We start from the raw sequence: 114561 nt of genomic DNA on the forward strand, positions 1-114561 counted from the left end.
CACGACGGGGTTCTTGCCCCCAAGCTCCAGCTGCACCTTCTTGAGGCTGCGGCCGCAGGCCTCGCCCACCTTGGCGCCCGCCTCGGGCGACCCGGTGAAGGACACCATGGCGATGCGCGGGTCGTCGCACATGGCGGCGCCGACCTCGGCCCCGCCCGGCAGGATATGCAGAAGATCCTCGGGCAGGCCGGCATCTTCGAACGCGCGCGCGATGATCGTGCCGCCGGTGATCGGGGTCCGCGGATCGGGCTTGTGCACCACGGCATTGCCGGTGGCCAGCGCCGCGGCGATCGCCCGGATCGACAGCACCAGCGGAAAGTTGAAGGGCGAGATCACGCCCACGACGCCATGCGGCACGCGGATCAGCTCTTCCTCGGCGCCGCGCCCGTCGACCGAGGGCAGGCTGCGGTGTTGCTCTTCCATGGCGGCGTTGGCGGCGGCGCGCAGGAAGCCCGCGCCGTGTTCGACCTCGATCCCCGCCTTCGACGGGATCGAGCCGGTTTCGCGGATGATCCACGGCAACAGTGCGTCGCGATTGGCCACAAGGATATCGGCCGCGCGGGTCAGGATCGCCGCCCGCTCGGCGGCCGGCGTCGCGGCCCATGCGGGCTGTGCCCGCGCCGCGGCCTGCGCCGCGCGTTCCAGATCCCCGGCCGTGGCGATGCCGGTTCGTGCAACGACCGAACCGTCGGCCGGGGCGCGGACATCCGCAGGGTCGGCCGATCCGGCCACCCAGCCGCCGGAATAGATCTTGCCCTGCCAGTCCCGCGCGTCGAGGAATGATGCCGCTGCGCCATCCATATGCCAGTCTCCTCCAACCTGTGCCGCCCGTCCGGCCCCCGCTATGGCGGCTCGTCCTCCCTGCGGCTTTTCCGAGGAGGATTTGTCCGTCGATCCGCCGGGTTCACCAAAGCGCAAATCGGGATAGGGTTAAGATTTTCGGCAAGTGCCTGTTGTAAATGAATTATCTGGCCTGTTGACCGGGGTGGGGGTTTCATCAAAATATAAAATATTCCGGTTTCGACTGAGACATTGATGAAATGCCCCGACATATAAGCCTGTCCGAAGCCTCGCGCCGGGCGCCTGCGATTCTGGAACGTGGCGACAGCGACCTGCTGAAAGAGGGCGCGGCGCCGACGCTTGAGGATCTGGCGGGGGCGTTGCAGTTCGCGCTGGGCGACGGGCGGGTCTGGCTGAACGACGAACGGATGCTGCTGTTGCAGTCCGAGGTTCTGGGCCAGCTGCGCGCCGCGATGATCCACGAGATCGGGATGGACCGTACCCGCGAACGGCTGATGCAGGTGGGGTGGGAGCAGGGCGTGCGTTACGCCAACCTTGTCGCCAACCGGTTCGGCAAGTCCGACATGACCGCCGCGCTGGCCGCGGGTCCGCGCATCCACACGATGGCGGGGCACGCCAAGGTCGTGACCAAGCGGTTCGAATTCAACCTGCGCAAGCTGGAATACCTGGGCGAGTTCCACTGGATCGACAGCGCCGAAGGGGCCGAGCATCTGCGCAACTTCGGCACCTGCGACTGTCCGGCCTGCTGGATGCAGGTGGCGGTGCCGTCGGGCTATACCTCGGCGCTTCTGGGCTTTCCGGTTATCTTCCGCGAAGTCGAGTGCATCGCGCAGGGGGCGCAGCGCTGCGTCATCATGGGCAAGGATGCCGCCGCCTGGGGGGGTGACATGCCCGAGTTCAAGATGTTCGGTATCGACCAGCCGCCGCGCCCGCCGTCGCGGCCCTGGACCCCCCCGTCGGACATTCCCCAGCCGCAGGAGGACGGCCGTTTCGGCGGTATCATCGGCAATTCCCCGGCGATCCAGCGCGTAAGACGGCTGGCCGAAAAGGCCGCGACGAACCGCGTGCCCGTCATGTTCATCGGCGAGCCCGGCGTCGGGAAAGAGCATTTCGCCCGCTACCTGCACCGTCAGGGCGAGACGCCGCAGGGGCCTTTCGTACCCGTCTACTGTTCGGCGCTGGACGGGCCCGCGGACAAGGCCGACCGCGTTCTTTTCGGCGATGACGGGCTGATCGCGCAGGCGACGGGCGGGACGCTTTTCCTCAACGACGTGCTGGCGCTGCCGCAGGTGGCGCAGGCCAACCTCACGCGGCTATTGCATGACGGGCGCAAGCAGCGGTTCCGCGTCATCTCGGCCGCCAGCCGCTCGCCGCTGGACGCGGTGGCCGAGGGCGCCTTTCGCGCCGATCTGCACTATATCCTGTCTTTGCTGCCGATCCACACGCCGCCGCTGCGCGAGCGGCGCGAGGATATCCCGGCGCTGGTCGAGACGTTCCTCGGCCGCTTCCGCGCGCAGCACCGCAAGCCGGTGCAGGGGCTGGCGGGGGGGCTGACCGACATGCTGCTGCGCTATGATTTCCCCGGCAACGTCCGGGAGCTGTCGAACATGATCGAACGCGGCGTGATCTATGCCGAACCCGGGGGACAGATCGACATCCGCCATGTCTTCACCGGGGTCGAGGTTGCGCCGGACCTCGCCAACCGCATCCGCAGGGACGGCGCGCTGGGCCGGACCCCCGGCGGGGCCGACCCGGGCGGGATTGAGGGGCGGGAGCGCAGCCTGACGGATCTCGAGATCGAGGCGGTGATCTCGGCCCTGAACGCCTGCGACTGGAACGTGTCGGCCGCGGCGCGCAAACTGGGCGTCACGCGGGCAAAGCTGGACTACCGCATCCGCAAGCACGGACTGGATCGGCAGACCTGACCGGCTGGCTGCGGGGGCGAGAGGGCAGCCCACATCGCGGGTGCGGGGATCTGCGAAAGCGGCGGGCCGGGGAAGCTGTCCCCCGGCCGAAAGCCGTGGTCAGGCGGCCTTGTCCAGTCCGAACACGTCGTGCAGCGCCTGCACGGCCAGTTCCATGTACTTGCGATCGATCAGGACCGAGATCTTGATCTCGGAGGTGGTGATGACCTTGATGTTGATGTTCTCGTCGCGCAGCGACTTGAACATCTGCGCCGCGACGCCGGCGTGGCTGCGCATGCCGATGCCCACCACCGAAACCTTGGCGACCTCGGTATCGGCCACGAGGTCGGCGAACTCGATTTCGCCGCGGGACCGCGCCTCGGTCATCGCCCGCTCGGCCCGCTTCACCTGGTCGACGGGGCAGGAGAAGGTCATGTCGGTGCGACCCTCCTCGCTGATGTTCTGCACGATCATGTCGACGTTCACGCCGCCCTCGGCCAGGGGGCCGAAGATTGCCGCCGCGATCCCGGGGCGGTCGGCCACCGAGATCAGCGTCATCTTGGCCTCGTCGCGGCTATAGGCGACCCCGGCAACCACGTTCGATTCCATGATATCCTCCTCGGCACAGACCAGCGTGCCCGCCTGGTCGTCACTTTCCCCGAAACTCGACAGCACCCGCAGCTTGACCTGGTAGCGCATCGCCAGCTCGACCGAGCGGGTCTGCAGCACCTTGGCGCCCAGGCTGGCAAGTTCCAGCATCTCCTCGAACGCGATGCGGTCGAGCTTGCGCGCCTTCGAGGTGATGCGCGGGTCGGTGGTGTAGACCCCGTCGACGTCGGTGTAGATGTCGCAGCGTTCCGCCCCGAAAGCGGCGGCAAAGGCCACCGCCGTGGTGTCGGATCCGCCGCGGCCCAGTGTGGTGATCCGGCCCTCGGGGCTGATCCCCTGGAAGCCGGCGACCACGGCGACCTTCATGCCGGCCTCGAACCGGCCCATCATGTTCTCGGTCGGGATCTCTTCGATCCGGGCGGCGCCATGGGCGCTGGTGGTCTTGAGAGGCACCTGCCAGCCCTGCCACGACCGCGCGGGGATATCCATCTCCTGCAGGGTCAGCGCCATCAGGCCCGCGGTCACGTTCTCGCCCGAGCTGACGACGGCGTCGTATTCGCGCGCGTCGTAGAAGGGAGAGGTCTCGTTGACCCAGCCCACCAGCTCGTTGGTCTTGCCCGACATCGCGGAGACGATGACGATCACGTCGTAGCCATTGGCGACCTCGCGGCCGACACGCTTGGCGGCCCGGCGGATCCGGTCCAGCGTGGCCACCGAGGTGCCCCCGAATTTCATCACCAGAAGCGGCATTTACGTCCCAACGTTGCAATTCCGTACCGGAGAGCCGCTCCGGCGCGGTTGTCCTTAAGTGAAGCCCCCCGGGGGCGCAAGACCGGGGGAAGACTGCGTGTCGGGCGTGGTCAGGCTGCTGCGAAACCTTGCCGCAATCAGGGGTTGACGGGCGCGGCGGGCGTGGGTTTACCTAGGGTAATTCAAGACGTATTACATTCTGTCCAGTCATTGCGATGCCCCGGTTCTGCTCTCGTATCTGTCTTGGCGCCTCCCTGCTGTCGTCGGTCCTGCTGTCGGCCTGCGTCACCCGCGCACGCATCGCCGCGGCCGAGCGGGAGGTGCTGGCTGCGACGCGGTCGGGCAGTCCTTATGAGCTGGCCGATGTCGCCGCGCTGACTGCTGCCGCGGCGGCCACGGGCGAAGCCTATCTGGGGCTGTCCGACCGGATCGCGACGCAAGAGGATGTCGCAGCGCTGGCGTTGATCCTGGGCGCGGGCGTCGTTGCGCACGAGGCCGCCGCCGGGGCGGGGGCCGGACGGCTGGCGCGGGTGGCCCTGCCGGGCGTCGCGGCGAACCGCGCCGCGGTCTACCTGCGCCCGCGCGATGGTGCGCGGGTTTTGTTGCGCGCGGCGGCGCGGCAGGGATGCATTGCCAGCGCGAGCCTGCGCTATGCGCACCCGACAGAGGCGCGGGAAAGCGAATCCTTTCGGCGCATCGCCGATGCCATGTTCGCCGCCCGCCTGCGCCTGCGCGAGGAACTGACGCGCGGCGATCTTCCCGATGCCACCGAAACGGTGGTGGACTATGGCAGCGCGATACGGGCGCTGATCAATGCATCGCACGGCGCGAACCGCCCCTCCGAAACCCAGCTGCTGGATGCGGCGCTGACCGCCTGTCTCGATCCTCCGGCGCGGGACGGGGGTGCACATTATCCCGGTTCGGCAGGGGTAAACCCCGCCGTTGTCGTCACATCGCGCGCCCGCAGGTAGCGCGGCTTTCCGTGGCCGCGTGGGGGAGGGCTGCGATGTGAGCCTGGCGTGGCGTGTTGCCCACGATTATGCCGGGCGGGCCAGCGGTCTGCCGCCTGCTGAAGGACACGGGGGGCCGCAGACATTGGTTTGCCGAGGGGGGACGCAGAGTAGCGGGCCTGCACGCCGGCGCGCACTTGGGCCGGGGACCCTGACGAGGGCGCCGATCATATCCATTGACCCCGGGGGGGTGCGACCCGATGACCGGGCCATTGGCCCCGGCGCCGTGGCAGAGTAGGGTCGGCCCCATGATCGTGGAACTTGGACATTTCGCGCTGATCCTCGCGTTCTTCGTCGCCTGCGTGCAGAGCGTCGTGCCGATGATCGGTGCCGCCCGCGGATGGCGCGGATGGATGGCGGTGGGCGAACCTGCGGCCACCGCGCAACTGCTGTTTCTGGGCTTTGCCTTCGCGGCGCTGACCCGGGCCTTCGTGACCTCGGACTTCTCGCTCAGCCTCGTGGTCGAGAATTCGCATACCGCCAAGCCGATGCTCTACAAGATCGCCGGCGTCTGGGGGAACCACGAAGGCTCGATGCTGCTATGGGTGCTGATCCTCGCGCTGTTCGGCGCTGCGGCGGCGTGGTTCGGCGGCGGGCTGCCGGACCGGTTGCGCGCCCGCGTGCTGTCGGTGCAGGGGGCGGTCGGGGTCGCGTTCCTCGCCTTCATCCTCTTTACCTCGAACCCCTTCACCCGGCTCGAGGTGGCGCCCTTCGACGGGCAGGATCTCAACCCGCTGCTGCAGGACCCCGGGCTCGCCTTCCATCCTCCGTTCCTTTACCTTGGGTATGTCGGCCTCTCGATGGCCTTCTCCTTTGCCGTCGCCGCCCTGATCGAGGGGCGGGTCGACGCGGCATGGGCCCGCTGGGTGCGGCCCTGGACGCTGGCGGCCTGGGTGTTTCTGACCATCGGCATCGCGCTCGGCTCCTGGTGGGCGTATTACGAGCTGGGCTGGGGCGGATTCTGGTTCTGGGATCCGGTCGAAAACGCCTCGTTCATGCCTTGGCTGATCTCGGCGGCGCTTCTGCACTCGGCAATCGTGGTTGAAAAGCGCGAGGCACTGAAAAGCTGGACAGTGCTGCTGGCAATCCTGGCCTTCGGGTTTTCGCTGATCGGCACCTTCATCGTCCGCTCGGGCGTGCTGACCAGCGTGCATGCCTTCGCCAACGACCCGTCGCGCGGGGTGTTCATCCTGATCCTGCTGGCGGTCTTCGTGGGCGGGGCGCTGACCCTCTACGCCCTGCGCGCGGGCGCGATGGAGGCCAAGGGCGTCTTTGCCCTCGTCAGCCGCGAAAGCGCGCTTGTGGCCAACAACGTGCTTCTTTCGGTGGCCTGCTTTGTGGTCTTCATCGGCACGGTCTGGCCTCTGGTGGCCGAGCTTGCCTTTGATCGCAAGCTGTCGGTGGGGCCGCCGTTCTTCGATGCGGCCTTCACGCCCTTCATGGTGCTTCTGGCGGTGATCCTGCCGCTGGGGTCCATCCTGCCGTGGAAGCGGGCGACGCTGGGCCGGGCGGTGCGGCCGCTGACGGGGGCGCTTGCGCTCAGCCTTGCGCTGGGGGCGCTGGTCTGGACGTTGCAGACCGGGCGGTCGATCCTCGCCCCCTGCGGCGCGGTGCTGGCGACGTGGCTGGTGCTGGGCGCTGGCGCCGACCTTTGGCAACGCACCGGGCGCGGCGCTCTGGCCGGGCGCGCCCGCCGCGCGGCCCGCCTGCCGCGCGCGGATTGGGGGCGCGTCGTGGCGCATGCGGGGTTCGGCATAACGCTCTTCGGCGTGGCCGCGATGACGGCCTGGACGGTCGAGGATATCCGCGTGATGCAGACCGGCGAAACTGCCCGGATCGCGGGCTACGACGTCACGCTGCAGGACGTGCGCGAAGGCGAGGGCCCGAACTACCTGACCACCCGGGCCGAGATGGTGGTGGCCCGCGACGGGGATGAGGTCGCGCGGCTTTTCCCCGAAAAGCGGGTCTATCCCGTGGCGCGGATGCCCACGACCGAGGCGGGAATCGACAACGGCGTGCTGCGCGATCTCTACGCGGTAATCGGCGATGCGCAGCAGGGCGGCGGCTGGGCCGTGCGGTTCTACGTCAAGCCCTTTGCCAACTGGATCTGGGCCGGGGCGATCATCATGGCGCTGGGCGGGGCGCTGTCGCTCAGCGACCGGCGCTACCGCGTGGCCGCGGGCGCCCGCCGCGCGCCCACCGCATCGGTGCCCGCGGAATGAGCGGCCTGCGAAACGTCGTCGCGGTGCGGGGCGGGGCGGTCCTGCGTCACCTCTGTGCGGCGCTGTACCTGACGCTGGCCCTGATGCTGGGCACCGCGCAGCCCGCGGGCGCCGTGACGCCTGCGGAAATGCTGGACGACCCCGCGCTCGAGGCGCGGGCGCGCGAGATCGGCGGCGAGCTGCGTTGCCTCGTCTGCCGCAACGAATCGATCGAGGAATCGGACGCGGACCTGGCCTCGGACCTCAGGATCCTCGTGCGCGAACGTGTGACGGCGGGCGACAGCAATGCCGAGGTGATCGACTATGTCACCGACCGCTACGGCGAATACGTCCTCTTGCGGCCGAATGCCCGCGGCGCGAACCTGATCCTGTGGCTGGCCGGGCCGGTGATGCTGCTGGGTGCGCTCGGCCTGACGCTGGTCTACTTGCGCCGCCGCGCCGCACGGCCAGAGCCCGAGGCACTGACCGAGGATGAAACCGCCCGCTTGCGCGACCTCATGCGGGACTGACGGCGCGGGACTGACGACTGCGCGGGCGTGATCCGCGGGCCCGTGCCAATCTGCGCCGGCCTGCGCGACCCGGGCCGGGATTGGTGCCGAAGGCCGGGCAGGGCGCTGCGTCACTATGGCGGGGGCTTTCCGTGTCTGCAGCCCCCCACTAGGCTGCACGTCGGGCCCCGCGGGGGTCCGAAGATGCAGCGGAGGGGGATCCCATGGCCCAGGACAGGATAGAGGTACACGAAGAGGCGGGGCTTGCCGTCATCACGCTGAACCGGCCCGAGCTGATGAACGCGCTCGACCGCGACATGCGGGCTGCGTTGACACAGGCGTTGACGGCGGCCGCGCAGACTGCGCGCGCCATCGTGCTGACGGGACGGGGCGCGGCCTTCTGCTCGGGTCAGGACCTGTCCGAGGGCGCCGATCCCGACAGGCTCGACCTTGCCGAGATCCTGCGCGAGGAATACGAGCCGCTGCTGCAGGCGATAACCGACGCGCCCGTGCCCGTTCTGGCGGCGGTCAACGGCGTGGCGGCGGGGGCCGGGGCCAACCTGGCACTGGCCTGCGACGTGGTGATCGCCGCGGAAAGCGCGGTCTTCCTGCAGGCGTTTTCGCGGATCGGCCTGATCCCCGACGCGGGCGGCACCTATTGGCTGCCGCGGCAGGTCGGGCTGGCACGGGCCATGGGCGCCGCCTTTTTCGCCGAGCCGGTGACGGCACGGCAGGCGGCGGACTGGGGAATGATCTGGGAGGCCGCCCCCGATCACGAGTTCGAGGCGACGTGGCAGGCCCGCGCACGGCATCTGGCCGCGGGCCCGACCGCCGCACTGCGCGCGACCAAGCAGGCGCTGCGCGCGGCGGGCGACAGTGATTTCGCCACGCAGCTTGAGCTCGAGGCGAAGCTGCAGGGCGAGGTCGGGCGCACGGCAGACTTCCGCGAGGGGGTGACTGCGTTCCTGGAAAAACGCGCGCCGCGCTTCTCCGGACGCTGAAGCAGGCTCTGGCAGGCGCAGAGGATCCCGCGGATGACTGCGGCCCCGGGCCCCCGTTCGTTACGCGAGGCAGGGGTCGGAAGTCGACCGGAGGAGCCAAGCCCCCCGGTCGCCGCATCCGCGTTTCCCCCCATCGCGCGCCTTCTGCATCCGATCGGCCCCCCCGATACAATCCTCTGCGGCCCGACGGTGCGGCCCTCCGGGCGGGGTGTGAAAGCGCCGCCCGCGGCGGTGTCACACCTGCGTCACGGCATTGCGATAGGTGCGGAAATGTCGGGCTAGACCTAGGGCTTGCCAGAGGGGATTGCCCATATATAGTCGACCTTACGGCAGGAGCGGGGCTCCCGCTCTGGGCCCGGGGACAGGTCGCAGGGACGGGACGGGACACGCACATGGACGGCGATTTCAGGACGAGCTTTGTCAGGGAACCGAACAATCTCAGGCACCATCCGGCGCTGGTGCTGAATGCCGATTACAGGCCGCTATCATACTATCCGCTGTCGCTTTGGCCATGGCAGGAGGCGGTGAAGGCGGCGTTCCTCGACAGGGTCGACATCGTCGCCGAATACGACCACTGGGTCCGATCGCCGACGACGAAGATCCGGATCCCGTCTGTGGTGGTGCTCAAGGATTTCGTGAAACCCCAGAAGCGCGTGGCCTTCACGCGCTTCAATTTGTTTCTGAGGGACGAATTCTGCTGCCAGTATTGCGGGGCGAAGGGCGATCTGACCTTCGATCACGTGGTGCCGCGGGCCCGGGGGGGGGTAACGAGCTGGGAGAACGTCGTCGCCGCCTGTTCGCGCTGCAACCTCAAGAAGGGATCGAAAAGCCTGCGGCAGGTGGGGCTGGCCCTGCGAAAGCCGCCGCGACAGCCGGGGGCCGAAGAGCTCAAGAACATGGGCCGCAAGTTCCCGCCCAACCATCTGCACGACACCTGGCTGGATTTCCTTTACTGGGACGCCGAGCTGGAGGCCTGAGGGCGCAGGCGACGGGCCGCTCCTGCCATCCGGCGACATGAGGCTCGCCCCCGGGGACTGGCGCCCTTGCGCGGGGGCCCGTCAGCCACCGCGACCGGGGGAGGTCAGGATCTCATGCACGACGTCCAGCGCGGCCCGCACCGGCGGGTCGTGGCGGCCGTCGTGATGCGACACCAACCATTCGTCGTGCGTGATCTCGTCGATCGGGTCCGACAGCCGCGCCAACCCGGCTTCGGCGTCGCCCGCGAAGGTCGGCATCACGATCCGCCCCACGCCCGCCAGCGCCATGTCGAGCGCCAGCCGCGCATCGCTGGCGGTGGTGACGATGCGGGCGCCCTCGGTCGCGCGCAGCCAGCGGTCCGACGGTGTCGTCGGCACCTCGTCGGCAAGGCCGACATATCCGGCGACCCGCTCCCCCGTGCCGTAGACCGCATAGCGCACCGCGACGGTGCGGCGCCCGGCCAGCCACGGCTGATCGGGGCGGGCGTTGCGCACGCCGATATCCGCCTCGCGCCGCGCGATGTCGACGCGGTGGTTCGCGGCCACGAACTCGGGCAGCCAGCCTGCGTCGGGCGTCCAGTGGCTGCCGATGCAGCGCGCCAGGTGCCGCGAGGTCCAGAGCCCCGCGGTGATCCGGACGCGCACCGGTGTGCCCGGCGCGGCGATCCAGCGGCGCAGGCGTTGCGCGGGGCCGCGCAGGTCGGATGCCTCGTTCAGCAAAGCGCGGCCCTCGGCGCTGAGCGCATAGCCCCTTGGGCCGCGGTGAAAGAGCCGCCGGCCGGTGCGCCGCTCAAGCTCGGCCATCCGACGCGACAGGGTGGGAACGCTCAGGCCGGTGGCGCGGGCAGCGGCCGAAAGCCCGCCGCCGTCGGCCACCGCCAGAAACAGCTCGATATCATCGAGGCTGGGAGGCTGACTTTCCATTTCTGAAACTCCCCTTCCGGAAACGGCCGCTGCTGCGCGCCCCTTGGCCGTGTCATCGTGGCGGCATTCTGGAAGGGGTTTCAACCATGAAAGATCATCCCGAACTGCCCGATATCTGGAAGGGGCTCCGCCCGGTGGCGGCCCCACCGTCGCCCCGGACCGAAGGCGCGCGGTTCCGGGCCCGGGCCGCCCGCCGCGCCCGCCGCCTGCGCCGCGCCCGGATGTTGCGGATGCTGGCCTGCCTGACCGGGCGGCCGCGTCGCCGCGGGCATAAGGCGCCCCGGTAGCTTATCCGGTTTCGGCCCCGCGGACACTTCGCTAGACTTCGCCTGCGCCCCGCTGTAGGTGCGGCAACCGATAGCGATAACACCGTGCCCCGCGAACCGGGCGCGCCCAGAGCAAGACGGGAGCTTTCATGGTCTCACGCGTCATTCCGGTCGATCCCTTCGACCTCGTGATCTTCGGAGGCACCGGCGATCTGGCGCGGCGCAAGATCCTTCCGGGGCTCTACCGCCGCTACCAGGCGGGCCAGATGCCGGAAGAGGCGCGGATCATCGCCGCCGCACGCAGCGACCATGACGATGCGGAATTCCGCGACATCGCCCGCGCCGCGATCGAGGAGTTCATTCCCGAGGGCAAGCGCGATGCAGCCTCCCTGGACGAGTTCATCGAACGGTTGAGCTATGTCGCCATCGACGCGACCGGCGACGACGGCTGGGCGCCGCTGTCCGAAAAGATGCGCGAGGGTATGATCCGCGCCTTCTACTTCTCGGTCGCGCCCAGCCTCTTCGGACCCATCGCTGAACGCCTGCACCAGCATGGCATCGCCGGGCCCGACAGCCGCATCGTGGTGGAAAAGCCCTTTGGCCGCGATCTTGCGTCGGCGCGCAAGCTGAACCAGACGCTGGCGCAGCATTTCGACGAAACGCAGATCTACCGGATCGATCACTATCTCGGCAAGGAGACGGTGCAGAACCTAATGGCGGTTCGTTTCGGCAACGTGCTGTTCGAACCGCTGTGGAATGCGCAATACGTCGACCACATCCAGATCACCGTCGCCGAAACAGTGGGCGTGGACGGGCGCGGGGCGTATTACGACAAGTCCGGCGCGATGCGGGACATGGTGCAGAACCACCTGATGCAGCTTCTGTGCCTGATCGCGATGGAGCCGCCCAGCCGCTTCGATCCCGACGCGGTGCGCGACGAAAAGCTCAAGGTCATCCGCGCGCTGGAACCGGTTGAACCCTACCAGATCGTCCGCGGCCAGTACGAGGCGGGGGGCGGTCAGCCGTCCTATCGCGACCATGCAGAGAACCCGCGCAGCCTGACCGAAAGCTTCGTCGCGATGAAGATCAACGTGTCGAACTGGCGGTGGGCGGGGACGCCCTTCTACCTGCGCACCGGCAAGCGGCTGAAGGCGCGCACCTCGGAAATCGCGGTGGTCTTCAAGGACGCGCCGCATTCGATCTTCGGCGCCGAGGCAGGGCGCCATCGCAATATCCTGACGATCCGTCTGCAACCCAACGAGGGCATGATGCTGGGCGTCACGATCAAGGAGCCGGGCCCGGGCGGCATGCGGCTGGTCGACGTCCCGCTCGACATGACCTTTGCCGACGCGCTGGGGCCCGAGGCCGAGGACGTACCCGACGCCTACGAGCGGCTGATCATGGACGTGATCCGCGGCAACCAGACGCTGTTCATGCGCGGCGACGAGGTCGAGGCGGCGTGGGCTTGGACCGATCCCATCATCCAGGCCTGGGAAGAGCGCGACGATGCGCCGAAACCCTATGACCCCGGGACCAGCGGGCCGGAAGACGCGCAGATGCTGATGCATCGCGAAGGCCGGCGCTGGCGCGAAATCCGCGACTAGCCGCCGGTCGCGCGCGCCCGGCCTTGTCGCCGGCCGGTTGCGCGCTTTCATCTGGTTCAGGAAGGGAGGGCTTGCCCCATGGAACTGATCGAATATCCCGACCGCGAGATGATGATGATCGATCTCGCCGACAAGCTGGCGAGCGAGTTGAACCGCTGGCTGATGGCCAACGACCGCGCGACCTTCGTCGTGCCGGGCGGCACCACGCCGGGGCCGATCTTCGACACCATCTCGGGCATCAACATCGCGTGGGACCGGGTCGACGTGATGCTGTCGGACGACCGCTGGGTGCCCGAGGATCATCCCCGATCGAACACCCGCCTCCTGCGCAAGCGGTTGCTGCGCGATCGGGCCGAGGCCGCGCATTACGTGCCCCTGCACTGCGACACCGAGACCCCGGAAGAGGGAATCGACCGGGTGGGGGCCGCGGTAAGTGGGCACTTGCCGATCTCGCTTCTGCTGCTGGGCATGGGCGGCGACATGCACACCGCGTCGCTGTTTCCCGGGGCCGATCGCCTTGCCGATGCGTTGGCCGACGACGCGCCGCCGCTGATGGCGATGCGCGGGGGCGGGGCGAACGAGCCGCGGATCACCCTGACCGCGCCCGTCCTGCGCGATGCGATGTCGACCCATATCGTCATCACGGGCCCCGAAAAGCGCGCCGCGCTGGAAAAGGCGCGCGGTCTCAAACCGGCCGAGGCGCCGGTGTCTGTCGTCCTGCGCGACGCCACCGTGCATTGGGCCGAGTGATCGGGCGGCGGCTTTCCCTGGCGCGTGGGGCCTGGGGCCGGCCATTGTCGGTGCCGGCCCCGTCATGCCCGGATTCGTGCTGTGCGCGGACCGCCCCGCAGCTCGGCGCGCGCATGATTCCGGTCTGCCGCCTCGCAGGTCCGCGCGTCGTGACGATGTCTCCGGCCCATGCCCGCAGGGCAGGTCGTGGACGCAGCAGTCGAAGCTCAGGCCTCGTCCGCCGCGGGCCGCATGGCGAAACTTCCCTAACCATCCCTACATCGACTTCCGTCCGTCCGGGGCCATCCGGCACCCGTCCGTTCCGGTCGCGGCGTGCCGCGATCCCTGCCGTCGTCCCATCAAGGAGCCCCGCATGAGCTGGTCCGACCTGAAATCCCGCGCCGAGGCCGCCCAAGGCCGCCCGATCCTCGATCTTTTCGGCACAGGTGACCGTGCCGCCGATTTCTCGGTCTCGGCGGGCGACATGCTCTTCGACTACTCCAAGACCAACATGGACGCGGCCACCCGGGACCTGCTTATCGACATGGCGCGCGAGGCGGGCGTGATGGACCGGGCCCGGGCGATGTTCGCGGGCGAGACGCTGAACGAAACCGAAGGTCGCGCCGTCCTGCACACCGCCCTGCGCAACCTGAACGGCGGGCCGGTGATGGTCGACGGCCAGGACGTCACGATCGAGGTCCGCGCGACCCTCGGCCGGATGGAGGGTTTCGCCCGCGCCGTGCGCGATGGCAGCTACACGGGGCAGGGCGGTCGCATCACGGACGTCGTCAATATCGGCATCGGCGGCTCGGACCTCGGGCCCGCGATGGCGGTCGAGGCGCTGTCGCCCTATGCCGACGGGCCGCGCTGCCACTTCGTGTCCAACGTCGACGCGGCGCAGATCGCCGACACGCTGCGTGGGCTCGATCCGGCGACGACGCTGGTGATCGTGGCCTCTAAGACCTTCACCACCATCGAGACGATGACCAACGCCGCCACCGCGCGGGCCTGGATGGGCGAGGTCGTTGCCGACCCGGCGGCACAGTTCGCGGCGCTCTCCTCGGCGCAGGACAAGACGGCGGCCTTCGGTATCGACGACAGCCGCGTCTTCGGCTTCGCCGACTGGGTCGGCGGGCGCTATTCGATGTGGGGGCCGATCGGCCTTTCGCTGATGATCGCCATCGGCCCTGAGGACTTCCGCGCCTTTCTCACCGGGGCCGAGGACATGGACCGCCATTTCCTGTCGGCCGAGCCGGCGCAGAACATGCCGATGATGCTTGCGCTGACTGGCATATGGCACAACCAGGGCTGCGGCTATGCCACCCGCGCCGTGCTTCCCTACGAACAGCGTCTTGCCCGTCTGCCTGCCTACCTTCAGCAGCTGGAGATGGAGAGCAACGGCAAGCGCGTGTCGATGGATGGCGAGACGCTTGAGGTCGATAGCGGCCCGGTGGTCTGGGGAGAGCCCGGCACCAACGGGCAGCATGCCTTCTACCAGTTGATCCATCAGGGTACGCGGGTAATCCCCTGCGAATTCATGGTGGGGGCCGAGGGGCACGAGCCCGACCTCAAGCATCAGCACACGCTTCTGGTCGCCAACTGCCTCGCCCAGTCCGAGGCGCTGTTGCGCGGGCGCAGCCTGGACGAGGCGCGCGATCTGATGGCGGGCAAGTTCGAGGGCGACGAGCTGGAGCGGCAGGCGCGCCACCGCGTCTTTCCCGGCAACCGCCCTTCAACCACCTTGCTTTATCCGCAGCTGACCCCGCATGTGCTGGGCCAGATCGTGGCGCTTTACGAACATCGGGTGTTCGTCGAGGGCGTGATGCTGGGCATCAACTCCTTCGATCAATGGGGCGTCGAACTGGGCAAGGAACTGGCCAAGGCGCTGCAGCCGGTGCTGGAAGGCGAGGCCGACGCCAGCGGCAAGGACGGCTCGACCCGCGCGCTGGTCGACTGGCTGCAAAAGCGCGGCGCCTGAGGCCGGGGGGCGGGCGCGCAAGTGCCGGCTCCGCCCCCCCGCCGGATGCCGGGCAGGTGCCGCGCGGGCAAGGGGCTGCGCACCCTTGCGTCGCGCGACCTGGTCGCCTGTGCGGCGGCCCTGACCGTCTAGGGGATGTCGAAGCCCGGGGGCGCCAGTTCGAACCCTTCAAAGCGAAATCCGGGCGACACGGTGCAGCCGACCAGCGCCCAGCCCGCGCCCGCTTCGGCCGCCTGCCAGTGCCCTTCGGGCACGATCGCCTGCGGGACCTCTCCCCCGGCAAGGTCAGCGCCCAGCTGCAGCGATGTCACCGGGCCGGCGTCGGTCTCTGCCATGCGCAGGGTCAGCGGCGTGCCCGCGTAAAAGTGCCAGATTTCCGTTGCATCGACGCGATGCCAATGGCTGCGCTCGCCCGCCTTGAGAAGGAAGTAGATGCAGGTGCCCGTGGGGCGTGCGCCGTCCGGCGCGTCGGCCATCCATGTCTGGCGGAACCAGCCGCCTTCGGGGTGGGGCTGCAGGGCGAGGCGGGCAATCAGGTCATCGGCTGTCATGCCCCCATCTGGCGCGGGACACGACACCGTGTCCAGACCCTGGGTCAACGCGAATTATTGGAACAGGGGCGGGCAGGTCGCCGTTGTGGGGGTGAACAAAGGAAAGGGAGTTTCGACATGAAAATCCTCAATGCAAGCGCACTCGCTCTTACCATCGCCGCCCTGCCGGCCCTGCCCGCTGCGGCCCAGATGGCCCAGACCGCAGACGAGATGGATCTCGGCAGCTACGTCTCGGCCGACCAGCTTTCGGACGGCACGATCTACGCAATTGATGCCGACGACGGCGCTTGGGGCGAAAACGAGCTTTACTCCGAAGTCGGTACCGACTGGGAGAACGCCGGCTCGATCGAGGATATCGTCCTTGACCAGAAGGGCCAGATCGTCGGCGTGATCGCCGAGGTCGGTGGTTTCCTCGGCATCGGCGACAAGGAGGTCATGCTGCCGCTTGACGCTCTGCGTCTGGTGCAGGACGGCGACGAGTACGCCTATGTCACCAACTACACGGTCGACCAACTGAACGACCTTCAGGACGTCGAAGACACTTGGTACGACGACTGATCCGGCAATCTTTCGATGATCAGGGGGCGTGGCGCGAGCCGCGCCCCTTTTCGTTTTCAGTACCCTCCGACGTCACGCATCGCGCCCGTGGGGACCACGACCAGCTACAGGTGCTCCGGGCGCTGGAAGGGCTGCACCAACCAGTGCCGCGACGATCACCGCCACGCCGTGCGGGTCGCCAAGAACGGTGAGAACGGTTGCCACCGCCAGCCCGATGGGGCGCCAGACACGGCCGCCGCCAGCGCCCAGGCAGCCCCCGGCCAGCCCCAGCAGGGCGAATGAGCTGCCAGCGCCGACGGGCGACCAGACCAGCGCCGCCACGGTTCCGCCCGCCGCGCCGCAAACTGCGAAGATCCCCCAGCGTGCCGCGCCAAAGCGGCTTTCGGTGACCGTCCCGAGCGCGCCCAGCAGCGCGAGGTTGGCCAGCAGGTGGCGCAGGCCCCAGGCGTGGAAGACATGGGTGGTCAGCAGGCGCCAGACCTCACCGTCCGCGATGCGCGCGGCATCGCGCCGGAATAGCGGCAGGGCGGGCTCCCACAGCAGTTGCAGAAGGTAGCCGCCCAGCATCACCAGAAGGGTCACGCGGGCGAGACGGCGACGACGGTCGCGGCGGCGTGGAACCCCGCCCGCCGCGCGCACGGCGCAGAAGGCGATGAACAGGTAGATGAGCGCGGCGGTCATCCGCCGCGCCCGGTGTCATGGGTGTCCGGGCTGCGCCTCAGCGCAGGATACCGCGGCCGGCGAAGCGGGCGGTTTCACCCAGCATCTCCTCGATCCGGATCAGCTGGTTGTACTTGGCCAGCCGGTCCGACCGCGCCAGCGAGCCGGTCTTGATCTGGCCGCAGTTCGTGGCGACGGCGAGGTCGGCGATGGTCGCATCCTCGGTTTCGCCCGAGCGGTGCGACATCACGTTGGTAAAGCCCGCCCGGTGGGCCATGTCGACCGCCCGCAGCGTTTCGCTGAGCGTGCCGATCTGGTTCACCTTGACCAGCATCGAGTTCGCGCAGCCCTTGGCGATGCCCTGGGCCAGGCGTTCGGGATTGGTGACGAAGAGGTCGTCGCCCACCAGCTGCACCTTGCCGCCCAAGGCGTCGGTCAGCGCCTTCCAGCCGTCCCAGTCATCCTCGGCACAGCCATCCTCGATCGACAGGATCGGGTAATCGGCCACCAGCTTTTCAAGATAGGCGACGTTCTCTTCCGAGCTGAGCGTCGCGCCTTCGCCCTTCATCTGGTAGTTCGTGCCGTCGTAGTATTCCGTCGACGCGCAGTCGAGCGCCAACATGATGTCGTCGCCCGCCGCATAGCCCGCCTTTTCGACCGACTTCAGGATGAAATCCAGCGCCTCGCGGGTCGAGCCCAGCATCGGGGCGAAGCCGCCTTCGTCGCCGAGGCCCGTCGACAGGCCCGTATCCGTCAGCTCCTTCTTCAGGGTGTGGAAGATCTCGGAGCCCATGCGCACCGCGTCGCGGATGTTGGGGGCCGAGACCGGCATGATCATGAATTCCTGGATGTCGATCGGGTTGTCGGCATGTTCGCCGCCGTTGATGATGTTCATCATCGGCACCGGCAGGACCCGCGCAGAGGTGCCGCCGACATAGCGGTAAAGCGGCTGGCCGCTGAAATCCGCCGCGGCCTTCGCGGTGGCCAGCGATACGCCCAGGATCGCGTTGGCGCCCAGGCGGCCCTTGTTCTCGGTGCCGTCGATTTCGATCATCGCGGCGTCGATGGCTTCCTGTTCGGTGGCGTCCATGCCGACGAGGCTTTCGGCGATCTCGCCGTTGACGCTGGCCACGGCCTCGAGCACGCCCTTGCCCTTGTAGCGGGCGCTGTCGCCGTCGCGTCGTTCGACCGCCTCGTGCGCGCCGGTCGACGCGCCCGAGGGTACGGCGGCACGGCCCATGGTGCCGTCTTCGAGGATCACGTCGACCTCGACCGTGGGATTGCCGCGGCTGTCGAGGATTTCGCGACCGATGATGTCGATGATGATGCTCATGGGGTCTCCACAGGACTCGGGTGATAGGTGTCGCGGTCAGCTATACCAGTGCTGCGCGGACAAGGGAAACCGGGCAACGCCGCGGCTGCCCTCGCGGAGGGCGGGACACCCGCGAACGACGCCGGCCCGGAGGTGCTGCCGCCCAGGGCGGCTGGGGTCGATCCTGCACTCTCCAGGCCGCCGCCCGCCCGCCTCAGCTGACCGGTGCGCCCGATCCGATCGTCAGACCATGTGCGGCGCACGGCCCACGCGGCGGGCCAGGGGTGCCACGGTCAGGCCCTGCACGATGATCGAGAAGACCACCACCATGTAGGTCGCCGTCAGGATGGTCGGGGTCCACTCGGAGGTGGGCAGGGACAGCGCCAGCGCGACCGAGATCCCGCCCTTGAGCCCGCCCCAGGTCATGATCCGCACGACCCCGGTGTCGAAGCTGCGGAACGGGCGCAAAAGCGTCACCGGAACCGCCACCGCGGCAAACCGCGCGACGAGGGCGAGCAGGATCGCCAGCAGACCCGTCGTCAGCCAGTCGCCGGAAAAGGCGACGGCGAAGACCTCGAACCCGATCATCAGGAACAGCACGGCGTTCAGGATTTCGTCGACCAGCTTCCAGAATGCCTCGACGTAGCGGCGGGTCTCTTCGGACATGCCGTGCCGCGCGCCCACGTCGCCGATCAGAAGTCCCGCGCAGACGGCCATGATCGGGGCCGAGACATGCAGCGCCACGGCCAGCTCGTACCCGCCGAAGGCCAGCCCGAGGGTCAGCAGAACCTCGAGCGAATAGTCGTCGATGCGGCGCATGACGCGGAACACCAGCCAGCCCAGGGCCACCCCGAGCGCCGCCCCGCCAAGCGCCTCCTGCGCGAAAAGCAGCGCGGCGCCGGCAAGTGCGCTTTCCTCGCCTCCGGTGCCGGTGCCGCCTGCGCCGCCATGGCCCGAGGCCTCGAAGGCCAGCCCCACGAGGACGAGGAACACGACATAGCCCACGCCGTCGTTGAAGAGGCTTTCGCCGGCGATCTTGGTTTCCAGCGATTTCGGCAGGTCGGCATCGCGCAGCACGCCCAGCACGGCGACCGGATCGGTGGGCGAGATCAGCGCACCGAAGACCAGCGCGACCATCAGCGGCATGCCCGTGGCGAACGAGAAACCCAAGCCCACGATCAGCGTCGAAAGGGCGACGCCCATCGTCGCCATCAGCACGACCACCGGCCATTCCTCGCGCAGATCGCCCAGCTTGACGTGTAGCGCGCCGGCAAAGAGCAGAAGGCCCAGCATGCCTTCCAGCAGGGTGTCCGAGAACTCGATCCCCGTGACGATCCCGCGCACCTCGTCCGCCATCCCGAGTTCGGGAAAGGTGAGGTCGGCCAGAAGGATCGCCAGGGATGCGACAAGCGACACGACGAGGATTCCGATGGAGGAGGGCAGGCGCAGGAACAGGTAGTTCACCGCGCCGAAGGCACCGGCCAGCACGATCAGAAGCGCGGCGATCTGCAAAAGGGTCATGGGGTCTCCACTGAGGGTTCGGGGCAAGGATGCGGGAAAGGCGCTGCCACGACCAGCCCGAAACCGGCAAAGGCCACCTGCCGGCCCCGGGGGCGCCGCATCACGGCCGGCGCGACAGGGGTGGCTGGGATAGGGGGAAGGCCGATGGGTGGCGTTCCGGCCTCGGGCCACGGCCCAGACCGGCACGCGGATCGTTACCCCCGGGGTCAGGCCTCGGCGGCGTCCTCCAGTCGAAGCTGGACGCGCTGACGCCCTCCCCAGTGATTGATCTCAAGCCGCCCGGCAAGGTGGAAGCGGTTGCCGCGGTGGTTCTCCAGCGCGGGCCCCAGGGGGCCGTCGAACGCGCCGAAGGCGATGGCCTCGCAGGCGGGGCCGGCGCCGTCGGTAAAGCCGATCTTCAGGTGGCCCTCGCCCACCCGGCGGGCATAGGTCACGCGCTGCGTCGCAAAGGCAAAGCGCGGCGCCGCGGCGCCCGCGCCGAAGGGGCCCGCGGCCTCGATCTGGGTGATCAGGTCGGGGGTCGCCGCGCTGGACATCAGCAGCGACGACACCTGCAAATCGCCCGGGCCGCCCGCCGCCGCGCCCTGCCTGTCGAGCAGTTCTGCCAGCCGCGCCATCGCCGCGGGAATCGCGTCCTCCAGCACCGTCAGGCCCGCGGCCATGCGGTGGCCGCCGCCCTTCTCCAGCAGCCCCTCGGCGGCCAGCCGATGGATCGCGGCACCCAGGTCGACCCCCGCGATCGACCGGCCGGAGCCCTTGCCGATGCCGTTCTCGACCCCGATCACGACCGAGGGTCGATGCGTCGCTTCCTTCAGGCGCGAGGCGACGATGCCGACGACGCCCGGGTGCCAGCCTTCGCCCGCCGCCCAGACAAGCGGGGCGTCGATGCCGCGCGCCTCGGCCTGCGCCAGCGCCTCTTCGCGCACGCGGCCTTCGATGTCGCGCCGGTCGCTATTCAGCCGGTCCAGCTGTTCGGCCAGCCGCGCGGCCTCGTGCGGGTCGGCGGTGGCCAGAAGGCGCGCGCCCAGATCGGCCTGGCCGATGCGCCCGCCCGCGTTGACCCGTGGACCCAGCATGAAGCCCAAGTGATAGGCGGCGGGGGGAGCGTCCAGCCGGGCCACGTCCGACAGGGCGACCAGGCCGGGGCGTTGCCGCCGGCCCATCACCTTGAGTCCCTGCCGCACCAGCGCCCGGTTGACCCCGATCAGCGGCGCGACGTCGGCCACCGTGGCCAGTGCCACGAGGTCGAGCATCGCCATCAGGTCGGGGCCCGCCACGCCCTCGGCCCGCAGGCGGCGGTTGGCTTCGACCAGCATCAGGAACACCACCGCCGCGGCGCAAAGATGCCCCAGGTCGCCGTCTTCGTCCTGCCGGTTGGGGTTCACCACCGCCACCGCCTCGGGCAGGGTCTCACCGCCAAGGTGGTGGTCGAGGATCACGACATCGGCGCCTTCGGCCGCCGCGACGGGGGCGTGGCTGAGCGTGCCGCAATCGACGCAGATGATCAGGTCGTGGTCCTGGGCAAGCTGCGCCATCGCCGGTTCGTTGGGGCCATAGCCCTCGTCGATCCGGTCGGGAATGTAGAGCGTCGCCTCGCGCCCCATGTCGCGCAGCCACGTCAGCAGTAACGCCGCCGAGGCGCCGCCGTCGACGTCGTAATCCCCGAAGACCGCGATGCGTTCGCGCCGCGTCACGGCCTGCAGGAACCGTTCGGCCGCCTTGTCCATGTCCCGAAGCGTCAGCGGATCGGGCAGGAGATCGCGCAGCGCGGGGGCAAGAAAGGCCGGGGCGCCCTCGGGCGTGACGCCGCGGCGCACCAGCGTCGCGCAGACCGCAGGGGGCAGGGACGTCGCCTGCGCCATCGCCTCGGCCAGCCGGTCCTCTTCGACGGACGGGCCGACCCAGCGGCGACCGCTGAGCGACGTCTCGACCCCCAGAAAGGCGGCGGCGTTCGGATGGGCGTGATCCCGTGGCATTCTTCTCAACATATCGGGTGTTCTGCTCTGCGCCCCACCATATGCGATGTGCGCCGGATACGCCAGCGGGCAGACTGGCCGCCCGGCCTGTGGCCGCCCCCCGCGGCAACAGGGGCGGCGCCCGGAGGCGGCATGGGCCGGGTCCGACACGACCGGCGGGGGGAAGGCCGCTTGGACCGAAGGGCGCCAGCCCTCTCGGCAGGATCGCGCGGCGTGGCCTCGGCGGCCCCGCCTCAGGCCGCGTCATTGGCCCCGGCACTGGAATCGGCACAACTCCTGGCACAACACCCGGCCCAATGCCCGGTCCGGCGGGGCTTCACCCCTGCGCGCGGTGCGGCTATCAGGTGGGACATGACGGCAGCTTTCGCGGGCTTCGCGCTCGGCCTTTCCCTGATCCTCGCCATCGGTGCGCAGAACGCCTTTGTCCTGCGGCAGGGGCTGCGCCGCGCGCATGTGCTCGCCGTCTGCCTGACCTGCGCGCTGTCGGATGCACTGCTGATCGCGGCGGGCGTGTCAGGCTTTGGCTGGCTGGTCGGGGCCGCGCCCTGGGTCGCGCCGCTCTGCCGCTGGCTGGGGGCCGCGTTCCTGATCGTTTACGGCGGGATGAGCCTTTGGCGGGCGCTCAAGGTGCAGGAGGCGCTCGACCCCGCGGCCGAGGGCGCCGGGTCGTTGCGGCGCGCGCTGCTGACCTGCCTCGCGCTGACCTGGCTGAACCCGCATGTCTATCTCGACACCGTGGTGCTGCTGGGATCCGTTGCCGCCGGGTGGGAGGGGCAGCGCCTGGCCTTCGGGCTGGGGGCGGTCACGGCCTCTTTCGTGTTCTTCTTCGCCTTGGGTTACGGCGCGCGGCTGCTGTCGCCGCTCTTCGCGCGCCCGATGGCGTGGCGGGTGCTGGACGCGCTGGTCGCGGTGGTGATGTGGGCCATCGCCTACGGGCTAGTCGTCGGCTGAGCCTCGCGGCCGAGGCGCGTCAGCAGCGATGCCGCGGTGATCCGCCCGACCAGCCGACCATCCTCGACCACCGCGATCTCGGCGCCAGGCCCATGGGCCACGATGTCCGAGACCGGCATCCGCGCCGGGACGCCGCCTGCAGGGGCCACGCCCTCGGCCGGTTCCATCACGTCGGCGGCGGTCAGCACGCCCAGCGGGTTCATATGCGCCACGAAATCCGCGACATAGGGGTTGGCGGGCGCGGCGAAGATGTCGCGCGGGGTGCCGTGCTGGACGATGCGCCCGCCCTCCATGATCGCGATCCGGTGGCCCAGCTTGAACGCCTCGTCCAGGTCGTGGCTGACGAAGACGATGGTGCGGCCCAGCCGCTGCTGCAGCTCGATCAATTCGTCCTGCAGGCGCGAACGGATCAGCGGGTCGAGCGCCGAAAAGGGCTCGTCCATCAGCAAAATGGGCGCCTCGGTCGCGAAGGCGCGGGCGAGGCCAACGCGCTGCTGCATGCCGCCCGAAAGCTCGGCCACCTTGGCGTCGGCGCGGTCGGCAAGACCCACGAGGTCCAGCTGCCGACGCACGCGGTCCTCGCGTTCGGAGCGGTCGATACCGCCAAGCTCCAGCCCCAGGCCCACGTTTTCGGCCACGCTGCGCCAGGGTAGCAGGCCGAACTGCTGGAACACCATCGCGATGCGGGTCAGCCGCAGCCGGCGCAATGTCTTGGTGTCGGCGCGGGTCACGCTTTCGGTATGGCCGTCGGTGGTGACCCGCACCTCGCCCCGCGTCACGTGGTTGAGACCGTTTACCGCGCGCAGAAGCGTCGACTTGCCCGATCCCGACAGGCCCATGAGCACCAGGATCTCGCCCGCGGGGACGTCGAGCGAGCAGTCGTGCACGCCGAGGATCTGGTCGGTGCGCTCGTGGATCTCGGCCCGCGTCAGGCCTTCGTCCATCAGCGGCAGGGCGGTCTCGGGGGCATCGCCGAAGACGATCGAGACCTTGTCGAACGAAACGGCGGGTTGGTTGTCACGGCTCATCGGCGCACCCTCAGCATACGGTCCAGCATGATCGCCACGACGACGATGACGAAGCCCGATTCAAAGCCCAACGCGGTGTTCACCTGGTTGAGCGCGCGGACCACGGGCACGCCCAGCCCGTCGGCGCCTACGAGCGCGGCGATCACCACCATCGACAGCGACAGCATGATCGTCTGGTTGAGCCCGGTCATGATCTGCGGCACCGCGTAGGGCAGTTCGACCTTCAGCAGAAGCTGGCGGTCGGTGGCGCCAAAGGCCCGCGCGGCCTCGACCAGCGCGACCGGGGTCGAGGAGATGCCCAGGTGCGTCAGCCGGATCGGTGCGGGCAGCACGAAGATCACTGTCGCCAGCAGCCCCGGCACCATGCCGATGCTGAACAGCGTCACCGCCGGGATCAGGTAGACGAAGGTCGGCAGCGTCTGCATCAGGTCGAGCACCGGAGCCACCGCGGCATAGAGCCTTGGCCGGTGGGCCACGGCGATGCCGATGGGGACGCCTAGCCCCATGCAGACGAGACAGGCCCAGAGCACAAGTGTCAGGCTTTCCGTGGTTTCCTCCCAGTAGCCCTGGTTCAGCACGAAGAGAAGGCCGAGAGCGACCAGCAGCGCGGTCTGCCACCGCCGTTGCAGGGCGTAGGCCAGCGCGGCGAAGAGCACGACCATAACCAGCGGCGGTGGCGATTGCAGGACCCAGAGAATCCAGTCGATCATCCGCTCCATCACGTCGTGCAGCCAGTCGAACAGCCACGCACCGTTGATCTCGAGCCAGCCGAAGACCTTGGCGGCGGCTTGGCCCACGGGGATCTTGTAGTCGGTGAGCCAGTTCATGTGTTCGCCACTCCATGCGACAAGCCGCCGGAAAGGTGCCGCAAGAAGACATGCGCACGCGAGGTTGGCCCGGGAGGTGTGTGCCGCCGAGCCGCCGCCCCTCGAGACGCCGCCCCTCGACACACGGGCCCCTGATAGACGCTCCCCCGATGGACGGCACCCCGATGGACGGGCCCAAGAGAGGCAGGCCCGCGGTGTCCGGGCCGCCGGGGTCCGGGTCCGTCAGGGACGGTATCGCGGGACACGGGCCCGCCACGGACAAGGGCGCCGGATGCGGTGCGGGGGGCTGTCGGGATCATCGGATCTCCTCAGGGTGGGTCAAGCGGCCAGCATGCCCGCGGGCCGGGATCGGGGCAACCGCCGATCCGGCCCCGGGGAGCCGCGGAGCGGTGCAGGGCATTGCCGCGAGGCTGGCCGCCGCGCGGCACAGGGGGCGGCCGGAATCGTCGCCGAGGCGGCCCAGACGGGGGTCCAGACGCTGCGTCATGCAGCGGCATCTGTTCGTCGTGCCGGTCCGGACCGCTGGTTCCGAATGCCCCATGGGGTCGGGCTGCTGCGCGGTCGTGGCCACGGGGCCGAGGCATGGGCGGACGCAGTGCGCCCACGCGGCGGGCGCGGGCCGAACGTCCCGGCCGGGGCCATGCCGCGGGGGGAAGGGGGCCGGGCCGGCCCCCTTCCGCGGCGTCTCAGAGGCCCAGATCGGCGCGCACGGCGGCGAGGCCAGGCTCGCCCGCCTCGGTGGTTACGCCGTCCAGCCAGGTGTCCAGAACCTGCGGGTTCTCGGTCAGCCAGGTGCGCGCGGCCTCGCCGGCCTCGGCGCCGTCGTCGAGGATCGCGCTCATGATCTCGTTCTCCATCTCCAGCGAGAATTCGAGGTTTCCGAGGAAGGTGCCGAGGTTCGGACATTCTTCGGAAAAGCCCGCCGTGGTGTTGGTGAAGACCGTCGCACCGCCCAGGTTGGGGCCGAAGACGTCGTCGCCGCCGGTCAGGTAGGTCAGGTCGTAGTTCGAATTCATCGGGTGCGGCTCCCATCCCAGGAACACCACCGGCTCGTCCCGCCGCGATGCGCGCGAGACCTGCGCCAACATTCCCTGTTCCGAGCTTTCGACGATGTCGAAATCGCCCAGGCCGAACTGGTCCTCGTCGATCATGCCCATGATCAGGCGGTTGCCGTCGTTGCCGGGCTCGATACCGTAGATTTCGCCGTCAAGCTCGTCGGCATGCTCGGCGATGTCGGCGAAATCGGCGATCCCCGCCTCGGCGCCCGCGGCATTGGTGGCCAGCGTGTACTTCGCGCCCTCGAGGTTCGGCCCGAGGATGTCGATGCTGCCCTCTTCGCGGTAGGGGGCGACGTCGGCCTCCATCGTGGGCATCCAGTTGCCTAGGAAGACGTCGATGTCGCCCGCGGCGAGCGAGGTCATGGTGACCGGAATCGACAGGACCTTGATCTCGGTCTCGTAGCCCAGGGCGTCCAGCACGGTGGTGGTGGCGGCGGTCGTCGCCGTGATGTCGGTCCAGCCGACGTCCGAGAAGGTCACCGTGTCGCAATCGGCCAGGGCGGGTCCCGCGGCAAGGCCCAGGGCAAGGGCGGAAATCGTGGTGCGCATCGTCATATGTCTTCATCTCCCGTGTTTGTTGATTGACGAGTCAATCAAATACCGTCTAGCACCACGAAGGTCACCCACTGTCGCAAGGTCCCCCCACGATGCCGAAGATCGGAATGGAGCCTATCAGGCGCGATGCCCTGGTGAAAGCGACGATCCACGAGATCGGCCGCCGCGGCTCGCTCGACGTCACGGTGGCGCAGATCGCGCGGCAGGCGGGCATGTCGACGGCGCTGGCACACCATTACTTCGGCGGAAAAGAGGCGATGTTCCTTGCCGCGATGCGCCATATCCTTACCGAATACGGCGCCGCGGTGCGCTCTGCGCTGGCGCGCGCCGAGGCGCCGCGCGCCCGGCTGGATGCCGTGCTGCGCGCCAGTTTCGAGGTCGGTAACTTCCGCAGCGAGGTCGTGGGCGCGTGGCTGCACCTATATGCCCGGGCGCAGCGGTCGGACCCGGCGGCGCGGCTGCTGCGGGTCTACCAGACGCGCCTGCGCTCGAACCTCGTGCATGATCTGCGCCCGCTGGCGGGGGGGCGGTCGGGGGAAATCGCCGATATCATCGGCGCACTGATCGACGGGGTCTACATCCGCGCCGCTTTGGGTGACACGATGACGGCCGAGACCGCGCATGCGCGCGTCTCGACCACACTCGACAGATTACTGGAGACGACATGAGCCGCCCGAACATCCTGATCCTGATGGTCGACCAGCTGAACGGCACGCTGTGGCCCGATGGCCCCGCCGCCTGGCTGCACGCGCCCAACCTGCGCCGCCTGGCCGAACGCTCGGCCCGGTTCTCGAATGCCTATACCGCGTCGCCGCTTTGCGCGCCGGGGCGGGCGTCGTTCATGTCGGGGCAGCTGCCGTCGCGCACCCGCGTCTACGACAACGCGGCCGAATTCCAAAGCTCGATCCCCACCTATGCCCACCACCTGCGCCGTGCGGGCTATCAGACGGCCCTGTCGGGCAAGATGCATTTCGTCGGCCCCGATCAGCTGCACGGGTTCGAGGAGCGTCTGACGACCGACATCTACCCCGCCGATTTCGGCTGGACCCCCGATTACCGCAAGCCGGGTGAGCGCATCGACTGGTGGTATCACAACATGGGGTCGGTGACCGGCGCGGGCGTGGCCGAGATTTCCAACCAGATGGAATACGACGACGAGGTCGCGCACCACGCCAAGGCCAAGCTTTACGATCTTGCGCGCGGAAAGGACGACCGTCCGTGGTGCCTGACCGTCAGTTTCACCCACCCGCACGACCCCTACGTCGCGCGGCGCAAGTACTGGGATCTTTACGAGGATTGCGCGCATCTGGCGCCTGAGACGCCGGCGCTGCCCTATGACGAGCAGGATCCGCACACCCAGCGCATCTTCGACGCCAATGACTGGCGCAAGTTCGACATCACCGAGGACGACGTCGCGCGGTCGCGGCGCGCCTATTTCGCCAACATCTCGTATCTCGACGACAAGATCGGCGAGATCCTCGATGTGCTGGAAACGACGCGGCAGGAAGCCGTGATCGCCTTCTGCTCGGATCACGGCGACATGCTGGGCGAACGCGGGCTGTGGTTCAAGATGTCGTTCTACGAAGGCTCGGCGCGGGTGCCGCTGATGATCTGCGCACCGGGGATCGAGCCGGGGCTGATCGAAGAGCCGGTGTCGACCATCGATCTCTGCCCGACGCTGTGCGATCTGGCCGGCGTGTCCATCGACGAGGTCGCGCCCTGGACCGACGGCGAAAGCCTGCTGCCGGTGGCCGCGGGCGGGCCGCGGCGCCAGCCGGTGGCGATGGAATACGCCGCCGAAGCCTCGATCACGCCGCTGGTGGCGCTGCGCCGGGGCCGGTGGAAATACACCAACTGCGCCGCGGACCCCGAGCAGCTGTTCGATCTCGAGGCCGATCCGGCCGAGCGTCGCAACCTGGCCGAGGATCCCGCGCATGCCGAGGTGCTGGAACAGTTCCGGGTCGAGGCCGCGACGCGTTGGGACCTGGAGCGTTTCGACGCCGAGGTGCGCGAAAGCCAGGCCCGCCGCTGGGTCGTCTACGAGGCGCTGCGCCAGGGCGGATACTATCCGTGGGACTACCAGCCGCTGCAAAAGGCCTCGGAGCGGTACATGCGCAACCACATGGACCTGAACGTGGTCGAGGAGAACCAGCGCTTTCCGCGCGGCGAGTGACGCCGCGCCGCCGTGCTATCCCCGCCGCCCGGGGGCCCCGAGAAGCCCCTGGGCGGCCCCAGACCCCCCGGACCGTCGCGGCGACAACGCCGTGCCCGGGGCCGCCGCCTCATCGACGAAAGGACCGCCCCCCATGGCACAAGACGCCCCCCGCCCCGACGCGACGCCCAAAGCCAGCCACTACGTGAACGGCGCCTATCGCGAGGATGAGGCGGGCGCGCCGATCCCGGTCGTCTACCCGGCGACGGGAGAGGAGCTGACGCGCGTCCATGCCGCGACGCCCGCGGTGATCGACGCGGCGCTGGCGGCGGCCGCCGCGGCGGGGCCGGTCTGGGCCGCGATGACGGGGGCAGAGCGCGGCCGCATCCTGCGCCGCGCCGCCGACATCCTGCGCGAGCGCAACCGCGAGCTTTCGACCCTCGAAACGCTCGACACCGGCAAGCCGCTGCAGGAGACGCTGGTCGCCGATGCCGCCAGCGGCGCGGATGCGCTGGAATATTTCGGTGGACTGGCCGCGGGGATCGCGGGGCAGCATTTCCAGCTGGCCGATGGCGACTGGGCCTACACGATCCGCGAACCGCTGGGCGTCTGCGTCGGCATCGGCGCGTGGAACTATCCCACCCAGATCGCCTGCTGGAAAGCCGCGCCGGCGCTGGCCTGCGGCAACACCATGGTCTTCAAGCCGTCCGAGACGACACCGCTTTGCGCGCTGAAGCTGGCCGAGATCCTGACCGAGGCGGGCGCCCCCCCGGGTGTCTTCAACGTCGTGCAGGGCATGGGAGAGGTCGGCGCGCAGCTGGTGGGCGACGATCGCGTGGCCAAGGTGTCGCTTACCGGATCCGTGCCCACGGGGCGGCGCGTCTACGCGGCGGCGGCCGAGGGGATGAAGCACGTGACGATGGAGCTGGGCGGCAAGTCCCCCATCCTCGTCTTCGCCGATGCCGATATCGACGACGCGGTGTCCGCGGCGATCAACGGCAACTTCTACTCCTCGGGTCAGATCTGTTCCAACGGCACCCGCGTGTTCGTGGAAGAGCCGGTGCGCGAAGAGTTCCTGGCCAAGCTCTCGGCCCGCCTGTCGGGCGTGGTGATGGGCGATCCGCTGGACGAGACGGTGAATTTCGGGCCGATGGTGTCCGAGCGGCAGATGCAGATCGTGCAAGGCTATATCGAGAAGGGCCGGGCCGAAGGCGCGCGGCTGGTCGCCGGTGGTGGCCGGGTCGATCGGGCGGGCTTCTATCTTGAACCCACCGTCTTTGCCGATGTCACCGACGACATGACCATCGCGCGCGAAGAGATCTTCGGTCCCGTCATGTCGGTCTTTTCCTTCGCGACCGAGGAAGAGGGGCTGGCCCGCGCCAACGCGACCGAGTTCGGTCTGTCGGCCGCGGTCTTCACCCGCGATCTGGCGCGCGGGCATCGCGTGGCGGCGGGCCTGCGGGCCGGGACCTGCTGGATCAACCAGTACAACCTGACGCCGATCGAGATGCCCTTTGGCGGTGTGAAGATGTCGGGCGTGGGGCGCGAGAATTCCCGCGCCGCGCTGGAGCATTATTCGCAGGAAAAGACGGTGTACGTGGGCATGGGGGCCGTCGATGCGCCGTTCTGACGCCCGCCTTGCGCAGGGCGAGGCCTGCCAAAAGGAGCGCTACCGCGCGTGCCCGCCAGGAAATCTCCGAGGCGACGCCCGGGGCCTGGCCGGCGCGGCTGGTGCAAGGGCAGGGTTGTCTGCCGAGAGGCGCCTGAAGGGCGGGTCCGCCCCTCAAGAGGCCATGTCGATTGTGGGAAGCCTCTGCGCCCCGCGTCAAGGACGCCTGCGGCGCCGCCAAGGGCGGTGGCTTGCGCCATCCTTGACCCGGGCCGCAGAGGCGGGCCCGGAGCGTCGGAGGGTGTGATGGAGGCGGATTACGTCATCGTCGGTGCCGGGTCGGCCGGCTGTGCCATGGCCTATCGGCTGAGCGAGGCAGGCGCTTCTGTCATCGTGGTCGAGCATGGCGGAACCGACGCGGGGCCGTTCATCCAGATGCCGGGCGCTCTGTCCTACCCGATGAACATGGCGCGCTATGACTGGGGCTATCACAGCGAGCCCGAGCCGCACCTGGGCGGGCGGCGGCTGGCCACCCCGCGTGGCAAGGTGATCGGCGGATCCTCGTCGATCAACGGGATGGTCTACGTGCGCGGTCATGCCCGCGATTTCGACCACTGGGCCGAAAGCGGCGCTGATGGCTGGGGCTATGCCGATGTCCTGCCCTATTTCAAGCGCATGGAGACGTGGCACGACGGCGGCCACGGAGGCGATCCCGATTGGCGCGGACGCACAGGGCCGCTGCATGTCAGCCGGGGGCGGCGCGACAACCCGCTGGTCGGCGCTTTTGTCGAGGCTGGCCGACAGGCAGGCTACGAGGTGTCCGACGACTATAACGGCGAGAAGCAGGAAGGCTTTGGCCCGATGGAGGCCACGATCTGGCGCGGGCGGCGCTGGTCGGCGGCGAATGCCTACCTGCGGCCCGCGCTGAAGCGCAAAAACTGCACGCTGGTGCGGGGCCTGGCGCGCAAGGTCGTGATCGAGGAAGGCCGCGCACGGGGCGTCGAGATCGAGCGCCGCGGCGGGGTCGAGGTGATCGCGGCGCGGCGCGAGGTGATCCTGGCCGCCTCGTCGATCAACTCGCCCAAACTGCTGATGCTGTCGGGCGTGGGCCCGGCGGAGGAGCTGCGGCGCCACGGGATCGCCGTGCTGGCCGACCGGCCCGGCGTGGGGGCGAACCTGCAGGACCATCTCGAGGTCTACATGCAGTATGCCGCGCGCCAGCCGATCACGCTTTACCGCTACTGGAATCTTCTGGGCAAGGCGCGGGTGGGTGCGCAGTGGCTGTTCACCGGGGCGGGGCCGGGCGCGTCGAACCAGTTCGAAAGCGCCGCCTTCATCCGGTCGCGCGCGGGGATCGAGTATCCCGACATCCAGTATCACTTCCTGCCGATCGCGGTGCGCTACGACGGGAAGGCTGCGGCCGAGGGGCACGGGTTCCAGGCCCATGTCGGGCCCATGCGGTCGCGGTCGCGCGGCAGCGTCACCCTGCGCTCGGCCGAGCCGGGTGACGCGCCGGTGATCCGTTTCAACTACATGAGCCATGACAGCGACTGGGAGGAGTTCCGCGCCTGCGTTCGCCTGACGCGCGAGATCTTTGCGCAAGACGCCTTTGCCCCCCATGTCCGGCACGAGATTCAGCCCGGCGCGGCCTGCGACAGCGATGACGAGATCGATGACTTCATCCGTGCCCACGCGGAGAGCGCCTATCATCCCTGCGGGACCGCCCGGATGGGGCGGCGCGACGATCCGATGGCCGTCGTGGACCCGCAGGCGCGGGTGATCGGGGTCGAGGGGCTGCGGCTTGCCGACAGCTCGGTCTTTCCGCGGATCACCAACGGCAACCTCAACGGTCCGTCGATCATGGTGGGCGAGAAGGCCGCCGACCACATCCTGGGGCGCGAGCCGCTCGCGCGCGCGAACGAGGTGCCGTGGATCCACCCCGCATGGCGGGTGGCGCAGCGCTGAGGCTGGAAACCGCGGAGCTGCGGCCCTATCTGGCGGGGATGGACAAGATGACCCCCGATCTTTCGCTCGCCCGCCGCGACGGGTTGCCCGACGCGCTGCGGGTGCTGACACGCGAACTTCCCCGCTCGGGCTGGGAAGCGCATCCCAACTTCGACGGCCTCGTCCGGTTCTGGATGCAGCGGCACATGATGTTCCGCGATCTTCTGGACAAGCTGCAGGGCGGGCAGAGGGCGCTGCTGGCCGGCGAGGTCGAGGGCAGGGCGCAGGCCCGCGAGACCCAGCGCTACGCGGGGTTCCTGCTGAACCAGCTGCATGGTCACCACCAGATCGAGGACATGCACTATTTTCCTGCGCTCACGGGGCTGGACCCGCGGCTGGAGGAGGGGTTCGCGCTGCTCGACGCCGATCACCACGCGCTGGACGGGCATATCCACGACATGGCCGAGACGACGAACCGTTTCCTGCAGTCGGTGGGTGGCGCGGACGAGCGTGAGACCGCCGGGCGGCTTGAAACCGCGCTGGACGGGTTCAACGGGTTTCTGACGCGGCATCTGGACGACGAGGAGGATCTTGTCGTTCCGGTGATCCTGAAATTCGCGCCGAACCTCTAGGTCCGGCGCGGGACGCGGAATCTAAGGCGCCGCGGCTCGGACGGCCCGCGGCTCAGGCTTCGACATGGTCCTTGAACCGGTCGAAGAAGGTATCCGTCATCGACCGCGCAAAGCCCGAAATCAGGCGGTTGCCCAGCTGCGCCAGCTTGCCGCCCACGGCGATGTCGGCGGTGTAGGACAGCTCGGTCCCCTCCGCGACCTCGGACAGGGTCAGGTCGGCGGATCCCTTGGCGAAGCCCGCGACGCCGCCCTTGCCTTCCCCGGCGAGGGTATAGCTTTCCAGCGGCGTGTTCTCGGTCAGCGTGACCTGGCCCTTGAAGGTCGCGCGCACGGGGCCGACCTTTTGCTTCACGACAGCCTCATAGCCGTCCTCGGCATTGCCCGTCAGCTCTTCGCACCCCGGGATGCAGGCCTTCAGCACCTCGGGATCGTTCAGCTTGGCCCAGACGGTTTCGCGGCTGGCCTGGATGGTGCGGGTGCCTGTCAGTTCCATTCGAAGTCCTCCCCTCGGTTCCCGGCGCAGAGCTACCCGGCTTCGGCTGAGGGGTAAAGCGTCATGCCCGACCGTGCAGCCGCGCCTCGCGACGGATTGTCAGCACGATGGCGACGATCGCCAGGACCGAGGTAATCGCCATGATCCACAAAAGCGGCGCGGCGCCCGAGCTGGGGTTGAGCAGGGTGCCCGCATAGGCCGACAGGATCGCGCCGCCGCCGATCATGAAGGCGCCCCCCAGACCGCTGGCCGTGCCGGCGAGGTGCGGCCGCACCGACAGCATGCCCGAGGTGGCGTTGGGCAGGACCAGTCCGTTGCCGAGGCCGACCAAGGTCATCAGCCCGAAGAAGCTGAGCGGGCTGTCCGCCCCGGCCAGCGTGATCGCCAGCGACACCGTCGTGCCGAGCGCCGTGCACAGCGTGCCCGACAGGACCATCGTGTTGATTCCAAGCCGCATGGAGAACTGGCCCGACAAAAAGTTGCCCAGCATGTAGCCCACGGCCGGGGCGCCGAAGAGGATGCCGAGCGCGGTGGGCGTCAGGTGAAAGATCGTCGCGCCGACAAAGGGTGCCCCGCCGACATAGGCAAAGAAGGCACCCGACGACAGCGCGCTGACGGCGCAGTAGCCCCAGAACCGCGGGCTGCGCAAAAGCTCGGGGTATTCACCGATCTGGTCGCGCAGGCTGATGTCGCGCGGCTGTGCGGTTTCGCCCATGTCGCGCCATGTCAGCCACAGCGCGCCGCACCCCAGTACGGCCAGAAGGGCGAAGGTGGCGCGCCAGCCGGCCAGCCCCTCGAGCACGCCGCCGATCGCCGGGGCGACCATCGGCGCCACCGACATGCCCATGGTGACGTACCCGATCATCGAGGCCGCCTGTTCCGCCGGCACCATGTCGCGCACGGCCGCCCGGCTGAGCGCGAGGCAGGCGATGACAACCGATTGCAGCACGCGGAAGCTCAGGAAGACCTCGACCGTCGGTGCCAAGATGCAGCCCAGTGTCGCCAGAACGAAGATCACCAGCGCCGCAAGGATCACGGGCCGTCGTCCGTAGCGGTCGGATATCGGCCCCAGGAGGATCTGAAGCACCGCGTTTCCCGCGAGGTACAACGCGACCGAAAGCTGTATGACACTGTAATCCGTGTCGAAATACTGCGCCATGCGGGGCAGGGAGGGCACGAAGATGTTCATCGCCAGGGCCGAAACCGAGGCGAGGATGATCAGCGTGGCGATATGCGGCGGCGTCGTGCGATCCAGAAACCGGGAGCGGGGGCGCGGCGGGGACAGGGCTTCAACCATTCACAAGACCTATTGCGTTGCCGCGGTGGCGTCCATGGCACACGTCCCGCGCGAAGAATGACCTTGGTCGGTCGCCCCACGTCGCGCTGGTCCGACCCGGGACGGAGACGGCGACATGCGCAATAACTCATCATGGGCCCTGTACGGGCGGCCGGATCTATTCGCCGGAGATGACGTTTCAGCTTCCCGGTGCGCGATACCTCCTACAGGGTCATCACCGGCCCCGACATCGTGACGACCGTCACGAACGTGATCGTCTCAGGGAGGCCGGCGCCGGTGCGACAGCCCATATCGTGGAAACCTCTGTATCGGACAGCGCCTTATAGGGAGGCAAAATAATATCAATGAGTTACGAGGTAAAATTGGAGAAGACGTTTAAGGCGGATGACGTGGGGTTCATCGACGATGTGATCCAACCTGCGTTGCTGCGCGGCATGCAGGTGCAGCAGCCGCGGAGGGATCACGACAACATGCCGCTTTAAGGTGCTCTGGAGCGACTGATCGGTTCGATCTTTCGCAGTTTTGCGCAAGCAGCGATTTGGTGAACGGCCGCTCCCCGAGGAAGGATTCGGAGGCGCTTGGCGGGAAACTGCCAAGTTGCCCGCTGCGACCGGCACATCGGTCCGTTGGTCGGCCATTTACTGTGAAAAATACCCTGTAATATCAATATACTAAGCTATATAATGCAGAAACTGCGCGACGTGATGCAGCCTTGCCACAACCGTCCCGATGCGCTTTGCCCCTGTATCATTGGATAACCGTGTAGGGTAATGTCGCTTCAGGTGAGCCCGGTCGGGCTCAGCCTTTGGACGAGGGGTCGAAGGGACGCACAGGCAGCCCGTCCGCCCTTCATACGCGCAACAGGAGTTAAGAGATGTCGAAGAGCATCAAAGCGATCATGGCGCTGGGTTTCATCGCCGTTGTGGCGGCTTGCGCCCAGGAGAAAGAAGAAGTCGTCTACGTGGACCCGGCTCCGCAGCCGATGGTTCAGCCCGAGCCCACGTACAACAAGTACTGATCTCGGGGCCGGACGGGCCTCCGGGCCCGTCCGCCTTCCCGGGCGCGCCCGGGCCTTGTCCGTCCGGCCGGAGGACGTGATATGATAAAGCACCGCGGCTTTCCCGGCCGCCTTCCCGGCACTGATTTCAGCTTTACGCTTCGCCGTGCGAACCCCAAGGGGGCGACGCCGCTGATCCGGCGCGAACGTTTCCGCGACCGTCGCGCCGCCGACAAGCGCGCGGATGAAGGGTTCCTGCTCGCCTTGTGGGAGCAGTTCGGCGAAGAGCCTTTCGAACGTGGCAACCTGGATGGCGGGCGTCTGTCCTGGCTGTTCGGACGCGAAGTCATTCCCGCCGAAGATCCTTTTGATCCAGCCTCTTACGATGCGCTGTTGCGGTTGGATCCACAAGCGATCGCCGCAAGCTATCCGCACCTTTTCGACATCATCTGATGCCCGGTCGGACACATGGATCGATGTTCGGGAAGGGGCGCGCGGTAAATGCGTTTCGGCGGGCTTTCGCCCATGGCTAACAGGATTTGCCGCGCTATGTTTACCGCAACTCGGCACTCGCGCTAAGTGTCCGGGCTAATAAGAAGTCTACTACTGGAGGCCTTGAGCCATGCAATCGAAACTCTGGATTCTCTGCGGCCTGGCGGCATTCGGCCTGGCTGCCTGCGAAACTGACGCCTACGGCAACAGCCGCCTGACCCCCGACGCCCAGCGTGCCGGCATCGGCGCCGCTGTCGGTGCTGGCGCTGCCGCCGTGACGGACAACGACGTCGGCACCGGCGCGGTTCTCGGCGCTGGCGCCGGCGCGCTTTGCGACGACGTCGCCCCCGCGCTCTGCCGCCGCTAAGGCCTCCGGTTCCGGGCGTCACGGCATTTGGGCGTGACGCCACCGGTTGAAATTGAACGCCACCCGGACCGTAATCCGGGTGGCGTTTTCGTTCGGCCCCTCGCCATGTCTTGACGAGCGACGGAGGGCGGGGGCCATATTTGACAAGATCCTGATCGTGCACGGCAGCGACATCGCCTGCCGCAGGATCTGGACGGCCCGGCCCAGGGACATCGCGACCGTTGCGATCCGTTCGCAGGCCGACGCCCGCGCCCTGCATGTCCCTCCGGCCAGTGAGGCCGTTGCCATCGGCGCCGAGAACGCGGCACATATTGGGCTGGCGATCCACGCCATCCTGGCAACTGCGTCAGGCAGTGGCGTAGGGCATGCATTCGGGTTATGGTCTTCTGTCCGAAGCTTTCGATTTCGCCGACGCCGTTCGGAGTGTCGACGGCATCGGCCATCGGAAGCGTTTCGCACATCGGCCATCGAAGCGGCTGCGAGTTTCGGAGACGATCGCATCATCCTTAAGCGGTACGTCACCCATCCGCGGCGTACCGAGACACAGACTGTGGCGGATGAGCATGGCGCATGCGTTCACCCTGGGTAGCCGGAATCTTCGATCCAGCGGCGCAATCAGGACGCGGTCGAGGAGGCGCCGTCACCCTTTTTCAATCCCGGAGCCCCTTCCCGAACGAGGGTACAGGCATGTGACCTGAACCGGGCCGCGGGCTATGTCTCGGCCGGAATGGGCGAGCGTATCATCTATGAGGAAAACATTAAATTTCATATGGATGATCGATTTTCCTCGGGTAAAACATCCGGTGAGGGGACTGGTCATCGGTGTTGGTCTTGTCGCAGATATCATCCGCATCTCGGGGGCAGCCACTGCGTCTGGCGCAATCGGATGTCGATACCTCGGGCGGGGCCATCGAAAGCCGGGCTATTCCGAAGATCGCGTCCGCACTTTCCTTCCGCCGGCGCCTCGAACCTGCTTCTCTGCCTTGTTCCGGAGTTTCTGTCGCACCTCGGCGTGGCCGAAAGCGACCGTATCGAGGTGGGTCAGCGACTGTGCCCGGTGCAGGCGATGAAGATCGAGGCCCTGCTGCGTGCAGACGGCGCTGGTTAAGACAAGAGCGTCAAAGCCGCTCTCTGGGACAGCTTGGCCGACGACGTGGTGATCATGGAATTCCGCCACGGATTACGGACCATCTCAGTATTCCTCGTACCAGAAATAGCCGTTCCAAGATTCGCGTTGGCGCCTATCCGCCGGGGCGGTTTCCGTCCCGCATCTCGCGCTGGCGCTCGGGCATCTTGTCGATCGACCGGCCGATTTCGCGCACATGCCACGGGAAGGGCTTGCGCAGCTTGACGCCGCCATCCTTGCCCAGCAGCACCAGCGCAAAGCCCCTTGGCCTCAGGTCCTGCCGCAGGTCCGTGCGGGCGTCGGGGTCGGAATCGATCACCACCACCACGTCGCGGCGGACCAGTTCGCCGAATGCGTCCTCGATCAGACTGACCTGTTCCTCGAACGCGGGATCGACGGGGGTATCGGCAAAGACCACCAACGGTCGCGCCCGCCACAGGAAATCCTCGATCTCGACCTCTCCGGCATCGAAGATCTGCGCAGGCTCGGCCTGCCAGCGGGCCATTGCGTCAGGGTCGGCCGCGGCATCCGAAGAGGACGTGACCAACACCTCCGCCCCGAGCGGCATGGCGAAGGCGAGTGACAGGGTCAGGGACAGCATCTTGCGCATCGGTTCTCCTCTTCCATCCAATATAGGGGCGACGCGGCGCAAAACGAAGTGGTGACGGACAGGATGGGCGCGTGGCGTGCGCCGGCGCCGACCGAGCCGATGGGCCGCTATCCCAAAGACCTGATGCGTACCTTGCCGGGGAGAACGTCCTGCGGCCGGTCATTGCCCCCGAGGATGCGCGCGATCTTCCCCATATGGGCAACCTTCCGGGCGAGCCGCCATTCATGCGGGGCACGCGGGCGACGACATATGCCGGCCATCCCTGGACCATCCGCCGATATGTCGGCCTCTCGACGGCCGAGGACAGCAACACGTTCTACCTCCGGGCGCTTGTGGCCGGGCAGCACGCTGTGTCGGTCGCCTTCGATCTAACGCAACACCGCGGCTATGGCAGCGTCCATCCCAGGGTCGAGGCCGACGTGGGCAAGGCCGGCGTCGCCAGCGGTTCGGTCGAGGACATGGAGAACCTCCTCGTCGGCATTCAGCTGGATCGGGTCAGGGTGTGGAGGACACTGAATGGCGCAGTGATCCCCATACTGACGACATCACCGACTTCACCGCCGTCCGGATGCCGCGCTGCAACTCGATCTCGGTCTCGGGCTGCCACATGCAGAAGGCGGGCGCGACGCTGTTGCAGAAGCAGGCCTTCTCCCCGGCCGACGGCGGGGCCTACATGCAGCAGGCCATCGCCCGGGGGCGCGACATCAAGGCCTTTGCGCCGCGGCTGTTGGTCGCCTTCGCGGTGGGCATGAACCTCTCATGGCGCGCAATACCCAGCTGATCCTTCAGGAAGAAGCCGGGATGCCATGTCGCCGACCCGCTGGCGGGCGCCTACCACGGCGAGGCCCAGAGTGCCGAGCTGATCGCCCAGGCGCGCGACCTGATGGCAGAGGTCGACAGCCGTCGCGGCCTGACGCAGTGGGTGGCCAACGGGCCGAGGTGCGCCACCCTTGGCGACGTCCAGGGCACCGCCTATGACGGCGACACCGGCGTCGACGCGATGTGCGCCGAGGGTGCCGCCTTTGCCGAGGGTTAGGGGCGCCTCCCGCGGATGCTGGTGGTCAAGATGGGGCAGGAGCGCCACTACCGGGGCGCCATGATCATTGCCGCCGCCTGTGCCGGTATCGGCTGCGATGTCGATGTCGCGCCGCTACTCCAGACGTCGGAATAGGCCGCTCAGGACGCGCTCGACACCGATGCGCATATGTTGGGGTCTCGTCGCTGGCCGTGGGCGCCGGGCGCTCGCCGCCCGCCCTGTTTCCGGCTGCGGGCGGCGGGGGCCGAGGGTATCCTCGGCATCTGCGGCGGCGTCATCCCGCGGCAGGATCACGCCGTGCCGAGCGCCGCCCGGGTGGCCGCGATTTTCGGGCCGGGCACCAAGAACTCCCAGGCCGCGCGCGGCATCCTCGACCGGATCCGCAATCGCCGGGGGCTGGGGCGGGCTCGGGGGTAGGGCGACTCGCGCGAGTCGACCGCGGTCGCAAAGAAAAGGGGGCGCCGCAGCGCCCCCAGATCCGTTTCACATGGGGCTTGCCGGCGGGCGTTTCCCCGCAGCAGTCACTTCTCGGCCAGCGGATCCGTGCCGCCCGCGGATTCAGCGGTCTGAACGGGGGCGGGGCTGCCCGAATAGCGCAGGACCATATACCCCAGGATCGCCGACACCGCCGAGCCCGACAGGATGCCCAGCCGCACCTCGTTGACGTGCAACGCGTCGGGGAAGCTGAGCGACCCGATGAAGAGCGACATGGTAAAGCCGATCCCGGCGAGGCAGGCGATGCCGTAGATCTGCAGCCAGCTTGCGCCCTCGGGGCGGCGGATGCCGAAGAGCTTGACCAAAATCCAGCTGACCCCCAGCACGCCGATCTGCTTGCCCAGAACCAAGCCGCCCGCGACGCCCAGGGTGAGCGGGGCAAAGACCTGCTCCATGGTCAGCCCCTCGAGCACCACGCCAGCGTTGGCAAAGGCGAAGATCGGGACGATTACGTAGAAGACGTAGGGCGACAGAGCACCCTCGATCTTGTGCAGGGGCGAGCCGCCGCGAATGTCACGCAGCGGGATGCAGAACGCGGTCAGGACCCCGGCCAGCGTCGCGTGCACGCCGGATTTCAGCACGAAGACCCACATCACGATGCCCAGCAACAGCGTCGGAGCCACGCGGGGCGCGCCCTTCTGGTTCAGGTAGGCCATCAGCGCAAAGGGGATCAGCGCCAGCCACAGGTAGTCGATCTGCAGGTCGGCGGTGTAGAACAGCGCGATGATCAGGATGGCGCCAAGGTCATCGAGGATCGCCAGCGTCAGCAGAAAGACCTTGAGCGAGGCGGGAACCCGGCTGCCCACCAGCGCCAGCACACCAAGCGCAAAGGCGATGTCGGTCGCCGCGGGAATGGCCCAGCCGTGCACCGTGACCGGGTTGTCGTAGTTCAGCGCGAGGAAGATCAGCGCCGGCGCCACCATGCCGCCCACGGCGGCCATCCCGGGCAGGATCACGTCGGCGGGATTGCGCAGCCGCCCCTCGAGGATCTCGCGCTTGAGCTCGAGTCCGATGAGGAAGAAGAAGATCGCCATCAGGCCGTCGTTGATCCACAGGATCAGCGGTTTCTCGATGCCGTTGCCGTTGATCGTCACCCCCAGATAGGCGCCCAGGGTATCGTGATAGGCAGGCTCCAGCGCCGAGTTGGCGATGATCATCGCCAGAAGCGCTGCCCCCATCAGAAACAGCCCCCCCGAGGCTTCGTGTTTGAAGAAGCGGTCGAGCGCCTGAAGCAGCATTAATCCTATCCCGTTGGTCTGGTTGCGTTCCGTTCGACATGGGCGTGGACCCCCGCGGATCAAGGCGCGCGCGCGTGGAAAGTTTAGGTTTTCCGTCAGGAGGGGTGGTTCAAACTGACGCAGGACAGGGTTCCGGCACAATGCGGCGCATTTCACGGTGCCGGGAGGCGTGTTTGACCTGACAGCCGCCGCGCTTGGCGGTAGATTGGCCGGCATGTCGATCTGGAGTCGCATCAGGGACGCGCTGTCCGCATTGGCGCAGGGCGAAGGCCTTGCGGCGGTGTTCGACCGTCTTGGCGGCGCACCGGAAAAATCGGTGGGCTTCACCATCGCGGTGATCGCGCTGGGGGCCAAGATGGCCAAGGCCGACGGGCAGGTCACCCGGAACGAGGTGACGGCCTTCCGCGAGGTGTTCGAGATCCCCGAGGGGCAGGAGGATGCCGCGGCCCGCGTCTTCAACCTGGCCCGTCGCGACGTGGCGGGGTTCGAGGAATACGCCGCCCGCGTGGCGCGCATGTTCGGGGGGCCGAACCCGGCGCTGTCGGACCTGGTCGAGGGGCTGTTTCACATCGCCATGGCCGATGGTCAGTACCACACGCGGGAAGAAGCGTTCCTGGCCCGCGTGGGTGAGATCCTGGGCCTGCCGCCAGCGGAATTCCGGGCCATTCGCGCCCGCTACGTCGCCGGGGACGAACCCGATCCCCGCGCGGTTCTGGGGCTGGGGGCCGAGGCCAGCGTCGACGAGGCGCGCGCGGCGTGGCGCCGGCTGGTCCGCGAAAGCCACCCCGACCGCATGGCCGCCCGCGGCGTTCCCGAAGAGGCGGTGCGCATGGCCGAGAAACGCCTGATCGCCGTCAACGCCGCGTGGGAAGAGATCGCGCGCGAACGCGCCTGATGCTGCAAGCCGGTGAACGCCCTCGGCCCGGGCGCCGTTCGCAGGGGCTTGGACCGGGACTGCGACGACCTATGTCCATGGGCATGACATCTGACACCGCCTTTTATCGCACGCTGCGCGCCACGACCCTGGGTCTTGGCCTGGCGTTTTCCTCCGGGCCCGCCCTTGCGCAGGACGCCGGGGACGACGACAACATGGTTTCCGAAGGCCTGCGGCTCTTCTTCCGCGGCATCCTCGACGATGTCGAGCCGCACATGCGCGACATGGCCGATGCGCTTGAGGGGTGGGACCTCGATGGGCTCGATATCGACGACCTCGACAACTACCAGTCGCCCGAGGTGCTGCCCGACGGCGATATCATCATCCGCCGCCGCGATGACGCGCCGCCCTATCGTCCCGAGTTGCCGCGCGATCCCGATACCGAGGTCGAGCTTTAGGCCGCGTCGCGCTTGCGCTTGATTTCGGTCTCGGCGCCAAGCGCGTTGGACAGTGCCTTGAACCGCGATTGCGCAACCTCGCCGAAAAGATCCTGTGCGTGGGTGTTCAGCCAGAGCTCAAGCTTCTTGCGCTTCGGAAACCACCGCAATTCGCCCAAGGACCCAGGCCTCTCGGCCGAGAACATGGCGCCGAAGCGCATCGCACGGCCGAGGATTTCGGCCTGCTTGATGTCCTCGGGTTGGAGGACGCCCAGCAACTCCTCAAGCCGTGTGCCGGAGCGCGAGTTCTTGTAGCGGTGCAGCAGCGACAGCCCCATGAACACGCGTTCCTGATGGGTTAGCCCGCCGAGGTTGGCGCGGGTGGCATTGTCGAAACAGGCCTCGTGCCGATAGTCGGGGTGGGCGCGCCACGATACGTCGTGCAACAGGCAGGCGGCGCGGACGATCCGCTGCCGTGCCGGACGCTCGCTCTTGAACAGCGGCTGAACGAATTCGTAAAGCGCCCGGCCAAAGCCCGGCATCCGCGCGTCCTTCTTTTCAGCGAAGCGGCAGGATTCGATCAGCGGATCGCGGTCGCGCAGGGTTTGCGGCATCTGTTCGTAAAGCAGCCCCTCGCGGATCCCGTAGGACGAGATCGCGATTTCCTTCGGCTTGAAGCGACGCACGAGTTCCTTGAGCACCTGCGAGGCCAGCGGCACCAGGGCCATCCGCGCCTCGCCAATACCGGTCATCGACCGCAGCGTGGGGACATCGTGGGTGCCGATCCATTTCACCGTGTCGAAAACCGATTTCGGCGTCATGCGGTATTCGTGCAGGACGTGCAGCGGGTAGCCGCGCCGCTCCATGTCCAGCCGGGCGATCGCCCGCCACGAGCCGCCCACAAGGTACATGCGCTTGTGATCGGTGCCCATCTCGGCCACGAGACCGTCCATCACGCGGGTGATCTCGGTCTTGATCCCCTTCTTGCCGTCGTCATGCGTGGCCAGCCGAAGCGGGCCCAGGGGCGAGGTGACGCAGTGCCCGACCTCGCCCCCGCCGACATGCGCCAGCTCCATTGACGAGCCGCCGATATCGCAGATCAGGCCTTCGGCGTCGGGCCAGCCCAGAAGGACGCCCTGTGCCGACAGCCGGGCCTCTTGCGGGCCGTCGACGATGCGCAGGCGCAGGCCGGTCTGCTTTTCGACCTCGGCGGCGAAGGCGGGGCCATCCTCGGCCTCGCGTACGGCGGCGGTGGCGACGACGTTCAGCGGCGCGGCGCCCATCCCCTCGGCCAGGCGGGCAAATCGGCGCAGCGCCGACAGCGCGCGCACCCGGCCCTCGGGGTTCAGCCGCCCGGTGTCCGAGAATCCGGCGCCAAGGCCGGCCATGACTTTTTCGTTGAAGAAATAGGCCGGCGATCGCGCGGCGCCGTCGAAGACGACCATCCGCACCGAGTTCGAGCCGACGTCGACGACCCCGACGCGGCTGAGCGCGCGCGCGGCGGGATCGTCGAAGAGCGTGCGTCCGAAGGCGCCCCAGTCTTCGACAGGGTGCGTCGTGTCTTCGGTCATCGGAACTTGTCCCCTCCGCTCAGGCCGTTGCGCGGGACACTAACGATCCCGGGCGCCTGGTCAATCGCGGGCCGGTGGCAGAGCCGCCCGCGTGCGAAGGTGACGTGGCGCCTAGTTGAACTGGTTGCCGGCCGAATCCGCGCCCCAGATCACGTGGACGTTGCCGCCCGACGTTTTCATCGGGGTTACCTTGATGTTGCTGTTCGAGCTTGCCGTCACCGGTGTGACCTTGCGGTTTACGGTGTCGGTCGTGTCGCATGCTGATGCGGTAAGGGCGCACGCCAAAGCAGCGCCGATACGAAGTGATTTCGTCATCGATCCCATCCTTTGTTTAACATCCCCGACGCCTAACTGCGCCTGTTTCCGTGCTAAGGTCAATTCATGCAGAAACGGTAAACCATGCCGCGTCCCCTTGTGACGGCGAAGCCACGTCGGAGGCAAACCGCCTAGCCCTTGCGGCGATGTGCGAGGCGCGGCATCTCGCCCGTCGCGGCGGCCGAGCCGCGGCCAGAGAGGGAAGGGTTCTCCATGAAGAACCTATGGCAGGAAAAGGCCTCGTCCGGCCCGGGCATGGGGCGGTGCCACTGCCCGTCGGGCGCCAGTTGCCAGCTTTGCGCAGTGTCGGCCATGTTGGCCGCCATGATCTGATCGACGATCTGTGCCTTGACAGTCGGGTTCGTGCATTCGACCAGCGTTTCGATCCGGCGGTTCAGGTTGCGCCCCATCCAGTCGGCCGAGGAAATGAAGACCCGCGCGGTGGGCGATGGCAGCGTGTTGCCGTTTCCGAAACAGACGATGCGCGAATGTTCGAGGAATCGCCCGACGATCGACTTCACCCGGATGTTCGACGACAGCCCCGCGACCCCGGGGCGCAGGCCGCAGATGCCGCGCACCACGAGGTCGATCCGGACCCCCGCCTCGGACGCGGCATAAAGCGCGTCGATGACGTCCGACTCGATCAGCGAATTCATCTTGGCCCAGACCGCGGCAGGCCGCCCGTCGCGCGCGGCCTGCGCCTCGCGCCCGATCATCTCGATCAGGAAGGACTTCATGTTGATGGGCGAGATGGCAAGGTTTTCCAGCCGCTCGGGCTGGGCGTAGCCGGAAACGTAGTTGAAGACCCGCGTCGCATCGCGCCCCAGCGCCGCGTCGCAGGTGAAGAACGACAGGTCGGTGTAGATGCGCGCGGTGATCGGGTGGTAGTTGCCCGTGCCGTAGTGGGTATAGGTCACCAGATTGCGGCCTTCGCGGCGGACGACCGAGCTGATCTTGGCATGTGTCTTGTAGCTCATGAAGCCGTAGACGACATGGGCGCCCGCACGTTCGAGCTTGCGCGACTGGCGGATGTTGGCGGCCTCGTCGAAACGCGCCTTGAGCTCGACCAGCGCGGTCACGGACTTGCCCGCCTCGGCCGCTTCGCACAGCGCGTCGACGATGGGCGACTGCTTGGACGTGCGGTAGAGCGTCTGCTTGATCGCCAGGACGTCGGGATCCGCTGCCGCCTGGTTCAGAAAGCGGATCACCATGTCGAAGGTCTCGTAGGGGTGGTGCAGAAGCATGTCCTTCTGCCGGATCGCGGCGAACATGTCGCCGTCGTGATCCTGCACCCGTTCCGGGACGCGTGGCGTGAAGCTGGGCCAAAGCAGGTCCGGGCGTTCGTCCAGCACCAGCTCCTTGAGGTCGGAGACGCCGATCACGCCCTCGATCTCGATCACCTCTTCCTCGGTGGCGTGCAGCTCTTCCATGATCAGGTGGCGAAGCTGCGGCGGCGCGCCGGTGGAGATCTTGAGCCGCACGACCTCGCCCCGACGCCGCCGCTTGAGCGCGACCTCGAATTCGCGCACCAGGTCCTCGGCCTCGTCCTCGACCTCCAGGTCGCTGTCGCGCAGGACGCGGAAGGCGCAGTGCCCCAATTCGGCGTATCCCGGGAACAGCCGGTCGAGATGGAGCAGAAGAAGCTCTTCCAGCGGCAGGAACCGCGCCTGACCCTCGGGTGCGGGCAGCCGGACGAAGCGATCCGTCTGTTGCGGAATCGGTAACAGCGCGCGCAGCTTGCGCCGGTCGGCGCGCCGTTCGAGCTGCAGCGCCAGGCTGAACCCGGTGTTGGGGATGAAGGGAAAGGGGTGCGCGGGGTCGATGGCCATCGGCGTCAGGATCGGGAAGACCTGCGTCAGGAACACGTCTTCGAGATGTGCGCGGTCGGCATCGGTAAGGTCCGCGCGGTCCAGCATGTGGATGCCCGCCTCGCCCATCTCGTCCAGCAGGGCGCGATAGGCCTTCTGCTGCCGGTCCATCAGCGCCCGGGCATCGACGCCGATCAGCTTCAGCTGTTCGGCGGGGCTCAGGCCATCGGCGGCGGGGGTGGTGTTGCCCGCCTGTGCAAGTTCGCGCAGGCCCGCGACGCGGACGGTAAAGAACTCGTCGAGGTTGGTGGCCGAAATCGACAGGAAGCGCAGCCGTTCCAGCAGCGGCACCCGGGGGTTCTCGGCCTCTTCCAGAACACGCCAGTTGAAGGCCAGCCACGACAATTCGCGGTTGATGAACCGCTGCGGGCCCGCGACCGCGCGCTCTTCGGAGGCGGGGAGGGGGGCCTGCAGGAAATCGGTCGCGCTGGTCATCTGTCCTCCGGTGGCTCGCTGTCGCGAGGGTGAGGCGCGTCGGGCCAGTCTGCAAGGTCTGCCAGCACCTCGCGGGCGAGAGGCACGCGGATTTCGCGTTTCTCGGCCAGGCTGCGGGCATCCAGTGCCTCGACCATCGCCAGCGCATGGGCGAATGAGCGGTCCATGCGCGGCACGAGGTAGGTCACGACCTCTTCGTCGACGCCCAGCTGACGGTCCGAGAAGAGCTTGAACATCACCGCGGCCAGCAGCGTGTCATCCGGCGCTTCGATCCGGGCTAGCGTCGCGGCCTCGAGCCGGCTGGCGAGGTCGGGCAGGGTAATGTCCCAGCGCGCGGGCGGCCGTTCGTCGGTCAGCAGCAGCCGCCCGCCCGAGGCAAGGCAGAGGTTGTGGAGGTGGAACAGCACCCTCTCGCGATCCTCGCACCCGGCAATGGCCGACACGTCCTCGACCGCGACGGGCGCATCGGCCAGCGCGGGCACCATGTCCTCGGTCAGGTCGGTCGCGGGGATGATCCGCGCGCCGGCCTCGGCGGCCCAGACATGGGCGAGATGGGTCTTGCCCGCGCCCCGCGGCCCGGAGAGGGCAAGCTTGCCGCCGGGCCAGGCGCGCCAGCCCTCGATCAGGGCGACGGCGGTGGCGTTGGCGGGGGCGACGAAGAAGGCTTCGCGCCCAAGCGCCTCCTTGACGGGCAGGTGAAAGGCAAGCTGGCTGTACATCGTCAGAGCCCCGGCGTCGGCCCGCCAAAGGGGTCTTCGCCACGGTAGAGGCTGCTTTCCTTGTAGCGGGCGGTGGCGAAGCGGGCCAGCACGCCCAGGGCCGCCGCGACCGGCACCGCGACCAGAAGCCCGACGAAGCCGAAGAGCGCCCCGAAGGCCGCCAGCGCGAAGAGCAGCCAGACCGGGTGCAGACCGATGGAATCGCCCACCAGCTTCGGCGTCAGGAAATTGCCCTCGACGAACTGGCCGGACTGGAAGATTGCCCAGACAGCGATGATCCACACCCAGTCGCCCCAGAACTGGAACAGCGCGAGGCCGATGGCCAGGCCGCCGCCGACCAGCGCGCCGACATAGGGGATGAAGGTCAGGAACCCGGCGATGGCCCCGACGACGAGGCCGAATTGCAGCCCCACCGCCATCAGCGCGACCGAGTAGTAGACGCCGACGATCAGGCAGACGAGGCCCTGACCACGGATGAAGCCCGCCATCGTGTGATCGATGTCCTGCGCCAGCTGCCGGATCGTGGGCGCGTGGTCGCGCGGCAGCAGGCCGTCGAGCTTGGCCACCATCTTGTCCCAGTCGAGCAGCAGGTAGAAGGACACCACCGGCACGATGACGAACAGCGTGATCACGTTCACCAGCCCCGAGACCGACGCCAGAAGGGTGTTGAGCAGCTCGCCGCCCCGCGATTGCAGCGTTTCGCCGACCGAGGCCAGCGACCGCCGGATGGTGCTCTCGGGTTCGACCACCTCGGGGAAGCGTTCGGTCAGGAACCCCTGCAGGTTGGTGGCGATGTCGGGGATCGCGTTGATCAGCTGTGTCGTCTGGCTGATCAGCGTCGGGATCACCAAGAGCGCCAGCAGCACGAAAAGCAGCACGGCAAAGAGCGTGATCAGCGTGGTTGCCAGCGCCCGCGAGGCGCCCATCTTCTCGATCCGGTCGGCGATGGGGTCGAGGATATAGGCGATGGCCCCGCCCAGGATGAAGGGCAGGATGACATCCCCCATCCACCACAGCAGAAGCAGGAACACCGCCGCAGCGATGCCCCAGTATTTCGCCTGATTGTGCATGCTGAGGGGCAAGGCAGTCTCCACCGCGTTCACGATCGTCCTGTCTTGCCCCGCAGGTCTGCGCGATGCAAGCGCCACGGCCGCCCCGGCCGCGGGTCACCGTGGGGCGGGACCGACGGGACACAGGGGGGCGTGCGAGTGTGCTCCGTCCCCCATGGAGCGTGTCCCGGGCTTCGGTGGCGGGGGGAAGGGTTCGGGGCGGATATCGGGGCCCGAACCCCCAGCCAGTGTGCCGCCGCCAGTGCACCCCGGGACCCCAGCGCCCCCCCGCCGGGGCGCCCCGGGGCCGACGTCAGCCGTTCAGGATCCGGGCCGCGGCGGGGGCGAAGTAGGTCAGGATGCCGTCGCAGCCGGCGCGCTTGAAGGCCAGCAGGCTTTCCAGCATCACCCGGTCGCCATCCAGCCAGCCACGCTCGACCGCGCCCGCCATCATCGCGTATTCGCCCGACACCTGGTAGGCGAAGGTCGGCGCGCCGAAGCTGTCCTTCACCCTGCGGCAGATGTCGAGATAGGGCATGCCGGGCTTCACCATCACCATGTCAGCGCCCTCGGTCAGGTCACGCTCGACCAGCCGCAGCGCCTCGTCCGAGTTGGCGGGGTTCATCTGGTAGGTCTTCTTGTCGCCCTTGAGCGCGCCGGACGCGCCCACCGCGTCGCGGAAGGGCCCATAGAAGGCCGAGGCATACTTGGCCGAGTAGGACATGATCGACACGCCGTGGTGGCCGTCGCGTTCCAGCGCGGCACGCATCGCGCCGATGCGGCCGTCCATCATGTCCGACGGGCCGATGATGTCGGCCCCCGCCTCGGCCTGCGCCAGCGTCATCCGCACCAGCGCCTCGACAGTCTCGTCGTTGACGATCTCTCCGTCGCGGACGATGCCGTCATGGCCGTTGGCGTTGTAGGGGTCGAGCGCCACGTCGGTCATCACCGCGATATCGGGCACCGCGTCCTTGATCGCGCGGATCGCGCGGTTCGACAGGTTGTCGGGGTCCCACGCGGCCTCGCAGGCCTCGGTCTTCAGCCCGGGCTCGATATAGGGGAACAGGCAGACCGCCGGAATGCCCAGCTGCGCGGCCTCTTCGACCTGCGGCAACAGGCGGTCGATGGTGCGGCGGGTGACCCCGGGCATCGAGGCGATGGGGTCTTCGGCATCCTGCCCCTCGCGCACGAAGACCGGCCAGATCAGGTCGTCGGTGGACAGCGTGGTTTCGGTGGTCAGCCGGCGCAGGGCGTCGCTGCGGCGAAGGCGGCGAAAGCGGGCGGCGGGGAAGGGGGCGATGGTCATGGCGGGCGAACCTCTCTAGCGTCACGCGGTCGGCATGCGCGGACGCGCCGACACGGGCCCTGCGGTGGCACGGATCGGGGCGCATCTCAAGGGTAGTCATTCCCGGCGCCCGCTTATAGGGAGGACGGGGGACGGAAGCGGGAGAGGCCTTCACGTGGACTGGTACGACGCCGTATTCGAACTGATCGACATGCGGTCCTTTTCGAATTTGTGGTACTGGATCGCGCTGGCCGTCGTGTGGTCGACGACCAGCCACTGGGTCCTGGGCGTGCCCTACGACATGGTCCTGCGCGCCCGCGACCACGGCGGCGAGGCCGAGTCCGACCTGCGCGACATGGTCCGCATCAACACCAGCCGCCAGCTTTACATCGCCCAGGTCTCGGGCCTGTGGCTGATCGCGCTGGTGTCGATGCTGCTGACGGGCCTGGCGATCCTCGGGTTCTTCTACGGGGTCGAGTTCGCGCAGGCGGTGTTCCTGATCGCCCTGCCGATGACCTTTGTCGGGCTTCTGACGGTGTCGACCGCGCGCGGCATCGTGCAGCACCAGTCCGTCGGCCCCGACCTGCACCGGCGCATGCTGAACCACCGCCGCGCGACGCAGGTGATCGGCATGGTGTCGATCTTCGTCACGGCGATGTGGGGGATGTACAAGAACCTGGACGTCGGCGCATTCGGGCCGTGAGGCATCCGTGCCCGTAAAACCGTCTAGTGGATGGTGCTCACGCGGATCGCGGGCCCAGGCCCGGGCCGCTTGGCCTCCGCGTGTGGACGGAAACCTGAAACAGCAACGCGCCTTGCCCGCAAGGGTGTAGCCGTAGAACGTCAGGCAGAGGCCGGGCGAATGATCCGACGCGATACCGTTGCGCGGCGATCAGCTGGCCGTCGCACCTGGTCCTTTCCTACCGTGAGCGGAGCGCCTGTCGGCGGTGGACGGGCCGCGGGCTGTCCCCTTGGCTCTGCCATGCGGGACGGCGCCGCGCGGGCCGATATCACCCGGGGGCGGCCGGCGTGCGATCCTCCCCCGCCGGCCGCGCATGACATGGCGCGGCGCGCGCTATTGACACCGGCGTTTCGGCGGTTACCTCACGCCTCCATGACTGCCCCCTCGCATATTACCGTCGGCGGCGCGCCGGAGGGGTTCGATGCCGCCCTTCTGCGCGACGAACTGGCGAAGACCGGACGCCCGGTGATCCATGTCGCGCGCGACGACAAGCGGCTGGCCGCGATGGAGGCCGCGCTGGCCTTCTTTGCCCCCGACGTGACGGTGCTGACCTTTCCCGCATGGGATTGCCTGCCCTATGACCGGGTGTCGCCCAACGCCGATATCTCGGCCGCGCGGATGGCCACGCTGGCGGCACTGGCGCACGGTATCCCGGGGCGGTTCGTCCTTCTGACCTCGATCAACGCCGCGACCCAGCGGGTGCCCGCGCGCGAGGTTCTGCGCGCCGCCTCCTTCGGTGCGGTGGTGGGCGACCGGATCGACGACGGCGAGTTGCGTGGGTTCCTGTCGCGCATGGGCTTCACGCAGGCGCCCACGGTGATGGAGCCCGGCGACTATGCCGTGCGTGGCGGCATCATCGACATCTACCCACCGGGCGAGGGCGGTCCGGTGCGGCTGGACCTCTTCGGCGACACGTTGGACGGCGCGCGCCGCTTCGATGCCGACACCCAGCGCACAACGGAAAAGCTGAGCTCGGTCGAATTGGCGCCTGTGTCCGAGGTGATCCTCGACGACGCGGCCATCGCCCGGTTCCGCCAGAACTACCGGGTCGAGTTCGGGGCCTCGGGCGCCGACGACCCGCTTTACGAAGCCGTGACCGCGGGGCGCAAGCACGCGGGTATCGAACACTGGCTGCCGTTCTTCCACGAGAAGCTGGAAACGCTCTTCGACTACCTGCCCGACGCGACCGTGACGCTGGACGACCAGACCGAGCCCATGCGCCTGACGCGGTGGGAGATGATCGAGGACGCCTACGACAACCGGCGCGAAGCGATGGTGTCGAAAAAGCGGCTCGATACGGTCTACAAGCCCAGCCCCCCGGGCGAGCTCTACCTGTCGCCCGATGCCTGGGACACCACGCTTAAGGGCCGCCGCGTCCTGTCCTACACCCCGCACCGCCGCGCGAGCGGCCCGGGCGTCATCGACGCCGGCGCGCGCATCGGCCGCGACTTCGCGCCCGAACGCCAGGCTGAGAAGCTGAGCCTCTTCGGTGCGCTGGCCGAACATGTCGCGGCGAAGCGCAAGACGGGGCAGGTGGTGATCGCCAGCTACTCGGACGGTGCGCGTGAGCGGCTTCAGGGCCTGCTCGAGGACGAGGACCTGACCGACACGCAGCTGATCGGCGACTGGCGCGACGTGCCCGAGGGCCGCGGCCGCGTGCACCTGGCCGTCTGGGCGCTGGAACAGGGGTTCGAGACCGAAGACCTGACCGTCATCTCGGAACAGGACGTGCTGGGCGACCGGCTGATCCGCACCACCAAGAAGCGCAAGCGCGCCGACAACTTCCTGACCGAGACGCAAAGCCTGTCCGCGGGCGACCTGATCGTTCACGTCGACCACGGCGTCGGCCGGTATCAGGGGCTTGAGGTCGTGCAGGCGCTGGGCGCCAGCCACGAATGCCTGCTTCTGGAATATGCGGGCGGCGACCGGCTGTACCTGCCTGTCGAGAATATCGAGCTTCTCAGCCGTTACGGGCACGAGGAGGGGCTTCTCGACAAGCTGGGCGGCGGGGCGTGGCAGGCCAAGAAAGCCCGGCTCAAGGAACGCATCCGCGAGATCGCCGACCGGCTGATCCGCATCGCCGCCGAACGCCATCTGCGCAAGGGCCCGGTGATGGAGCCGCCCGACGGTGCGTGGGACGCGTTCTCGGCCCGTTTCCCGTACCAGGAAACCGACGATCAGCTGCGCGCGATCGAGGAGGTGGTCGAGGATCTTTCTTCGGGCACGCCGATGGACCGGCTGATCTGCGGCGACGTCGGCTTCGGCAAGACCGAGGTCGCGATGCGGGCGGCCTTCGTCGCCGCGATGTCTGGCCGTCAGGTCGCGGTCATCGCGCCGACGACGCTGCTGGCGCGCCAGCATTACAAGGCCTTCGCCGAACGCTTCCGCGGCTTCCCAGTCGAGGTGCGGCAGCTGTCGCGCTTCGTTACCGCGAAAGAGGCGGCCGAAGCGCGCGCCCGCGTCGCCGACGGGGCCTGCGACATCGTCATCGGCACGCACGCGCTGCTGGCAAAGTCGGTGAGGTTCAGGGATCTGGGACTGCTGATCATCGACGAAGAGCAGCATTTCGGCGTGAACCACAAGGAGCGGCTGAAGAGCCTGCGCACCGACGTCCACGTGCTGACGCTGACGGCGACGCCTATCCCGCGCACGCTGCAGCTGTCGCTGACCGGCGTGCGCGACCTGTCGGTGATCGGCACGCCGCCCGTCGACCGTCTGGCCATCCGCACCTACGTGTCCGAGTTCGACGCAGTCACGGTGCGCGAGGCGCTTTTGCGCGAACATTACCGCGGCGGGCAGAGCTTCTTCGTGGTCCCCCGCATCACCGACCTGCCCGAGATCGAGGCCTTCCTGTCCGAGGAAGTGCCCGAGATCACCTTTACCACCGCGCATGGACAGCTTGCCGCGACCGAGCTCGACGACAAGATGAACGCCTTCTACGACGGCAGGTACGATGTGCTGCTGGCGACGACCATCGTGGAATCGGGGCTCGATATCCCCACGGCTAACACCATGATCGTGCACCGCGCCGACATGTTCGGGCTGGCGCAGCTTTACCAGATCCGCGGGCGCGTGGGCCGGTCCAAGACCCGCGCCTATGCCTACTTCACGACAAAGCCGAAGGCCAAGCTGACGCCGGGCGCCGACAAGCGGCTCAAGGTGCTGGGTTCGCTCGACAGTCTTGGCGCGGGCTTCACGCTGGCCAGTCAGGACCTCGACATTCGCGGCGCCGGCAACCTTCTTGGCGAAGAGCAGTCGGGCCAGATCCGCGAGGTGGGCTACGAGCTTTACCAGTCGATGCTGGAAGAGGCGATCGCCAAGATCAAGTCGGGCGAGATCGAGGGGCTGTCGGAGACCGACGAGCAGTGGGCGCCGCAGATCAATCTCGGCGTTTCGGTCCTGATCCCCGAGGACTACGTGCCCGACCTCGACGTGCGGCTGGGGCTTTACCGGCGTCTGTCGGGGCTGACCACGAAGGTCGAGCTGGAAGGCTTCGCGGCCGAGCTGATCGACCGTTTCGGCAAGCTGCCGAAAGAGGTGAACACGCTGCTTCTGGTGGTGCGGATCAAGGCCGAGTGCAAGAAGGCCGGGATTGCCAAGCTGGACGCGGGCCCGAAGGGCGCGACGATCCAGTTCCACAACGACAAGTTCGCCAACCCCAAGGGTCTGGTCGAGTTCGTCAACGCCCAGAAGGGCGAGGCGAAGGTCAAGGACAACAAGATCGTGGTGCGCCGCGACTGGGAGAAGACGCCCGAGAAGATCAAGGGCGCCTTTGCCATCGCCCAGGACCTGGCCCGGCACGCGCGGGCCGACTAGGCTCTCGCGCCGCCTTTTGCTGAACGTCCCGCCGGCATGAGGCTGGCGGGCAAAGTCAGGGGCAAAATCGGGGGCGGCAGAGTCGACGAGCAGGGTCGGCGGAGCAGGGTCGGCTGAGCAGGGTCGGGACCCGGGGCTCACCAAAAGGCCGGCATCGCCCTCAGGGCGCTGCCACGCCGTTACAGCGGCGGCCTGGCGGGCCCGAAGACGCGCGAGGCCCGGGCCAGGGCGCCCGTCAGTGACGGACGACCTTCTTCGGGGCGGGGTCGGCGCGCCGGGCGCTCCACATCAGCAGCCAGGCCAGGCCCGAGCAGCAGAACACCCCGATCATCAGCGGCGCCACGGTGCCGTTGAAGGCCAGCCCGATCGGGATCGCCAGGATCACCGCGCCCACCGTCGACACCGCCCCGATCACGGACGAGGCGAGCCCCGCGATGTGGCCCAAGGGTTCCAGCGCCAGCGCGTTGAGGTTGCCGAAGGTCAGCCCGGCCATGAAGAACACGGTTACCGACCAGACGAAGAACAGCGGAAAGGCCAGCGCCTCGGGCACGGCGCCGGAAAGCGTCAGCACCAGAACAACCGCCGAAAGCACCGTCTGAGTCGAATAGGCGGCGATCGCCAGGCGCCGCATCCCCAGCCGCATCACCAGCGTCGCGTTCAGGATCGTTCCGGCCCCCGACAGCAGGCCCGAGCAGAGAAACCAGATCGGAAAACTGTCGGTGATGCCGTAGATCTCTTCGTAGACCGGCTGAACCGAGCTCAGGAACGCGAACATCTGGCCGAAGCCTAGCGTCAGCACGGCGATGTAGATCAGCACCATCCGGTGCGACAGCACCTCGCGCAGCGCGGACCAGAGCGTCGCCACCCCCAGCGCCCGCCGCTTTTCGGGCGGCAGCGTTTCGGGCTGGCGCAGCGTCACCCAGGTCGACCCGATCAGCGCGAAGACGATGAAGGCCACGAAGATCGCGCGCCAGCCGAAATTGGCGATGATGATCGAGCCTACGAAGGGCGAGGCGGCGGGAACCATGACGAAGATCATCATCACGAAGGACATGATCTGCGCCATCTGGCGACCCGCGAAGATGTCCCGCACCATCGCCAGCGACACCACCCGCGGTGCCGCCGCGCCAAGGCCCTGCACCACGCGCACGGCCAGCAGCAGTTCGAGGCTTTGCGCGAAGATCGCGGCGACCGAGGCGACGATGTAGAGCGCGACGCCCGCGATGATCGTCGCCTTGCGGCCGAAGGCATCGGACAGCGGTCCGACGACCAGCGTGCCCAGCCCCATGCCGAACAGGAACGAGGTCAGGATCAGCTGCGCGCGGTTGACGTTATCGGGTGTCAGCGTCTCGGCGATCTCGGGCAGCGCCGGCAGCATCGAGTCGATGGAAAAGGCGACCGTGGCGAAAAGCGCCGCGATCATGGCGATGAATTCGGGGCGCGACAGCGCGCGTCCCCCGCTCATGCAGGGGCCGCCGTGTTAGGCGCGCGGCCTGTCGCGGGCTGGGCGAGGCATGGCACGCCGTGGTGAAGGGGCAGGGTCAATGGTTCGGTCCAATACGTCAGGGATGGGAAGCTGCCCGGCACTCGGGGAGCGGGCAAAGAACGGAGCCCGGGATAGCTGCCCGGTGGGACGGCAGCCGGGGCTCGGAAGAAAAGGATGGCCCCGGGTGTGACCGCAAGGCGGGCGCGGTGCGGGGGATGTGCGGCGCCGCTCCGCCCGACGATGCGATGCAGTCGCACGCCGTTCGTGCAGCGCGGGCGCGGTGCGAGAGGATGACCCGGAAATCTGCCCCCTGCCTCAGCCCCGAGGCGGGGAGCGTTCCGGCAGGCTCCTCCGACGCGCCCGGATTCGGGCCGAGCGCGGGCCCCGCGGGCGGTTGGCCCTTTTGCAGGCGCGCGGGTGACGGGCCGGGCCGTCACTGCGTCGGCCCATTGGCCCCGGGCGCATCGCCGGTGACGGTACCGGGCTGCGGGGCGCCCTGACCGGTGATCTCGGCGATGACGTCAAGCCACAGCTCGGCCGGCTGCGCCCCGGGCACGGCCTGGCGTTCGCCGACGATGAAGGTCGGCACGCCGGTCACGCCGCGATCGCGGGCATGGGCATCGCGGGCGCGGATCGACTCGGCATCCGCGTCGGTGGCCAGAAGCCGTGCGACCATCGCCCGGTCCATGCCGGCATCCTCGGCGATGTCGGCCAGCACGTCGGGGTCTCCGATATCGCGCCCCTGCCGGAAATACGCGGCGAACAGCCGGTCGACGACCATGCCCTGCCGCCCGTCCAGCCCGGCCCAGTGGATCAGCCGGTGCGCGTCCAGCGTGTTGGGCGTGACCGTGATCGCCGCCCAGTCGATCGTCAGCCCGGCTTCGGCCGCGCGCGCGTCGATCTGCGCCTGGATCTCGGCGGCGCGGTCGGGACCGCCCAGCTTTTCCGCAAGGTGGGCGGCACGGTCGCGGCCGCCCGCCTCCATGTCGGGGTTCAGCTGGAAGGGATGCCATTCGATGTCGAAGGGATGGTCCGGCCGTTCGGTCAGGGCGCGGTCCAGCAGGGCCTTGCCGATATAGCACCAGGGGCAGACGGGATCGGAAAGGATGTCGAGCTTCATCTGGGGCCTCCGGGTCGGGCATGGCAGGGAGGGCGGGCAGGGGCCGGTCGTCCGGTCGGAAGGTCGCCGGGACCGGGTGCGGCCTGTCGGTCCCGCCCGTCACCGGCGCCAGATAGGCCTATGCAGCGGCGCTGTCCACCACGCCGGGGCAGGGGGCGCGCCAAATGGCCTGCAGGGGCCATGTGCATCGGTGCGAAACCGGCCCCGCCAGATGATCATGATGTGCGCGCCGCGCGGACCGGTCTGCCCGTGGCAACGCCCCGCGGGCCGATCGCAAGGATCAGGCGGCGGCGCGAACGGGGGCCGGCACGCCTATTTCCAGACCCTCGGCATAGACGATCTGCGCGGTCTCGAAGACCAGCGACAGCAGGGTCCGCGCCGCTCCGGGCGCCAGCCGTTCGATGGCCCCTCCGCCGGCCAGCCGCCCCCCGGCCACCAGCGCGGCAGGGCGGTCGTAGATCGCACGCGCCCGCCAGCCCCGGAAGAGCAGGGGCGTGGCGGGGCTGATCACGCAGGGTCGCATCGGCAGGTCGTGCCCGAAGGTGCCCGGGTTGATCCGGCAGAGGCTCAGCCCCGTGGCCTGGCGCGTCTCGATCGCGGTCAGGGCGCGCAAGCCGTCGCGGGTGACGATGCGGTCCCCCGCGCCCAGGAACTCGACCGGGATCAGGCCCTCGGCGGTGAGGATACGCACGCCCGGGGCGAAGCCCGAGACGCGGTCGGCGCAGGCCCGCCCGGGCGAGGCGCCGGTCCATGTCGACGGGCGGTTCAGGGGGCGCGTCATGACTCGTCTTCCTTTGCCGTTCGCTGCGATCACGCCGTGCGAATATGGCGATTTCGCGGCGCCGTCTGCGGCAATTCCGGGGCGATGAGAGGTCCCGCCGACAGCCCGTCGATAGCAGCTTTGCCGAAATGCGCAGGCGAACCGGATCGTCTCGGCAGGGTGCGACGCCCGAACGGCCCGCCCGCTCGGTGATGGCCAGCCACGCTGCGATGATCGCCTCGTCGTCTTCCGTGGTGGCGGACTTTCGGATGGTGCCGGGGACTGCCCGATGGAGTGATGGCTCCGACAGTACCCCGGGCCCCAGCTCCGGGGCGCGCCGGCGGCGCCAAGGCGTCTTGCATCGCGGGGCGCTCCTGCGTATCACCTTCGGACGATCCGGTCGGGGGGGCGCAGCTCTCGCCGCCGGGATCGCGACGCGGGTGCAGCCGTTTTTGCGATGGCCCCGGGTCCTGCGGGTGTGGCGGAACTGGTAGACGCACCAGATTTAGGTTCTGGCGCCGCGAGGCGTGGAGGTTCGAGTCCTCTCACCCGCACCATTTTGACTTTCAATGGAAAATTCCTGAACTGGAATCGCTGTGCCCAGATCGAGTGGCCGAGTTTGGCACTTTGTTAGCGCTTTCCTTTTTCTTTTCCGCCCTGTTCGCGTGCCGTCTGCGGCCTTCTGGAAGCTGCTTTCTGGTTCGCCTGGGCGGTATATTTCTGAACCATCGAGAGCGTCTTGTGGCCGGTCACGGACTGGATGCCGCGCATGTCGACGCCCGCGCCGGCCAGCCCTATCGCGGCGGTGTAGCGCCACCCATGCGGCACAGGACGGTTTGCCCCGGACAGAACGCCGATGGCTTCGCGGATGGCCTCGACCTTCTTCTGCACGTGACGTTTTCCCATATGCCGCGTGTGGTTCTTCGCAAGCCTATGGGCCCCGCTCCGGGGAACGGTTTTCAGGAAGCACTGAAGGCGCGGGGGGCTGTACACTTGGATCTTGGCTGAGGTCTTCTCCTGAACGACTGTCATATACTCGCCATCAAAGTCGGTCCATTTCACCGAGATGCAGTCTCCAAGCCGCTGGCCCGTACCGAGCGCCAGCTCATAAAGAATGCGCTCCAAGCTGGCGTCCGCGCACGCTGCCTCAAACGCTTTCAGCTTTTCCTCGGGCCGTCGCTCATATTCGCCGCCCGTCAGTTTCTCGACGTTCACGACCGGGTTGCGGTCGATCCATTCGAGGTCAACGGCGTGGCGCATTAGGATCGAGAGGACGCCCACGCGTTCGTTGGCCTTCGACCAGGTGTTCTGCAATGCATCGTGCGCCTCGATGGCGTGTTTCCGAGGGAAAGAGCGGACGTCTCTCGCACTGTTCTTCTCACGGATCGCTTCGCAATGCCGTCTGTAGTTGGCTGCGGTTCCCTTGCTGATGCGCTTTTACTTTGAGCTTTGATAGTGGCTTGCGGTAAGCTGGTCCCACCTCGTCGGGGACGCGGTAGAAGGTTGCCCGCGACGCAGATGCCAGTACTCCCGTGGGCAGGCTTCGCTGCCGGGCGCCGCCTTGAGCCGCACCCTTGGCTTGCCATTCCGAAGGTAGAGGTAGGTACGCCCTTTCACGGTGATGGTGTCCAGATAGGGAAGCTCCAGCTTCTTCATGTCTCGAAGCCGTCGTCGGGAACGGCGCCAGTCAGGATGGCTTTCAGGTCAGACACCCGCCACCGCATTACCTGCCCAGCAAGGTCGATGGGCTGCAGCAGCGCGCCGATCTGGACGAGGTTCCTGAACTTGTTTGTGCGCATACCCAGCATCCGTGCCGCGGTTGATTCCTTGACAGCCAGGAGGGGCGTGCGTCTGGACATGTGTTCGCTCCCCTTCCGGCGGCAATCCCGCAAAGCAGGTGGCCTGCCCCTATCGGGTGGTCAGGTTTCAAACTTAGTACATGACGGGTTTCCGTGCCAAGGCGGATGCCTGCGGCGGGGCTGATTCTTGGCCGCGCGACGGCCAGTGGCCAGCCTCCGGCGCCGGCGGTCGGTAGCCCAGCGACGAATGGGGCCTGACCGTGTTGTCGTGGACCCGCCATGCCTCGATCACGGCGCAAGCCTCCGCCGGCGAGTAGAAGATCTCGCCGTTCAGCAATTCGTCGCGGAGCTTCGAGTTGAAGCTCTCGCAGTAGCCCTGCCTCGGAAAAACGGTCCCCCGGACCGTTTTCTGGCCCTCGGCAGTCCCTTCGCCAGACCTGCTCGACGTGCTTCACGTTCACGGCCCAGCCCGCGTCTCGCGAGCCAATGCCGCGATCCGATGATAGCCGTAGCGCTCCTACTGGCTGGCCAGCGCGACGATGTCCGCGGTCAGCGCCTCTTCGTCGGCCCGCCCGCGCAGCGCAGCGATGGGGCGATCGATGCTGCCCCAGAACGCGACAGGCAAGACGTCCGGAGATCCGGAACTTCCGTCTGACGTGATCGACGCAGGCTCGGCGGCGGGCGGGGCTTAGTGTCTCCGCCCGTTCGGGCCGTAAACGGTCCCCCGGACGGTTTCCGAGACGGCCCTCACTCCCGAGGCGGCCTCCCGGAGGATCAGCTTCTCGAGCGTGAGATCGGAGACCGCCTTCCGCAACCGTTCGGTCTCTTTCTCAAGCTCCTTGAGCCGCTTTACCCGGTCGGTCTTCAGCCAGCACTCGCCATTGTCCTCGGACCAATGGCGGACATGGCTCGTTCCTTGCACCAGCGGTAATAGGTGACCTGGTTCGGCATGGCGCTCGGACCGCTGGCGCGCTCATGCCTCACCCCCGATGGATCGCACCGCCTCGGCCACCGATCGTCCCTGCGATACCAGCACGTCGACCTGCCTCAGCTTCGCGACGATCTCCTCAGGCTTATGTGCTCCGCCGGGGTATCGATCCCCCGGATCGATCCCTCATCCGTCTCCGATCTGTCCCATTCCTTGTCCTCCATACGGCTCGAAAGCCTACTTCCGGGAGGACCACTCTTCAGGGGGGCGGACCAAGAACATCAGCGATTTCGGGTCCATCTCGAAGAGCACCTCGATGACCTTGGCCAATTAGAGGCCCGGGTCGAAGAGGACCGGCGTGCCGAGCTGGAAGAAAAGAACATTACTGACGAGGGTGGCGATGGTGAAGGCCAGTAAACCGGCGAGCGGGGCACGAATGACCCTGGGCATAAGGATTTCTCCTTTGTTCTGAACGCGGGATTTGGAATGCGATTTATAGGTCAGGGAGCTGTCAGGCGTGGCCGCCCATATCGAACGCCGGCTCTTGAGCCGAAGTCCGATTTTCCGCGTCCGGACCGCCCCGCCTGACAGGACGCCCGTGACGGACGGCCTGCGCGATCTCCCGGTGGTCGAATGATAATGGATGTGACCATTCTCACTGTCTCCCTCGGGTAGGGGATGCGTTCGCTCGGCGCCCCCAGCGCCGCGCCTCAGGCTGCCTGCATCGTCATGGCCAGGACGCCCACCAGAAGCACGCCCAACCCACAGGTCGCGGTGACCGCCATACGCCATGAGCCCCCGATGCGGGCGACCAGCAGTATCCCTAGCACCCAGTAGAGCTGCGCGGTGAAAAAGCCGGGGAAGTATCCGCCTTGGTCGATGACCCAGTAGGTGTGGGCGATCGCGTTGCCCAAGGCGCCATAGACGACGAAGAACAGCACAGGCACCAGCAGGAACCGGCGGCCGCCCGCGAAGGCACCGATGAAGGCCATCACGAAAAGGAAGTAGGACACCATGTTGATGCCGACGAAAAGCTCGGTCGAGAACGGGCTGCCGCCGAAAAGGGCAGGGAACTGCACTCGGAACCCGGTCATGAACTCTTCGCTGAAGTGCAGGAGCTGCCACGCGAGAACGCTGAAGTAGAGCGGATAGAGACCGTGCCCGTCCGGCAGTGCCACCTGTTTCAGATGCATCCAGAGAAAGATCGCCCAGGTGACCAGAAGCCCGGGGACGAATGTCGAGACCAACGCCTGGCCGCCGATCCAAGTGAAGACGCCGGCCATCAGGAGCGCGATGACCGTGCCGATGCCGAAGTCTATACGGGTTAGGGTAGCAGGTGTCATGTGCCCTTCCTTTCCAGGCGCTCAAGTTTAGTTTCGAGAAAGTCAACGATCGTTGACTTAACTGGTTGGTGCCACCCCTGCTTGCAAAAGTCAACGTCCGTTGGCATTCATGCGTCATGACCCTGACACCTACAAAGCTCTCGAAATCCGAGAAGACCCGCCAAGCCATCCTCGAAGCGGCGCAGACGCTGTTCTACGAGAAGGGATACGATGGCGCGTCGGTCCGGCAGATCGCCGAAGCGGTGCCGATCGATCCGGCCATGATCATGCGCTATTTCGGCTCGAAGGAGGGGCTCTTCTCGGCGGCGGCACTCGTGGACTTGCGATTGCCGGACCTGGGAAGCATCCCCCGCGACCTGGCCGGTAAAGGTCTGGTTCGGCATTTCCTGATGCTTTGGGAAGGGGACCGGAGCGGAATCGGCCTGCCGATCCTCCTGCGATCTGCCGTCTCGAACCAGAACGTGGCAGACAAGATCCACGAGGTCTTCGAGGAACAGGTCGTGCCTGCGATTTCGGGCCTCGTGCCGGAGGGAGAAGAAGACAGCTGCGCGGGGTTGATCGTCAGCCAGCTCTTCGGTCTCGCGCTCTGTCGCTACATCCTGCGGCTCTCACCGGTGGCCGAGATGACAGAGCAGGAGATCGTAGAACGGATCGGCGCTGTGATTCAGTTCCACCTCGACGCGGCGCGCGACACCGCAGGGTCGAACCGCCCTTAGCCCGCCCGCCATTTCCATTCTTCCAAAGTTGGGCCTCAAGGAGGATCCAATGAGTAGAGAGACCATTTCATCGGGCGCATATCTTGAGCCCGAGATCGGCTTCAGCCGTGCGGTCCGCATCGGGCACGAGATACTCGTGTCTGGGACCGCGCACATCGCTATGGATGTAACGAGCGACTGCCCGGCTGACGTCTATGAGCAGACGAAACGCTGCCTCGAGATCATCGGCGCCGCCCTGCGGGAGACCGAGGCGCCCATGTCCACTGTCGCTCGGACGCGGATCATGCTCACGGATATCGCTACATGGATAAAGGCTGCAAAGGCCCACGGCGACGTGTGCGGCTCGGTTCGACGGCAAGCACTTTTGTCGAAGTCTGGTGCTTTATCGATCCTCGACTGATGATCGAGATCGACGCCGACGCAGTTGTCGAATTGCCTACGGGACGGCATGCGACGGTGGGGAGAAACGTTCAACAGGTTCCCACCCCCGAGCGTTCTATAAGGCCCACCCGAGAATGTGCAGTCATTAGGCTTCTTGCCCAATGATTGCTTCAGTCATGCTGCAATGCCGCGGTCGCTTAAACAACGAACGGCAGTAAAGGGCCGGGAGAGACGGCCGCTGCTGCCTGCATGTCGCACGCCCAGCTGCCTCGCTGCATGACCGCTTCGAGCCCTTCATGTCGATTTCTGCAAACGAGATGTACGTCCGCTCCGCGGGCGTAGGGGGTATCCAAGACCCATTTTCAAAATTTTCGTACTCCGTCGATCTGCATCAACCTTTGCGTGAACCAGTCCAGCGTTCGCCCACGCCGAGACCGGTGCAGCAGGATGTTGCAATCGATGGGGGGCCTTGGGGTTTCGAGATCGAGTGTCTCGAGGCCGTATGCAAGCCCGTCCACGAGCCAGGCGCGCGGACAATACCCGACGCCGAGCCCCTGCCGGATCGCGTCGATCTTTGTCGCCATGTGTGACACCGTAATTCTTGGTTGTCCGTCGAGTAGAGAGCGCGGGATCGAGCGCGGGGTGACCGCTCGTGCGCTGTCCGAGACCACGATTGCCGGAAACTTTTTCAGCGCGTCTTCAGTAATGGGCCCGGCGCGATGTGCCAGCGGATGGTTCACGCTGCAGCAGTAGACAAACTCCACCGTCATGCTCCCGATTGCCTCAATATCGCGGTGAAGCGGCGCATCGTCCGCTCCGATGGCGATATCGGCCCGTTCCTCTATCAACGCCTCCCAGGTGCCGCCCAACGTCTCTTCGAGGATGTGGATCTGAATGAAAGGGAGTTCTTCGCGGCAGATCGAGACGATCGGCCAGAGCATCCCCCGCGGGATCAGAGTATCTATGGCGATACGCAGCTCTGGCTCCCAGCCGCGGGCGAGCCGGGTGGCGGCCGCCCGCGTTTCTCGGTTCGCAGTGAGAATGCGGCGTCCTTCCTCGAGTAGCAAACGTCCGGCCGGCGTCAGGACCGCCTTGCGACGGCGCCTGTCGAATACCTCGATCCCCAGGTCTGCCTCGAGTTGGCGGATCACGTAGGAGATGGCCGAGGGCACGCGGTGCAGCGCAGCCGCGGCTTCCGCGAAAGTTCCGAACCGGTCGATCGCTTCGAGAACCTCGAAGGCTTCCTGTTGGATGAGGCCCGGCATCCGATGCTCCACTATTCAATAATTCCGATCATATAGCGCAGAACGTTTCAATTTTTTTGCATGAATGTCACCCCTATCTTCTGGCTCGACAGACGGATCGGACCAAGGTGACTGCCATGAAGAAAATGCTCGTTCTCTATTATTCGATGTACGGCCATATCGAGACGCTGGCGCAAGCGGTGGCGGAGGGCGCCCGGAGCGTCGAGGGCATCGAGGTGACGCTCAAGCACGTCCCCGAGACGATGGGAGCCGATGCGCTCGAGGCGGCGGGCGCGAAGACCGACCTCGAGGGAGAGATCGCCGATCCCAAGGAACTGGCTGACTACGACGCCATCGTCTTTGGCACACCGACGCGCTTTGGCAACATGGCTGGGCAGATGCGCACGTTTCTCGACCAGACCGGAAGCCTTTGGGCCGAAGGCAAGCTTGTCGACAAGTTCGGGTCCGTCTTCACCTCGAGCGGCACGGGCGGCGGCAACGAAACGACGATCACGTCCTTCTGGAACACGCTTGCGCATCACGGGATGCTGATCGTTCCGGTCGATTATGCGGGGGCAAAAGGCCTGTCCGACACCTCTGAACTGCGCGGGGGCTCGCCCTACGGCGCGGCCACCTATGCCGGGGGTGACGGATCGCGGCAGCCGTCAGGTACTGAACTGTCGATCGCGCGCTACCAAGGCGAGAAGGTTGCCCGCCTCGCGACAGGATCGCGCTGAGGCAGGATGTGCCCTGTTTGACGCTTGCCCTTTGTCTAGAAGACACCGCGCGGCGACGGAAGCGGTGATCAAAACATTCAGGAATGGAGGTCCCGCCATGGGATATCTCGAGAATGGTACATGGCACGACGGCTGGTACGATACCAAGTCCCATGACGGGAAATTCGTACGGGAGAATGCCGGATTTCGCGACTGGATCTCGAACGAGGATGGCGCGCGTTTCCCGCCCGAGCCCGGGCGGTACCACCTCTTCGTCTCCTATGCCTGTCCATGGGCCTGCCGCACGATCATCGCGCGGCGGCTGAAGGGGCTCGAAGGCGTCGTCGGCATGACCATCGTGAACCCCTACAACCGCGAGAACGGCTGGGAGTTCGGTGGGTTCGACGATGCCGGCGCGGACCCGCTATTCGACAGCCGCTATCTCTATGAGTTTTATCAGCTTGCCGATCCCCAGTTCTCGGGCCGCGTGACGACGCCAACGCTTTGGGACAATAGCGAAGGGACGATCGTCTCGAACGAATCCGCCGACATCCTGCGCATGTTCAATTCGTCCTTCGGATCGCTGGCCGAGAGAGCGGACCTTGATCTCTGCCCCGAAGACCTGCGCGGGCAGATCGACGACTGGAACGAGCGGATCTATCCGGCGCTCAACAATGGGGTCTATCGGGCAGGCTTCGCGACATCTCAGGACGCCTATGAGGCCGCGTTTACCGACGTTTTCGCAATGCTCGACACGCTGGAGGCGCACTTTTCTTCCAGCCGCTATCTTGCCGGTGATCGCCTGACCGAGGCCGACTGGCGGCTGTTCGTGACGCTGGTCAGGTTCGACACGGTCTATTTCAGCCATTTCAAATGCAATCGGCAACGCATCTCGGATTACGAGGCGCTGCACGGTTACCTGCGCGACCTGTATCAGGTTCCGGGCATCGCCGAGACCGTCCGCTTCGATCACATCAAGGCCCATTACTACGGCGGCATGCTGGCGGTGAACCCGACCGGCATCATTCCCCGCGGCCCGACGCTGTCCCTGTCCGAACCGCACGGGCGCGGCGGCCTCGACTGAGCTGCGCCCGATCGACCGTATCCCTCCCGCGCATTCGAAAGTGAGCGTGCCTTGGCCCATTCCAGAACAGCCGTAATCTCCTATGCGGTCCTCGCCACCGGGGCGTTCTCGATCGGCACGACCGAGTTCGGATCGATGAGCCTTCTGCCGCCCATCGCCCGGAGCCTATCGCTATCAGAGCCGGCGGCGGGGCACCTGATCAGCGCCTACGCCCTCGGGGTCCTCGTCGGCGCGCCGCTGATCTCGATCCTCTTCAGCCGATCCCCGCGCAAACCCGTCCTGATCGGGCTGATGTTGCTGGTCGCGCTCGGCAACGGGCTCAGCGCCCTTGCTGCGGCCTATCCCACGATGATGGCCTCTCGCTTCCTCGCAGGCGTTCCGCACGGGGCCTATCTCGGAATGGCATCCCTTGTCGCGGCCTCGCTCGCCCCCGAAGACCGCCGGACCGAGGCCGTCGGCTATCTGCTTCTGGGCCTGACCATCGCCACGATCGTGGGCGTGCCCGGCGCGACCTGGCTTGGAACCTTGGCGGGGTGGCGATGGGGTTTTGCCGCCGTCGCCGCACTGGCCCTTGCGACCGCCGCGGCGATCCTCGTCTTCGTGCCGTTTCAGCGGGCCGAAGCCTCGGCCAGCCCTTTGCGCGAACTCGGCGCGCTTACGCTGCCCAATGTGTGGCTGACCGTCGGGATCGCCGCGATCGGCTATGGCGGGCTCTTCTCGGTCTATGCGTACCTGACGGCGACGCTCGACCAGGTTACCGGCGTGTCGGAGGTCGTGGTGCCCTTCGTCGTCGCGGCCTTCGGCATCGGCATGACGATCGGCAGCCTCGTCGTGCCGCGCCTTGCCGACCGCGCCCAGATGCCGACCGCGGGTGCCACGCTGGTCTGGACCGCCGTAGCACTCGCGCTCTATCCGCTGGCCGCAGAGAACGTCTGGTGGATCTCGCTCGACGTTGCCTGCATCGGCGTGATCATGTCGATGACCGCGGTCCTGCAAAAGCGACTCATGGACGTCGCAGGCGATGCGCAGAACCTTGCCGCTGCGCTGAACCACGTCGCGATCAACACCGCGAACGCCCTCGGTCCGTTCCTCGCCGGGCTGGCACTCAGCGCCGGGTTCGGGCTGACATCGACAGGACTCGTGGGCGTGGCGCTGACCTTTGCAGGGCTGGTCGTGTGGGCCTTCGCATGGCGCTACGACCGTCTTCATGGAGGACCCGGTAGACATACAGCCCCCTCGCCGGAAGGCGGTCTCGTTCAAGCCCGGACCGCAATGGAGGATCTTCGACCATGATGCACCGCTTCGAAAAGATGCACGGTCTCGGAAATGATTTCGCCGTCTTCGACTTGCGCGAGACGCCGTCAGACTTCGATCCGGCTCTCGTGGCCGCCCTCGCGGATCGGCACACAGGCATCGGCTTCGACCAGATGGTACTGATCGGTCCCTCCGACATGGCGTCGATCCGCGTCGAGATCCGCAATGCCGACGGAAGCCCGGCCGAGATTTGCGGGAATGCGTTGCGCTGCGTGGGCCTTTTGATTGGGGGAGAACTGTCGGTGGAAACCGGCAGTGGCATAGCACGTGTCGTGACGACAGATGACGGTGTCGAGGTCGCGTTGCCAGAACCGCGCATCGCCCCGGTGGACGCCCAGTCGCTGACTCCCGAGAGCTGCCGGATGCTCTCCGCGCTTCTACGGGCGGAGCGGGCCGAGCCGCTTTGGCATGTCGATGTCGGGAACCCGCACCTCGTCGTTCTGGTCGACGACATCGGAGCGGTTGACGTGGCCAATGCCGGTCCGATTCTCGAACACGCCCCTTTCTTCCCCGACCGCATCAACGTGGCCTTCGCCCGAATTGCCAGTGCGGACCGGATCGACCTGCGCATGTGGGAGCGGGGCGCGGGCGCGACGCGGGCCTGCGGATCAGGGGCCTGCGCCGCGGCCGCCGCGGCAATCAAAGCAGGCCTGACTGGCGACCACGTCACGGTCGACCAACTCGGCGGTGGGCTTTCGGTGCGATGGGTCAGAGGCGAAGAGCTTACGATGGTCGGGCATGCGGCCCATGTATATTCCGGCCGGATCGAGGTGCGCACATGAGCTCGACCTTCGATCTTCTTGCGCTCGTCGGAGCCGGAACGCTGGCTGGCATCATCAACGCGATCGCAGGTGGCGGTACGTTCTTCACCTTCGCCACGCTCATGGCAATCGGCCTGCCCCCGGTCGCGGCAAACGCGACGAGTGCGGTCTCGGTTTTGCCCGGTCAGATCGCCTCCGCCCTGGCCTACAGGCGCGAGATTGCAGCACTCGCCCGCGTTCTCGTCCCGCTCTGCGCGATATCGGCGGTCGGAGGGCTGTTCGGCGGCTGGCTGCTTCTCAATACCGACGACACGACCTTCCGCGGCCTCGTGCCGTGGCTTTTGCTTTTCGCGACGATCCTATTCGCCGTGTCGCCGCGCATTCCCGCGTTCATGCAGCACATTAGGGGCGGCGCGGGCATGACAACCAATCCGGTCCCCAAGGCCACGATCGGAGCACTGGCGCTGCAAGGCATCGTGGCGATCTACGGAGGATATTTTGGGGCCGGCATGGGCATCATGATGCTCGCGTCCCTCTCGATCGTCTTCGGCGACCGGTTCCACGACGCCAATGCCTCCAAGAACATCCTCGCGGTCTTCATGCAGGGCTTCGCCGTAATCCTCTTCGTCTTCTCCGGACTGGTGCAGTGGCCGGAGGCCGTCGTCATCACGCTGTCCAGCATCACGGGCGGATTCCTCGGCGTCGTCGTCGCCCGCCGCGTTCCCGTTCCGGTCATGCGCTGGACCGTGGTCGCTGTCGGCGCCGCGTTGTCGGCATGGTACTTCGTCAATTGACGGGCAAAACCTCGAAGCTGCATTCAAGCAAGATGGGAGCGTTCCAGTGGATACCGTTACGTGGCAGCGCATCGAAGGCGCGCTCGTCTTTCTCGCGGGGCTCGCGCTATATGCGTTCACGGGCTACGGGGCGCCGTGGTGGTGGGCCGTCCTCATTTTCTTCGCACCGGACCTCAGTTTCGCAGCGTATTCGTTCGGATCGAGATGGGGTGCCGTCGTCTATAACGCTGCACACATTTATGCGCTTGGTATCATTCTCGTCGCGTTCGGTGCCGCTACAGATGCCGGTCTTCCGTCCGCACTGGGTTCGCTCTGGCTTGCCCATTCGGGGTTCGATCGCATGCTCGGCTACGGTCTCAAATCTCCCGCCGGTTTCAACGTCACCCACCTCGGTCGAATAGGCGGTCCAGAAGCGAAGTGATCTTCGCCAAACCTTCCTGCATGCCGAGCCGTTCGCTTGCGAATGATCAGGATATCACCTCGGATTTAGGACGATCGTCCCGCACCTCGCCGGAAAGGAACAGATGATGCCCACCCCGAGGTTCGATGGCGATACGAACGTTTGAGAGTGCGCGTCACGGCCAATAAGTGCTCTGGTTACCGAGCCAAGCTGGACCGCTTGCACCGGGCAGGTGCATAGTGACCGCAGAACTTCATGCATGGTGTAGCGAAAGCTCACTTCGCCCGCTCCTCCGGCAGTCGAGGCCGCGCCGCCGCAAGTCCGCGCCGAACTCGAAGTTACAGAATGCTGCGGCGATCTCGCATGGGACTTCTTCGTTTTTGGCGGAAGAACTCACGACATTGATAAGAACTGGGACACGTCTGAAGTTGTTTTCGCAGATATCCGTTGATCGTTGCGGGGTCGCCGCCTATGACACTCATCATGATGATCAAGATCGCTCTCACCACACTCACGACGACCACGCCTCTTGGGCGGGTTCTCAGGTCGTGAGCTGATCTCATCATCCTCACCACCCAACCCCGCCGGGCATCCGCGCGGGGTTTTCTTTTGCCATGCGGGTCCCGGTCGTCTCCATCCGACAAGGACACCGATATGGAACACGAAGATCACCGCATGCTGGCCAATCGCCTCGACCTTTATCACATGGAGGAGAACGCGCCGGGCATGATCTACTGGCACCCGGCCGGCTGGCGTATCTACCGCGCCCTCGAGGACTACATCCGTGGGTGCATGCGCGCTCTAGACTACGAGGAGGTGCGCAGCCCGCAGCTCCTGCCGCGCGAGCTGTGGGAGAAATCCGGCCACTGGGAGAAGTTCGGCGAGAACATGTTCGCCGTGCCGCGCCCCGAAGGACGCGAGTTGGCGCTCAAGCCCATGAGCTGTCCCTGCCATCTACAAATCTTCAACGCAGGCCATCGCTCCTGGCGCGACCTTCCGGCGCGTTATGCCGAGTTCGGCATCTGCCACCGCGACGAGCCTTCCGGGTCGATGCACGGGTTGATGCGTTCGCGCGGATTCGAACAGGACGATGCCCATGTCATCTGCCGCCCCGAGCAAGTGGTCCCGGAGGTCGCCCGCTTTGTCGGCCTGCTAAAAAAGGTCTATGCCGATCTCGGTTTCCCTGACTTCGACGTGATGCTTTCGCTTCGGCCCGAGAAACGGGCCGGGTCCGAGGAGGACTGGGACGCGGCAGAGGCGCAACTTCTCGATGCGGCCCGCGCCGCGGGGCTCGACCCGGCACTGTTGCCAGGTGAAGGGGCCTTCTATGGGCCCAAGCTCGAGTTCGCACTGCGCGATCTGCAGGGCCGGTCTTGGCAGTGCGGAACCATTCAGCTCGACATGGTCCTGCCGGGCCGTCTCGAGGCGAATTACATCGGCGAGAATGGCGCACGCCATGTGCCGGTGATGCTCCACCACGCGGTGCTGGGCTCCATGGGCCGCTTCATCGGGATCCTCCTTGAACACCACCGTGGTCGGCTGCCGCTTTGGCTTGCCCCCGAACAGGTGGCCGTCCTGCCGATCTCGGAAGAGCAGCGCCCCGCAGCTGAGGCAGCCTACACGGCGATGCGGGACGCTGGACTGCGTCCGGTGATGCTTGACCAGGCCGAAACCCTGCAGCGACGCCTCCTAATTGCGCATGAGCGGTTGATTCCGGTCCATGCGGTGATCGGTCGACGCGAGGCCGCCGCGGGACAAATCATGCTGCAGGACGGCAATGCCAAGAGAGCGGTAGCGCTACGGGACGGCGTTTTGCATCTCAAATCCGCCGGGAGCGCGCCGTAATGAGTAAGTCCTCTCGGCTTCACCCTCATCGCAATCTGCGCAGCCATCATCGGGCCGGCGTAGGTTTCAGCTCAGCCTGGAAACTCTGCTCGCGCAGCACGGTGCTATTCGAAGCCTTGGATACTGAGCGCTTCGACGTCCATCCGCTCCCAAGGCCGCAGACCGCACAGGCCGGTCATCACCCGACAAGTCGTTTCCCTGCAAGATGGAGACAACGGCCTGTCACATCCAATTTAAGCAATGCTTTAGCGGCGCGTGCTGCGGCAACATTAAAGCTCACATTCGAGCAATCGCGGCGAAAGACCGAAAAGTCCCGCATAGGCGACCTTGGGTCGTTGGAAATACTGCGGCAGAGATGAATTGCCGCTTCAGTGGCGCAACGGTACCACACCGGCGGTCGCTTCGAACGTCAGCTCAGGGCCAAAAGTGTCGGGCGTTGCCGCATTCCTGGCGGTCGGCCCGCCGCGCCGCCGCATGTCCGGGCCCAGATCGAGAGAGGCTTACCAAGCCGATTTTGCATGTGCTGCTGTCTTTCTAAGGTCTGACCATAGGATGGCCCTCCCACCCTCAATGGTTCCTTCAGCAAACCGCGACCGCAGAGATCGGCCCCTGCCTAGGCCGCCATCGTGCCAATCTCCTCGGACTGTTTGGTGGATTGACGCGCATCAAAATGGCCACGGCAGGCTTGGCGCTGTCGGCACCTGCGGCCAGGTTCATTCACTTTTGGCCGGACTACGCCTTTCACCTGTGAGATTGCCTGTGCCAACCTCGAAACCGCTTGTATTGTCTACCTGAACCCAGTCGCTTCCGAGATCATGTCCGCCAGAGCCAGCATATTGTCCCGCCTTCATCTTCAGGGGCTGCGCCACTTCGAAGCCGTGGTTCGCCTCGGCACGTTCGAGGCGGCGGCGCGCGAGTTAAATGTCACTCCCGGCGCAGTCAGCCAGCAAATTCGTCGGCTGGAAGACGGATTGGGCGTTTCCTTGTTCCACCGCTATGGCAACCGTTCGGAGCCTACCGACGCGGCGCGGCAGATCGCGCAGGGCCTTTCCGATGCCTTCGAGCAGATCGAACAGGCACTGGAGATCGGCACCGGAAAGTCCAGCTCTGCTTCGGTCAAGATCAAGCTCTATCAGACGTGGGCGAACCGCTGGCTCATTCCTCGGCTGGAAGCGTTCGCACAGCAATATCCGGACATTTCCGTCGAATTCGAGACCGGTATCGAGAGCGTCGACGCGGGGTGGGCTGACCTCGACATGGCGCTCAGTATGCGGCCAGAGGAGTCGCCCGACATTACCCGCGTGCCACTGTTCACGCCGCACCTTCTGGCGGTCTGCACGCCCGCCGTCGCCGAGCGGCTGGGACCAAGGGTGGACCTGTCGCTCACGACGCGGATTGCCTCTCGCAACCGCATGGAAGACTGGCCCAACTGGATGGCCGCCGCTGGACTGTCGGCGGATGACAAGAAACCCCTCATGGTGTTCTCGAACTCGACACTGGTCTACGAGGCTGCCTTGGCCGGGAACGGGGTGGCAATCGCTCAGTTGGAGCTGGTTTTGCAAGACCTTGCCGAGGGGCGGTTGGTGCGTCCTGACCCGACGATCATCGACGCAGCGTCGCCCATCGTCCTGCTGCGCCCCGTCTCAAGGCGTCGGCGCAATGCCGCCGGCTTGTTCCATGACTGGCTGGTGGCCGAAGCAGGGGGGCTGCGTGCCCGTACGCAGGCCTATCTCGATGCGTCGGGTCGGGACGCCACGATCACCCCTCGGTAACGTGCTTTGCAAAGGCGGTGATCTCGTCAGCGATACGGCCGGTGCGGAAGGCCTCGGCCCCATGGCCGACATGCGGGACCACTTGCAGGGTCGCGTTCACCCCCGCATCGAACAGCCGATTGGCGAAATCCGCGCTTTGCCGCCACGGCAGGACGTGGTCTTCGCGCCCGTGCAGGATCAGGAAAGGCGGCGCGTCGGACCGGATATAGTTGGCCGGGCTGATCTCGCGCAGCAGGTCCATCCGGTCCAGGGGCGGCTCGCCGAACATCAGCCCAAGCGGGCTGTCGGCGCTGACATGATCGGTGGCCAGATCATCGGCACTCTCCAGCAGATGCGCCAGGTCATAGGCGCCATAGACCGCCACGATGCCGCACGGGGACAGGTTCTCGACCGGATGGAATGCGGCGTGATCCTTGGCCAGCACCGCCAGCGACGCAAGATGAGCCCCGGCAGAGGTGCCGGCCAGCACCATGCGGTCCGGGTCGATGCCATAGTCCGCGGCATGATCGATCAGGTGGCGCAGCCCGTCATTGACGTCCTGCACCTGCGCGGGAAAACGCGCATGCTGCGCCAGCCGGTAGCCGATGCTGACCAGAGCAAAGCTGTGTTCCAGAACGAACATGGTGCGTACCGCCCGCTTGTCGCGGCGTTGCCAGGCCCCGGGATGGAAGAAGACAACGACGGGCAACGGACGCGCTGCGCCTTCCGGCAGATACACGTCGTAGGCCTGACGTTCGTGGGGCCCGAACGAGACGTCATGGATCACCTCGACGCCCGGAGGAACCTCCGGCAGGGGGATGACGGTCCCGGTATGTTGCGGTTTTGCTGAGGTCTGCGTGTCGGTCATGGGGAGTCCTTTTGAAAAGCCCGGACCTGTGTCGGTCCGGGCATGTCTGCGATCATCCGGGCAGCTTGAAGCCGACCTTTTCGGCATACCAATCTGCCAGCCAGGCGTGGGCCTCGGGCGACATGTCCGCCACGGTGCCCCACAGCGCCCGGGCGTCCTCCCCGGTGTAGAGGTCGTAGCCGCCGAGCGACTTTTCGTTGGCCGCGCGGAACTCGGGATCGGCGATGACCTTCTCGAAGGCGCGGCTGTAGGCGTCGACCACCTCGGGCGAGGCCGTAGACGGCAGTACGATGGCCTTGCCGACGGTGATGGCCGCGCTGGTCAGCGCGTAGTAGGCCTCATAGGCGGGGCCGCTCAGCGGCTCGCCATGGACCTCCTCGTAGAGCTCGATGAACGTCGGCACGTCGGGGAAGTTCGGATCGCGCACGATCTCGCCCGAGGGGGCGATGACACCGCCGGCCATCATGGTGATCGCCTTTCCCTCGTCCACCAGCGGCTGGACGCTGCGCATGTAGGCTGCAGTGGTCTGGTGGTCGAGGTTGAACTCGCCACGCTCAAACCCGATGCGACCGCCCCCGCGTTCCAGACCCCAGACGGATTTCACGTCGAAGCCAAGCAGGTCGAAGGACAGCACGGTCAGGATGTCGGCCGAGTCCTGACGCCCGCCACCGAACACGAGATCCGCGCCCTTCATGCCCTCGATGTCGCCCGTCTCCGTCGCGCCGGTGGCGGGCGAGACGTAGTAGAGGGGACCCATCGGCGCGATGAAGACCGGTACGAACTCATCCAGCGTGAAGCTGATCTGCGGCGCCCCCAGCGTCCTGGCGATGAAGATCGACGAGGACATGGCCAGGAAGTCCGATCCATCGGAACTGGCGCGTTTGCTGAAGCGGTTGGCAGCAGGAATACCGCCGCCGCCCGGTTCGTTCCGGACAAGTATCGTAGGCTCGTTCTCGAACGCCTGGGACAGATAGGGCGCCACCGCGCGTACCAGCGTATCGCTGCCGCCGCCTTCGCCGAACGGCACGGTGGCGTTGATCCGGTTCAGACCCAGATCCTGCGTGGCGGCTGGCAGACTGGTCCCAAGGGCGACAGCCCCGGCCAGCAAGATGGTCTTGAGTTTCATGATCGTCTTCTCCTCCTCAGAAGTAATCCCACGGGTTCAGTGACAGGACCCAGCCATCCGGCAGGAAGGTCCCGGATTGATAGGTCAGGAACAGGTAGACCCCGACGATGCTCACCACGCCCAAGGCCACGGCCAGCGACTTGGCCCGGGCCTCGACCGTCAGGAAGGCCGCCATGAAGAGCGCCGCTCCGGCGAAAAACCGAAACAGGCGATGGACAGCACGGCCGCGATCAGCCACGCCGCCGTGTGCCAGAAGGACACCGAGTAGCGCGGGCCGGTGACGTGGCTGTCCTCCAGAGCCGAGGGCGCGCCGCGGCCCAGTTGCAGCAAGATCACCGCGCAGGCCGTCAAGCCGAAGCCGCCGGCGACCATCGGGAACATGCGTCCCAGCGGTTGCAGGTCCTTCACCATCCACAGAGCCGCCGCAAAGAACACAGCCAGCAGGGCGGGCAGCACCAGTTGGGTTGCGCGGGTCTGGCGGATCCTGTCGATCTCCTCAGGATTGTCGACGGTCTTCGTCATCTGCTGCTTGATCGAGGTCCCCAGGATCAGCAGAATCACGGCAAGCAGGATCAGCACGATGGGCCGCGACAGGAAATCGGTCAGACTATAGAGCTGGGCCGTCTGGTAGAGCGACTTCTCGAGGTTCTGCTGCAGGACAAAGCCGATCAGGAAGGCCGGTCGGGAAAAACCGAACCGTCGCATCGCGACGCCGATGGCGCCGAAGAGCAGGATCAGAAACAGGTCGCGCGGATCCCGGTTGATCTGCAGCGTGGCAAAAGAGATCGCTACGATCAGAAAGGGTGCAATCCAGGCGAAGGGGATCAGCGTCAGCTTGGCCAGATGTCGGGAAAACAGGAAGCAGGCCCCGGCTCCCAGGATATTGGCCAGTGCCAAACTCCAGATCATCAGGTAGGTCAGGTCGATATCCTGCGTCAGCATGCCCGGCCCGGGCTGGATGCCGATCAGGATCAGCGCCGACAGCAGCAGCGCGGTGGAGCCGGACCCCGGCACGCCGAACAGCAGCGTCGGCACCAGCGCTCCGCCCATGACCGCGTTGTTCGAGCTTTCGACGCCGATCACGCCGCGCACGTCGCCCTTGCCGAACTGACTTTTGTCCTTGGCCGACCGCACGGTCTGGCCGTAGACGATCCAGTCCACCACCGCGCCGCCGACACCCGGCATGGCGCCGACCAGGCAGCCGACGGTTGCCGAGCGCAACACGATCCACTTGTTGCGCAGGACGTCGATGACCCCTTGCCGGGTGCCGTTGCCAAGGCTTGGGCGATCCGAGATCGAGCGGTTCTGCTGGATCAGGTCGACGATCTCGGGGATGACGAAGACCCCGATCACGCAGGCGATCAACGGAAGGCCGTCGCCCAGATAGAACAGCCCCAGATCAAGCCGTTGTTCGCCGCTCGCGGGCGCAAATCCGACCGAGGCCACGACCATGCCGAAGGCGCAGATCGCCACGCCCTTGGGCAGACTCTTGCCGGACAAGGCCGCCACGCTGGCCACACCAAAGAGGATCATCATCAGGATTTCGGGGATGCCGAACCAAAGGATGACCTGCTTGGCCGACTGCAACGTCATGGTCAGGACCAGCGCCCCGAACAAACCGCCGATCACTGAACTGAGAAAGCCGGCCGACAGCGCCCTTGCCGCCTGACCCTTCTTGGCCATGGGAAAGCCATCCAGCACCGTGGCCTGGGACGAGGCCGATCCCGGCACGCCCAAGAGGACCGATGTGATCGTGTCCCCCGTGTTCACGGTCGCAAGCATCCCGATGACCATCGCCATCGCCGCACTTGGATCCATGCCGTAGATGAACGGAATCAACAGAGAAAGGCCCGCGGCCCCCCCAAGCGCTGGCAGGATGCCCACCACCAGGGCCAGCAAAGCGCCGAACATCAGGTATAGAACCGCCGACGTACCCGTCAGCGTCTGGAACGCCTCGATCATGTATCCTCCCTCATCGGCTCTCCCTGCCGAGTGGGAGTACGAGTGGCACTAGGGCAGGATTAGTGAAAATGACAAAATCTATTCGTTGCGTTAGTTTTTGTAAGTGCTCCAGATCTGATCAAGGCGAGGGTCTCGTGTTTGTCAGGGCCGTAGGAACCGTGTCTGAGACCGAAAAAAGCCAGTAAAGTGCTGCCTTTCGTGATCTATCTGGCGAAAGATCGCTCCCTGAGCTTCCTAACTGTTGCCTTTGCATCTGCAGCGAACGTCAGAAAGGTCCGCGCTGCGGACACTGATCGGTTGGACAATGCTGAGCGATGCCGGAATGAGCGGTTCTGAGAAGCTGCGCTGCAGCAGTGGCCAGTCTGGCGAACGGCGGACTAGTGCTCGATCTCGGATGCCGCGTAACGCAGCGACCACCCTGGCCGGCCCCCGCAAGGGTGGTGGTCCCTGAAATAGGCTCTGGCGCCAGATGGCGTACGTGAAATGGGCAGGTCGTAGCCGGATCAGGCGTCGACCCGGGGGATCGGTGCCCCGGCGGAGGTGACAAGCATGAGGATATCGTCGCGAAGCTCCGGCAGGTGACCGACCAGGTATCGCAGGGCCTATCAGTGGCAGGGCAGGACCGGTTCGGTGCCCTGGGCGCGAAGACGGCGGTCATCGAACCCGGCAGTCCCCAAGACTGTCGGGGGGGGCAGATAACGGTCCAGTGGACCGTTGTCCCGAGGCAGGGCGACTGCGAGAACGTCCCCTCGAAGCGCCGCGACGACCTCCCGACCGGGGAGGTCTTCTCCTTGCTGGCCCAAGACGCGCATGGTGATCGACGCATGGGGGATCCGTTAGGCTACCGTATGGCCCCACCGGCCCCTTGGCCATCGGCCACCCGCGCCAGAGGCAGTCGACTGGACGCCTCGCGACCGCGGATTGCCCCCGCCCCAGCCAACGGCAGTGCCATCGAGACCCGTCATGCACCGAGACTGGAACCGGGCCACCCGATAGGGGCAGGGGGCCTCTGCCAATCCGGCGAAAGCTAACAGGGGAGCTCAGGGGACCAGACTTTGGAGAGAAGCGTGACCCGGATGAGCGACACCGATCCCACCAAGACAAGGAGGATGAGCTTGATCCAGACCCCCGACTAGGGAAGCGGGCCTAGTACTGGAAAATAACCGTCCCGTCAGCAGCTTCGGCGCACCTTCATGCAAACACATCCGCGACATAGCGGCCATGCTCGCGCTCCATCTCATTGGCCCATGCATGGGCCTCGGCATCGGTGACCTGCATCGCGTCGCGGTAGATGCGCACGAAGGTGTCGCGCACGGCAGGCGCCATGTGTGCGCCGTCGCCGCAGACGTAGACCGAGGCGCCGGCGCGGAACAGGGCGGTGATCCTCGCGCGATCCTGCCAGACGCGATGCTGAACAAAGGTCACGTCACCCTCGGGCGCCTGCGAAAAGGCCGGACGGATATCGACCACGCCCTCGGCCTGCCATTGCTCCAGCTCGTCGCTATACAGGTAGTCGACCTCGGGGTGGTCGATTCCGAAGAACAGCAATGCTTTGCCCACGTCGCGCCCTTCGGCCTTCTGGATCGCGCGTTCCTGGAGAAATCCATGGAACGGAGCGATGCCGCTGCCTGCACAGACCAATATGATCGGCACCGCAGGATCTTCGGGCGGATGGAAGGCCGCCTGCGACGGCCGCACCGCGACAGAAACCGCCGCTCCCTCGGTCAGTCCCGCGAGGAAGGTCGAGGCGACCCCCAGATGCCGCCGCTCCCCGGCCAGGGCGGGCGCATCCAGCACGGCAAGTGTCAGCGAACACCGGGACGGATCGCGCAGCGGCGACGAGGAGATGGAATATTGCCGTGGCCGCATCGGCGGCAGCGCGGACAGGAACTGCGCCAACGGCAGCTCGCAGGCCGGGAAGCGTTCCAGCAGGTCCAGCAGGGTGACCCGTTTCGCCAGCAGCTCGCTCGCATAGGCGTCTTCCTCGGCGAGCGCCTCAAGTACGGCGCGGTCCGGCGGGCAGCGTGTGGCAGCAGCGAGGCGGGCGACCTGTGCCCGTGTCGCCGGTTGCGCCAGTTCCACATAGTCGGCGAGGATATGTGCCAGCTCGACCGGCTGGCCCGAGGGCAGCGATCCACCGCCCGGCTGACCCCCGATCATGACCTGAGTGTCGGCGGCAAGGCCGAAGCGGCGCAGCACCCGTTCAATATCGGCCTGCGGATTGCGCGGCAGCACCGCCAGATAGTCCCCGGTGCGGTAGCTCATGCCGGTCGGCAGCGCGATTTCGATATGGCGCTTGGAGCGCGCCAGCGGCGAGGTCATGTTGACCAGTTCGCGGTTCTCAAGGATGCGCCCCTGGTTCAGATCGGTCAGGCGCAGGACCTCCAGCCTCTTGGATCCGATGACCTCGACCTCGAGATCCTCTTTCGCCGGTTCGACCGGCGTCCGGCCAAGCGCATGGCCGAGATCCTGCCAGAGACCGGCATACCAGGCATCGAAGGCACCAAAGAAATCGCCCGCCGCATCGGTCCCGCCCCTTTCCCTAATTCGCGTCGCGCCTGCCTGCCCCATGGCGGCGTCGATCCGTTTGGGGATCGCCTGATAGGTCCGCGCCCACTGCCGGTTGCCGGAGCCGAAGACGGCGAACTGCACGCCCTCCAGCGCATCAGCCGCCAGCCCCTCGACCCATGGCACGAACCGCCGGGCATTGTCCGGCGGCTGCCCTTCATACGAGGCTGTGACGATAATGACGGCCCCCTCCCGCGGCAGGTCTTCGACATGGGCGTCAAGCGGTGCCAGCGTCGCCTGATAGCCCTGCGCCGCCGCGTCCTGCGCGATCTGCTGGGCGAAGGCTTCGCAGGAGCCGGAGTTGCTGCCGTAAAGTACCAGGAGCGGGGTGCTGTCGGCGCCCGACTGCGCGGGGGCGTGCGCCTCTGACGCGGCCCGGGACAACGCAGAGGGTGCCGTGTTTCGGGGGCGCGGGGCAACATCCTCCCGCGGCCTGGCGCGGATGCGGAAACCGTCAGGCTTCAGCGTCAGCGTTTCCGCGATCTTCAGCTGATAGCCACTGTCCGCCTCGGTCAGGGTGAAGCGTTGCAGCAGCATGGTCAGCACAAGCTGCGCCTCCTGCATGGCGAACCCCCGACCGATACAGGCCCGGCCGCCATTGCCGAACGGCTTCCATGCATGGGGGGGCAGTTCCGCCGCGCGCTCGGGGTCAAATCGTTCTGGCCGGAAGGTGTCGGGATCGTCCCAGACGGCAGGATCGCGGTGCAGCTTCGGGATCAGCACCAGCAGCGTATCGTCGGGGGTGACCGGATAGCGGCCCCCCAGCAGGGTCGGTTGATGCGGCGAGACCGCGAAAACAGGTGCGGTGGGCCACAGGCGCAACGCCTCCTGCAGGACCTGTTCGATATAGCCCAATCTCGCCAGATCGCCGACCGCCGGTGCCCGGCCGTCCAGCACGCTGTCCACCGTATCGCGCGCCCGCGCCATCGCATCGGGGTTGCGCAGCAAAAAATAGAGCGCGAAGGACAAAAGCCCGCTGGTGGTTTCATGCCCGGCGATGAGAAAGGTCACCAGTTGGTGGCGGATGTTGTCGTCGGGCAGGCCTTCGCCCGTTTCCGGGTCCCGGCCCGACAGCATGATGTCGAGCAGATCACCCCGCTCGCCCACCCGACCCTCGGCCCGGCGCTCTTCTATGATGGTTTCGGCCACGCGCTTCATCAGCGCCAGATCCGACTCGTATCGCCGCCGCGACGGCAGCATCATCGCATTCGCCATATCGGGACGCTTGGCGCGCATGCCAGCCTCGGCCAGCGCATCCGACATGGCGTCAATGAACGGATGCGTCTCGTTCTGGTAGAAGCTGTTGAAGCGGTAGTCGAAAGCGCAAAGCGCGATGGTGTCCAGCGTCAGCCGCGTCATGCTGTCGGCAACGTCGATTACGGCATTCGGGCCGAAAAGTCTCCAGCGCGTCAGCATCTGGTCGGCGATTTCCTCCATCCGGTCGAACATCGCGCGCACGCCGATCGGACCGAACGCGGGCATCAGCAGCCGGTGCGCCTTTCCCCAGTTGGGTTCGTCATTATGGGCGGTGAACAGGCCATCGCCGCCCAGATCGCGCAGCATTTCCAGCGGACGGTGGACCTTCTTGGAAAAGCGGCCCTGATCGCAAACCTCGCTTACCAGGGCCTGAGAACTCAGAACCAGCAGCGACTCGCCCAGCCCCGCCAGCCGGTAGATTGGCCCATACGTGTCGGCCATCCGGATCAGGCTCTGCACAGGCTTGGCCTTGTCGATCAGGCCGAGGTTGCCGATCAGAGGCAGACCACGCGGCTGAGGAATGAGAGAGGTCGTGTCGGACGTCATGGCGGGCGTTCCCCTAGTTTGTCAGGGCATTTCCATCCCCGGGCCGGGGTTGGTGGACGAGGGTGGAGATGATCGTCTCGATCAGCATTCCACGGGCCTGTGTCGGGGCGATCTCGGGGTCGATCCGGCCGATGAATTCGGGGAAACGAAACGGCTGGCTGAGCATGCTGTTAAGCAGCACATAGACCAGCGCGGGATGCGCCCCCCGGATGATCCCCGCCTCCATCCCGGCGGTGATGAGCGGGCGGCTCGCCTCATAAGCGGGTCGCAGGAGTTTTTCCGTGACGACCGCCGCCTTCTCATCGTCATCGGCGGTGATGCTGAGCACGAAGTCCCGGACATGCGGGAACGCATCATAGTAATCGCTGGTCAGTGTGACCGCGTCGCGCAGCCGTTCGGTCAGGGGGCGGGGGTCGCTGTTGGCCAGTTCGGCAGCCGCTTCCAGCGCGGGTGTCATCGCCTGGGCGAGCTTCTCCACGCAGGCCATCCAGAGGCCGGTCTTGCTGCCGAAGTGAACGCGGATCAGGTTCTGACTGACGCCGGCAGCCGCTGCGATCCCGCGCAGATCGGCTGCCACGAACCCGTGCCGGGCAAAGGCGCTCATGCCCGCAAGCAGCAGAGCTTCGCGGCCGCCACCCTGATTTTTGGGCGGGCGCCCGCGTGGTCGCGACGGAGGGCGTTCAGCCATCGATATGTCCTTTTAATATTCATCTGAACATTTATGGGGGAGCGCATGGATTGCAAGACTACGCGATATGGATCGGTACGGATGACGGCAGCGGCTCCGCGGGGCGTCGGCGCAAAGCTCTGAGGCAAGGTGGCATTGGGATCACCCGTCCTCGGGTCAGGACCCATTTCGGCAGATTGAAGAGACCAGTCGCCGCGAGCGCGATGGACTAGAAGAAGAGATCTTTGCACCGACCTTAGCGCGCCGCGATACCTCGCCGGTCCCTTAGGCGGGCCAAGAGGTTCTCGATCCGGTGGCGCTTGCGACGGAGGCGGCGGTTGTCGCGGGCAGGGCGCTTGCGGTTTCGGGGCGGCGGAGGGCAGGTCCGCGTGCCCCAATCCTTCAGTCCGTTGCGAAACCAGTCGGCGTCACAGACCTCGTCGGCGAGCAGACGCTTCGCTGGCGGGATTTGCCCGGGCAGGGCCAAGGCGCCTCTGGCATCGCGCATCTGCCAGGCGGAAAGGAATACCGGCAGCGGACGCCCACGCCCATCGCACAGCAGGTGCAGCTTCGAGTTCAGTCCGCCCTTGGTACGTCCGATGGCGCGCGGGCGGAGCCCTCGTTTGAGAGGCTGATCGCGATGCGTTGAGCCTTCGGATGGGGGCTGTCGATCATGATCGTCTCGCCATGGGGCCGGGGGCGGCCGACTCTCGGGAGATCCTCAGGAAGACCCCGCGACGGACCATCGCACCAAACGGTTGTAGAGCGTCCTGTGCGGGCCGTAGGCCGAGGGCGCGAGCGCCAGCGGAGACCATTGCGATGCACGTGAATGAGCCCGCCCAGCACCCTGCACTCGGCGGCGCGCACCACGCCTCGGGCCCGGGGGAGGACCGGCCTCAACCGCTCCATCAGCGCCTCGCTCAGCCAGAAGCGCTCGCTCATGCCGCAACCGATCGACGTAGTTTGAATCACGCAGCCTCCGGCCTCTCATCTCAATTTATGGGTTTCGACCCCAGGCTGTTGCGCCGCGAGGCGTGGAGGTTCGAGTTCTCTCACCCGCGCCCTCATCCCATCTTAAGGCGCCGCCCGGGTGCAGTTGGACGCCTGACCTTGCTGCCGGCCCCGGGCGGGCGGGGGCGCGCCGCCCATTGCGTGGGGGCGTATCTCTGGCCTATGCCCGCTTCATCGCCGCCCCCGGTGCGTCACCGGTGCGAGGGACGGGCAGGGCGGCGCTTCGGTGCCGATGGTGCCGATCCGCCGCCCGATGACACGAATAGCGAGGCGACATGACGTCCCACCCCACCGGAGACCGCCTGCGCGTGGTCATCGACACCGACTGCGCCAACGAGATCGACGACCAGTTCGCCCTGGCCTGGGCCCTGTTCGCGCCCGAGCGGCTGAAGGTCGAGGCGACGGTGGCCGCGCCGTTTTCGTTCCGCCACCACCTCGCCCCCCTGCGCGCGGGGGCGACGCCATTCCACCGTGCCTGGGCCGATCGCCTGGCCCGTGCCGGGCGCAGCATCGACGCGCTCGACCGCGACCTGGTCCACCCGGACGCCGGCATGCGGCTGAGCCTCGACGAGATCCGGCGCATCCATGCGCTGTGCCGGCGCGAGGTTCCCGCCCATGCAGGCGCCACGCGGTACATGGAGACCCCCGACGACATCGTGTGGTCCGAGGGCGCGGAGGCCATCGTCGACCTGGCCAAGAGCGGGGCGGCGCCGCTTTACGTGGCCTGCATGGGCTGTGTGACCAACATCGCCGCGGCGCTTCTGCGCGCGCCCGAGATCGCCGAGCGCATCGTCGTTCTCTGGACCGCCGGTTACCCCACGCGGCAGCCGCATCCGCAGCACTCGGCGCTGAACCTCGTGCAGGATCCGCACGCGACGCGGCGGCTTTTCGATTGCGGCGTGCCGCTGGTCTACCTGCCGGGATACCACGTGGGCGTGCAGCTGCGCCTGTCGCACCCGGAGGTGGCGCAGAACGTGAAAGGGCGTGGCGCGCTGGGCGACTATCTCTGGCAGCTTTACGACCGCAACCCGCTGCACGATATGTTCGCGACCGAAGAGCCCCGGCGCCGCAGTTGGGTGATCTGGGACATGATCGACATCGCGTGGCTGTTGAACCCCGACTGGGTGCCGACCTTCGAGACCCCCGCGCCGGTGCTGACATCGGACCTTCGATGGGAAGCCCGCCCCGGGCGCCACATGATCCGCGAAGCGCACGACCTGCAACGCGACGAGATATTCCTCGATTTCTACGCAAGGCTAGGTGCGGCCGACGCAGGCTGATCCCGGGTCGGGACAGCAGGGCGACGGCGAAAGCCTGCTTTACCGGCGTGCCTGTCGCCTGCGGTCTACCGCAACCGGTGGCGGCGCCGGGCGACGTCCCATGAGGCACATCGTTGTCCGGGGGGTGTCCCGTGCGTGCCGAGTTCTAAGTGGCGGGTCATGCGCCACAGGTGCCTTTCCAGATTTGCCGGAGTTCCGATGCCCCTCAGCCTTCTCGTCGTCTCGAGCGAGACCCCCGACCAGCAGGCCGCACGGCGCAAGCGTTCGGGCCTCGCCTCGCACGAAACCTATGCCGGAACCCTGCGGCAGATGCTGGGCGAGGTCGAGATCGCGCAGGCCTCCTGCGTCGACGGGGCTGCCGACCCGCCGCGGGATCTGGCGCGGTTCGACGGCGTGATCTTCGCCGGATCGCCGATCCAGATGCACGAGGACCGGCCCGAGGTCCGACAGGCCGCACGCTTCATGGCGGCGGTGTTCGAGTCCGGGTCGCCCGCCTTCGGGTCCTGCGCCGGGCTGCAGATCGCCGCCGTCGCGGCGGGGGGCACCGTGCGCCCGCGTGCGGCCCCGATGAACGCCTGTTTCTCGCGCAACATCGTCGCGACCGAGGCCGGCCGCGGGCACCCCATGCTGGGCGGACGTCCGGGAGCGTGGGACGCGCCGACGATGCATTCGGCGATCGTCGACCGGCTTCCCGCGGGCGGCCGCACGCTGGCCCGCAGCCGCGACGTCCCTGTCGAGGCGGCCGAGATCCGTTCAGGTGCGGGCGTGTTCTGGGGCGTGCAGTATCATCCCGAACTGGCGCTGACCGAGATCGCCGATGCGCTCAGGGCGCAGACGGCGGCGCTGATCCGGCAGGATCTGGCCCGCGACGACAGCGCGGTCGACCGCTATGCCGCCGATCTGGAAACGCTGGAGGAGACTCCGGCTCGAAGGGATCTCGCCTGGCAACTGGGTCTCGATGACGAGGTCGTCGACCTGCGCCACCGTAGACGCGAGATCGCGAATTTCCTGCGGTTCCTGGGTGCACCGGCGGGGCCGGGGGCGGACTGACTGCGCCGCGGCCGAAAGAGATCGGCAACCAGAGCCAGGCCGACGCGACCCTTAGCCAATGGGAGCATGCCGAATTCCGGGCGTGCTGTCGGCTGTCTGCAAAGCGTCGGCTATAGCCCGAAGAAATGCAGGCGGCTACGGGGGGCGTGACCAGTGCGGTTCCGCGCTGCCGAAAGGGCAGGGCGGTGCCCCCCGGATCGCCTGCGGGGAGGCCGGAGTGAGACGGAGCCGGCTGCTTGGGTCTTGACCCGACAAAATCGGTCGGAATAAAGCTGAACGGCGCCGCGCCCCGAGGATCCGCCAGATGAGTTTCAGCCCCCGCATGACTGCCTTCGTGACCGGCATTTCGGTCACGGACGCGTTGTGCACGCTGTCGCTGGACGGGATCGTGATCGATCTGTGGCGGGTGCAGTCCGACGCGGGCGCGCGGGGGCGCTATGTCTCGCCCGATCCGCGCATCGTGGTCGAGCTGGACCGCGCCAGCCTGTCCCTGTCGCGCCGGCCCGAGCCGGTGCCGCCCGCCGGGCCCGTGCACTACGTTCCCGCCGGGGTCGAGACCTACGCGCATTGCGCCGCGGCGGGGCCGATCCGGCATCTCGACCTGCATTTCGACAGCGAGGCGCTGCGACGTATCGTGCCCGGGGGCGACCTGTCGCGCCCGCGGCTGATGCAGCACGCCCGCCGGTGCGAGGCTCTGGCCCTCATGCTGGCCGATCACTGCGCCGCGCCCGAGCGGGGGGATGACCTCGCCCTGGCGTTGGTCGCGGCGCTGGCCATCGACCTGCTGGGGCCGCCGCCGTTGCCGCACGACGCCGCCACCTCCGCGCCCGCGCGCGGCGGGCTGACGGGCTGGCAGCTTGACCGGGTGACGGGGCATCTGCGCGACAACCTCACCCGCCGCGTCCCGGTGGAGGAACTGGCCGCGCTGGCCGGGCTGTCGCCGTCGTGGTTCGCACGCGCCTTCAAGATCTCGACCGGGGTGCCGCCGCACCGCTGGCACATGCGGGCCCGGATCGACCGGGCCGAGGCGCTGCTGCACGGCGGTCTCGGACCGGCCGAGACGGCGGCCGCCACCGGGTTTTCCGATCAGGCGCACCTGACGCGGACCTTCCGCGCGCTGCGTGGCATCACCCCGGCCGCGGCGAGGCGCAATGCGGCCGCGCCCCGCGCTTTGCCGCAGTCCGCTTCAAACGGCGGTTGATTCCGACAAGATCGATCAGGTTCGACCTGCCAGGGTGGCGCCGATCCTCGGAGCACGGTCCCGCCGTGCCCCGCCAGACGCTGACGAAGGACCACCCCAGATGACACGTTCGATGCAAGCTGGCCCCGGGGCCGATCTCAGGGCCGGCCTCAGGGCCGGCTTCAAGGATACCCTCAGGGATGGCCTCCGCGTCGGTCTCAGGGGCGGCACGGCCGCGCTTGCGCTGATGTTGCCCGCCATGGCCACGGCGCAGGACACGCTGGGCACCATCGTGCTCGAGGCCGAGGAAGACGCCGGCACCGGCCCGGTGGGCGGCATCGCCAACCCGGTCACGACGACGGGGGCGGGGACGCCAACGCCCCTCAACGAGATCCCGCAAAGCGTCACCGTCATCGGCAGCGAGGCTCTGGAGGCGCGCAACGTCACCACCGTGGGCGAGGCGCTGCGCTATTCGGCGGGCGTCTTCTCCGAGGTCTACGGCGACGACGGGGACTACGACTGGCACTTCATCCGCGGGTTCCAGTCCGACCAGACTGGGGTGTTCTGGGACGGGGTGCAGAACCTCTCCTACGGGTTCGGATCGCTCTACGTCGATCCCTACACGCTGGAGCGGATCGAGGTGCTGCGCGGCCCGGCCTCGGTGCTCTACGGCGGGTCGAACCCCGGCGGCGTGCTGAACTACGTCTCGAAACGTCCCGGCGGGCGGGTGCGCGAACTGACCTTCGGCGCCAACGACGCGGGCCGGGTCTGGACCGGCATCGACTGGGGTGACGACCTGGGGCAGGGGCGCGCCTACCGCCTGACCGCGCGGATCGAGGGGGGCGACACCTACGACGACTTCAACGACGGCGTGCGCGGCGTCGTGGCGCCGGGACTGTCCTTCACGCTCGACAGCGGTACCAAGGTCACATTGCTGGGCAACTACACCCATGCCGACGAACAGCATTCGGGCGGCACCTTCCTGCCCTATTACGGCACCGTCGTGCCCGCGGATTTCGGCACGATCGACCCCGAGACGAACTTTTCCGACCCGGACTGGGATTACTACGACCGCCGCCAGGGGGCGCTAACCGCCATCGTCGAGCACGAGTTCGGCAATGGCTGGAGCCTTGGCGCCACCGGCCGCATCGCCCATGCCGAGATCGAAGAGGGGTATTTCTATCCCTCGGGCTACGACGGGTTCCAGCCGCAGCCGGGCGACGCGGGGCAGCTTTCGCTGGGCGCCTTCACCCATGACAGCACGCTCGATGCCTACGAGGGCGATCTGCACGTCGCGGGCGACATCACGACAGGGGGCGTCCGCCACGACCTGCTGGTGGGCATCGACGCGCGGCGGTTCGAACTGGACCAGACCCAGACCTCGAACTTCACCTTCACCGCCGACCCGCTGGATCCTACCGCCCCCGGCACGCCGGTGATGGGCGACCCCTATATCGACGGGGTGACCACGCAGGACGTCTTTGCGATCTATGCGCAGGACCAGCTGCGGTTCGGGCAGGGGTGGATCGCCACCGCCAACCTGCGCCACGACTGGGTGACGACCGAGACGCGCGGCCTGACCGAGTTCGTGCGTGAGGACAGCGAAACCTCGTACCGCGCCGGTCTGGCCTATGAATTCGCCAATGGTCTGACCCCCTACGCCGCGGCGTCCAGCTTCTTCCTGCCGACCATAGCCTCGCCCGCCGAGGGCGTGACCAAGCCCGAATCGGGCGACCAGATCGAGCTGGGGGTCAAGTATGCGCCCGCGGGGATGGATGCCTTCGTCACCGCCTCGGTCTTTCGGATCGACCGTGAAAACGTGATCACGGGGACCTTCGGGAATTACAGTCAGCTGGGCGAGGTGCGCAGCCAGGGGGTCGAAGTCGAAGGCCACTACGGGTTCGGCAACGGGGTCCGCCTGCAGGCAGCGGCAACGATGCTGGATCTCGAGGTTACAGAGGATGCCAACCTCGATCTGGTGGGCAACAGCCCTGTGCTGATCCCCGAAACCCAAGCGGCGCTGCGGCTGGACTACGACTTTGACGGCGGGCTTCAGGGCCTGAGCCTGGGCGCGGGCCTGCGCTACCAGGGCGAAAGCTGGGCGGACGAGGCCAATACGCTGAAGGTCGGGACGGCAACGCTGGTCGATCTTTACGCGGGCTACGACTGGGACAACGGCTGGGGCCTCGACCTGGCCGCGACGAATATCGGCGACGAGGCCTACGTCACCGGGTGCCGCGGGCTGGTCACATGCTCCTACGGGGCGGGGCGACAGATCAGCCTCGACCTGACCCGGCGCTGGTAAGCGGCGGCCCGGACGCCTAGAGAGGCGCCCGGGACCGCACCGGCCGGATCGCGCAGCCTCCGGAACCGTCCGGTGGGGCGCGGGCGATCTTGGGGCGGCCGACGCGACGACAAGGAGTGACCCATGCGAAGGTTCCTGGCCTACTACCGCCCCTGGGCCGGCCTCTTCTGGCTGGATTTCGGCTGCGCGGTCTTCGCGGGACTGCTCGAACTTGCCTTCCCGCTCGCGGTGCAAAGCTTCATCGACCGGCTGCTGCCTTCTGGCAACTGGGGGATCATCGCGCTGGCCACGGCGGCGCTGGCGCTGATCTACCTGCTGAATACCGCGCTGATGGCCGTGGTGACCTACTGGGGCCACATGCTGGGCATCAACATCGAAACCGAGATGCGCGCCCGGGCCTTCGCCCACCTGCAGAGGCTGTCGTTCTCCTTCTACGACAAGCAGCGCACCGGGCGGCTGGTGGCCCGCGTCACACGCGACCTGGAGGAGATCGGCGAGATCGCGCATCATGGCCCCGAGGATCTGTTCATCGCGGTCATGACCTTCGCGGGGGCCTTCGCGCTGATGCTGTGGATCAACGTGCCGCTGGCGCTGGTCTCCGCGGTGATCGTGCCCGCGATGACGGCCGTCACCGTGATCTACGGCAGCCGGATGACGCGCACCTGGCAGACGATCCTGGGGCGCGTGGCCGATTTCAACGTGAGGCTGGAAGAGAACGTGGGCGGCATGCGCGTGGTGCAGGCCTTTGCCAACGAACGCCACGAACAGACGCTTTTTGCCCGCGACAACGCGAATTACCGGCAGGCCAAGCTGGACGCCTATCGCGTCATGGCGGGGTCGGTGTCGCTGACCTACATGGGGATGCGCGCGGTGCAGGTGATCGTCATGGTCGTCGGTGCCTGGCTGGTGCTGCAGGGCGGGCTGACCGAAGGCGGATTCGTCGCCTTCTTGTTGCTCGTCGGCGTCCTGTTGCGCCCGGTGGAAAAGATCGCCGCGGTGATCGAGCTTTATCCCCGCGGGCTGGCCGGGTTTCGCCGCTACTGCGACCTTCTGGATACCGTGCCCGAGATCGCCGACCGCCCCGGCGCGCGCCCTGCGCCCGCCTTCCGCGGCGAGGTCGAGTTTGAAAATCTGCGCTTCGGCTACGACGAAGCGCGCCCGGTGCTGGATGGCATCACGGCGCGGATCGGGGCGGGCAAGACCGCGGCCTTCATCGGCCAGTCGGGGGCGGGCAAGAGCACGCTTCTCAGCCTCGTGCCGCGGTTCTACGAGGCCGCCGGCGGCGCCATCCGCATCGACGGCCACGACATCCGCGACCTGACGCTGGACTCGCTGCGCGCGCAGATCGGCATCGTTCAGCAGGACGTGTTCCTGTTCGGCGGCACGCTGGGCGACAACATCGCCTATGGCCGGATCGGCGCGACGCGGGACGAGATCGTCGCGGTCGCCGAGCAGGCCAGCCTCGGCCCGCTGATCGCCGCGCTTCCCGACGGGCTCGACACCATCGTGGGCGAACGCGGCGTGACGCTCTCGGGCGGGCAGAAGCAGCGGGTCGCCATCGCCCGCGCCTTTCTCAAGAACCCGCCGATCCTGATTCTGGACGAGGCGACCTCGGCGCTGGATACCGAAACCGAGCGTGCGATCCAGACCGCGCTGGACGCGCTGTCGAAGGACCGCACCACGCTGGTCATTGCCCACAGGCTGGACACCATCCGCGACGCCGACATGGTGTTCCGGCTGGAGGGTGGCGGGCTTGAACGCCTGAACGGGGCGCCGGTCGAACCGGCCCGCGTCTGGGCCTGACCTGCCCCTGGAATGACCGCGCGTCCCGCGCGCACCGACACCGAAAGGACCCCGCCCATGCTGCGTGCCCTGTTCCTGCCTCTGGCATTGCCTCTTGCGCTGCTGTCGGCGCCCCTCGCGGCGCAGGAGTTTCCGCTGACCATCGACCACCGCTTCGGGCAGACCGCGATCCCCGACCGTCCCGCGCGCGTCGCGACGCTGGACTACGCGGGCGCCGACGACCTTCTGGCGCTGGGCGTGCAGCCCGTGGCGCTGCGCTACTGGTATGGCGACCACCCCCGCGCGGTCTGGCCCTGGGCCGAGCCGCTGCTGGAAGGCGCGCCCGAGATCCTGCGCGGGCAAATCAATTTCGAACAGGTGGCGGCGGCAAAGCCGGACGTGATCATCGCGCTCTGGTCCGGCATCGACCGGGCGGCCTATGACCGGCTGTCGCAGATCGCCCCCGTCGTCGCGCCGCCCCGGGGTGTGGACCCCTTCGCGCTGCCCTGGGACGACCGGGCGATGATTGCCGGCCGCGCGGTGGGGCGCGAGGATCTGGCGCGCCGGAAGGTGGCCGAGATCGACGCGTTGTTCGACGCGGCCGCCGAGGATCACCCGCACTGGCAGGGGCTAACCGCCACAGTGGCCTACATGTGGGACGATCGGCCGGGCGTCTATGGATCGCAGGATATCCGGGCGCAGATCCTGTCGCGGCTGGGGTTCGAGACGCCCGCCGCGGTCGATGCCGGGGTGCCCGGTGGCGGCTTTTCGACCGACATCTCGGCCGAAAGCATCGGCCTGATGGAGGCCGACGTGATCCTGTGGTTCGCGACGGACGGGGATTTCTCGGGCGTCGAGGCCCTGCCGACGCGGCGGTTCCTCGAGGCCAATGACCGCGGCGACGAGATATTCGTCGACGCGCTGCTGGCGGGGGCCTTTTCGCATGCCTCGCTGCTCAGCCTGCCATATACGCTGGATCACCTCGTCCCGGCGCTGGAAGAGGTGCTGCCGGCCGCCGACTGACGGGATGGTCCGGGAAAGCGCGGGCAGGCTGGCGCCGTGCGGCAGGGGTCGCCGCGCCTGTCACAGCCTGTTGTCTTCCCGACCGGCCGCGCCCTGAACGTATCCAAGGGTCGCCTGTCCGCCATGGCGGTTGCGCCCGGCGGGCGCCGCGGGGCCCTGAGGGGCCCCGGCGCGGATCACATCGCGAAGGACGTGCCGCAGCCGCAGGACGAGGCGGCGTTGGGGTTATCGATGACGAACCGCGCGCCGATCAGCTCTTCGGTAAAGTCGATGGTGGCCCCGGCAAGGAAGGGCAGCGACACGCTGTCGACCAGCACCTTCTGTCCGTCCTTTTCGAGAACCAGGTCGTCGTCGGCGGGGGCGTCCAGCTTGATGTCGTACTGAAAGCCCGAGCAGCCGCCGCCTTCGACCGCGACGCGCAGCGCCTGGCCGTCGCCCGCGGCGTCGATTTCGGCCAGCCGCGCGAAGGCACGGTCGGTCACTTTGGGGGGAAGCGTCAAATCCATGGGGTTTCGCGTTTTCTCTGTGGCACGAGTTGAATATATGGGGCGCGAGACGAGGCGACAAGAACGGGCAGGACACATGTCGGCGCCATATGCATCGGACCCGGCGGCAAGCCGCGGACGGCTTCACCCGGAACGCGACAGCACGTTCCGGTCAGCCTTTCAGCGCGACCGCGACAGGATCATCCACGCCTCGGCCTTTCGGCGGTTGAAGCACAAGACACAGGTCTTCATCGAGCATGAGGGCGATTATTTCCGCACGCGCCTGACCCACTCGATCGAGGTGGCGCAGGTCGCACGCACCGTGGCCGGGGTGCTCGGGCTCAATACCGAGCTGGCCGAGGCCGTCGCGCTGGCGCATGACCTGGGCCATCCGCCCTTCGGTCACACCGGCGAGGATGCGCTGAAGGACCTGATGGAGCCCTATGGCGGCTTCGATCACAACGCGCAGGCGATCCGCATCGTCACCTCTCTGGAACGGCACTACGCCGACTGGGACGGGCTGAACCTCACGTGGGAAACGTTGGAAGGTATCGCCAAGCACAACGGCCCCGTTCCCGCGCCGGTGCCCTACGCGCTGGCCGACTACAACGCGCAGCAGGACCTCGAGCTCGACACCCACGCCTCGGCCGAGGCGCAGGTGGCGGCTCTTGCCGACGACATCGCCTACAACAACCATGACCTGCACGACGGTCTTCGGGCCGAGCTGTTTTCGACCGACGAACTAGCGCGGTTGCCGATCCTCGACCGCTGCTTTGCCGAGGTCGACCGGATCTGGCCCGACCTGAACTATTACCGCCGCCGGCACGAGGCGCTGCGCCGTTTCTTCGGCGTGCTGGTCGAAGACGTGATCGCGGAGGCGCGCACCCGGCTGGAGGATATCGCGCCCGACAGCGCCGACGCGATCCGCCGCGCCGGACGGCCCGTGGCCCGGTTCTCGCCAGAGGTGTGGGAGCAGCTGCAGGTGACGCGCCGGTTCCTCTTCGACCGCATGTACCGCGCGCCCTCGGTGGTCGAGATGCGGGTGCTGGTGACCGAGATCGTGCGCGATCTGTTCCCTCTTTTCATGGAACGGCCCGATCTTCTGCCGAAGCAGTGGCGCAAGGATGTCGAGCAGGTCGAGAGCGAACGTGACATGGCCCGCATCGTGGCCGACTACATCGCCGGGATGACCGACCGCTTCGCGATCCAGACCCACGCCCGTTATTTCCGGGGCGGCGACACCCATCCGTCGCTGACCACCGCGCCCTGATCCCCGGGCGCCGGTCCCGGCCGTGGCCGGGCCGGTTCGCCGTCGGCCCCCCGGGGGCCGTGCACCGAACACGGTCGGACGCGCGCGACTGAGGCGACACGAGAGGGGCGCGGGCGCCCCTGCCGCCGGGCGCGCCGTCTGACCGGGGCGCATTGCGGCGCGGGGGGGGCAATACCCCGCGCCGCGCAGGGGTGGGCCTGGTCGCGGCGGCGGGCGTCGCGTCCATGGCGCAGAATCGTGCGTCGGCCCTTGCCGACCCCCCGTCGCGCCCCAAGTCACGCGAAATTGCTGCGCGGGCTGCGCTGCAGCATACCCTGTTACGGAAGGACCGGGATGGAAGAGAGTATCGCCGCCGGGGGGCTTGACCCCATCTCTGCCTTCGCCCTCGTGGGGGCGATCGGCGTGGGCGCGCAATGGCTAGCATGGCGGCTGCGGATGCCAGCCATCGTTCTGATGCTTGTCGCGGGTATCCTGATCGGTCCGGTCAGTGGCATCTTCGATCCCGACCGCGACATCGGCCCGCTCTACGAACCGATGATTTCGCTCGCCGTCGCGGTGATCCTGTTCGAGGGTGGCCTGACGCTCAGCCTCAATACCCTGCGCGATGCGGCGGAGGGGGTGAAACGTCTGGTCTTCATCGGCGCGCCTTTGGGCTGGCTGCTGTCGGCCCTGGCGTTGCACTATGCCGCTGGCCTCGGCTGGGAAAGCTCTGCCGTTCTGGGCGGCATCATGATCGTCACCGGGCCCACGGTGATCGCGCCGCTCTTGCGTACCTCGCGGCTGGCGCGCCGGCCCGCCGCCTTGCTGCAGTGGGAGGCGATCGTCAACGATCCGCTGGGGGCGTTGGCCGCGATCGCCGCCTTCGAGGTCATCGTGGTGCTGCGCACAGCGACCGACTGGGGCGGCGCGTTCTTCGAGCTGGCCACAGGGGGGCTGGTCGCGGTGGTTCTTGGCGCCGTGGGCGGCTATGGCCTGTCCTGGGCGCTGCGGCGGGCCAAGGTGCCGGAGTACATGAAGGTGCCGGTGCTCTTCGTCGTGATCCTCGCCGTCTTCGCGGCCTCGGACGCGGTGCTGCACGAAAGCGGTCTTCTGGCCGTGACCATCATGGGCATCGTTCTCGCAAACGCCAACCTGCCGTCCTACGAAGAGATGCGCCGTTTCAAGGAGCACGCGACGATCCTGCTGGTCTCGGGCGTGTTCATCCTGCTGGCCGCCAGCGTCGATTTCACTGCGCTGGGGCAGCTGAACTGGCGCGCCGCGGTGTTTGTCGCAGCCGTGGTCCTGCTGGCGCGTCCGCTGACCGTCTACGGCGCGCTGGCCTCGACCAAGCTGCCGTGGAAGGAACGGACGCTGATCGCCTTCACCGCGCCGCGCGGCGTGGTCCTGGTGGCCGTGGCGGGGCTGTTCGGCGAGCGTCTGATGGCCCTCGGGATCGACGACGCGGTGCTGATCGGTCCGCTGGCCTTCGTGCTGGTGGCGGTCACGGTCATCATCCACGGCTTCACCCTTGCCCCCGTGGCGCGCGCGCTGGGGCTCACGGCGGCCGAAACGCCGGGCGTGCTGATCGTCGGCGGATCGCGCCTGACCGTGGCGCTGGCCGAGGCGCTGAAGGAAAACAAGGTGCCGGTGCTGCTTACCGACCCCAACCGGACCAGCCTGCGCGCTGCGCGCGAGGCAGGCATCCCCACTTTCTTCGGCGATATCCTGAGCGAGGCGGCCGAGCACAGGGTGGAGATCCTGAACTACCGCACCGCGCTGGCCGCCACCAACAACGACGCCTACAACACGCTCGTCGCTACCGACCTCGCGCCCGAGTTCGGCCGCGAGTTCGTCTACCAGACCGCCCGCGAAAAGGCCGAACATGTGCGCCATGCCTTGCCGGCGTCGCTTGGGGGGCGACCTTTCGGCGACAAGTCTACCTACAACATGCTGAACCAGCGGATGTGGCAGGGGTGGGAGTTCCGCGTCACCGGCCTGACCGACGAGTTCACGCTGACCCGCTATCGCGACCAGCGCCCCGAGGCCGTGATCATGGCGCAGATAACCAAGGACGGGCAGTTCCAGTTCGTCACCGACGACGAAGAGCTGCGCGTGCCCGCCGGTGCCAGCGTCGTCGCGCTGATTCCGCCGGCCGAGCTGGAAAAGATCGACGCGCCGCGCAAGGGGGGCGGGCAGGGGGAGCCCACCGGTGGAGGGCCCGGCCCGACCTCGACGGCCAAACCGGCGGCGGCGCTGCCGAAGTAGCGGGCTCGCCCGCGGGCGGAGGGGCACCAACCGGCGCTCCGTCCGTTCCCGGGGGCGGGCTGGTCGGCCTCGCAGGTTGCAAGGGCCGTCAAAGTTTGGGCTGGCCCCGGGAAAGCGGTGCCGTGAAGGCCCTGCTTTCCCGGGTTGGTTCGGCGCTCGTCGGCCGCGCCGTTCAGGTCGTCGTGCTGTCCCGTCGGATCAGGCGACCGGGCTTAGCCGCGCCAGGGCTTCGACCCGGGCGAGCGCGGCGCCGCTGTCGATGCTCTCGCGGGCGATCTCCACCCCTGTGCGCAGGTCCGCCGCGCGGCCCGCGATGATCAGCGCCGCGGCGGCGTTCAGCAGCACGGCGTCGCGATAGCCGCCGGCCTCGCCGTTCAGAAGCGCCCGGAACGCCGCTCCGTTCTCCGCCGGGGTACCGCCCAGGATCGCCTCGAAGGGGTGCTGCGGCAGGCCGGCATCCTCGGGCGCGATTTCCCTCATCTCGACATGTCCATCCGCCAGCGCCGCCACGGCCGTGGGGCCCGCGATCGAAATCTCGTCGGTCCCGTCCGAGCCATGGACGATCCACGCAACCTCGGAGCCGAGCTGCCCCAGCGTTTCGGCCATTGGCCGGATCACCTCGGTCGAAAAGGCGCCGGTCAGCTGCCGGGTCACGCCGGCGGGGTTGGTCAGCGGCCCGAGGATGTTGAAGATCGTCCGGGTCCCCAGCTCGGACCGCGGGCCCATCACGTGCTTGGTCGCGGGGTGGTGCATCGGCGCCATCATGAAGCCGATGCCGACCTCGGCCAGCGCCCGCTCGACGACCTCGGGGCCGACCATCACCTCGACACCCATCTGGGTCAGCGCATCCGCGGCGCCGGATTTCGAGCTGAGGTTGCGGTTGCCGTGCTTTGCAACCGGGACACCCGCGCCCGCCACGACGAAGGCGGTGGCGGTCGAGATGTTGAGCGTGCCCTTGCCGTCGCCGCCCGTGCCGACGATGTCGATGGCGCCCTTGGGCGCGCGCACGGGGCGGCACTTGGACCGCATCACCGCGGCGGCGGCGGCGTATTCGTCGACCGTCTCGCCGCGCGTGCGCAGCGCCATCAGGAACCCGCCGATCTGCGCCGGCGTCGCGCCGCCGTCGAAAAGGATGCCAAAGGCGGTTTCTGCCTCGTCCCGGACCAGCGGGCGTTGCGCGGCGGCGTCGATCAGCGGCTTCAGTCCATCGCTCATGCCGGCACCGCCAGCTTGTCCAGGAAGTTGCGGATCAGCTGGTGGCCGTGCTGCGAGGCGATGCTTTCGGGGTGGAACTGCACCCCGTGAATGGGAAGTGTGCGGTGGCTGAGCCCCATGATCGTGCCGTCCTCCAGGTCCGCGGTGATCTCGAGCGTGTCGGGCAGACTCTCGCGCTCGACCGTCAGCGAGTGGTAGCGCGTCGCGGCGAAGGGCGAGGGCAGGTCGCCGAACACGCCGCCGCCCTGGTGCCGGACCATGCCGATCTTGCCATGTACCTGCTCGCGGGCCCGCACCACGCGCCCTCCGAAGACCTGTCCGATGGCCTGATGCCCGAGGCAGACGCCGAAAAGCGGCATCCCCGTTTCGGCGGCGGCCTCGATCAGGGCGCAGCAGATGCCGGCGCGGTCGGGATCGCAGGGGCCGGGCGACAGCACGATCGCCTCGGGCCGCATGGCCATCGCCGCCTGCACGTCGATGGCATCGTTGCGCCGCACCTCGACGCGGGCCCCGAGCTCACCCAGGTAGTGAACGAGGTTGTAGGTGAAGCTGTCGTAGTTATCGATAAGCAGGAGCATGCCGCGGCGGTCCTTCGCGTAGCTTGGGGGGTGAACCCCGGGGCGGGTCGCGGTATAGATGAAGAACGGGCCGGGCGGCGTCAAGACGGCCGACCTGTCAGGCCCTGCGGCCGACATACGGGCCTTGCACCATCCGCGGCCGGTCGGATAGCGAACCTGCAGGCAACAGGGGGCCGCCGCCGGACGGGACCGGGGCGGACTTGAACGGACGGAGCATCTGGTGGGCCGAGGTTTCCTTGCGGGGATGATGTGGGGCTGCGTCGTTGCGGCGGGCATGGTGGTTCTGGTCGCCGGGCTGACGCCTGAGCGCGAGGCGCCGGGCACTGCCGCCGCGCCGCAGGCGGGCACGGCCGAGGTGCCGCCCGGCACCGGGTTTACCGAAGGGCTGGCCGACCGGGAGCCCGTGCTGCCCGAGGGCGACACCGCCCCCGCGACGGCCGACGCGCCGCGACTGCCGCAGCCGATGCCCGAGCCGCGGCCCGACGCCGCCACCTCCGACAGTCCCGCCGCCGTCCCGCAGATCGCCGGAGCCGACACCGACCTGTCGGAGCCGCCGGACGCGCCGCAGGGGCCCGAGGCAGGGGCGCCCTCGACCCCCGATGTCGCCCCCGATGCCGCGCCGGCGCCGCGTCGTCCCGAACGCGCCGAGCGGCCCGCGTCCGAGGCCGGGGCGCCGCCGGTGTCCGATGGCCCGGCGGCGCCGCCCGTGCAGGCGCCGCGCCTTCAATCCGCCGCCCGCGCGCCGACATCCCCGAACGCGTCGGACGAGCCCGCGCCGACGTCGCCCTCGGGCGGGGATCAACCCACCGATTTCGCCGCCCTGACCCCGCCCGAGGCCGGGCGCGCGCTGGATGCCCCGGTGACAGAGGACGCGCCCGGGGCGCCCGATGCCGGCCCCGCGGCCGCCGTCCCGACGGCGCCGCGCCCCGGCGCGATCGACGCCTCTCCCGGATCCGTGCCCAACGCCGACGCCCCGGCCGACAATTTGTTGAGCGGAACCGCGACCCCTTCAGCGCCGCAGCGGCAGGACACGCCCGGTACCCCGGCGCGGCCCCCGTCCGAAGGCCCCGCGGCGCCGCGTGCGCCGGAGGCCCCTGCTGATGTCCCAGCGGACGCGTCGCCACCCGCAGGCGGCGATGACGGCCCGCGGGCGCAAAGCGAGCGCACTGCGTCGGCCGCGGCGACGGAGGCCCTTTCGGCGCCTCTGCGCCCCGGTCGCGCCGGGGACGAGGCCCGGCTGCCGGACAGCGCCACGCCATCGGCGCCGTCCGCGCCGACGCTTGCGCCCGACCTTCCGTCGGACGCCGACGCCCCGGACGCGGAGGCCGAGGCGGGCCTCGCGTCCGCCAGCCCCGCGGACGAGGCCGCGCGCGGACCGCGTGTCGATTTCGGTGGAGCGGGCGCGGGGCCCGAGGCGCCCTCGGGCGAGGTGCCGCCGGGCGTCGACGGTCCGCCCGCGCCGGCCGCGCCGGGACCGGAACTGCTGGCCGAGACACAGATCCCCGCCAATCCCGACAGCGAAGGCCCCGCCGCGCCCCGCGCGCCAGCGCCCGAGACGCCGCTGTCGGACCTGCCCGCGGGACTGGCGCCGACGATCGAGGCCGGCGCCGACGCTGCGCCGATCCGCGTGGGCGAAGCCCCTGAGGCGCCGCCACTCGTCCCCGGCGTGGGCGGCGGCGGACCGGCCCTGTCGGCGCCCGACATGGCCGAGTTCGAGGCCGGTGCGACCGAGGCCGGGCCCTCCGGCCCGCAGGAGGGCACTGTCGAGGCTGGTGACGCGCTCGACCGCTATGCCGCCGAGTTCGCCGCGCCCGGGGATCAGCCGCTGGTGGCGGTGCTGCTGCTGGACGAAGGCGGCCCGCTGCCCGATCTCGACATGCCCGTGACGCTGGTGATCGACGCGCAATCGGCCGATGCCGCCGGGCGCGCGGCCGCCTTCCGTGCCATGGGGCAGGAGGTCATGGTGACGCCGGCCTTCCCCGACAGCGCGGGGGGCGCGGGCGCCGCGCTTGCCGCTGCGCGACGGGCGGTGCCCGAGGCCGTCGCCGTATTCGACCCGCCGACGGCCACCGCCTATCCGGCCCGTCGTGACATGCTGGAGGAGATGCTGGACGGGATCGACGTCGCCGGCCTCGGGTATGTCAGCGGCGCGCGGGGGCTCGATTCGGCGTTGCGGCTGGCGCGCGGCCTCGGGGTTCCGGCTGCGACTGTCTATCGCGACATCGACGGCGAGGGGCAGACCCAGGCCGCGGTCAAACGCTTCCTCGACCAGGCGGCGTTCCGCGCCCGGCAGGAGGAGGCGCTGATCCTGATCGGCCGCACCCGCCCCGAGACGATCTCGGGCTTGCAGGAGTGGGTCGATGGAAGCCGCGCGCAACGTGTCACCCTGTCCCCCGTCTCGGCTGTGCTGCGCGCCCTGCGCTGATCCCGGTCGCAGGGCGCCCCTCGGGGCGGCGCAGGGCCGCCGTTGCGCCCCCGGTGGCGACGTGCAGCCCGGGGGCAGGCGGCCCGCTGCGGCAGTGCGGTTGCCCGCCTAGTGGTGTCGCGCGGTGAAAAAGCGCGGACAGGCCCCGCTGAACCTGGGGGCAATGAGGCCCGGCTTGGCCACGCCTTCGCACCCTGGCGTCGGGGTCGGAGCCGGCGCCCGCATGAGGCAGCGGCAGACTGCCCAAAAGGGCGCAATGACAGGTGGCAACGGGCCCGCGGTTGCCACGCCGGTCTAACAGCCCGCCGGCGTGCCGCGAGGCAAGCGATCCGTTGACCGGGCCCGACGCCGTGTCCCGATCTAGGTTTGGGGGAGTGGGGCAGCCACACTCGACCAGGCCACCCGCCAGTGCGGCCGACTATCCGGGGGCGCGCAAGAGACCTCGCCCCAGCCGGGGAGGCTGGGCTCGGCATGAAGATGCGTGGCAGGGAAGAGGTTGGGGCACAAAAAAACGGCCCCGGAAAGGGCCGCTTTTATCGGGTCGCCAAGGGGCGCGTCGGATCAGGCGTTGCCCTCGGACGAGCCCTGCGGGCCTTCGCCGCGGGGCGGGCCGCTGCGGCCGCCCTGGTTGTTGGCGTTCAGCGGATCGTCACGACGCTGGACCGAGCCTTCGAAATGGGCGCCGGATTCGATCGCGATGGTCTTGTGGATGATGTCGCCCTCGACCCGGGCGGTCGAGGTCAGGCGAACCTTCAGCCCGCGAACCCGACCCACGACGCGTCCGTTGACCACGACGTCGTCGGCCATCACCTCTCCCTTGATCGTGGCGCCTTCGCCGACGGTCAGCAGGTGGGCGCGGATGTCGCCCTCGACCGTGCCTTCGATCTGGATGTCGCCGGTGGTCTTGAGGTTGCCCTTGATCGTCAGGTCAGAGGACAGGACGGATGCGGGCGGCTTCGCCTTCGGCGCGGAAGACGGGGCGAAATCGGTCGAGGTCTTGGGCGCGGGCGCGGCACCCTCGGCGGGCCCCCGCGGCGTCACGCCCTCGCCACCCTGCTTCGGGCCGGGCTCGTTGATCTTGCTCTTAGAAAACATCTTTCGCAGCCTTGATATAGGTCATCGGATTGACCGGCTTGCCGCCGACGCGCACTTCGTAGTGCAGGTGAGTGCCGGTCGACCGGCCGGAATTTCCCATATCACCGATCCGGTCACCGCGCGAGACCCTTTGCCCGACTTTGACTCGAATCTTCGACTGGTGGGCGTAGCGGGTTTCGATGCCGAACTCGTGCTCGATCTTCACCAGCCGGCCATAGCCCGACATCGTACCGGCATAGGTCACGACACCATCGGCGGTGGCGTAGATCGGGGTGCCATAGGCGGCGGCGAAGTCGGTGCCTTCGTGCATCCGTCCCCAGCGCTGGCCGAACCCGCTGGTAAAGCGGAACGAATCCTTGAGCGGCACGTCGAACGGCGCCTTCTGCGCGGCGATCCGGTACAGGTTCATCTCGTCGAGCTTTTCCAGGATGCCGTTGGCGCGGGCGCTGTCGGCGGCTGCCGCCATCCCCTTGGTCGACACCGTCAGGGGCGTCAGCGGGCCACCCTGCCCGGAATAGCCGCGGCGCACGCTGTCGAGCAGGCTGTCGGTCGAAAGCCCCGCCGAAGAGAACATCTTGTCCAGCGGCTTGACCGAGATCGTCAGCGCATCCTCGAGCTTGGTGAAGATCTCGTCGTTGCGTTCCTGCTGCAGGCGCGCATCCAGGATCAATTCCTCGGCAAAGGCCTCGGCCTCGGCCGCTTCGTCGGCCATCACGTCGCGCTCTTCGGCGGTGTCGCCGAGGGCCGCGGCGAGATAGTCGACGGTGCTTTCGTAATCGGCCAGCTTCTGCGCCTCGGTCAGGCCGGCGTCCTGCGTGCCCTCGATCTCGGTCGTCAGGGCTTGCACCTCGCCGCGCGCGGCGTCGCGTTCGGTCATGGTGCGGCGCAGGGTGGTCTGGATCACCTCGATCCCGGTCTCAAGTTCACGCCGCCGCGTTTCGGACGACAGGAGCGAGGATTGCATCTGCGACACCTGCGTCAGCGCCGCGTTGAAGCGGTCGATGGCTTCCGACGCTTCCTCGGCCCGGGCGTCGCGTTCCTGCGACAGCGCGTTCAGCCGCTGTTCGTAGAGCGCCTGTTCGCGCTTGGCCTGGTCGCGGACATTGCCGGACCCGATCGAATCCATCAGGATGATCGAGGTCGCGATGATCGACCAGCCTACGACAAGCGCGCTGCCCGAAAGGCCGATAAGCTGGGTGACAGGAGACAATCTGACGAAGCGGGTTTCGGTGTCGGACCGAAGGAAGAGACGCTGTTCGGGGAACGCGCGCCCCAGCATCGCGTTCAGCTTTACTCCCATCAATGACGTCACGTGTTCGGCCCCGCTTCTGCCCCGGATCACATAGGTGTGGCCCGCGCCGAAGGGTGCGAAGCCTTACAGGTGCATACCGGCAGGGTGCCCGCGGGGCAACAATCGTCAGGAAATCCCGTGGCTTGACCGGCGCGAAGGCGCCGTTGTCGGCGGAATCCCGCCGATTTCTGTGCCGGTCTGGAACCTTTGTCCTTTGTTTTCCTGACTGCGCGTTTCGCGATCAGAGCTCTTGCACCGCCGCCAAAACCTCGTCGACATGTCCGTCGACCTTCACCTTGCGCCAGATCCGGGCGATGGTCCCGTCGGGGGCGATCAGGAAGGTCGCGCGCTCGATCCCCATCGAGGTGCGCCCGTACATGGTCTTTTCGACCCAGACGCCGTAGCGCTCGGCGACGTCGCCATCGGCATCGGACAGAAGCGTCACGCCCAGCCCGTACTTGTCCCGGAATTTCTCGTGCTTTGCGACGGTATCCTTGGAGACACCCAGCACCGTGGCACCCGCGGCGGCGAAATTCCCCGCACGGTCTGTAAAGCCGATGGCCTCTTTCGTGCAGCCCGGGGTATCGTCGCGCGGATAGAAATAAAGGACGACCGGGCGGCCGGCGAAATCGGCCAGCGCCACGGTCTCGCCACCATCGCGCGGCAGGGAGACTTCGGGGGCGGGATCACCTGTTTCGAGCATGGGTCTCTTTCCATAACGTGAAGCGGAACGGCTTGGAGTTTAGGTCGCTCCGGGGCACAGGATAGGGGCGCGGGACGGAAAAACCGCAGCGGGGCGCCCGGCGACGTCGGCCCCGCCGGGCGATCCGGGTCGAGCGGCCGTGGCGCAGGGGCGCCGCTTCGCAGGTGGGCGATCCCCTGCGGGGCAGGCAGAGGGGTGCAATGGGGTCAGCAAGAAGGACACGTGTGTGAGCGACGACGGCGCAACGCGGGCGACCGGGGCGGAGGAAGGGGCAGACCTTCGCAGGGCCGGGCCGGACCGTGCCGATGCGCTCCCGCTCCAGTCGCCAGGGGCGCGGCGCCGCGGGCGCCGGGGCGGCTGGGCGCGCCTTCTGGGGCTTTGGAGCCTGCTGATCCTTCTGATCCTTGCAATCCTCCTTGGGATCGCCGCGCTGGCCCTGATCGACCGGCGCCTGACGCTGCCCGATTTCGTCACCGACCGGATCGAGGCGCGGGTGAACGCGGGGCTGGCCGGCCCCGAGGTCGCGATCGGGCGGATCGAGGTCTATGTCGACCGCGGCGGCGTGCCCCGGGTGGCGCTGCGCGACGCGATCCTGCGCGATGCGGGCGGGGCGCAACTGGCCGATCTGTCCGAGATCGGCGCGACGCTGTCGGGCCGGGCCTTGCTGTCGGGCGACGTGCAGCTGCGCCGCCTGCGGATCGCCGGGGCCCATGCCACGCTGCGACGTACCGCGGACGGGCAGTTCCTGCTGTCCCTCGGCGGCGGCGGGCAAAGCTTCAACGGCCTCGGCCCGCTGCTCGACGGGGTCGATGCGGCCTTTGCCCAGCCGCTGCTGGCGGCGCTCGACCGTATCAGCGCCACCGACCTCGCCGTCACGCTGGAGGACGCGCGCACCGCGCGGGTGTGGCAGATCTCGGGTGACATGCAGGTGCGCCGCGGGGCCGAGGGCCTGACGATCACGCTTGAGGCGGCGCTGTTCAACGGCACCGACGACGCGGCCGAGGCGGGGCTGGTGGTTCTGACCTCCGCCGCCAGCGGCGCGGCCCAGATCGCGGCGCGTGTCGACGACGTTCCCGCCCGCGACATCGCGCTGCAATCCCCCGCGCTGGCGTTTCTCGAGGTGCTCGACGCCCCGATTTCGGCCCGCTTCCGCACCGATATCGGCGAAGATGCCGCGACGGATGCGTTTCACGGCGCGCTGACCATCGGCGCGGGCGCCCTACGCCCCACCGCGGGGGCCGAGCCGGTGCCCTTCGACAGCGCCTATACTGCCTTCGACTTCGATCCCGCCCGCGACCGCCTGACCCTTCAGGATCTGAGCGTGACCTCGCAGATGGCCGCCTTCACCGCCACCGGGCACGCGGACCTGGGCGAAACCGGTGCCGATGGATGGCCCGCGGCGCTGGTGGCGCAACTGTCGCTGGGGCCCGCGCGGGCGCGGATCGACGAAATCTTCGGTCAGCCCGTGGCCTTTGCCGGTGGCGCCGCCGACCTGCGCGTGCGCCGGGCGCCGTTCTCGGTCGAGATCGGGCAGCTGGTGCTGCGCGACGACGCGGGCCGCGACCTGCGCGCCCGCGGGCGCATCACCGCGCAGGACGACGGGTGGGAGGCGGCGATCGATGCCACCGCCGCCGCGATGCCGGTCGAGCGGGTGACCGCGCTCTGGCCCGTGCCACTCGCCTCGAAGACGCGGCAGTGGCTGACCGAGCGGATCACCGCCGGCACGGTAGAGGACGTCGATGCCGCGGTGCGCCTGTCGCCCGGAGGCACGCGGCGCATGGCGCTGGATTTCGGGTTCCGCGACGCCGCGGTGCGCTACATGCCCGACATGCCGCCACTGACCGGCGGGGCGGGCTATGTCACCATCGCCGAGGATCGCTTTACCCTCGTGCTGGACGAGGGGGAGGTCGCGCCCGAAACCGGCGGCGTCGTGCAGATGGGCGGGTCGGTCATGGTGATACCGGACATGCGCGAAAAGCCCGCGCTGGGTGAGTTCACGCTGACCCCCGAGGGCGACCTGACCGCGATGCTCGAGATCCTCGATCGCAAGCCCATCGACCTTTTCAAGTCAGGACCGCCGCCCGATCTGGGTCACGGCCGGGTCGCGGCCGAGGTCGCCTTTTCAACCCGTATGAAGAAAGGCGTCCGTCCCGAGGAGGTGACATGGCAGGCGCAGGGCGAGATCACCGGCTTCACCTCGGACACGCTGGTCGACGGTCGGCGGATCGAGGCGCCGCGCGCCACCCTCTCGGCAGACCGGCAGATGGTGAGCGTCGCCGGGGCCGGGACGCTGGAGGGCGTTCCGCTCGACATCAGGTGGCAGCGCGCTGTCGAGGGCAATACCGCCGGCGCCAGCACGGTCACGGGGCAGGTCGAGCTCTCCGCCGACAGCGCGTCGCGGCTGGGTATCGCGTTGCCGCAGGGGCTGATCCGGGGCCGTGGCACCGGGCAGATCCGGGTGGATCTTGCAAAGGACACGGCGCCGAGCCTGCGCCTGACCTCGGACCTGGCGGGCGTCGGGCTGGGGCTCGACGCGCTCGGCTGGGCCAAGTCGCCCGGCGCGGCGGGCGCGCTGTCGGTCGAGGCGACGCTGGGCGCCACGCCCAGTGTCGAGAGGCTCGAGGTGTCGGGCGGCGGCCTGCGGGCCACGGGCGGCGTCACGCTGCGGCCGGGCGGCGGGCTGGAGGCCGCGCGGTTCGACCGCGTGGTGATCGGCGACTGGCTGGATGCGCCGGTGACCCTGCAGGGCCGCGGCGCGGGTGTGCCGCCCGCCATCGCCGTGCGCGGCGGCCGCTTCGACCTGCGCGCCGCGCCGTTCGGTGACAGCAATGGCGGCGGGGCCAGGGGGGGAAGCTCCCAAAATGATGGCGGACGGGGTCCGGTCGACCTTGCGCTCGACCGGGCGCAGATCACCGGTGGCATCGCGCTGACGCAGGTGCGCGGGCGCATCGCCGAAGGGCAGGCGCTAAGCGGCGTGCTGGACGGGCGGCTGAACGGCGGCGTGCCGGTGCGCGCCACGCTTGCGGGGGCGGCGGGCGGCGTCTCGGTCCGCGTCGAATCGCCCGACGCGGGCGGAGCGGTGCGTGACGCGGGGTTCCTGCAGAACCTGCGCGGCGGGCGGCTCGACCTGATGCTGAACCCCGCGGGGGCGCCGGGCAGCTTCGACGGCACGCTCAAGGTCACCGACACCCGGCTGGTCAACGCGCCGACCGCGGCCGAGATCATCTCGGCCATATCCGTGGTCGGCCTGATCGAGCAGCTTGAGGGGCAGGGCATCGTCTTCGACGAGGTCACGGCCGAGTTCCGCCTCAGCCCCGACCGCCTGACCCTTTACCGGTCGAGCGCGGTCGGCGCGTCGCTTGGCATCTCGCTCGACGGGGTCTATGACCTCGCCTCCAAGCGGCTGAACATGCAGGGCGTCGTGTCCCCCATCTACCTCATCAACCGGATCGGATCGGTCCTGACGCGGCGGGGCGAGGGACTTCTGGGCGTGAACTTCAAGGTCTACGGCCCTGCCTCGGGTCCCGGCGTTTCGGTCAATCCGCTGTCGCTTTTCACCCCGGGGATGTTCCGCGAGATATTCCGCAGGCCCGCCCCCCAGCGCCCGGAGACCATGACGCAGTGAAGCTTTCCGAATTCGATTTCGACCTGCCCGAGACGCTGATCGCCACACGGCCCGCGCGGCCGCGCAGCTCGGCCCGGCTGCTGGTCGCCGACGGGCCGCGCACGCAGGACGCGCGGGTGGGCGATCTGCCCGACTGGCTGCGCCCCGGCGACAGGCTGGTACTGAACGACACCCGCGTCATCCCCGCGCGCCTGTCGGGCATCCGCCGCCGCAGCGGCGAGGCGGGCGAGACGGAGGCGCGCATCGAGGTCACCCTGCTCGAACCCCTGGCCGAGGGCTGGCGCGCCCTGCTGAAACCCCTGAAGAAGGTGCGCGACGGCGAGGTCATCACCTTTCGCGGGGGGCTGAGCGCCCGCGTGGCATCGCGCGCCGAGGGCACGGCGACGCTGGTCTTCGACCGCGGCGGCGCGGATTTCGACGCCGCGCTGGACGCGGCGGGCGACATGCCTCTGCCGCCCTACATCGCCGGGCGGCGCGCCGCCGACGCCGCCGACCGCGAGGATTACCAGACCGTCTGGGCCCGGCACGCGGGCGCGGTGGCCGCCCCGACCGCGTCGCTGCATTTCGACGCCCCGCTGCTTGACCGGATCCGCGCGCGGGGCGTCGCGATCACCTATGTCACGCTGCACGTGGGGGCGGGCACTTTTCTGCCGGTGAAGGTCGAGGACATCGCCGATCACAAGATGCATGCCGAGCGGGGCGAGGTCACGCAGGCCGCGGCCGACGATATCAACGCCACCAAGGCCGCGGGCGGGCGGATCATCCCCGTGGGGACCACCGCGCTGCGCCTGATCGAAAGCGCGGCCGCGGGCCACGGTCGGATCGCGCCGTGGCAGGGCGACACCGACATCTTCATCACGCCGGGCTTCCGCTTTGCGTTGACCGACGCGCTGATGACGAATTTCCACCTGCCGAAATCGACGCTGATGATGCTGGTCTCGGCCCTGATGGGCGCCGAGCGCATCCGCGAGATCTATGCCCACGCGATTTGCGAAGAATACCGTTTCTTCTCTTACGGCGACGCCTCTCTTCTGATACCCGCCGCGACAGGCGACCGGGGCTAGGCCCCGCACCGCGCCGCCGTGGTCGGGCCCAGGCCCGGGCGCGGCGCGTGGCTTTGGCAAGACAGGCGGGTACGGCATGATTCAGGTTCTCAGAAGCGCTTGGCCGCTGTTGCTGGGCATCGGGCTCTTGATGGTGGGCAACGGCCTGCAGGGCACGCTTCTGGGCGTGCGCGGCGGCATCGAGGGCTTTGCGACCTGGGAGATGTCGATCGTGATGTCGGCCTACTTCCTGGGCTTTCTGGGCGGATCGCGGCTGACGCCGGAGCTGATCCGCCGGGTGGGGCACGTGCGGGTCTTCGCCGCGCTGGGGTCGTTCATCTCTGCGGTGCTTATCCTCTATCCCACGATTACCGAGGCCTGGGCCTGGGCGCTGCTGCGCGTGATCATCGGGTTCTGCTTCTCGGGCGTCTACGTCACCGCCGAAAGCTGGCTGAACAACGCCGCCACCAACGAAAACCGCGGGCAGGCGCTGTCGCTCTACATGATCGTCCAGATGGCGGGCGTGGTGACGGCGCAGGGCATCCTGGTGCTGGGCGACCCCTCGGGCTTCATCCTGTTCATCGTGCCGTCGGTGCTGGTGTCGATCTCCTTCGCTCCGATCCTTCTGTCGGTGAACCCGACGCCCGCCTTCGGGACCACGAAACCGATGAGCCTGATCCAGCTCTACCGATATTCGCCGCTGGGCGTGGTGGGGATGACCCTGATGGGCGGCGTGTTCTCGGCGCAGTTCGGCATGGCGTCGGTCTATGCCACGCAGATCGGGCTGTCGGTGGGCGAAATCTCGCTCTTCATCTCGCTGATGTATATCGGCGGCCTGTCGTTCCAGTATCCCATCGGCTGGCTGTCGGACCGCTTCGATCGCCGGATGCTGGTGATGTATGCCGCCGTCATCGGCGGGATCGCGGCGGTGCTGGGCACCGTGCTGGGGCATTATTTCGGGGTGCTGCTGCTGGTGGCGTTCCTGGTGGGGGGCATGTCCAACCCGCTCTATTCCCTGCTTATCGCCTACACCAACGACTATCTCGAGCATGACGACATGGCCGCGGCGTCGGGCGGGCTGATGTTCGTCAACGGGCTGGGGGCCATCATCGGTCCCATCGTCACCGGCTGGATGATGGGCGCCATCGGGCCGCGCGGGTTCTGGTTGTTCATCGCCGTGCTGATGGGCGCCACCAGTCTTTACGCGCTCTACCGCATGACCCAGCGGGCCGCGCCCTCGTCCGACGAGACGGATCGCTACGTGCCGGTTCTGCCGACCTCCAGCCCCGTCGCGCTGAGTGTGGCGCAGGAATGGGCCGTCGAAAGCGCCGAGACGGCGGAAAGTGCCGACGAGCAACACAACGCCGCGTCTTCGGCCGCCTGAGGGTTGCGGGAGCCCGGGAAACTTGCCACCGTCGCCCGAACCGGAACGCGCACAGGGAGCGACGGCGATGACGGTAAAGCCCGAGGAGGTGTTGTCCTTCTGGCTCGACGAGGTCGAGCAGAAGGACTGGTACGTGCAGAACGACGCGCTGGACGCCACCATCCGCGACAGGTTCGACGCGGCATGGTCCAAGGCGGGCGAGGGCGGGTATTCGCTGTGGCTGACCTATGCCTCGGGCACGCTGGCCTACATCATCCTGACCGACCAGTTCCCGCGCAACATGTTCCGCGGTGACGCCCGCGCCTTTTCGACCGACATCGCCGCGCTGGCGGCGTCGAAGATGGCGATCGCCCGCGGCTGGGACATGGAGATCGACGAACCGGCGCGCCAGTTCTTCTACCTGCCGCTCATGCATTCCGAAAGCCTGTGCGACCAGGACCGCTGCGTGCGGCTGATGGCCACGCGGATGCCGCAGACCGGGGCCGAGAACCTGCGCCATGCCAAGGCGCACCGCGAGATCATCCGCCGCTTCGGCCGCTTTCCCTATCGCAACGACGCGCTGGGTCGCCACACGCCCGAGGCCGAGCGTGCGTTCCTGGCCGATGGCGGCTACGCGAAGGTTCTGAACGGGCTGCCCGAGGCCGCCTGAGCGACAGGCCGGCCCGGCAGCTTTCCCGGCATCCGCGGCAGGCCCCGTGACCGGGCGTGCGCGGGCGGCCTGCCGCCGGTTCTGCCCGGTTTTCCTGCCGCGCGACTTTCGTCCTGCGAGGATTCGTCTTGCAAGGGCAGGGGGCGCCTCATAGAAGGACGCCTGATTTATCGACCGCCGCGTGACGCGGCGCGAACCCGTTTTGACACCCGTATCCCCGCCCGCGCGGGGAGACCAGACACGAAGGACGCCCCATGCAGGTGAACGAGACCCTGAACGACGGTCTGAAGCGCGGCTACCACATCACAGTGACCGCCGACGAGCTCGACGCCAAGGTCAACGAGAAGCTCGTCGAGGCCCAGCCCACGATCGAGATGAAGGGATTCCGCAAGGGCAAGGTGCCGATGTCGCTGCTGAAAAAGCAGTTCGGCCAGCGTCTTCTGGGCGAGGTCATGCAGGAATCCGTCGACGGTGCGATGAACGAGCACTTCGAGAAGACCGGCGACCGTCCCGCGATGCAGCCCGAGGTCAAGATGACCAACGAGGACTGGAAGGAAGGCGACGACGTCGAGGTCGACCTGAACTACGAGGCGCTGCCCGACGTGCCCGAGTTCGACGCCTCCGAGATCACGCTGGAAAAGCTGGTCGTCACGCCTGAGGAGTCGGCCGTTGACGAAGCGCTCGGCAACCTCGCCGAAAGCGCGCAGAACTTCGAGGACCGCGAAGAGGGCGCCGCCGCCGAGGATGGCGACCAGGTGGTCATCGACTTCTCGGGCTCGATCGACGGCGAGGTCTTCGAGGGCGGCACGGCCGAGGATTACCCGCTGACGCTGGGCTCGAACGCGTTCATCCCGGGCTTCGAAGAGCAGCTGTCGGGCGTCAAGGCCGGGGACGAGAAGGACGTGACCGTCTCCTTCCCCGAGGACTACAACGCCGCCCACCTCGCCGGGAAAGAGGCCGTCTTCGCCACCAAGGTCAAAGCGGTGAAGAAGCCCGTCGCCGCCAGCATCGACGACGAGCTGGCCAAGCGCTACGGCGCCGAGGATCTCGAGGCGCTCAAGGGCCAGATCCGCGACCGTCTCGCCGCCGAGTACCAGGGCGCCGCGCGCCAGGTGATGAAGCGCAAGCTGCTCGACGCGCTGGATGAAAAGGTCCGTTTCGACCTGCCGCCCAGCCTGGTCGACGCCGAGGCCAAGCAGATCGCGCATCAGCTCTGGCACGAAGAGCACCCCGAGGTGCAGGGCCACGATCACGACAAGATCGAGCCGACGGACGAGCACATGAAGCTGGCCGAACGCCGCGTGCGTCTGGGCCTTCTGCTGGCTGAACTGGGCCGCAAGAACGAGATCCAGGTGACCGACGCCGAGATGACGCAGGCCGTCATGAACCAGGCGCGCCAGTATCCCGGCCAGGAGCGCCAGTTCTTCGAGTTCGTGCAGCAGAACCCGCAGATGCGCCAGCAGCTTCAGGCGCCGATCTTCGAGGACAAGGTCGTCGATTACATCTTCGAGCTTGCCAAGGTCGAGGAAAAGCCCGCGTCGAAGGACGAACTGGAAAAGGCCGTGGAGTCGCTCGAAGAAGAGTGATCCGCGCCACTGCGTTACTGATCAGGGCCGCTCTCCTTCCGGAGGGCGGCCTTTTCCGTGCGCGGTGGGGGCGGACGCCGTTCCGGCGCAGGCAGGTCCGCGGCCCGGTCGCGGCCGGGTGTCGGGCGGGTCGCGGACTGGACGTGGGGGCGGGCCTGCCGGCGCCGGGCTGCCGTCAGAGGCCGTCGCAGAAGGCGGCAAAGCCTTCGGTGTCGGCGTAGCTGGTCTGCGTGCCGCGGCCGGTGATCGAATGGGCGGCGTAGCGCGCGGCGCGGGTCAGCGCCTCTTCCGCCGGCACGCCTGCGGTCAGGAACCGGGCAAAGCTGCCGATGAAGGCGTCGCCCGCGCCGGTGGTGTCGACCGGGGTCACCGGCACCGGCGGGATCTCGGCCACGCGGTCGGCCGTCACCATCCGCGCGCCGCGCCCGCCCAGCGTGACCACGACGTTGCGGATGCCGCGCGCGATCAGGCTGCGCGCCGCCGCCACGACCTCGTCGTCGGTGCCGGTAGGCAGGTCCGACAGTAGCGCCAGTTCACTTTCGTTGGGGCAGAACCAGTCCAGCCCCTCCAGCCGCGCGATGTCCAGGTCGCGGTCGGCGGGGGCGGGGTTCAGCACCGTCGTCACGCCGTGCCGCGCGCCGAAGGCCACCGCGTGATAAACCGTCTCAAGCGGCACCTCGAGTTGCAGCAGGATCGCGTCGGCGGCCCTCAGCGTGTCCTCGGCCGCGTCGATGTCGTCAGGCGACAGGTCGGCATTGGCGCCCTTGACGATCAGGATGGCGTTTTCGCCGTCCCGCTCGACGAAGATCGGCGCCACGCCCGACGCCTTGCCCGCGACCTGCCGCACATGGGTGACGTTTACGCCGTACCCAGCGAGGTTGTCGCGCACCTGGGGGCCGAACATGTCGTCGCCGACGCAGGTGATCATCGCGACCTCTGCGCCCAGCCGCGCGGCGGCGACGGCCTGGTTGGCGCCCTTGCCGCCGAACCCCATGGCGAAGTCCGGTGCCTCGACCGTTTCGCCGCGTTCGGGCATCCGGTCGACATAAGTCACGAGGTCGACCATGTTCGAGCCAACGACCGCAATCCGATCCGCCATCCGTATCTCCGTTCATCGTTGCGACACTGCCGCGGACCCCTCTGGCCCGGCGCCGTGCCCCTCGATGCCACAGCCCGCGCGTCCGGTGAAGTCCTGCCGCCACATCGCCGCCCCGGCGCAGACCATCCGCCGCAGGGGGGGGGCGCGCGAAAGCTCGTCGGATGACGTTCCTTGCCGCCGCGCAGACCTGCGTCCCGTCTGCGACCTGCGGACCGCCATGTCGCGGTGCGGCTTCGGGCCGGTCGCTCGGACGACCCTGTCAGGGCAGGAGCCGGCGCAACCCCTCCTGCACCTTGAGAAGCGCCGGCAGGTAGGCGGGCACCAGCTCGGCGACGTCGTCCTGCACCGCGGCCACCCCGGTGTTGAGCGCGGCCACCACGCGCCCGCGCGCGGACCAGAGAGGCACGGCGATCGACCGAAGGCCCATCTCGACCTCCTGATCGATAAGCGCGTAGCCTTGCGCCCGGGTAAGCGCGAGCCGCTCCATGATCTCGTCCGGCGCGGTCAGGCTGCGGGCGGTGCGCGGGCTCAGGTCCGACCGGTCGACCAGCGCCCGCGCCTCGGCCTCGGGCAGGGCCGCAAGCAGCACCCGTCCCATCGAGGTCGCGACCGCGGGCAGGCGCGATCCGGGCATCAGTCCGATCGACATCACCCGGGTCTGCGCGGCGCGGGCGACATAAACGATCTCGGTCTCGTCGAGGATGCTGACCGAGGTCGACTGCCCGATCTGTTGCGAGAGCTGGTCGAGCCAGGGCTGCACGATCCGCGCCAGGGGCAGCGCCGCCAAGGCCCCCATGCCCAGCCGCATCACCCGCGGCGTCAGCGTGAAATGCTTGCCGTCGAACTCGGCATACCCCTCGTGGTGCAGGGTCAGCAGGCACCGCCGGGCGGTGGCCCGGTCAAGCCCCGTCGCCGCCGCCACGTCGGCGATCGAGCGGCGCGGCGTGTCGGGGCCAAAGGCCTCGATCACCCGCAATCCCTTGGCCAGCGAGGCCACCAGATCCGTCTTGTTCACCATGCGCCCGGGAATGTGCGCATGTTGAACAAATGTCAACATGCGACCGCCGCCCCTGTCTGAGCAGCCGCGCCCGGTCTAGGGTTGCGCCCGTGATCCCACCGGGAGGACGAGATGGACAAACGTATCGCGACCCTTGCCGAGGCCGTATCGGGCATTCCCGACGGTGCTTCGGTGATGATCGGCGGCTTCGGCGGATCGGGCGCCCCGATCGAGCTGATCCACGCGCTGATCGACCGCTTTCTGGAAACCGGCAGCCCGAAGGCGCTGACCGTCATCAACAACAATGCCGGCAACGGCCATGTCGGCATCGCCGCGCTGATCGAGCAGGGCATGGTGGCCAGGATGGTCTGTTCCTTCCCGCGCTCGGCCGATCCGCGGGTCTTTACCGAACGCTACCAGTCCGGCGAGATCGAGCTTGAGCTTGTGCCGCAGGGCACGCTGGCCGAACGCATCCGCGCGGGCGGGGCAGGCATCCCCGCCTTCTACACGCCCACATCCTACGGCACCGATCTGGCAAAGGGGAAACCGGTCGAGGAATTCGATGGCCGCCCCTATGTGCAGGAACGCTGGCTGAAGGCCGATTTCGCGCTGATCAAGGCCGAGAAAGGCGATCCCTACGGCAACCTCACCTACCGCATGGCGGCGCGCAACTTCTCGCCGCTGATGGCGACGGCGGCGGCGCGCACGGTGGCGCAGGTCAGTCATCTGGTCGCGGCGGGCGACATCGACCCCGAGGCGGTGGTCACCCCCGGCATCTTCGTCGACGGCGTCGTCGAGGTCGCGGACCCGCAGCAGGAAGAAGAGCTCAACCGCGCAGGAGCGCATCACCCATGACCGAGAAACTGTCGAACGCGCAGATCGCGTGGCGTGCGGCGCAGGACATCAAAGATGGCGCCTATGTGAACCTGGGGATCGGGTTCCCCGAGATGGTCGCGGGCTACATGCCCGAGGACCGCGAGGCGGTGTTCCACACCGAAAACGGCGTGCTGGGCTTTGGCCGCAACCCCGCCCCGGGGGACGAGGACTGGGACCTGATCAACGCCGGCAAGAAGGCGATCACCCTGCGCCCCGGCGCGGCGTTCTTCCACCACGCCGACAGCTTTGCCATGGTGCGGGGCGGGCACCTGGACGTCGCGATCCTGGGCGCCTACCAGGTGGCGCAGACGGGTGATCTGGCGAACTGGTCGACCGGGCCGAAGGGCGTGCCCGCGGTGGGCGGCGCGATGGACCTCGTCCACGGGGCAAAGCGTGTCGCGGTCATCACCGACCACGTCACCAAGCATGGCGAGCCCAAGCTGGTCGAGGCCTGCACACTGCCGCTGACCGGCGTGGGCTGCGTGACCAAGGTCTACACCTCGTTCGCCGTGATCGACATCGTGGACGGTCATTTCGTGCTGCGTGAAAAGCTGCCCGGGTTGTCCTTCGACGATCTTCAGTCCCAGACCGGTGCCACGCTGCATACCGACGGCGATGTTGCCGACCTGACCGTACCGGAGCTGTGAGATGACCGAAGCCTTCATCTGCGACTACATCCGCACACCCATCGGCCGCTACGCCGGTGCGCTGTCCTCGATCCGCGCCGACGACCTGGCGGTCGTACCGCTCAAGGCCCTTCTGGCACGCAATCCCGGGCTCGACCCCGCGCGGATCGACGAGGTCATCATGGGGTGCGCCAACCAGGCGGGCGAGGACAACCGAAACGTCGCGCGGATGGCCACGCTTCTGGCGGGCTACCCGGAGACGGTGCCGGGCACGACGATCAACCGGCTTTGCGGGTCGGGCATGGATGCCATCGTCACCGCCGCGCGGGCAATCCGGTCTGGCGAGATGGAGCTGGTCGTCGCCGGGGGTGTCGAAAGCATGTCGCGCGCGCCCTTCGTGATGCCCAAGGCCGGCGCCGCCTTTACCCGCGCCAATGCGGTGCA

General features: G+C 67.8%; 94 protein-coding genes, 1 tRNA gene and 4 pseudogenes (2 of these 99 running past the window's edge). 55 read left to right on the forward strand and 44 right to left on the reverse strand.

What is annotated here, in order from left to right:
- A protein-coding gene (locus tag EKE94_RS01355) for an aldehyde dehydrogenase family protein (RefSeq protein ID WP_127904810.1) crosses the window boundary here: on the reverse strand, positions 1–801 show its 5' portion. Its footprint begins 678 nt before the window's first position; only the first 801 of its 1479 coding nucleotides appear in the window; the start codon lies at positions 799–801; its stop codon lies beyond the left edge, outside the window.
- Between the two features lie 239 nt (positions 802–1040).
- Between EKE94_RS01355 and EKE94_RS01360 the strand changes: the two genes are divergently transcribed.
- Positions 1041–2726: a sigma-54-dependent Fis family transcriptional regulator gene (locus EKE94_RS01360; RefSeq protein WP_127904811.1), complete on the forward strand. Its 1686-nt coding sequence runs from the start codon at positions 1041–1043 to the stop codon at positions 2724–2726.
- Positions 2727–2825: 99 nt separating this feature from the next.
- Here the strand turns inward: EKE94_RS01360 and EKE94_RS01365 are convergent, their stop codons facing one another.
- Positions 2826–4064: an aspartate kinase gene (locus tag EKE94_RS01365; RefSeq protein ID WP_127904812.1), complete on the reverse strand. Its 1239-nt coding sequence runs from the start codon at positions 4062–4064 to the stop codon at positions 2826–2828.
- Between the two features lie 215 nt (positions 4065–4279).
- On the opposite strand from EKE94_RS01365, the gene EKE94_RS01370 reads away from it, so the two are divergent.
- The 5 genes from EKE94_RS01370 (at position 4280) to EKE94_RS01390 (ending at position 9762) form a co-directional block, all read left to right on the forward strand.
- Positions 4280–5035, forward strand: coding sequence for a hypothetical protein (locus tag EKE94_RS01370; protein WP_127904813.1), 756 nt, complete (start codon positions 4280–4282; stop codon positions 5033–5035).
- A gap of 287 nt (positions 5036–5322) precedes the next feature.
- Entirely contained in the window at positions 5323–7296 is a 1974-nt protein-coding gene (locus tag EKE94_RS01375; protein WP_127904814.1) for a heme lyase CcmF/NrfE family subunit, read from the forward strand.
- 83 nt (positions 7297–7379) lie between these two features.
- Positions 7380–7805: a cytochrome c-type biogenesis protein gene (locus EKE94_RS01380; protein WP_235855899.1), complete on the forward strand. Its 426-nt coding sequence runs from the start codon at positions 7380–7382 to the stop codon at positions 7803–7805.
- A gap of 203 nt (positions 7806–8008) precedes the next feature.
- Positions 8009–8785: an enoyl-CoA hydratase-related protein gene (locus EKE94_RS01385; RefSeq protein WP_127904816.1), complete on the forward strand. Its 777-nt coding sequence runs from the start codon at positions 8009–8011 to the stop codon at positions 8783–8785.
- 392 nt (positions 8786–9177) lie between these two features.
- Complete coding sequence (locus tag EKE94_RS01390; protein ID WP_127904817.1) at positions 9178–9762, forward strand: HNH endonuclease; 585 nt, start codon at positions 9178–9180, stop codon at positions 9760–9762.
- A gap of 81 nt (positions 9763–9843) precedes the next feature.
- Here the strand turns inward: EKE94_RS01390 and EKE94_RS01395 are convergent, their stop codons facing one another.
- Positions 9844–10686, reverse strand: coding sequence for a LysR family transcriptional regulator (locus EKE94_RS01395; RefSeq protein WP_127904818.1), 843 nt, complete (start codon positions 10684–10686; stop codon positions 9844–9846).
- Between the two features lie 86 nt (positions 10687–10772).
- Between EKE94_RS01395 and EKE94_RS01400 the strand changes: the two genes are divergently transcribed.
- The 4 genes from EKE94_RS01400 (at position 10773) to pgi (ending at position 15263) form a co-directional block, all read left to right on the forward strand.
- Complete coding sequence (locus EKE94_RS01400) at positions 10773–10973, forward strand: hypothetical protein (protein WP_127904819.1); 201 nt, start codon at positions 10773–10775, stop codon at positions 10971–10973.
- Positions 10974–11101: 128 nt separating this feature from the next.
- Positions 11102–12556, forward strand: coding sequence for a glucose-6-phosphate dehydrogenase (gene zwf, locus EKE94_RS01405; protein ID WP_127904820.1), 1455 nt, complete (start codon positions 11102–11104; stop codon positions 12554–12556).
- A gap of 78 nt (positions 12557–12634) precedes the next feature.
- On the forward strand, positions 12635–13306 hold the full coding sequence (gene pgl, locus EKE94_RS01410; RefSeq protein ID WP_127904821.1) for a 6-phosphogluconolactonase: 672 nt from the start codon (positions 12635–12637) through the stop codon (positions 13304–13306).
- 352 nt (positions 13307–13658) lie between these two features.
- Positions 13659–15263, forward strand: a complete 1605-nt coding sequence (pgi, locus tag EKE94_RS01415; RefSeq protein WP_127904822.1) for a glucose-6-phosphate isomerase — start codon at positions 13659–13661, stop codon at positions 15261–15263.
- Positions 15264–15391: 128 nt separating this feature from the next.
- On the opposite strand, the gene EKE94_RS01420 is transcribed toward pgi, so the two are convergent.
- Positions 15392–15814 (reverse strand): cupin domain-containing protein, encoded by a 423-nt coding sequence (locus tag EKE94_RS01420; RefSeq protein ID WP_127904823.1) that lies wholly within the window; start codon positions 15812–15814, stop codon positions 15392–15394.
- A gap of 117 nt (positions 15815–15931) precedes the next feature.
- Here EKE94_RS01420 and EKE94_RS01425 point away from each other — a divergent pair, with 117 nt between their 5' ends.
- Positions 15932–16372 carry a PRC-barrel domain-containing protein gene (locus EKE94_RS01425; protein WP_127904824.1) on the forward strand — a complete coding sequence of 147 codons (441 nt, stop codon included), beginning with the start codon at positions 15932–15934 and terminating at the stop codon, positions 16370–16372.
- A 72-nt stretch (positions 16373–16444) separates the two neighbouring features.
- Here EKE94_RS01425 and EKE94_RS01430 read toward each other — a convergent pair whose 3' ends face one another.
- The 4 genes from EKE94_RS01430 to recJ form a co-directional block, all read right to left on the reverse strand.
- Positions 16445–17053, reverse strand: coding sequence for a rhomboid family intramembrane serine protease (locus EKE94_RS01430; protein WP_127904825.1), 609 nt, complete (start codon positions 17051–17053; stop codon positions 16445–16447).
- Between the two features lie 37 nt (positions 17054–17090).
- Positions 17091–18365: a phosphopyruvate hydratase gene (gene eno, locus EKE94_RS01435; RefSeq protein WP_127904826.1), complete on the reverse strand. Its 1275-nt coding sequence runs from the start codon at positions 18363–18365 to the stop codon at positions 17091–17093.
- Between the two features lie 222 nt (positions 18366–18587).
- A complete protein-coding gene (locus EKE94_RS01440; protein ID WP_127904827.1) occupies positions 18588–19865 on the reverse strand; it encodes a cation:proton antiporter in 1278 nt (425 codons plus the stop codon).
- Between the two features lie 206 nt (positions 19866–20071).
- Positions 20072–21841: a single-stranded-DNA-specific exonuclease RecJ gene (recJ, locus tag EKE94_RS01445; RefSeq protein WP_127904828.1), complete on the reverse strand. Its 1770-nt coding sequence runs from the start codon at positions 21839–21841 to the stop codon at positions 20072–20074.
- Between the two features lie 351 nt (positions 21842–22192).
- Here recJ and EKE94_RS01450 point away from each other — a divergent pair, with 351 nt between their 5' ends.
- Positions 22193–22792 (forward strand): LysE/ArgO family amino acid transporter, encoded by a 600-nt coding sequence (locus EKE94_RS01450; protein ID WP_127904829.1) that lies wholly within the window; start codon positions 22193–22195, stop codon positions 22790–22792.
- Here the strand turns inward: EKE94_RS01450 and choV are convergent.
- From choV to choX, 3 genes are all read right to left on the reverse strand, one after another.
- Positions 22771–23820 (reverse strand): choline ABC transporter ATP-binding protein, encoded by a 1050-nt coding sequence (choV, locus tag EKE94_RS01455; protein ID WP_127904830.1) that lies wholly within the window; start codon positions 23818–23820, stop codon positions 22771–22773. The genes EKE94_RS01450 and choV overlap by 22 nt on opposite strands.
- Complete coding sequence (gene choW / locus EKE94_RS01460) at positions 23817–24647, reverse strand: choline ABC transporter permease subunit (protein WP_127904831.1); 831 nt, start codon at positions 24645–24647, stop codon at positions 23817–23819. The genes choV and choW overlap by 4 nt, the downstream gene beginning before the upstream one ends.
- Before the next feature lie 686 nt (positions 24648–25333).
- The gene (gene choX, locus EKE94_RS01465) at positions 25334–26260 is read right to left on the reverse strand and encodes a choline ABC transporter substrate-binding protein (RefSeq protein ID WP_127904832.1); all 927 of its coding nucleotides are present in this window, start codon (positions 26258–26260) and stop codon (positions 25334–25336) included.
- A gap of 92 nt (positions 26261–26352) precedes the next feature.
- Between choX and betI the strand changes: the two genes are divergently transcribed.
- The 5 genes from betI (at position 26353) to EKE94_RS01490 (ending at position 32597) form a co-directional block, all read left to right on the forward strand.
- The gene (betI, locus tag EKE94_RS01470; RefSeq protein ID WP_127904833.1) at positions 26353–26928 is read left to right on the forward strand and encodes a choline-binding transcriptional repressor BetI; all 576 of its coding nucleotides are present in this window, start codon (positions 26353–26355) and stop codon (positions 26926–26928) included.
- The gene (betC, locus tag EKE94_RS01475) at positions 26925–28433 is read left to right on the forward strand and encodes a choline-sulfatase (RefSeq protein ID WP_127904834.1); all 1509 of its coding nucleotides are present in this window, start codon (positions 26925–26927) and stop codon (positions 28431–28433) included. Before betI ends, betC begins: the two co-directional genes overlap by 4 nt.
- A gap of 133 nt (positions 28434–28566) precedes the next feature.
- Positions 28567–30042 carry a betaine-aldehyde dehydrogenase gene (gene betB / locus EKE94_RS01480; RefSeq protein WP_127904835.1) on the forward strand — a complete coding sequence of 492 codons (1476 nt, stop codon included), beginning with the start codon at positions 28567–28569 and terminating at the stop codon, positions 30040–30042.
- Between the two features lie 285 nt (positions 30043–30327).
- The gene (betA, locus tag EKE94_RS01485) at positions 30328–31986 is read left to right on the forward strand and encodes a choline dehydrogenase (protein WP_127904836.1); all 1659 of its coding nucleotides are present in this window, start codon (positions 30328–30330) and stop codon (positions 31984–31986) included.
- Positions 31965–32597: a hemerythrin domain-containing protein gene (locus EKE94_RS01490; RefSeq protein WP_235855857.1), complete on the forward strand. Its 633-nt coding sequence runs from the start codon at positions 31965–31967 to the stop codon at positions 32595–32597. The genes betA and EKE94_RS01490 overlap by 22 nt, the downstream gene beginning before the upstream one ends.
- A gap of 52 nt (positions 32598–32649) precedes the next feature.
- On the opposite strand, the gene EKE94_RS01495 is transcribed toward EKE94_RS01490, so the two are convergent.
- Positions 32650–33090 (reverse strand): CoxG family protein, encoded by a 441-nt coding sequence (locus EKE94_RS01495; protein WP_127904837.1) that lies wholly within the window; start codon positions 33088–33090, stop codon positions 32650–32652.
- 61 nt (positions 33091–33151) lie between these two features.
- Positions 33152–34387: a multidrug effflux MFS transporter gene (locus tag EKE94_RS01500; RefSeq protein WP_127904838.1), complete on the reverse strand. Its 1236-nt coding sequence runs from the start codon at positions 34385–34387 to the stop codon at positions 33152–33154.
- An 874-nt stretch (positions 34388–35261) separates the two neighbouring features.
- On the opposite strand from EKE94_RS01500, the gene EKE94_RS18520 reads away from it, so the two are divergent.
- From EKE94_RS18520 to EKE94_RS19185, 4 genes and pseudogenes are all read left to right on the forward strand, one after another.
- Entirely contained in the window at positions 35262–35405 is a 144-nt protein-coding gene (locus EKE94_RS18520; protein ID WP_164870780.1) for a hypothetical protein, read from the forward strand.
- A gap of 81 nt (positions 35406–35486) precedes the next feature.
- Entirely contained in the window at positions 35487–35837 is a 351-nt protein-coding gene (locus tag EKE94_RS01505) for a hypothetical protein (RefSeq protein WP_127904839.1), read from the forward strand.
- A gap of 169 nt (positions 35838–36006) precedes the next feature.
- Positions 36007–36243: a hypothetical protein gene (locus EKE94_RS01510; RefSeq protein WP_127904840.1), complete on the forward strand. Its 237-nt coding sequence runs from the start codon at positions 36007–36009 to the stop codon at positions 36241–36243.
- Between the two features lie 79 nt (positions 36244–36322).
- Positions 36323–37351: pseudogene (locus EKE94_RS19185) on the forward strand (ATP-binding protein).
- A gap of 133 nt (positions 37352–37484) precedes the next feature.
- On the opposite strand, the gene EKE94_RS01525 reads toward EKE94_RS19185, so the two are convergent.
- Complete coding sequence (locus EKE94_RS01525) at positions 37485–37979, reverse strand: DUF4174 domain-containing protein (RefSeq protein WP_127904842.1); 495 nt, start codon at positions 37977–37979, stop codon at positions 37485–37487.
- Between the two features lie 194 nt (positions 37980–38173).
- On the opposite strand from EKE94_RS01525, the pseudogene EKE94_RS01530 reads away from it, so the two are divergent.
- Together EKE94_RS01530 and EKE94_RS18525 are read left to right on the forward strand one after the other, a co-directional pair.
- Positions 38174–38760: pseudogene (locus tag EKE94_RS01530) on the forward strand (methylmalonyl-CoA mutase family protein).
- A gap of 102 nt (positions 38761–38862) precedes the next feature.
- Entirely contained in the window at positions 38863–39015 is a 153-nt protein-coding gene (locus EKE94_RS18525) for a hypothetical protein (protein ID WP_164870781.1), read from the forward strand.
- A 521-nt stretch (positions 39016–39536) separates the two neighbouring features.
- Here EKE94_RS18525 and nhaA read toward each other — a convergent pair.
- On the reverse strand, positions 39537–40748 hold the full coding sequence (gene nhaA / locus EKE94_RS01535; RefSeq protein ID WP_127904843.1) for a Na+/H+ antiporter NhaA: 1212 nt from the start codon (positions 40746–40748) through the stop codon (positions 39537–39539).
- Positions 40749–40962: 214 nt separating this feature from the next.
- Here nhaA and EKE94_RS01540 point away from each other — a divergent pair, with 214 nt between their 5' ends.
- Both EKE94_RS01540 and EKE94_RS01545 read left to right on the forward strand, forming a co-directional pair.
- Positions 40963–41643, forward strand: coding sequence for a molecular chaperone DjiA (locus EKE94_RS01540; RefSeq protein ID WP_127905432.1), 681 nt, complete (start codon positions 40963–40965; stop codon positions 41641–41643).
- 83 nt (positions 41644–41726) lie between these two features.
- Positions 41727–42080, forward strand: a complete 354-nt coding sequence (locus tag EKE94_RS01545) for an AAA+ family ATPase (RefSeq protein ID WP_206614999.1) — start codon at positions 41727–41729, stop codon at positions 42078–42080.
- Here the strand turns inward: EKE94_RS01545 and EKE94_RS01550 are convergent.
- From EKE94_RS01550 to hemB, 6 genes are all read right to left on the reverse strand, one after another.
- On the reverse strand, positions 42077–43630 hold the full coding sequence (locus EKE94_RS01550) for a Ppx/GppA family phosphatase (RefSeq protein ID WP_127904844.1): 1554 nt from the start codon (positions 43628–43630) through the stop codon (positions 42077–42079). The two genes, EKE94_RS01545 and EKE94_RS01550, sit on opposite strands and share 4 nt — an antisense overlap.
- 111 nt (positions 43631–43741) lie before the next feature.
- Positions 43742–43945, reverse strand: coding sequence for a hypothetical protein (locus EKE94_RS01555; protein ID WP_127904845.1), 204 nt, complete (start codon positions 43943–43945; stop codon positions 43742–43744).
- Positions 43946–44076: 131 nt separating this feature from the next.
- The gene (locus tag EKE94_RS01560; protein WP_127904846.1) at positions 44077–46248 is read right to left on the reverse strand and encodes an RNA degradosome polyphosphate kinase; all 2172 of its coding nucleotides are present in this window, start codon (positions 46246–46248) and stop codon (positions 44077–44079) included.
- Positions 46245–46967 carry an HdaA/DnaA family protein gene (locus EKE94_RS01565; protein ID WP_127904847.1) on the reverse strand — a complete coding sequence of 241 codons (723 nt, stop codon included), beginning with the start codon at positions 46965–46967 and terminating at the stop codon, positions 46245–46247. Before EKE94_RS01565 ends, EKE94_RS01560 begins: the two co-directional genes overlap by 4 nt.
- A 2-nt stretch (positions 46968–46969) precedes the next feature.
- Positions 46970–48037, reverse strand: coding sequence for an AI-2E family transporter (locus EKE94_RS01570; protein WP_407940866.1), 1068 nt, complete (start codon positions 48035–48037; stop codon positions 46970–46972).
- Between the two features lie 292 nt (positions 48038–48329).
- On the reverse strand, positions 48330–49322 hold the full coding sequence (gene hemB, locus EKE94_RS01575; protein ID WP_127904849.1) for a porphobilinogen synthase: 993 nt from the start codon (positions 49320–49322) through the stop codon (positions 48330–48332).
- Between the two features lie 154 nt (positions 49323–49476).
- Between hemB and EKE94_RS01580 the strand changes: the two genes are divergently transcribed.
- Positions 49477–50004, forward strand: coding sequence for a component of SufBCD complex (locus EKE94_RS01580; protein ID WP_127904850.1), 528 nt, complete (start codon positions 49477–49479; stop codon positions 50002–50004).
- 411 nt (positions 50005–50415) lie between these two features.
- Positions 50416–53859, forward strand: coding sequence for a transcription-repair coupling factor (gene mfd / locus EKE94_RS01585; RefSeq protein ID WP_127904851.1), 3444 nt, complete (start codon positions 50416–50418; stop codon positions 53857–53859).
- Positions 53860–54094: 235 nt separating this feature from the next.
- Here mfd and EKE94_RS01590 read toward each other — a convergent pair whose 3' ends face one another.
- From EKE94_RS01590 to EKE94_RS01600, 3 genes are all read right to left on the reverse strand, one after another.
- Positions 54095–55324: a multidrug effflux MFS transporter gene (locus EKE94_RS01590; protein ID WP_235855858.1), complete on the reverse strand. Its 1230-nt coding sequence runs from the start codon at positions 55322–55324 to the stop codon at positions 54095–54097.
- Between the two features lie 454 nt (positions 55325–55778).
- Positions 55779–56465 (reverse strand): DsbA family oxidoreductase, encoded by a 687-nt coding sequence (locus tag EKE94_RS01595; protein ID WP_127904852.1) that lies wholly within the window; start codon positions 56463–56465, stop codon positions 55779–55781.
- A 280-nt stretch (positions 56466–56745) separates the two neighbouring features.
- Positions 56746–57246 (reverse strand): Hint domain-containing protein, encoded by a 501-nt coding sequence (locus EKE94_RS01600; protein WP_127904853.1) that lies wholly within the window; start codon positions 57244–57246, stop codon positions 56746–56748.
- A 451-nt stretch (positions 57247–57697) separates the two neighbouring features.
- On the opposite strand from EKE94_RS01600, the gene EKE94_RS01605 reads away from it, so the two are divergent.
- Positions 57698–57782: transfer RNA gene (locus EKE94_RS01605), tRNA-Leu, on the forward strand.
- A gap of 73 nt (positions 57783–57855) precedes the next feature.
- Here EKE94_RS01605 and EKE94_RS01610 read toward each other — a convergent pair.
- From EKE94_RS01610 to EKE94_RS01625, 4 genes and pseudogenes are all read right to left on the reverse strand, one after another.
- On the reverse strand, positions 57856–58539 hold the full coding sequence (locus tag EKE94_RS01610; protein WP_127904854.1) for a tyrosine-type recombinase/integrase: 684 nt from the start codon (positions 58537–58539) through the stop codon (positions 57856–57858).
- A 338-nt stretch (positions 58540–58877) separates the two neighbouring features.
- Positions 58878–59084: a hypothetical protein gene (locus EKE94_RS01615; protein WP_127904855.1), complete on the reverse strand. Its 207-nt coding sequence runs from the start codon at positions 59082–59084 to the stop codon at positions 58878–58880.
- A 73-nt stretch (positions 59085–59157) separates the two neighbouring features.
- Positions 59158–59886, reverse strand: a pseudogene (locus EKE94_RS01620) (integrase core domain-containing protein); the annotation flags it as partial.
- A gap of 776 nt (positions 59887–60662) precedes the next feature.
- Positions 60663–61295 (reverse strand): hypothetical protein, encoded by a 633-nt coding sequence (locus EKE94_RS01625; protein WP_127904856.1) that lies wholly within the window; start codon positions 61293–61295, stop codon positions 60663–60665.
- A 116-nt stretch (positions 61296–61411) separates the two neighbouring features.
- Here EKE94_RS01625 and EKE94_RS01630 point away from each other — a divergent pair, with 116 nt between their 5' ends.
- Together EKE94_RS01630 and EKE94_RS01635 are read left to right on the forward strand one after the other, a co-directional pair.
- Positions 61412–62011, forward strand: coding sequence for a TetR/AcrR family transcriptional regulator (locus EKE94_RS01630; protein ID WP_127904857.1), 600 nt, complete (start codon positions 61412–61414; stop codon positions 62009–62011).
- 49 nt (positions 62012–62060) lie between these two features.
- Positions 62061–62411, forward strand: a complete 351-nt coding sequence (locus EKE94_RS01635) for a Rid family hydrolase (protein WP_235855859.1) — start codon at positions 62061–62063, stop codon at positions 62409–62411.
- 343 nt (positions 62412–62754) lie between these two features.
- Here EKE94_RS01635 and EKE94_RS01640 read toward each other — a convergent pair whose 3' ends face one another.
- A complete protein-coding gene (locus EKE94_RS01640; RefSeq protein ID WP_127904858.1) occupies positions 62755–63657 on the reverse strand; it encodes a LysR substrate-binding domain-containing protein in 903 nt (300 codons plus the stop codon).
- A gap of 116 nt (positions 63658–63773) precedes the next feature.
- Between EKE94_RS01640 and wrbA the strand changes: the two genes are divergently transcribed.
- The 8 genes from wrbA (at position 63774) to EKE94_RS01680 (ending at position 72322) form a co-directional block, all read left to right on the forward strand.
- Entirely contained in the window at positions 63774–64373 is a 600-nt protein-coding gene (gene wrbA / locus EKE94_RS01645; protein ID WP_127904859.1) for an NAD(P)H:quinone oxidoreductase, read from the forward strand.
- Between the two features lie 97 nt (positions 64374–64470).
- Positions 64471–65436, forward strand: coding sequence for a glutathione S-transferase family protein (locus EKE94_RS01650; protein WP_127904860.1), 966 nt, complete (start codon positions 64471–64473; stop codon positions 65434–65436).
- Positions 65437–65487: 51 nt separating this feature from the next.
- Positions 65488–66729 (forward strand): MFS transporter, encoded by a 1242-nt coding sequence (locus EKE94_RS01655; RefSeq protein ID WP_164870782.1) that lies wholly within the window; start codon positions 65488–65490, stop codon positions 66727–66729.
- On the forward strand, positions 66726–67532 hold the full coding sequence (gene dapF / locus EKE94_RS01660; protein WP_127904861.1) for a diaminopimelate epimerase: 807 nt from the start codon (positions 66726–66728) through the stop codon (positions 67530–67532). Before EKE94_RS01655 ends, dapF begins: the two co-directional genes overlap by 4 nt.
- Positions 67529–68305 carry a sulfite exporter TauE/SafE family protein gene (locus EKE94_RS01665; protein WP_127904862.1) on the forward strand — a complete coding sequence of 259 codons (777 nt, stop codon included), beginning with the start codon at positions 67529–67531 and terminating at the stop codon, positions 68303–68305. The genes dapF and EKE94_RS01665 overlap by 4 nt, the downstream gene beginning before the upstream one ends.
- Positions 68306–68351: 46 nt before the next feature.
- Positions 68352–68726 carry a DUF4260 domain-containing protein gene (locus EKE94_RS01670; RefSeq protein WP_127904863.1) on the forward strand — a complete coding sequence of 125 codons (375 nt, stop codon included), beginning with the start codon at positions 68352–68354 and terminating at the stop codon, positions 68724–68726.
- A gap of 633 nt (positions 68727–69359) precedes the next feature.
- A complete protein-coding gene (gene thrS / locus EKE94_RS01675) occupies positions 69360–70550 on the forward strand; it encodes a threonine--tRNA ligase (protein ID WP_127904864.1) in 1191 nt (396 codons plus the stop codon).
- Positions 70551–71386: 836 nt separating this feature from the next.
- Positions 71387–72322 (forward strand): LysR substrate-binding domain-containing protein, encoded by a 936-nt coding sequence (locus EKE94_RS01680; protein WP_164870783.1) that lies wholly within the window; start codon positions 71387–71389, stop codon positions 72320–72322.
- Here the strand turns inward: EKE94_RS01680 and EKE94_RS01685 are convergent.
- The 7 genes and pseudogenes from EKE94_RS01685 to EKE94_RS01710 all read right to left on the reverse strand — a co-directional run bounded on the left by EKE94_RS01685 (position 72309) and on the right by EKE94_RS01710 (position 82237).
- Positions 72309–73169 (reverse strand): alpha/beta hydrolase, encoded by an 861-nt coding sequence (locus tag EKE94_RS01685; RefSeq protein ID WP_164870784.1) that lies wholly within the window; start codon positions 73167–73169, stop codon positions 72309–72311. The two genes, EKE94_RS01680 and EKE94_RS01685, sit on opposite strands and share 14 nt — an antisense overlap.
- Before the next feature lie 52 nt (positions 73170–73221).
- On the reverse strand, positions 73222–74295 hold the full coding sequence (locus EKE94_RS01690; protein ID WP_127904867.1) for a type 2 periplasmic-binding domain-containing protein: 1074 nt from the start codon (positions 74293–74295) through the stop codon (positions 73222–73224).
- 16 nt (positions 74296–74311) lie between these two features.
- Positions 74312–74470, reverse strand: a complete 159-nt coding sequence (locus EKE94_RS18530) for a hypothetical protein (RefSeq protein ID WP_164870785.1) — start codon at positions 74468–74470, stop codon at positions 74312–74314.
- The gene (locus tag EKE94_RS01695) at positions 74455–76257 is read right to left on the reverse strand and encodes a tripartite tricarboxylate transporter permease (RefSeq protein WP_127904868.1); all 1803 of its coding nucleotides are present in this window, start codon (positions 76255–76257) and stop codon (positions 74455–74457) included. The genes EKE94_RS18530 and EKE94_RS01695 overlap by 16 nt, the downstream gene beginning before the upstream one ends.
- Positions 76258–77448: 1191 nt before the next feature.
- The gene (locus EKE94_RS01700) at positions 77449–80628 is read right to left on the reverse strand and encodes a bifunctional cytochrome P450/NADPH--P450 reductase (protein WP_127904869.1); all 3180 of its coding nucleotides are present in this window, start codon (positions 80626–80628) and stop codon (positions 77449–77451) included.
- A 13-nt stretch (positions 80629–80641) separates the two neighbouring features.
- The gene (locus tag EKE94_RS01705) at positions 80642–81316 is read right to left on the reverse strand and encodes a TetR/AcrR family transcriptional regulator (protein WP_127904870.1); all 675 of its coding nucleotides are present in this window, start codon (positions 81314–81316) and stop codon (positions 80642–80644) included.
- A 208-nt stretch (positions 81317–81524) separates the two neighbouring features.
- Positions 81525–82237: pseudogene (locus tag EKE94_RS01710) on the reverse strand (IS5 family transposase).
- 344 nt (positions 82238–82581) lie between these two features.
- On the opposite strand from EKE94_RS01710, the gene EKE94_RS01715 reads away from it, so the two are divergent.
- The 6 genes from EKE94_RS01715 to EKE94_RS01740 all read left to right on the forward strand — a co-directional run bounded on the left by EKE94_RS01715 (position 82582) and on the right by EKE94_RS01740 (position 90926).
- Positions 82582–83586: a nucleoside hydrolase gene (locus EKE94_RS01715; protein WP_127904871.1), complete on the forward strand. Its 1005-nt coding sequence runs from the start codon at positions 82582–82584 to the stop codon at positions 83584–83586.
- A gap of 198 nt (positions 83587–83784) precedes the next feature.
- On the forward strand, positions 83785–84636 hold the full coding sequence (locus EKE94_RS01720) for a glutamine amidotransferase-related protein (RefSeq protein WP_164870786.1): 852 nt from the start codon (positions 83785–83787) through the stop codon (positions 84634–84636).
- Positions 84637–84940: 304 nt separating this feature from the next.
- Complete coding sequence (locus EKE94_RS01725) at positions 84941–85837, forward strand: AraC family transcriptional regulator (RefSeq protein ID WP_127904873.1); 897 nt, start codon at positions 84941–84943, stop codon at positions 85835–85837.
- Between the two features lie 100 nt (positions 85838–85937).
- Entirely contained in the window at positions 85938–88121 is a 2184-nt protein-coding gene (locus EKE94_RS01730) for a TonB-dependent siderophore receptor (protein ID WP_235855860.1), read from the forward strand.
- A 123-nt stretch (positions 88122–88244) separates the two neighbouring features.
- Positions 88245–89924: an ABC transporter ATP-binding protein gene (locus EKE94_RS01735; RefSeq protein ID WP_127904874.1), complete on the forward strand. Its 1680-nt coding sequence runs from the start codon at positions 88245–88247 to the stop codon at positions 89922–89924.
- Between the two features lie 57 nt (positions 89925–89981).
- Complete coding sequence (locus EKE94_RS01740; RefSeq protein ID WP_127904875.1) at positions 89982–90926, forward strand: ABC transporter substrate-binding protein; 945 nt, start codon at positions 89982–89984, stop codon at positions 90924–90926.
- A gap of 176 nt (positions 90927–91102) precedes the next feature.
- On the opposite strand, the gene EKE94_RS01745 is transcribed toward EKE94_RS01740, so the two are convergent.
- The gene (locus EKE94_RS01745) at positions 91103–91426 is read right to left on the reverse strand and encodes a HesB/IscA family protein (RefSeq protein ID WP_127905436.1); all 324 of its coding nucleotides are present in this window, start codon (positions 91424–91426) and stop codon (positions 91103–91105) included.
- Between the two features lie 82 nt (positions 91427–91508).
- Here EKE94_RS01745 and EKE94_RS01750 point away from each other — a divergent pair, with 82 nt between their 5' ends.
- Positions 91509–92681, forward strand: a complete 1173-nt coding sequence (locus EKE94_RS01750; protein ID WP_127904876.1) for a deoxyguanosinetriphosphate triphosphohydrolase — start codon at positions 91509–91511, stop codon at positions 92679–92681.
- 333 nt (positions 92682–93014) lie between these two features.
- A complete protein-coding gene (locus EKE94_RS01755; RefSeq protein WP_127904877.1) occupies positions 93015–94925 on the forward strand; it encodes a cation:proton antiporter in 1911 nt (636 codons plus the stop codon).
- Between the two features lie 198 nt (positions 94926–95123).
- Here EKE94_RS01755 and trpD read toward each other — a convergent pair whose 3' ends face one another.
- Both trpD and EKE94_RS01765 read right to left on the reverse strand, forming a co-directional pair.
- Positions 95124–96140: an anthranilate phosphoribosyltransferase gene (gene trpD, locus EKE94_RS01760; protein ID WP_127904878.1), complete on the reverse strand. Its 1017-nt coding sequence runs from the start codon at positions 96138–96140 to the stop codon at positions 95124–95126.
- Positions 96137–96718, reverse strand: a complete 582-nt coding sequence (locus EKE94_RS01765; protein WP_127904879.1) for an anthranilate synthase component II — start codon at positions 96716–96718, stop codon at positions 96137–96139. The genes trpD and EKE94_RS01765 overlap by 4 nt, the downstream gene beginning before the upstream one ends.
- A 220-nt stretch (positions 96719–96938) precedes the next feature.
- Here EKE94_RS01765 and EKE94_RS01770 point away from each other — a divergent pair, with 220 nt between their 5' ends.
- Positions 96939–99143 (forward strand): divergent polysaccharide deacetylase family protein, encoded by a 2205-nt coding sequence (locus EKE94_RS01770; RefSeq protein WP_127904880.1) that lies wholly within the window; start codon positions 96939–96941, stop codon positions 99141–99143.
- 561 nt (positions 99144–99704) lie between these two features.
- On the opposite strand, the gene EKE94_RS01775 is transcribed toward EKE94_RS01770, so the two are convergent.
- The 3 genes from EKE94_RS01775 to bcp form a co-directional block, all read right to left on the reverse strand.
- The gene (locus EKE94_RS01775) at positions 99705–100238 is read right to left on the reverse strand and encodes a bactofilin family protein (RefSeq protein ID WP_127904881.1); all 534 of its coding nucleotides are present in this window, start codon (positions 100236–100238) and stop codon (positions 99705–99707) included.
- Positions 100228–101538: a M23 family metallopeptidase gene (locus EKE94_RS01780; RefSeq protein ID WP_127904882.1), complete on the reverse strand. Its 1311-nt coding sequence runs from the start codon at positions 101536–101538 to the stop codon at positions 100228–100230. Before EKE94_RS01780 ends, EKE94_RS01775 begins: the two co-directional genes overlap by 11 nt.
- A 232-nt stretch (positions 101539–101770) precedes the next feature.
- Complete coding sequence (gene bcp / locus EKE94_RS01785) at positions 101771–102232, reverse strand: thioredoxin-dependent thiol peroxidase (protein ID WP_127904883.1); 462 nt, start codon at positions 102230–102232, stop codon at positions 101771–101773.
- A gap of 226 nt (positions 102233–102458) precedes the next feature.
- On the opposite strand from bcp, the gene EKE94_RS01790 reads away from it, so the two are divergent.
- From EKE94_RS01790 to tig, 5 genes are all read left to right on the forward strand, one after another.
- A complete protein-coding gene (locus tag EKE94_RS01790; protein WP_127904884.1) occupies positions 102459–105857 on the forward strand; it encodes a YhdP family protein in 3399 nt (1132 codons plus the stop codon).
- Positions 105854–106921, forward strand: a complete 1068-nt coding sequence (gene queA, locus EKE94_RS01795) for a tRNA preQ1(34) S-adenosylmethionine ribosyltransferase-isomerase QueA (RefSeq protein WP_127904885.1) — start codon at positions 105854–105856, stop codon at positions 106919–106921. Before EKE94_RS01790 ends, queA begins: the two co-directional genes overlap by 4 nt.
- A 76-nt stretch (positions 106922–106997) precedes the next feature.
- A complete protein-coding gene (locus EKE94_RS01800; protein WP_127904886.1) occupies positions 106998–108284 on the forward strand; it encodes an MFS transporter in 1287 nt (428 codons plus the stop codon).
- 67 nt (positions 108285–108351) lie between these two features.
- Entirely contained in the window at positions 108352–108933 is a 582-nt protein-coding gene (locus EKE94_RS01805) for a DUF924 family protein (protein WP_127904887.1), read from the forward strand.
- A 254-nt stretch (positions 108934–109187) separates the two neighbouring features.
- Entirely contained in the window at positions 109188–110519 is a 1332-nt protein-coding gene (tig, locus tag EKE94_RS01810; protein ID WP_127904888.1) for a trigger factor, read from the forward strand.
- Positions 110520–110694: 175 nt separating this feature from the next.
- Here tig and rbsK read toward each other — a convergent pair whose 3' ends face one another.
- Both rbsK and EKE94_RS01820 read right to left on the reverse strand, forming a co-directional pair.
- Complete coding sequence (gene rbsK, locus EKE94_RS01815; RefSeq protein ID WP_127904889.1) at positions 110695–111618, reverse strand: ribokinase; 924 nt, start codon at positions 111616–111618, stop codon at positions 110695–110697.
- A 259-nt stretch (positions 111619–111877) separates the two neighbouring features.
- Positions 111878–112636: an IclR family transcriptional regulator domain-containing protein gene (locus EKE94_RS01820; protein ID WP_127905437.1), complete on the reverse strand. Its 759-nt coding sequence runs from the start codon at positions 112634–112636 to the stop codon at positions 111878–111880.
- A gap of 111 nt (positions 112637–112747) precedes the next feature.
- Here EKE94_RS01820 and EKE94_RS01825 point away from each other — a divergent pair, with 111 nt between their 5' ends.
- The 3 genes in view from EKE94_RS01825 to pcaF are tightly spaced (at most 1 nt apart) and all read left to right on the forward strand, a layout consistent with a single transcriptional unit that may run on beyond the window.
- Complete coding sequence (locus EKE94_RS01825) at positions 112748–113470, forward strand: 3-oxoacid CoA-transferase subunit A (RefSeq protein WP_127904890.1); 723 nt, start codon at positions 112748–112750, stop codon at positions 113468–113470.
- On the forward strand, positions 113467–114138 hold the full coding sequence (locus EKE94_RS01830) for a 3-oxoacid CoA-transferase subunit B (protein WP_127904891.1): 672 nt from the start codon (positions 113467–113469) through the stop codon (positions 114136–114138). The genes EKE94_RS01825 and EKE94_RS01830 overlap by 4 nt, the downstream gene beginning before the upstream one ends.
- Position 114139: 1 nt before the next feature.
- Positions 114140–114561 carry the 5' end (the start) of a 3-oxoadipyl-CoA thiolase gene (gene pcaF, locus EKE94_RS01835; protein ID WP_127904892.1) on the forward strand. It continues 781 nt past the right edge of the window, so 422 of the gene's 1203 nt are visible here — the first part of the coding sequence; the start codon lies at positions 114140–114142; the stop codon falls past the right edge of the window.

It is taken from the genome of Mesobaculum littorinae, from assembly GCF_004011175.1.
In the GTDB taxonomy this organism is placed as follows: domain Bacteria; phylum Pseudomonadota; class Alphaproteobacteria; order Rhodobacterales; family Rhodobacteraceae; genus Tranquillimonas; species Tranquillimonas littorinae.

What these genes read in the sequence shown, in the direction of transcription:
- EKE94_RS01360 (WP_127904811.1), top strand. Translation starts at nt 1,041, where the DNA reads ATGCCCCGACATATAAGCCTGTCCGAAGCCTCGCGCCGGGCGCCTGCG.
- EKE94_RS01365 (WP_127904812.1), bottom strand. Translation starts at nt 4,064, where the DNA reads ATGCCGCTTCTGGTGATGAAATTCGGGGGCACCTCGGTGGCCACGCTG.
- EKE94_RS01370 (WP_127904813.1), top strand. Translation starts at nt 4,280, where the DNA reads ATGCCCCGGTTCTGCTCTCGTATCTGTCTTGGCGCCTCCCTGCTGTCG.
- EKE94_RS01375 (WP_127904814.1), top strand. Translation starts at nt 5,323, where the DNA reads ATGATCGTGGAACTTGGACATTTCGCGCTGATCCTCGCGTTCTTCGTC.
- EKE94_RS01380 (WP_235855899.1), top strand. Translation starts at nt 7,380, where the DNA reads ATGCTGGGCACCGCGCAGCCCGCGGGCGCCGTGACGCCTGCGGAAATG.
- EKE94_RS01385 (WP_127904816.1), top strand. Translation starts at nt 8,009, where the DNA reads ATGGCCCAGGACAGGATAGAGGTACACGAAGAGGCGGGGCTTGCCGTC.
- EKE94_RS01390 (WP_127904817.1), top strand. Translation starts at nt 9,178, where the DNA reads ATGGACGGCGATTTCAGGACGAGCTTTGTCAGGGAACCGAACAATCTC.
- EKE94_RS01395 (WP_127904818.1), bottom strand. Translation starts at nt 10,686, where the DNA reads ATGGAAAGTCAGCCTCCCAGCCTCGATGATATCGAGCTGTTTCTGGCG.
- EKE94_RS01400 (WP_127904819.1), top strand. Translation starts at nt 10,773, where the DNA reads ATGAAAGATCATCCCGAACTGCCCGATATCTGGAAGGGGCTCCGCCCG.
- zwf (WP_127904820.1), top strand. Translation starts at nt 11,102, where the DNA reads ATGGTCTCACGCGTCATTCCGGTCGATCCCTTCGACCTCGTGATCTTC.
- pgl (WP_127904821.1), top strand. Translation starts at nt 12,635, where the DNA reads ATGGAACTGATCGAATATCCCGACCGCGAGATGATGATGATCGATCTC.
- pgi (WP_127904822.1), top strand. Translation starts at nt 13,659, where the DNA reads ATGAGCTGGTCCGACCTGAAATCCCGCGCCGAGGCCGCCCAAGGCCGC.
- EKE94_RS01420 (WP_127904823.1), bottom strand. Translation starts at nt 15,814, where the DNA reads ATGACAGCCGATGACCTGATTGCCCGCCTCGCCCTGCAGCCCCACCCC.
- EKE94_RS01425 (WP_127904824.1), top strand. Translation starts at nt 15,932, where the DNA reads ATGAAAATCCTCAATGCAAGCGCACTCGCTCTTACCATCGCCGCCCTG.
- EKE94_RS01430 (WP_127904825.1), bottom strand. Translation starts at nt 17,053, where the DNA reads ATGACCGCCGCGCTCATCTACCTGTTCATCGCCTTCTGCGCCGTGCGC.
- eno (WP_127904826.1), bottom strand. Translation starts at nt 18,365, where the DNA reads ATGAGCATCATCATCGACATCATCGGTCGCGAAATCCTCGACAGCCGC.
- EKE94_RS01440 (WP_127904827.1), bottom strand. Translation starts at nt 19,865, where the DNA reads ATGACCCTTTTGCAGATCGCCGCGCTTCTGATCGTGCTGGCCGGTGCC.
- recJ (WP_127904828.1), bottom strand. Translation starts at nt 21,841, where the DNA reads ATGCCACGGGATCACGCCCATCCGAACGCCGCCGCCTTTCTGGGGGTC.
- EKE94_RS01450 (WP_127904829.1), top strand. Translation starts at nt 22,193, where the DNA reads ATGACGGCAGCTTTCGCGGGCTTCGCGCTCGGCCTTTCCCTGATCCTC.
- choV (WP_127904830.1), bottom strand. Translation starts at nt 23,820, where the DNA reads ATGAGCCGTGACAACCAACCCGCCGTTTCGTTCGACAAGGTCTCGATC.
- choW (WP_127904831.1), bottom strand. Translation starts at nt 24,647, where the DNA reads ATGAACTGGCTCACCGACTACAAGATCCCCGTGGGCCAAGCCGCCGCC.
- choX (WP_127904832.1), bottom strand. Translation starts at nt 26,260, where the DNA reads ATGACGATGCGCACCACGATTTCCGCCCTTGCCCTGGGCCTTGCCGCG.
- betI (WP_127904833.1), top strand. Translation starts at nt 26,353, where the DNA reads ATGCCGAAGATCGGAATGGAGCCTATCAGGCGCGATGCCCTGGTGAAA.
- betC (WP_127904834.1), top strand. Translation starts at nt 26,925, where the DNA reads ATGAGCCGCCCGAACATCCTGATCCTGATGGTCGACCAGCTGAACGGC.
- betB (WP_127904835.1), top strand. Translation starts at nt 28,567, where the DNA reads ATGGCACAAGACGCCCCCCGCCCCGACGCGACGCCCAAAGCCAGCCAC.
- betA (WP_127904836.1), top strand. Translation starts at nt 30,328, where the DNA reads ATGGAGGCGGATTACGTCATCGTCGGTGCCGGGTCGGCCGGCTGTGCC.
- EKE94_RS01490 (WP_235855857.1), top strand. Translation starts at nt 31,965, where the DNA reads ATGGCGGGTGGCGCAGCGCTGAGGCTGGAAACCGCGGAGCTGCGGCCC.
- EKE94_RS01495 (WP_127904837.1), bottom strand. Translation starts at nt 33,090, where the DNA reads ATGGAACTGACAGGCACCCGCACCATCCAGGCCAGCCGCGAAACCGTC.
- EKE94_RS01500 (WP_127904838.1), bottom strand. Translation starts at nt 34,387, where the DNA reads ATGGTTGAAGCCCTGTCCCCGCCGCGCCCCCGCTCCCGGTTTCTGGAT.
- EKE94_RS18520 (WP_164870780.1), top strand. Translation starts at nt 35,262, where the DNA reads ATGTCGAAGAGCATCAAAGCGATCATGGCGCTGGGTTTCATCGCCGTT.
- EKE94_RS01505 (WP_127904839.1), top strand. Translation starts at nt 35,487, where the DNA reads ATGATAAAGCACCGCGGCTTTCCCGGCCGCCTTCCCGGCACTGATTTC.
- EKE94_RS01510 (WP_127904840.1), top strand. Translation starts at nt 36,007, where the DNA reads ATGCAATCGAAACTCTGGATTCTCTGCGGCCTGGCGGCATTCGGCCTG.
- EKE94_RS01525 (WP_127904842.1), bottom strand. Translation starts at nt 37,979, where the DNA reads ATGCGCAAGATGCTGTCCCTGACCCTGTCACTCGCCTTCGCCATGCCG.
- EKE94_RS18525 (WP_164870781.1), top strand. Translation starts at nt 38,863, where the DNA reads ATGGCAGAGGTCGACAGCCGTCGCGGCCTGACGCAGTGGGTGGCCAAC.
- nhaA (WP_127904843.1), bottom strand. Translation starts at nt 40,748, where the DNA reads ATGCTGCTTCAGGCGCTCGACCGCTTCTTCAAACACGAAGCCTCGGGG.
- EKE94_RS01540 (WP_127905432.1), top strand. Translation starts at nt 40,963, where the DNA reads ATGTCGATCTGGAGTCGCATCAGGGACGCGCTGTCCGCATTGGCGCAG.
- EKE94_RS01545 (WP_206614999.1), top strand. Translation starts at nt 41,727, where the DNA reads ATGACATCTGACACCGCCTTTTATCGCACGCTGCGCGCCACGACCCTG.
- EKE94_RS01550 (WP_127904844.1), bottom strand. Translation starts at nt 43,630, where the DNA reads ATGACCGAAGACACGACGCACCCTGTCGAAGACTGGGGCGCCTTCGGA.
- EKE94_RS01555 (WP_127904845.1), bottom strand. Translation starts at nt 43,945, where the DNA reads ATGACGAAATCACTTCGTATCGGCGCTGCTTTGGCGTGCGCCCTTACC.
- EKE94_RS01560 (WP_127904846.1), bottom strand. Translation starts at nt 46,248, where the DNA reads ATGACCAGCGCGACCGATTTCCTGCAGGCCCCCCTCCCCGCCTCCGAA.
- EKE94_RS01565 (WP_127904847.1), bottom strand. Translation starts at nt 46,967, where the DNA reads ATGTACAGCCAGCTTGCCTTTCACCTGCCCGTCAAGGAGGCGCTTGGG.
- EKE94_RS01570 (WP_407940866.1), bottom strand. Translation starts at nt 48,037, where the DNA reads ATGCACAATCAGGCGAAATACTGGGGCATCGCTGCGGCGGTGTTCCTG.
- hemB (WP_127904849.1), bottom strand. Translation starts at nt 49,322, where the DNA reads ATGACCATCGCCCCCTTCCCCGCCGCCCGCTTTCGCCGCCTTCGCCGC.
- mfd (WP_127904851.1), top strand. Translation starts at nt 50,416, where the DNA reads ATGACTGCCCCCTCGCATATTACCGTCGGCGGCGCGCCGGAGGGGTTC.
- EKE94_RS01590 (WP_235855858.1), bottom strand. Translation starts at nt 55,324, where the DNA reads ATGAGCGGGGGACGCGCGCTGTCGCGCCCCGAATTCATCGCCATGATC.
- EKE94_RS01595 (WP_127904852.1), bottom strand. Translation starts at nt 56,465, where the DNA reads ATGAAGCTCGACATCCTTTCCGATCCCGTCTGCCCCTGGTGCTATATC.
- EKE94_RS01600 (WP_127904853.1), bottom strand. Translation starts at nt 57,246, where the DNA reads ATGACGCGCCCCCTGAACCGCCCGTCGACATGGACCGGCGCCTCGCCC.
- EKE94_RS01615 (WP_127904855.1), bottom strand. Translation starts at nt 59,084, where the DNA reads ATGTCCAGACGCACGCCCCTCCTGGCTGTCAAGGAATCAACCGCGGCA.
- EKE94_RS01625 (WP_127904856.1), bottom strand. Translation starts at nt 61,295, where the DNA reads ATGACACCTGCTACCCTAACCCGTATAGACTTCGGCATCGGCACGGTC.
- EKE94_RS01630 (WP_127904857.1), top strand. Translation starts at nt 61,412, where the DNA reads ATGACCCTGACACCTACAAAGCTCTCGAAATCCGAGAAGACCCGCCAA.
- EKE94_RS01635 (WP_235855859.1), top strand. Translation starts at nt 62,061, where the DNA reads ATGAGTAGAGAGACCATTTCATCGGGCGCATATCTTGAGCCCGAGATC.
- EKE94_RS01640 (WP_127904858.1), bottom strand. Translation starts at nt 63,657, where the DNA reads ATGCCGGGCCTCATCCAACAGGAAGCCTTCGAGGTTCTCGAAGCGATC.
- wrbA (WP_127904859.1), top strand. Translation starts at nt 63,774, where the DNA reads ATGAAGAAAATGCTCGTTCTCTATTATTCGATGTACGGCCATATCGAG.
- EKE94_RS01650 (WP_127904860.1), top strand. Translation starts at nt 64,471, where the DNA reads ATGGGATATCTCGAGAATGGTACATGGCACGACGGCTGGTACGATACC.
- dapF (WP_127904861.1), top strand. Translation starts at nt 66,726, where the DNA reads ATGATGCACCGCTTCGAAAAGATGCACGGTCTCGGAAATGATTTCGCC.
- EKE94_RS01665 (WP_127904862.1), top strand. Translation starts at nt 67,529, where the DNA reads ATGAGCTCGACCTTCGATCTTCTTGCGCTCGTCGGAGCCGGAACGCTG.
- thrS (WP_127904864.1), top strand. Translation starts at nt 69,360, where the DNA reads ATGGAACACGAAGATCACCGCATGCTGGCCAATCGCCTCGACCTTTAT.
- EKE94_RS01685 (WP_164870784.1), bottom strand. Translation starts at nt 73,169, where the DNA reads ATGACCGACACGCAGACCTCAGCAAAACCGCAACATACCGGGACCGTC.
- EKE94_RS01690 (WP_127904867.1), bottom strand. Translation starts at nt 74,295, where the DNA reads ATGAAACTCAAGACCATCTTGCTGGCCGGGGCTGTCGCCCTTGGGACC.
- EKE94_RS18530 (WP_164870785.1), bottom strand. Translation starts at nt 74,470, where the DNA reads ATGGCGGCCTTCCTGACGGTCGAGGCCCGGGCCAAGTCGCTGGCCGTG.
- EKE94_RS01695 (WP_127904868.1), bottom strand. Translation starts at nt 76,257, where the DNA reads ATGATCGAGGCGTTCCAGACGCTGACGGGTACGTCGGCGGTTCTATAC.
- EKE94_RS01700 (WP_127904869.1), bottom strand. Translation starts at nt 80,628, where the DNA reads ATGACGTCCGACACGACCTCTCTCATTCCTCAGCCGCGTGGTCTGCCT.
- EKE94_RS01705 (WP_127904870.1), bottom strand. Translation starts at nt 81,316, where the DNA reads ATGGCTGAACGCCCTCCGTCGCGACCACGCGGGCGCCCGCCCAAAAAT.
- EKE94_RS01715 (WP_127904871.1), top strand. Translation starts at nt 82,582, where the DNA reads ATGACGTCCCACCCCACCGGAGACCGCCTGCGCGTGGTCATCGACACC.
- EKE94_RS01720 (WP_164870786.1), top strand. Translation starts at nt 83,785, where the DNA reads ATGCCCCTCAGCCTTCTCGTCGTCTCGAGCGAGACCCCCGACCAGCAG.
- EKE94_RS01725 (WP_127904873.1), top strand. Translation starts at nt 84,941, where the DNA reads ATGAGTTTCAGCCCCCGCATGACTGCCTTCGTGACCGGCATTTCGGTC.
- EKE94_RS01730 (WP_235855860.1), top strand. Translation starts at nt 85,938, where the DNA reads ATGACACGTTCGATGCAAGCTGGCCCCGGGGCCGATCTCAGGGCCGGC.
- EKE94_RS01735 (WP_127904874.1), top strand. Translation starts at nt 88,245, where the DNA reads ATGCGAAGGTTCCTGGCCTACTACCGCCCCTGGGCCGGCCTCTTCTGG.
- EKE94_RS01740 (WP_127904875.1), top strand. Translation starts at nt 89,982, where the DNA reads ATGCTGCGTGCCCTGTTCCTGCCTCTGGCATTGCCTCTTGCGCTGCTG.
- EKE94_RS01750 (WP_127904876.1), top strand. Translation starts at nt 91,509, where the DNA reads ATGTCGGCGCCATATGCATCGGACCCGGCGGCAAGCCGCGGACGGCTT.
- EKE94_RS01755 (WP_127904877.1), top strand. Translation starts at nt 93,015, where the DNA reads ATGGAAGAGAGTATCGCCGCCGGGGGGCTTGACCCCATCTCTGCCTTC.
- trpD (WP_127904878.1), bottom strand. Translation starts at nt 96,140, where the DNA reads ATGAGCGATGGACTGAAGCCGCTGATCGACGCCGCCGCGCAACGCCCG.
- EKE94_RS01765 (WP_127904879.1), bottom strand. Translation starts at nt 96,718, where the DNA reads ATGCTCCTGCTTATCGATAACTACGACAGCTTCACCTACAACCTCGTT.
- EKE94_RS01775 (WP_127904881.1), bottom strand. Translation starts at nt 100,238, where the DNA reads ATGTTTTCTAAGAGCAAGATCAACGAGCCCGGCCCGAAGCAGGGTGGC.
- EKE94_RS01780 (WP_127904882.1), bottom strand. Translation starts at nt 101,538, where the DNA reads ATGGGAGTAAAGCTGAACGCGATGCTGGGGCGCGCGTTCCCCGAACAG.
- bcp (WP_127904883.1), bottom strand. Translation starts at nt 102,232, where the DNA reads ATGCTCGAAACAGGTGATCCCGCCCCCGAAGTCTCCCTGCCGCGCGAT.
- EKE94_RS01800 (WP_127904886.1), top strand. Translation starts at nt 106,998, where the DNA reads ATGATTCAGGTTCTCAGAAGCGCTTGGCCGCTGTTGCTGGGCATCGGG.
- EKE94_RS01805 (WP_127904887.1), top strand. Translation starts at nt 108,352, where the DNA reads ATGACGGTAAAGCCCGAGGAGGTGTTGTCCTTCTGGCTCGACGAGGTC.
- tig (WP_127904888.1), top strand. Translation starts at nt 109,188, where the DNA reads ATGCAGGTGAACGAGACCCTGAACGACGGTCTGAAGCGCGGCTACCAC.
- rbsK (WP_127904889.1), bottom strand. Translation starts at nt 111,618, where the DNA reads ATGGCGGATCGGATTGCGGTCGTTGGCTCGAACATGGTCGACCTCGTG.
- EKE94_RS01820 (WP_127905437.1), bottom strand. Translation starts at nt 112,636, where the DNA reads ATGGTGAACAAGACGGATCTGGTGGCCTCGCTGGCCAAGGGATTGCGG.
- EKE94_RS01825 (WP_127904890.1), top strand. Translation starts at nt 112,748, where the DNA reads ATGGACAAACGTATCGCGACCCTTGCCGAGGCCGTATCGGGCATTCCC.
- EKE94_RS01830 (WP_127904891.1), top strand. Translation starts at nt 113,467, where the DNA reads ATGACCGAGAAACTGTCGAACGCGCAGATCGCGTGGCGTGCGGCGCAG.